Below are 115,343 nucleotides of genomic sequence, written 5' to 3' on the forward strand. Positions count from 1 at the left end.
CCCGACAGGGTGCCGTCCTTGCCGATGGTCACCGTGTCGGCCGGGCCGTTTCCGCCGCCGGGTACGGAGACCTCGAAGGTTCCCTTGCCCGTCGACTTCACGTCGAAGGCGCCGCCTCCGTGGACCGTGGAGCCGTCCTTGCCGCCGACGGGGATCTCCACGCTGGGCCCGGCGTCGTTCGCGCCGCCCACCGTGAAGGTCTCCGGCCCGGGGCGATCGGCCGGGGCGATCGGGTTGAGGGGGCCGTCGAGGACGCCGGACTTCTGGCCCGCGGTGCCCGCGTTCTCCTGGCCGCCCGGGGTCTTGGTGATGGTGACATTGCCGGTGTCCACGGTGGTCCTGCCGCCGAAGAAGCCCTCGTGGTGCAGGGTCGGGCCGTTGCCCGGGGTGGTCACGGTGATGCCGCTGTTCCCGTCGCCGGCGACCGTGCCGATCGGGGTCTGGCCCGGGCCGTCGCCGAGGGGACGGCCCGCGGTGTCGATGGGGGTGTTCGTGGCGTCCACATGGGTGTTCGAGGGACCGAGGTGGGTGACCCCGCCCGGGGCGAAGGTGCCCGAGGCCGGGCCGTAGGTGGTGGTGAACTCGCCCGCGTGTCCGTCGGTGACGTCGTGTGTGACCACGCTGCCGGGCTCGGCGACCGGGTCGGCCCCGTGGGTGGTGATGCTGGGTCCGTCCGGTCCGTTGGCCAGGGTGTTCTGACCGCCTGTCATGTCGGGTGAGCCGAAGAGTCCCCAGCCCTCCTGCTTCGGCGTGGTCACGGTGACGTCGGCGTGGGTGCCGGTGATGCCGGCGCCGCTCGGTGAGTCGGTGACGGTCGCCCGGCTGTTCGGGTCGATGCTGTGGCCGATGCCGGTCTTGTCGTGGACGGTGGTGGTCGTCGGGCCGTTCTGGCCGTCGGTGACGGTGGTGGTGAAGCCGTCCTTGGAGTGGGTGACCGTCGGGCCGTCGGAGCTGAGGACGGCTCCGTCCGGGCTGATCACCTTGGTGCCGGCCGTGCCGGTGGTGCCGTCGCCGCGTGGGGGGACGTTGACGAGCGAGCCGTCGGGCGCCTGGGTGGTGATCGTGCCGTCGGGTGCGGAGGTGGCGGTGGTGACCGGACCGCCATTGCCCGGCTGGTGGGTGAAGACCACGTCACCGGCCGGGGTCACCGTGGTGGTGATGCCCTGGGAGTCGATGCCGTGGGAGCCGAGCGTCGCGGTGCCGCCGCCGTTCCCGGTGATGGTGGCGACGGGGGTGTCGGTGCCGTCGGTGTGGGGCCGGACGGTGATCCCGTCGGCGTCGACGGTGCCGTTGTCGTGGACGCCGAAGGTGCCGCCCTGGTCCGTGGCCTCGGTGCCGTCCGGGCCGTGGGTGACCGTGGTCTGTGCTCCCGCCGGGGCCTGCGTGGTGACGGTGCCTCCGTCGACGGTGCCGCTCGCGACGTTCCGGCCGCCCACGTCGGTCCGGGCGCCGTCGGCCGTCAGGGTGGAGGTGCTGCCGTCGCCGGTGGTGACCTGGGTGGGGCCGCCCTGCTTCGGCGGTGTGACGCTGACCTCGGGCTGCTGTCCGGGGCCGTGGTTGCCGACGGTGGTCGGGGCGTGGGCGCCGGTGCTCACCGTGGTGCCGCCGTGGGTGACCTTGGTGATGCCGTCGGCGCCCTGGCCGACCTGGATGGGGTTCGGTCCCGTGGTGCCGGCGGTGATGCCGTTCGGGCCGTGGTTCACCTGGAAGGGGCCCGAGTTGAGGGTCGTGGTGCCGCCCGTCACCGTCACGGTGGTGCCGCCCGTGCCGGTGACGGTGACGGTGTGGTGGCCGGCGCCGTCCACGGAGACGGTGGTGTTGCCGAGGGTGACCGGGTTGCCCGGCGTCGGCTGAGGGGCTCCTTCGACGCCCGGATTCCCGCCGGCCGGGGTCACCGTGATCCCGCCGTCCGGGCCGATGTCGAACCTCTGACCGTCGTGCGTGACGGTCGCGGAGCCGTCCTTGGTCACCGTGGACGATCCGGCGGTGATCGTCCCGTCCGGGGTGTGGTGGATGCCTCCCACGTCGAACCGGCCGTCGGGGCTGACGCCGAACGACGATCCGTCGGACCCGTGGAAGGTGATGTCGACCGGTGAGAAGTTCACCGAGTTGGCTCCGTCGGTGACCGAACCCCCGCCGGTGTGGTCGGTCCTGATCCCGCCGACCGACACATCGCCGTTCGGGCTCACCGTGACCGGCGGGTGGCCGCCGGGCGGGGTGACAGCGAGCGTGGAGTCGCCGCCGTTGAACTGCACGGTGCTCGCGTTCGGTCCGCCGGTGTCCACGGTGAACCCCGTGTCGCCCAGGGTCGTGGTGGGTCCGCCCGGCGTGCTGACGGTCGCGCCGCCGCCGGGCTGGAGCGTGGTCGTGGTGGCCCCGTCGGTGACGGTGACCGGCCCGCCCGTGTGCGCGGGCGGCACCGTGACGCTCTGCCCGCCCCCGCCGTGGAAGACGTGGAGGGTGCCGGTGGTGTCGACCGCCGCCCCGGTTCCGCCCGGCAGGGTGACGACGTTGCCGGGGTTCCCCGTGTTCCCGGTGAGCGTGGTGCTGTCGCCCAGGTGGACGGCGAAGTCCCCGATGGCCGGGTTGTGGGTGACCACCGGCGGCGCGTTCTCCGCCGGGTTCGGGGTGTTGAACACCGAGGTGGTGCCGCCCGCGTTGTCGACGGACAGCCCGCCGCTCTTCACCGCGGTGAAGTCCGGGCCCTGGGTCACCGTGGTGCCGCCCGTGGAGATCTCGTTGCCGTTCACGGTGAACTGCGGGGCGGAGCCGTTGCCGTCGGGGGCCGGCGAGCTGATGGTGACGGCGCCGTCCGGGCCCTTGGTGACGTCACCGAACGTGCCCGAGGTCTTGAACCCGTCCGGAGTCAGCTCGGTGGTAAGCGTGGGCTTGTCCGGGCCGATCCCGCCCAGGGAGTCCTTGATGTCCGGCGCGAACTCGCCGCCGAACACGTCGACGGCCTTCTCCCCCGTCGACTTGCCGCCCAGCGGGGTCTCGATGGTGGTCGTGGTGCCGTTCGAGGTGATCGTGTCCCCGTCGGGGCTCTTGATCGTGTTGGTGCCGTCCTTGGTCTCCGAGGTGAAGCCGTCGGGGGTGGTGGTCTTCGCCGACGTGGACACCGCGTCCCCGGCGAAGGGCAGATCGGTGGCGATCGAGCCCGGCTTGGTCGCTCCGGGGTCGGTCTTCGCCTCGGTCTTCGTACCGTCCGGAGTGGTGACCTTCGTCTTGACGGCGCCGGTGGCCGGATCCGCGCTCGTCGAGCCGTTGATGCCGTGGAAGCCGGTCTTCTGCGGCAGCCCCTTGCCGTCGATGTGCAGGATGCCGCTCGGCTTGAACCTTCCGTCGACGACACCGAGGCTCGACGTCGAGAACGCCTTGTCGATGTTGCTCTTGAACTTGCCCTTGGTGGTGAAGGCGTCCTTGATGTTGTTGGCGAACTTCGTTCCGCCGAAGACCGAGAGCGCGCCGCCCGTCGCGGCGCCGATCAACGATCCGATGGCCGCGGGCCCCAGGTCGAACTTCTTTCCGTCGGCCGCCGCCGTGATGCCGGCCGCCGCGAGCCCCAGGCTGAACTCGGTGCCCACGTCGATCGCGACCTTGCCGCCGAGGGCCAGGAACGGATTGGCCTTGAGCCCGGCGAGGCCCTTGCCCAGCGGAGTGATGATCTTACGGCTGAGGGTCGAGCCCTTGATGATCGACGTGAGCGCCGCCGAGATCGTCCCGGCGCCCTTGCCGAGTTTCGCGAGGGCCGGTGCGAGCTTGGCCAGCTTGGCCACCGAGGCGCCCACCTTGCCCAGCCCACCGAGCAGCACCCCGCCGGGGACCAAGGTCAGGATCCCGATGACGAGATCACCGACGTCGATCTTCCCCTGGGACACCATCCGGATCACCGACAGGGCGAACAGGGCCGCGCCCAGCAGGACGCCCACGACCGGCAGGAAGACGGCGACGATGCCCACGATGATGCCGGCGATGATCTCGATGATCGGGTTGTCGGCGAGGAAGTCGCCGACCTTCTTGAAGAAGCCCCGCTCCGGAATGGCCTGCTCCGCCGCCTCGTCCAGGATGACCGAGGCCCGGCGCGAGCCGTCCTCCCGCAGCCGCTGGGCGTCGCGGCCCAGGGCCTCGGCGGCCGACAGCCGCTGCTTGGCCGCGTCGACCTCGCCCTGCCGGGTGGCGCGCGCGTCGGCCTGCTCGGGTGTGGCGTCCGGCGCCAGGGCCGGCACCTCGCTGTTCGCGGTCGAGGCCACCTCCTGCGCCTCGTCGATCGCCCGGTCCAGCATGTCCTGGGCGTCGGTCAGGGTGTCCGCGTAGGTGGTGTAGGCCTCGGCGGCGTGCCGGAAGGAGTCCCGGGTCTTCTCGAGCATCCCGGGCAGGTCGTTCTTGATCCGCTCCTTGAGGGCGTCCATCGCCTTGCCCTTGCCCTGGCGGATCGCCCCGTCGCCGCGCAGCAGGTCGACGGCCTCGCCCGCCCCGTCGCCGAGTTCCTGATAGGTCCTGGCCAGCGTCCTGATCGCCTCCGGATCACCGGGGGTGGGGTCGCTCGCGAACCCCAGGACCTCGAATCCCGTGGTGTGCCGCCGTGGTGCCATCTCGTGCGCCTCCCCGCTCGTCGTTCGCTCGGCGCCCTGTGCACGGCCGTCGCGACGGAACGGTTCAGCGCGTTGAACCGGTCCGCCGCCGGGGCCGTGTGACGGCAGACGCGCCCGCAAGCACGCGTCACCGGCCCTGTACGGAGGAGGACGAGGAAGATGCGAGACGCCCCCACGACGACCCTCGTGTGGCAGAAGGACCGGCGAACCGGAGCGCCACGCTGGACCGGAGCACCACGCAGGACCGGGACGGCACGGCGGACCGGGACGGCGCGGATGACGGCGGTCTGCGGGCTGATGCTGGTCACCTGGCTGACGCTGCCCGGGCCGGCGTACGCGCTCGGTACGGAGTCGGTCCCGCAGCGCACGGGCCAGGTGCTGCGCGCGGAGGAGCTGACGAAGTTCTACGTCGTGAAGACCCCGCAGGCCAACGGCGGCAAGCAGGAGACCCTGTTCGACATCGCGGCGCGCACCCTCGGCGACGGCAACCGGTTCGAGGAGATCCTCGTGCTCAACAGCGGGCGCCTGCTGCCGGACGGCTCGGTGTTCGTCAGCCCGGACCAGCTGGTGCCCGGCTTCGCACTGGCGCTTCCCGAGGACGCCGACGGCTCCGGAGTCCAGGTCGGCGTCCTGCCCCAGACGCAGGCCGCCGCGCCCCAGCAGTCCGCGCCGGGCACCGCACCGGCCGCCCCCACCCCGTCAGCGGCCGCCGGTCCGGCGTCCGGCCGCAACTCCGGTACGTTCGCCGCCCTCGGCGCCCGGGGCTCGCTCCCCACGCTGATCGGCGGCATCGCCGGGGTCACCGCGCTGACCGTGGTGATCGTCGCGCGCCGCCCGCTCGGCCGGGCCGCCCGCGTCACCGGAGCCGGGCTCGCCCGGGCCGGGCGTGCGCTGCGCCCGCGGCTGCCCCGTGGCCTGGCGCTCGCCCTGCGCCGCCGTCGCCGGGGCGCGCTGGCCCGGCGGCTGGCCGCCGACACCCGTACGCCGGTGCTGGTCCGGGAGGCGCTGCGCGAGCTCGTATCGGCGCAGGCCCCGGACACCGCCCATCGGGTGCGCGTCTACAGCGTGCTCGCCGAGCCCACCAAGCTGCTCGCCTCGGTCTCCGGGGCGAACGAGGCCCCCGCTCCGTGGACCGCCGTCGCGCCGACCCGGTGGGAGCGCGCGGGGCTGCCCTCGGTCGTCGAGGGCGACCCCTCGGCCGACGTGGGCCTGGCCCTGCCGCATCTCACCCGGGTCGGCGTCGGCGAGCGCGGGGCGCAGGTCATGGTCGACCTCGGGCACGTCAACGGCGCGCTGAGCGTCTGCGGCGACCTGGTCGTCGCCCAGGACACCGTGGCGGCGCTGGTGCGGGGGCTGCTGGAACTCCCCCGCCAGCGCACGGTGGTGGTCTCCGTGGACCCGAGCGCGAGCGCCCTGCCCGGCCTCAACGGTCTGGTGCGGGTCCGCTCGGTGACCGACGTGCGGGGCAAGGGTCCCGACGAGGTGCTGAACTCCGCCGAGGAACTGGGCGTGGGCCTGGTGCGCGGAGCGGCCCGGACGGGTGAGGTCACCGGGTTCGTCGTGCTCCTGGAGCCGCCGACCGCGGACGAGGCGCGGACCCTGGCGGACCTCGCCTCGTCCGAGGGCGGCGGCTGGACCGTCCTCGCCGTCGGTGACGTGCCCGGCGCGCACTGGCGGTGGTACGCGGAGTCCGACGGCGGTGTGGACCTCGGGGTGCTGGGCCTTCAGGTGGTCGTACCGACACGGACACTGGCAGGCGCCGGCACCGGCCGCGTCTGAACGCCGGGAAATTCGCGGGAAATTCCCGGCCCCCAAGGTGAACCGCCCCGCCGGTCGGGCCGTTTTCCCGGTGACCGGCCCCGGAGGAATCCGGGACCCGATCTCCGCCCCGGCATCCGGTCAACTCCTCCGCCGGCTGCCGGGGCGGACCTTTTGCCCGTGGAATTCGCGTGCATGCGGAGATCCGGGCACGGCGATCGATCAGGCACGCAAAAGCCGACACGAAATCCGGCAACCATCAACCACTCACCACGAACCATGAATTCGAAGAGAGGCACAGCCATGCGTAAATTCACCTGCGTCCCGCTCGCGTTGACGGTGTCGGCGGTCATGATGACGGCGGCGTGCGGGAGTTCGCAGAGCGGCGACGCGGCGCCGGCCGCGGCCGCGAGCCCGGTCACGACGACGGTGAACGGGACGCCCGCCGCCGACGGGGACGCCGGGGCACAGCCCTCGGAGGCCGGCCGGCTGAGCGTCTGGGAGAGCGCCGGGCTGGGGCCGGTCGTCACCGACGGCGCGGGCTTCACCCTCTACCGCTTCGACAAGGACACGGCGTCGCCTCCCGTCTCCAACTGCGCGGGCGACTGCGCCACCACCTGGCCGCCGGTCCCGGCGGACGGGGTGGCGGCGCCCCAGGGCATCGACGCCTCGCTCCTCGGCTCGGTGACCCGGGCCGACGGCGGCAGGCAACTGACCCTGGCCGGCTGGCCGCTGTACCGCTACGCACAGGACACCGGACCCCGTCAGACGAACGGCCAGGGTGTGGGCGGCACCTGGTTCGCGGCTGCCCCCGACGGCAAGAAGGCCGGCAAGTCGGCGACCGGGCGGACCCCCGAGGCGCAGGAGGAGCTGCCCGCGCTGTCCACGGTCGACGACCCGGCGCTCGGCGAGATCGTCCGGGACGGCAAGGGCCGGACGCTGTACCGCTTCACCAAGGACACCGCCTGGCCGATGAAGTCCAACTGCCTGGGCGACTGCCTCGGCACCTGGAAGCCCGCCAAGCCGGTGGACGTCACGAACGTCAAGGGCATCGATCCCGAGCTGCTCAGCACCTACACCCGTCCCGACGGCACGAAGCAGCTCGCGCTCGACTGCTGGCCGCTCTACTGGTTCACGGGCGACCAGAACCCCGGCGACACCAACGGCCAGGGCGTGGGCGGCACATGGTTCGCCGTACGCGCGGACGGCAAGCTGGTCAAGTGAGGTGTCCTGGGCGGGGGTGGGCGAGCCCCGAGGACGCGAGCTCGGCTCCGCGACCCGCACGCCCGGGACCGTCTCAGGGCTCCTCGGCGGCCGTACCGCCCGCGGGTCCGTCCGGGGCCTCCGGTCCGGCGCCGCGGCAGCGGCGGGGCGGCGCCGGGGAGGTGTGCCGCAGCCAGCGGGCGTCGATCTCGCGGCCGTCCCCCAGGGTGTGGCGGGGCGGCCCGTCGTCCGCGACGAATCCCGCACTCCTCAGGGCCCGCGCGCTCGCGGTGTTCGCCGGCTCGTGTCCCGCCCGGACCGACCGAAGCCCCAGGTGGTCATGGCCGAGGAGGACGGCGGCCCGGAACAGCTCCGCGCCGAGTCCACGGCCCCGCGCGTGCGGGGCCAGCCATCCGCCGATCTCCCCGGTGGCGGTGTTCAGCTCCGTCGCCCCGGCGTACCGGCCGTCGTCCAGGCGGACGCCGACCAGCATCTCCCCCTGGTCGGGCCGCGGTGGGAAGGGCTCGGCCAGCAGTTTCCCGGCGCCGGGGAACGGAGGCCGGGAGCCGGCGTCACCGGGACGCACCCGGAGCAGGGCGTCGCGGACCCGCGCGTCGGTCAGCAGGCCTTCGCCCCATCCGAGCCAGCGCTGGGCCTCGGCGTCGGAGGCGGCGGCCAGAACCGCCGCGAGGTCCAGCATGGTCTCCGGGGTGTAGAGCAGAAGACGCTCCGTGCGCAGGGTGTGCCGCCGCTGCCCGCACCCGCCGGGCAGCGGGAGCTTGGGCGTCGCCCGCCCGCGCCGCAGCCATGACCAGACCATGCGCTCCCCCGGAGAATCCCACGGCCCACCGGGCCGGGTTCGATCCCGACCGTGAGCCTAGGGCCAAGGGCCGGGCTGCGGTGAGTGCGGTGCCGGTCGACAATGGGGTGGCGGGGGCGCGTGTTCGGCCCGCAGCAGGACGGCTCGGGGGCGTCGGCCCGAGAGGAACGTGCTCATGCACCGCGCCATGCGTCGCGGAGGTCCGCCGTGAAGGGCGGGGCGGAGCGGGCCGGGATCCTGCGCCGGTCGGTGCGGGTGACCCTGGCGGCGTCCGCCGGCTTCTACGCCTTCCTGTACGGGCTCGACGAGCCGGTGCCGGCGCTGTACGGGCTGTTCGCGCCCATCTCCCTCGGGCTGCTGTCCGCCGTGCCGGGGTCCGGGCGGCAGCGGGCCGAGGTGATGCTGAAGGCGCTGCCGGTGGGCCTGGTGCTGGTGACCCTGGGGACCGTGCTGGCGGTGCGAACCTGGGCTGCGGTGCTGGGGATGCTGGTCGTCGGCTTCCTGCTGGCCTTCGCGGCCGTCGCGGGCCCCAGGCCGGCCGGGGCGGCGCCGGGACTCCAGCTCTTCTACATCCTGGCCTGTTTCCCGCCGTACGAGCCGCAGACCCTGGGGCTGCGGCTGGCCGGGCTCACGACGGGCGTGGTGCTGCTGGCGCTGTGCGAGGTGTTCGTCCTGCCGCAGGCCGCGGGTGAGACGTACCGGTCGAGCCTCGCGAAGGCCGTCGCGACCGCGGGCGACACCCTGGGCGGGCGTGCCGAGCTGCCGCCGGAGGTCCTGCGCGCCGAGGGCGCGCGGCTGCGGCTGTCGCGGATTGCGCCCGCGGAACGCCCGGCGGGGCCCGGCCGTGCGGCCCGCGGCCTGTCCCAGGCGGGTTCGGCGGCCCGCCGCCTGCTCGAACAGCTGGCACATCTGACCGAGACGGGACAACTGCGGGAGCTGCTCCGGGAGGGCGCGGCGGCCGGTGCACGGGGCGGTCTGCGGGGCCGAGGAAGATCCGGAAGCGTGCCGAGTGGCGGCCCTGCCGACGGGCCGTCCCGGTGGCTGTTGCCCCAGGTCGCGGCCCTCTGCGACGACAGTGCCGCGGCACTGCGGACGGGCCGGGCGCCCCCGGGTCCGCAGCGCTTGGACAAGGTGATCGGCGCCTTCCAGGAGATGCGCGTGGGTCAGGTGGCGGAGCGGGGCGCGGCGGAGCCGGAGCTGGTGCCGGTGCTGCGCCGGCAGGCCGCGCTGCTGGGCGTCGCCGAGTCGGCGCGGGCGCTGGAGATCTCCGTAAGGGTCGCCCTCGACGGGCGGCGCACTCCGTCGATCGAGCCACGGGAGCTGTTCTGGTACACGGAGGCGCCCACGTCCCGGCTGTGGCTGCGCCGGTTCCTCGGCAACATGACGCTCCGCTCGGTGCAGTTCCACAACGCGGTCCGGATCGCGCTGGCCCTCGGTGCGGCACGGCTGGTCGCCGGTTCGTTCGATCTGACCCACGGTTTCTGGGTGCTGCTGGCGGTGCTGACGCTGAGCAGGACCACCGCCGGGGAGACGTGGGCGGCCATCCGCCAGGCGGTGGCCGGCAATCTCGCGGGCGCAATCGCGGCGGGCGCCCTGCTCATCGGCGTCGGACAGCACACCGACGCCTACGCCGCGATCCTCGCGCCGGGCATGCTGCTCGCCTTCTCCCTGGGGCCCCTGCTCGGCATCGCCTGGGCGCAGGGTCTGTTCACGCTCGTGGTGGCCACCGCGTTCGCGCAGATCACCCCGGCCACCTGGCGGCTGGCCGAGGCGCGGATCGTGGACGTGGTGACCGGCAGCGCCATCGGTCTGCTGTGCGCGCTGCTCGCCTGGCCGGCCGGTGCCCGCCGGGAGGTGCGCAGGACCATGGCGGGGCTGCTGCGCGAGTGCGGGCCACTGATCAAGGGCACGGTCGGAGTGCTGACGACCGTGCCACCGGGCTCCGCCCCACCCCCGCCGACACTGGGCGTCCTGCACCGGATGCGCCTGGCCGAGTCCGCCTACGCCCAGTTCCGCAGTGAACCGGCCGCCCGGGCCTCCGCCGGCGCCGACTGGCACGGCGTACTGATCGCGGCCCACCAGGTCCTGCTCGGTGTCCACTGGCTGCCCCGCTTCGACCTGCCCGCGGGCGGCCTGCCTCCGGGCGCCACGGAACGGGCCCGGGCCGATGCGCGGGCGGCGGCCCGGACCACCGACCGGCTGGCCGCCCTGTGCGCCGGGGAACGGCCGCCGCCGGACGGATCGCGGCCGGAACCGGAGCCACCGCCCGCACCACCACCGCCGCTGCCGGCGCTGATCGACCTCGAGATGTGGCTGACCAGCCTGACCGCCCAGCTCTCCCACGTCGAAGCCGGCCTGCCCCGCGCCGGTGAGCACACGGACGACTCCGCCGGCCCCGCGACGGGCTCCCCCCGCCACTCGAACCACCCCCGCGAGCACGGAAGCCAGGGCGCCCGCCATGTCCCCCGAGAGCCTTGAGGCCGCACTGCGACCGCCGTCCCCGCGGCGGGGGGTGGGTGTGGTGGCTGCCGCTGATCGCGGTGACCTTCGACGTGCTCGTGGAGGTGATCGTCAGGGGCCGGGAACCGGTGAGTTTCATGCTCATCGCCGTGCCGCCGCTCGCGGCCGCGACGCGTGGCCCGCGGGGCACCGCGCTGTCGGCCGTGGTGTGTCTGGGCCTGCAGATGTGGATGGCGGCCCGTCGCCCCGGCCACTTCGACGAGCAGCACCATGTCGCGGTGTATGTCGGCACGTTCCTCATCGGGGTGGCCAGTGTCGCGCTGGCCCGGCAGCGGAAGCGGACCCGGCAGCATCTGATCCGGGCCAACTCGGTCGCGGAGGCCATGCAGCGGACCCTGCTGCGGCCCGTGCCGTGCCGGCTCGGCCCCGTCCGTGCGGCCGGCTTCTACGAGGCGGGGGAGGGCGGCACGCTCGTCGGCGGGGACCTGTACGACGTGTGCGAGACGCCGCCCTTCGGGGTCCGGGCGATCATCGGCGACGTCCGGGGCAAGGGGCTGGGCGCGGTGCAGACGGTCGCGGCGGTGCTGGGCAGCTTCCGGGTGTCGGCGCACGAGTGGCGGAGCCTGAGCCGTCTCGCGCAGCGGCTGGAGCTCAGCATCGCCCGCAACGGCCCGGCCGGTGAGGAGGGCGACCCCGAGCTCTTCGTGACCGCTCTGGTGCTGGAGTTCCCGCCGGGCGGCGGCGAGGTGCGGATCGTGGACCGTGGGCACCCCTCGCCGCTGGTGATCGGCCCGCGGGACGCCCGTCGGCTGGTCACGGCGCCCGGGCTGCCGCTGGGCCTGGGCGCCCTGGCGGCGGGCGGGGACGAGACGACGGTGCATCGGCTCGGGCCCGGCGAGGTGCTCGTCGCGCACACGGACGGGGTGAGCGAGGCACGCGACGCGGACGGTGTGTTCTATCCGGTCCTGCAGCGGCTCGGCGAACGGTTCCGCGGCGAGCGCGCCCCCGACCCGGAGGCGGTCGTGTCGTTCGTACGGACCGACTCCGAGCGCTGGTCGGCGAGTTCCGACAACGACGACCGGGCGGTCCTCGCGCTCCGGCTGGACGCTACTTGACCTGGGTCCTCACATCGGGCACGCGTCCCTCAGGCGCCGGCGGCCGCGCGCCGGATCGCGTCGAGGGCGCGGGTCACGTCGTCGTCGGTGGTCGACCAGTTGCTCACCGAGATCCGCATGACGCGCCGACCGCGCCACGTGGAACCGCTGATCCATGCCGTGCCGTCGTCGAGCAGACGGTCGAGCACCCGGTCCGTGCGGTCGTCGTCGCCGAACACGGCGCAGACCTGGGTGAAGACGACGTCGTTGAGGACACTCGCGCCGTCGATCCGGGCGATGCCGGTGGCGAACGAGGAGGCGTGCCGGCACAGCCGTTCGACGAGGTCGGTCACGCCCGCCCGGCCCAGGGACCGGAGCGCGGCCCACACGGTGAAGGCCCGGCCGCGCCGGGAGAGTTCGGGCACCTTGTCGACGGGGTCGCCGTGTTCGTGGTGGATGAGGTACTCGCCCTGCTGCGCCATCGCCGCCCGGAGCGCGTTCGGGTCGCGTACGACGGCGAGGCCGCAGTCGTAGGGGACGTTCAGGGTCTTGTGGGCGTCCGTCGCCCAGGAGTCGGCGTCGGCGCAGCCCGCCGTCAGGTGCGCGTACGCAGGGGAGGCGGCGGCCCAGAGCCCGAAGGCGCCGTCGATGTGCACCCAGGCGTCCGCCTCGCGGGCGGCGCGGATCGTCTCGGGGAAGGGGTCGAAGGCGCCGGAGTGGATGTCCCCGGCCTGGAGGATCACGATCGTGGGGCTCCGGCCGCCGGCCGCCAGGGCTCGCCGCAGGGCCTCGGGCCGGATGCGGCCCTGGTCGTCCGCGTCCACCAGGTCGGGCCTGCCGAGCCCCAGGTAGCGCAGTGACAGGTCGATGGCCATGTGCCGGTCCTGGCCCGCGAGGACGTGGACGGCCGGCCCACCCGCGAGTCCGTCGCGGGCGACGTCCCGGCCGTGGCGCCGCAGCACCGCGTCGCGTCCGGCGGCGAGGCAGGTGAAGTTCGCCATCGTGGCGCCCGTGGTGAAGCCGACGGCGCTGTCTCCCGGCAGGCCGAGCAGATCGAGCAGCCAGGCGCCGGCGATCTCCTCCGCCGCCGCGTAGGCGGGGGAGACGGCCCGCATCACGCAGTTCTGGTCCCAGGCGCTCACCAGCCAGTCCGTGGCCAGCGCGGCCGGTTCGGTGCCGCCGACGACGAACCCGTAGAAGCGGCCGCTGGGAAACGCGGTGAGCCCCGGCTCGCAGGCCGTGGCCAGCAGGTCGACGACGTCGGCGGGCGGGCTGGGACGCTCGGGCAGTTCGGTACCGAGCGCGCGCACGATCCCGTCGACCGAGGCGCGGGCGGGAACCGGGCGGTCGGCAAGGCTGGCCAGCCAGCGGACGGCGTGGTCGTATGCCTGCCGGAGCGCCGTCTCGCGCGCGTCCATACCTCGGACTATGGGACAGTCACCGGAGCCGTGCAAGCCCGCGGGCCGCGCGGCGGCTCCGGTGCCGCGTCGGTGCGTGCTCGCGTGCTCGCGTGCCCGTGGTGCGTGACCGCTTCACGCCCGCGTCGGGACCGGTCGCCGGAGCAGGTAGCCGACCGCGGTCGTCACCAGGACGGCCATGCACGCGATGAACACCAGTCCCGCGTCCTCCAGGCCGATCGAGACCGCCAGCACGCCCACGCCGATCACCGGCACCGAGATACCGGCGTACGCCACCACGAACAGGGTCGAGATGACCGCCGCGCGCCGGTCCGCGGGCGACGCCCCGGCCACCGCGGACAGCGCGCCGCGGAACGCCAGCCCCTGCCCGAACCCGCCGAAGACCGCGCTCAGCACGACCAGCGCCAGCAGGTCCCAGCGCAGCGCGCCCGCGAGCAGCGCCAGCCCGGCGAAGAGCCCCGTGCAGCCCAGCGGCAGCGACCGCCCCACCCCGACCCGGCCGACCGCCAGCTGCCCGGCGGTCGAGGCGAAGAAGGCCAGCGCGACGACCGCCCCGCTCACGGCGTGGTCGTCCACGTCCAGGGACTCCGCGAGGAACGCCGGGCTGACCGAGGTGAACACCCCGAACAGCGCGAACCCCACGAAGGAGGCGATCGCCGCGGGCACGAACACCGCCCGCACCTGCCGGGGCAGACCGGGCCGCTGCGGCCGTACGGTGCTCAGCGGCCGCGGATCCCGCACGGTCTCCGGAAGCCACAGCAGGGCGACGGCCGAGCCGGCCACCAAGGCGAGGTGCACGGCGAACGCCAGGTACAGCGGCCAGGCGGCGTACTGCGCGAGCAGTCCGGCGAGCAGGGGACCGCAGCCGAGGCCGCCCATGTTGGCGGCCGTCGCCACGAACGTGGCCCGGGAGGCGCCGCCGGGCGGTGCCAGGTCCATCACGTACGCCGTCGCGGCCCCGGTGAACAGCCCCGCGGACAGGCCCGACAGCAGCCGTCCCGCGTACAGGGCGCCCAGCCCGGCCGCCGACAGGAAGCAGACGGCGCTCGCCGCCGCGCACCCCAGGCCCGCGAACAGCACCGGACGCCTGCCCACGGTGTCCGAGGCGTTGCCCGCCAGCAGCAGCACGCCGATGACACCGAAGGCGTACACGGCGTAGACGACGGTGACCGTCAGCTCGGAGAATCCGAACTTCTCCTGGTAGAGGGGGTAGAGCGGGGTCGGCAGCGTGGTGCCGGCCATGCACACGGCGAACACCGCCCCGCTGAGCAGACACTGACCCCACCCTCGGCGATTACCGTCCACCCGCCGACGGTAACCCTGTGGACCGCCCCGGCCCGGCCCGACGTGCCGGACCACCACCTGACGGAGGGACCACCCCGGTCCGAGCCCGACCCTCTTGAATGCTTGATTCAACGACTCTAGCCTCATCCGGTGACTTCAATCACCCTTCCCCCACTCCGCCACAGATCCCGGCGTCTGCGCCGAGCCCTCCTCCTGACCCTGGCCCTGACCGTCCCCTCACTCCCGTCGGCCGCCGCCCCGGCTGTCGCGGCACCGGCCGTCACGGCGCCGCCCCAGGTGTGGCCGACGCCCCGGCACATCGAGGTGACGGGCCGTCACCTCACCGTCCCCGACCGCGTGGTCGAGGTCGTCGGCCCGCGCACCGACCCCTCGGCCCGCCGCGTCGTCGAGGCCGCGCTGCGCGCCGCCGGGGCCGACCGGATCGTCACCGTCACCTCGGGCGACCGTCCGCCGCCCGCCGCCGGCCTCACCGTCTACGTCGGCGGCCCCGGCGAGAACCCGGCCACCGGCGGGGCGTTGCAGCGCCTGGGCGCCAAGTCCCCGGCCGGACTGCCCGCGGAGGGATACGTCCTGGCCTCCGGCCGCCGCTCCGGCCGCGCCCTGCTCGCCCTGTCCGGCAAGGACACCACCGGCACCTTCTACGCGGCCCAGACACTCCGTCAGCTCCTCACCGGCCCGCGCCTGCCCGAAGTGACGGTCCGCGACTGGCCCACGGCCCGGCTGCGCGGGGTCGTCGAGGGCTTCTACGGCACCCCCTGGTCGCACGCCGAGCGGCTGAGCCAGCTCGACTTCTACGGCCGCACCAAGCAGAACGTGTACGTCTACTCCCCCAAGGACGACCCCTACCTGCGGGAGCGCTGGCGCGACGAGTACCCGGCCGCCGAGCTGGGGCGGTTGCGCGAACTCGTCGACCGCGCCGCGGCCGACCACGTCCGCTTCACCTACGCCCTCTCCCCCGGCCTGTCGGTCTGCTACTCCTCGGAGAGCGACATCGCCGCGCTGGTCCGCAAGTTCGCCTCGCTGTACGACATCGGCGTGCGGTCCTTCGCGATCCCGCTCGACGACATCAGCTACACGAAGTGGAACTGTCCGGCCGACGAGGAGAGGTTCGGCAGCGGCGGCGCGGCGGCCGGGGCCGCCCAGGCGCACCTGCTGAACAGGGTGTGGCAGGACTTCTCCGCCGGCCGCACCGGTCTCCAGCCGCTGGAGATGGTCCCCACGGAGTACTCCGACCTCGCCGACACCCCGTACAAGAAGGCGCTGCGCGAGCGGTTGGACGCGGACGTGGTCGTGGAGTGGACCGGCGTCGGCGTGATCGCGCCGACGGTCACCGCCGCGCAGGTGCGGCAGGCTCGCGAGGTCTACGGGCATCCGGTCCTGGTCTGGGACAACTACCCGGTCAACGACTACGTCACCAGCCGTCTGCTGCTTGGCCCCTACACCGGCAGGGAGGCGGACGTGGCGCGGGAGGCCGTCGGCGTCACCGCCAACCCGATGGTCCAGGGCGAGGCCAGCAGGCTCGCCCTGTTCACCTCGGCGGCCTATCTGTGGAACCCGGACGCCTACGACCCCCGGGCCGCGTTCCTCGCCTCCGTCCGCGACCTCGCGGGCGAGACACCGGCGGCCGGGAAATGGCTGCGGATCTTCGCCGAGAACAACTACTCCTCCCAGCTCGACACCACCGAGTCCCCCACGCTCACCGCGCTCATCGCCGACTTCCGCACGGCCTACGACCACGACAGCGGCCTCGACCGGGCCGCCGCCGCGCTGACGTCGTACTTCGACGACATGGCCGCCGCACCGGGCGAGTTGCGCGCCCGTCTGTCCAACGCCGGTTTCCTGGAGGAGACTTCGGCCTGGCTGGACAAGCTCGGCCGGTACGGCACCGCGGGCCGGACGGCCGTGGACCTGCTGCTGGCCGACAAGAAGGGCGACACCGACGCCGTGTCGACGTACTGGAACCGCCTCAAGACCGAGCGCAAGGAGCTCGACGCGATACCGCAGCAGGTCTCGCCCGGTGTGATGGACCAGTTCCTCTACAGGACGATGCTGGACTCCGCCCCCGACCCGGGTGTCGACGCCTCCTTCACCCCGGCCTCCCTCAGCCTCGAACCCGGCGCGACCGGCACCGTCACCCTCGACCTCTCCGACCGACGCTCCACCGCCGCCCGCACGGTGACCTGGAAGCTCGACGTGCCCGACGGCGTCACCGCGTCACCCACGGAGGGAAGCGTCACCGTCCCGGCCGGGGGCAGCGCCTCGGCGACGGTCACGATCGGCTCCGGTACGCCGGGGGTCCACTCGCTGGTGCTCTCCGGCTCAGGCGTCCTCACCCGGGCGATCCCGGTCAGGGTCACCGACGGCACGGGCACACCGAGGGCACTGACGGCAAACTTCAGTGGGGCATCGGTCAGTTCGATCGACCTGACCTCCGGAACGAGCACCGCCATCGCCGTCGGCGCCAACCCCGGCGAGGTGGTCGTGAGCGCCGACGGGCGCACGGCCTACGCCGCCAACCAGGGCTCGAACACGGTCAGCGTGATCGACGTGTCCGACGGCACGGTCACCGCCACGGTCCCCGTGGGCCGCGTCCCCGCCGGACTCGCCCTCACCCCGGACGGCCGCACCCTCTGGGTCGCCAACTACACGGACGGCACGGTCCAGCCGGTGGACACGGCCACCCTGACGGCGGGATCACCCGTGCCGGTCGGCTCCGGCCCGGAGAACATGGCGATCACACCGGACGGCCGGACGCTGTACGTGGCCAACATCCACGACAACACCGTCTCCCCCGTCGACCTCACCACCGCAAAGGCCGAACCCCCCGTCCCGGTCGGCCCGAGCCCCTTCAACGTGGTCGCCGCACCCGACGGGAGAACCGTGTACGTCTCCAACTCCGGCGGCTCGACGATCACCCCGATCGACACCGCGACGAACGACACCGAACCCACCCTCCTGGTCACCGGCCAGGCCTACGGCCTCGCCCTCTCCCCGGACGGCCGCACCCTGTGGGTCAGCGCCAGCACAGGAGACACCGTCACCCCGGTGGACACGGTGACCGGTGCGCCGGGAACACCGGTCAAGGTGGGGAAGTCAGCCTTCGATGTGGCACCGGACTGGAACGGCGCAACTGTGTACGTCACTACGGCCGACAGCAACACCTTGGTACCGGTCGATGTGGCCTCGGGGAAGACAGAGGCACCCCTCCCCACCGGCGCCTATCCACTGGCGGTCACCCTGACCCCCTAAGGGGCGCGGGGCTGTGTCGATATGCGGCTACCGCCGCGCGGGCGCGACAAGCCCCCACCGACCCGCAGACAAAAACGGCCCTCCCAGCGGAGCGCCTAGCTGGCGGTACGCCGGATCCGCCCGGCGTACCGCTTCTCCAGCTCCAGGTTCCCCTCGAACCCCCCCGGCACATTGGCGGAGACATAGACCGGCGGCCGATCGCCCGAGGCGAGAAGCCGCGCGGCCGTCTCGGCGACGGTCATCTGGACCAGCAGCACCCCGGTCAGCGTGGACAGCGCACAGACCGCGCCGCCACCGGGAAGCTCGAGCAGCGCGTCCCCGCTCGGGGCGGCGTTGTCGAGGACGACGTCGGCGAGGTCGGCGAGCTTCCTGCCGCTGGGGTGGGCGGCCGGTACGGACCGGGTGTGGCTGAGGGAGGTGACGGCCAGGAGGCGGTGGCCCCGCTCCTTGGCGTGCAGGGCCATCTCGACGACAACGTTGTTCACGCCGGAGTTGGAGATGACGACGAAGAGGTCCTGGGGGCGAGGGGCGGCGAGTTCGTACAGCCGGGCCGCGATGCCGGGCTTGCGTTCGAGCAGCGGGTCGTCGAGCACGCCGGGGTGGTCGCCGCCGTAGAGGACGAGGTCGGCCATGCTGAGGCGGTTGGTGGGCACGAGGCCGCCCGCGCGGCCGGCGAGTTCGAGGACGAGGGCCTGGGAGTGGCCGGTGCCGAAGGCGTGCACGACGCCGTCCTCGCGGACGCAGTCGGCGATCAGTGCGGCGGCGGCGCCCACGTCGGCGCGCGCGGACTCGGTGAGGCGGTTCAGGACGGCGAGGCTCTCGTGCGCGAAGCGGTCGGCGCTCACCGGTTCGGTCACGGACTCGTTGGCGGACTCGACGGACACCTGGTACTCCCCACTGATGGGCAACTGGTGGATTGAACCACCTCATACGTACATGCAGGTGAATCAATAAATCACAGGCTCGTGGCCACGGGCAATGAAGCAGCTCGTCCCGGGCGGCGGCGAGAGATCACCGGTCCTGGTATTCAGCCACTGTGTCAACGGGTGGCTGATACCTTCTCTGCATGCCCTCGACCGATGTCACCACCCTGATCCGCACCGAGCTGCCCCGGCTGGCCGGCTCCCTGCGGAAGGTCGGCGAGCTGATCCTGGAGGATCCCGCCGCCGTCACCCACTGCTCGGCCGCGGAGCTGGGCCGGCGCACCGGCACCTCCCAGGCCACCGTCACCCGGTTCTGCCGGGCCATCGGCCTCGACTCCTACCAGCACCTGCTGATCGAGCTGGCCCAGGAGCGCGGACGCGGCGAGTCCTCGGACTGGGGCAGCGCCGAGATCGGTCCGGACATCTCCCCCGACGACAGCCTGGAGCGGGTCGTGCAGGTCGTCGGCACCGCCGACCTGCGGGCGATCCAGCAGACCATCGACCGGATCGACCTGGACGCGATCGAGCGCGCCGCCCAGGCCGTGGCGCGCGCCCGGCGCATCGACGTCTACGGCGTCGGCGGCAGCGGCGCGGTCGCCCAGGAGACCGAGACCCGGCTGTTCCGGATCGGCTGCGCGGTGCGCGGCTGGACCGAGGTGCACGCGGCCACCACCTCGGCCGCCCTGCTCACCCCGGCGGACGTGGCGATCGGCATCTCCCACTCCGGCGCCACCCGGGAGACGATCGAACCGTTCGAGCTGGCCAAGGAGCGCGGCGCCACCACCGTCGCGGTCACCGCCGACCCGCGCTCGCCGCTGGCGCGCGCCGCCGACGTACGGCTGATCTCCTCCTCCTCGGAGACCAGCTTCCGCACCGGCAGCATCGGTGCCCGCCACTCGGTGCTGATGCTCATCGACTGCCTCTACGTCCGGGTCGGCCAGCTCTCCTACCAGCGCGCGAGCGCCTCCCTGGCGCTCACCGACCACATCGCCGGGGCGCACGCGGTGAAGTCCCGGCGGGCTCGCTGAGCCGACCGGGAATGCATGGATGAACCAACCAAGATGACAACAGATGGTTGATTGAACCACCCCTCGATGCCAGGATGGGGCTCCCCCGCGCACTCCTAGGAGCCTCATGCGTGTCATCTCCGTCGCGTCGACCGAGCTCTTCACCGGCACGGAGGACCGGCCGCACCAGGTGGTCGCCGTCGACGTCGAGCACGACCCGGGCCGACCGGTGCGGCTGAGCGTGGAAGGCCCGGGCGTCCGCGGCGTCGGGGAGACCGTCGTCACCGTCGGCGAGGACGGCACCGCACACGCCGAGATACCCGTGGCCACCGAGGGTCTCGTGCCCGGCGACCGCCGCGAGATCACCGTCACCGCCGCCGACGGAGACCGACGGGCCGAGCACACCGCCGAGTTCACGGCCGCCGAGCCCGGCTGGACCATGTTCATGGTCAGCCACTTCCACTACGACCCCGTCTGGTGGAACACCCAGGCCGCCTACACCGAGACCTGGGACGTCGCCGACGACCCCGCCGTCACCGGCCTGCCCGCACGGACCTTCGACTCGCGCGGCCAGTCCGGCATGAGCCTGGTCCGCGCCCACTGCGACCTGGCCCGGCGCGACCCCGCGTACACGTTCGTGCTCGCCGAGGTCGACTATCTCAAGCCCTACTGGGACGCCTTCCCCGAGGAACGGGCCTTTCTGCGCCAGCTGATCCGCACCGGCCGGGTCGAGATCATGGGCGGCACCTACAACGAGCCCAACACCAACCTCACCGGCGCCGAGGCCACCGTACGCAACGCGCTGTACGGCGACGGCTTCCAGCGCGGGATCATCGGGGCCTCCCCGCAGACCGCCTGGCAGCTGGACGCGTTCGGGCACGACCCGCAGTTCCCGGGCCTGATGGCCGACGCGGGGGTCACGTCCAGTTCGTGGGCGCGCGGCCCCTTCCATCAGTGGGGACCGACGCTGTCCGTCTTCGGCGAGGAGCCGCGCGATCCGCAACGGATGCAGTTCCCGGCCGAGTTCAGCTGGATCGCCCCCTCCGGACGCGGACTGCTCACCGCCTACATGGTCAACCACTACGGCGCCGGCTGGGCCATCGACAACGCGCCCACCCTGCCCGAGGCCGAGGCCGCCGCGCTCAAGCTGTTCCAGGGGCTGAAGAAGGTCGCGCTCACCCGCAACGTCCTGCTGCCCGTCGGCGGCGACTACGCACCGCCGTGCCGCTGGGTGATGGGCATCCACCGCGACTGGAACGCCCGGTACGTCTGGCCCCGGTTCGTCAGCGGCATCCCCCGAAACTTCTTCGCCGCGGTGCGCGCCGAGCTGGAGCGTGAGGGGCGCACGGCGTCCCCGCAGACCCGGGACATGAACCCGGTCTACACCGGCAAGGACGTCTCCTACATCGACACCAAGCAGGCCCAGCGGTACGGCGAGGCGCTGCTCGCCGACGCCGAGGCCTGGGCGACCCTCGCCTCCCTCGTCGCCGGGCACGCCTACCCGGACGCGGCCCTCGACAAGGCCTGGCGGCAGCTGATCTACGGCGCCCACCACGACGCCATCACCGGCTCCGAGTCGGACCAGGTCTACATCGACCTGCTGACCGGCTGGCGGGAGCTGTACGACCTGGCGGAGACCGTGCACGCCGACGCGACCGACGCGCTGGCCCGCCGGGTGGTGCCGCTGCCCGGCGGGGCGCCCGACCTGGTCGTCTTCAACTCCGCGACCTGGCAGCGCCGGGACGTGCTGACCGTGGCGGACCCGGGCCTCGTCCCCCTGGACGTCACCGGACTGCCGCTGCCCGCGGTGCGCGAGGACGGCGAACTGTGGGTCGTCGTACCGGACGTGCCCGGCATGGGCCTCAAGGCGCTCTCCCTCGCCGACGGCCGTGTGCCCGGCTGGACGGCGGGCGAGGGGACGACCGTCCGCAACGAGTTCTACGAGGTGACGGTCGACCCCGCCCGCGGCGGCGGCGTCAGCAGCCTGCGCGCGCTCGCCCAGGGCGGCCGCGAGCTGCTGCGCCCCGGGGACATCGGCAACGAACTGGTGGTGCAGGAGGAGTACCCGCGCCACCCCCGCTTCGGCGAGGGCCCCTGGCACCTCACGCCGACCGGGACCACCGCCGCGCGGAGCCGTGACGTGACGGCTGACATCGATGTCGAGCACTCCCCGGCAGGCTCCCGCATCACCGTCCGCGGCGACCTCGGCCTGTTCCGGTACACCCAGCGGCTCACGCTGTGGGCGGGCGTGGACCGGCTCGACGTGACGACGACCGTCGACGGCTACGACGGCGCCGACCGGCTGATCCGGGTGCGCTGGCCCTCCGACGTGCGGGGCGGGCTGCCGGTGCACGAGGTCGCGGACGCGGTGATCGGGCGCGGCTTCGGCTTCGTGGAGGTGGACAGCGAGCAGTTCCCGTGGACGCTGGACAACCCCGCCAACACCTGGTTCGGGCTCGGCTCCACGGCCCGGGTCGCCGTCCACGACGACACCGGTGCGCTGCTCGGGCACCGTTCGATCGGCGTCGCCGAGCTGGTGTTCGGCGACTGGTCCGCGGCCGGTGAGCTGGGCACTCCGCTGGCGGCCGCCCTGGTGCGCGCGGGTGTCACGGCCACCTCGACGATCGCGGGCGGCCCGCGCTACGGCGACCTGGAGGTCGACTCCAACCTGCCCGACATCCGGATCGCCGTCGGCGGCCCGCAGCGCAACCCCGTCGTCGCTGAGGCCCTCGGCTGGGACCCGGCGGCCGGCCGCGAACTGCGCCGTCGACTGGCCGAGAACGGGCTCGCCTCCGTGTGGGTGGCACCGCGCGCCTCGCTGCGCGAGGAGTGGGTACCGGGCGCCGATCTGCGCGACCTGGAACGGCTGCCGCTGCTCGTGGTGGCGGGCGCCCGCCCCGAGGACGACGCGAAGGCCGTCGACGCGCTGATCGCGGACCTGGACGACGCCACCGTACGGGCCACCGCGCCCGGCGCCGGGGAGGCACTGCCGCCGGGCGACGCCTGGGACGGCCGGGGCCTGGCGATCCTCAACCGGGGGACACCGGGCTGTGTGGTCACCTCCTCCGGCGACCTCTACATGTCGCTGATGCGCTCCTGCACCGGCTGGCCCTCCGGCATCTGGGTCGACCCACCCCGGCGCACGGCACCGGACGGCTCCGCCTTCCAGCTGCAGCGCTGGTCGCACACCTTCGCGTACGCGGTCGTCGCGGGCGAGGGCGACTGGCGCGACCTGGGCTGGCCGCGCGCCGGGCACGCCTTCAACCATCCGCTCACCGCACGGCTGCGGGAGCCGGCCGAGACACCGGCCGACCTGCCGAGGACCGCGGCCCTGCTGTCGCTTCAGCCCGAGGGCCGGGTGCTGCTGGACGCGCTCAAGCCGGCCGGTTCCCCGCTCGCCCGGGGCGGCGGCGTGCCCGTGGACCCCGCCCGCGGGGTCGTCGTACGGGCGCACGAGGTGGACGGACGTCCGGTGCGGGCCCGGCTGGCGGGTCCCTCGGGATGGGCGGAGGGCCGGCGGGCGGACGTACTGGAGCGACCCGGGGAGCCCGTGGCCCCCGGCGCGGACGGCGCGCTGGAGCTCGACCTGACGGGCTTCGAGGTGGCCACCGTCCTGGCCTCGCCGTCCGCCTCGGCCACCGCGACCGCGCCAACGCCCGGCCGACGGGACGAGAGCGCGGCTGCCACGGAAGCGGCCGACGCCGCCGCTGCCGCGGAAGCACCCGGCGGGCAGCCGGCCGGGAGGCCTGGGTGCGCCGAACTCCCCTGCGGGCGGCCGACGGGGATTCCCGGACCGGCCGAATCGGCCGGGAGCACCGCGGCCGCCGAACCGCCCTGCGGGCAGCCGACCGGGAGCCCCGGGGCCGCCGAACCACCCGGCGGGCAGCCGACCGGGAGCCCCCGGGCCGCCGAACCACCCCGCTTCCGGGCGGCCGGAAGGGCCGGGGTCGCCGCGTACGAGCCCGCGCAGCCCGTGCACACCCGCTACTGGCTGCACAACTCCGGCCCCGCTCCCCGCGGGAACCTGCCGGTGGCCGTGTATCTCTCCCCGGCCGCGCTCACGGCCGACGGCCCGGTCACGGCGACGGTCCGCGTCTCCTCCGAGCTCACCGACGCGCCCGTCTCGGGGACGGTGGCGCTGGAGGTCCCGGACGGCTGGAGCGCCGAGCCCGCCGAACTGCCGTACGCGCTCGGCCCGGGCGGCTTCACCCTCACCGAGGTCACCGTCACGCCCTCGCCGGACCCGGTGCCCGGCCGGTACCGGCTCGCCGCGCGACTGACGTACGGCGGGCAGACGTACGAGGACACAGTGGCCCTGGACGTGCCGGGCGAGGCCACGGAGGGCGGCCCCGACGGGCGGACCGGGCCGAGTCTGGTGCTGGAACTGGGCGTCGAGCGGATCGAGGTGCGCCGGGGCGAACGGGTGCGGCTGCCGGTGCGCGTGCGCAACACGACACGCGGCCCGGTGACCGGGACCCTGTGGGCGGTGTCGTCCTGGGGCACCTGGGCCGGCGTCGGACCGGGCTGCCAGGGGTTCAGCCTCGCCGCCGGGGAGAGCGGGGAGTGCGCGCTGGAGGTGGACGGCTCGGCGGTGCCGCCCGGGTCGTACTGGCTGATGACGAAGGCCGGCTGGCACGGCTGCGTGGCCTACACGGAGGCGGTCGTCCTGGAGGTGACGGAGTGAGCGGGCACGCGGCGGTGGTCGGCGGCGGGGCCGCGCCCGAAACCCACCCGCACGGCGGCGGCACCCACCCGGACGAACAACGGCAGGCGCACGGAGGCGATCGCGCCGCGAGCGGGTGCGCCGATGTGGTCGGCGGAGATGCGGTGTCGGTGGAGCGGGTGGACGCGTTGCTGGCGGCCGTCCCCGCGAGGGATCGGGAGGTGCGGCCGGAAGCCCTGGCACGGGCGGAGCGGCAGCGCAGACGGTGGGCCACGCAGGTCGTGGTCGTCGACGAACTCGCCCGCCGCGCCTGCGCCGAGCGGGGACTCGCGCCGCCGCCCGAGGTGTCCCCGGCGCGGGTGCTCGCGGTGTCCGGGACCGAGGTCGCCGACCTGGGCAGCATCGTGGCCGTGGCGCTCGCCCACTCCCCCGCCGTACGCGGCCTGCTGGCGGCCTTCGAGGCGGAGCAGCAGGTGCCCGAGCCGGCCGTACGGGACTACTACGACCGCAATCACGACCGGTTCCTCACCCCGGAGGCGCTACGGCTCGGGGTCGACCCCTTCGGCGCCGTACAGCCCTCCGATGTCCTGCCGTACGAGGAGGTCCGCGAGAGGGTGGCGCGGGAGCTGCGGAGGGCGTGGGCGCGGCAGGCGTTCCTCGACTGGCTCGACCGCGCCCGGGCCGGTGTGCGGTACGCGCCCGGCCATGAGCATCCGGGCGACCCTTCGCATCCGGACCACGAGCGCCGGCACTGAGCACCGCGGTCACGACACGGAACCGAAAAGCAACACGGCAGGGCATTGACCTCCGATGAATTCTGGTCCACCTTTTCATCAACCGAGGTCCAGGTTGGTGATTTGAACCAGCAACTCAGGGACCAGCAGCTCGCATCGGCGGCTGACGGATCGCAGGAGGCAACATGCGTGCGGGAAGACTGACCGGAACCGTGGCGGGCGTCATCGCCCTCGCCCTGACCGCCGCCGGCTGCGGCCTGTCGGGGGGCTCCGACAGCGGAGAGGCCACGGCCGGCGGCTGCAAGGTCGACAAGGCCAACGTCGGCACCGGGAAGCTCACCGGGGACGTCAAGGGCAAGATCACCTTCCAGACGACCAATCTGAAGAAAGACTTCGGGGATTTCTTCAACGGAGTGATCAAGGCGTTCGAGAAGGCCCACCCCGACACCTCGGTCAAGTGGATCGACGACCCGGGCGACAACACCTTCACCCAGCGCAACGTCGCCGACGCCCAGGCCTGTACGTTGCCCGACGTCATCAACCTCAACTCCGAGACGGCGACCGCCCTCACCAAGGCCGGGTACCTGCTGAACATCGGCGTCAAGGACCCGGACGCCGAGAAGCCGTTCGTGCCGGCGTTCTGGAACTCCAGCACCATGAAGGACTCCTCGGGCATGGCGCGGCACACCGTGCTGCCCTGGTACACCGGCGGCATCGTCCTCACGTACAACACGGACCTGCTGGAGAAGGCCGGGATCGACCCGGCGAAGCCGCCGACGACGATGTTCGGGCTGTTCGCCGACTACGAGAAGATCGCCAAGGCGGCCGACGGCAAGTTCTACGCGACGATGGCCAACCCGGTCTGGCGGATCCCGGCCGACTGGGACCAGATGGACATCAAGGTGCTGGCCGACAACGGCAAGTCCGCCGTCTTCGGCGACGACCCGAGGACCACCGAGTGGGTCGCCTGGATGGCGAAGCTGTACAAGGAGGGCGCGATGCCGAAGGACTCGCTGTCCTCCAGCAACGACCCCTCCACGCTGTACAGCCAGGGCAAGGTCGCCTACGGCTCGACGAACCCGAGCTTCGTCCGCTTCGTGAAGCAGAACAGCCCCTCGGTCTACGCCAAGACCGCCGTCGGCCAGCAGCCCTTCGACCAGCTCGGCCACACCACCGGTGCCCCGCAGTACATAGGGGTCGCCGCGACCAGCAAGCACGCGCCCGCGGCCCTCGCCTTCGCGGAGTTCCTCACCAACGCCGAGAACCAGACGGCCTGGTGCAAGGACCCGAACGTGGTGATCTTCCCGACGACGACGACCTCGCTGAACGACCCGTTCTTCCAGAAGGTCACCGGTGACGACCCGTTCGCCGAGGCCCGCAAGCTCGTCGCCGAGCAGCTGAAGACCGCCACCGCCTACCAGACGAACCTCTCGCCGGCGGCGCAGAACGCGATCGTCGCCCAGGTGCAGCTGGCCATGCAGGGCAAGAAGAGCCCCGCCCAGGCCGTGAAGGACGCCCAGGAGAAGGTCAATGAGCTGCTGAAGCAGGCGGGCTGATCGTGGCGACCCAGACCGTGAAGCCGGTGTCCGTGCCCGGTACGGAGCGCACAGCCTCCGTGCCGGGCCCGGCCCGCGCACGCCGGCTCGGCCGGGCGCTCCTGCCCGGCCGCACGCCCGGTGCCAACGGGGCGGCGATGTACCGCCGTTGGTGGCTGCCCTGGCTGTGGACCGCGCCCGCGATCGTCTGCGCGGTCGTGTTCGGCGTGTTCCCCTTCCTCAACACCGTCCTGCTGTCGTTCACCGACGCCAAGCCGCTCGGCGGCGCCGCGGGCTTCGTCGGGCTGGACAACTACACCCGGATGCTGGACGACTCCGACTTCTGGCTGGCGACCCGCAACAGCCTGCTGTACGCGCTGATCGTCGTCCCGCTGATGGTGCTGCTGCCGCTGCTGCTGGCCGTGCTGGTGGAGAAGAACCTGCCCGGCATCGGCTTCTTCCGCTCGGCCTTCTACACGCCCGTCCTCGCCTCCAGCGTGGTCGTGGGTCTGAGCTGGCAGTGGCTGCTGGCCGACGACGGGCTGGTCAACACCTGGCTGGAGAAGGCCCATCTGATCAGGAGCGCCATCCCGTTCCTGTCCGACTCGTGGCTGATCCTGCTGTCCGCGATGGGCCTGACGCTCTGGAAGGGCCTCGGCTGGTACATGGTGTTCTACCTGGCGGCCCTCGGGAACGTGCCCAGGGAACTGCACGAGGCGGCGTCCATGGACGGCGCGGGTGCCGTGCGCCGCTTCTGGCACATCACCGTACCCGGCGTGCGCCAGGCCATGATGCTGGTCGGCACGCTCACCGGCATCGGCTCGCTGCGGGTGTTCACCGAGATCTACATGCTCGGCAGTTCCACCGGCGGCCCCGGCGGCGCCGACCGCACCCTGCCGTTCTACATCAAGGACGTGGGCCTCGACCCGATCACCGGCAACGCCGGCTACGGCTCGGCGGTCAGTGTGGCGCTGTTCCTGCTGACGCTGGGGCTGACCCTGCTGGCGCAGCGGCTGACGAAGGAGGACGAGTCATGACGACCGCGCTGGAGAAGCCCCGGCGCCTGCTGCCGCGCTGGCGGGACTACGGCCGTCCCCGTGAGCTGGTCGTCCGCTACCTGCTGCTGTTCCTGGTGCTCGGCATCACCGTCGGACCGCTGGTCTGGCAGTTCCTGGCCTCGCTGAAGAGCACGAGCGAGGACGTCTTCGGCGCGGACGCCACCCTGCTGCCGCGCGACCCGACCCTGCGGGCCTACCGCGAGGTCTTCAGCCAGGTGCCGGTCGCCACGTACATCAGGAACAGCATGATCGTGGTGATCCTGTCGATCACCAGCCAGTTGCTGTTCTCCACCACGGCCGGCTACATGCTCTCCAAGCCGGGCTGGAAGGGCCGCAAGGCGGTCTGGGTCGTGCTGGTCGCCTCCATGATGTTCCCCTTCGAGTCGATCATGGTGTCCCTGTTCCTCAGCATCCGGGACCTGGGCCTGGTGGACAGTGTGGTGGGCGTGTGGCTGCCCGGGTTCGTCGGCGCCATCAACGTCCTGCTGATGCGCGGCGCGTTCCTCGCGGTGCCGCGCGAGATCGAGGACTCGGGCATGCTCGACGGCGCGAACGAGTGGCAGCGCTTCCGGTACCTGTATCTGCCGTCCGCGTGGGGCGCGATCATGGTGGTCGTCGTCAACACCTTCATCAGCGCCTGGGACGACTTCCTCTGGCCGCTGATCGTGCTGCGCTCCGAGGACCACATGACGCTGACGCTGGGTCTGTCCCGGCTGCAGAGCTCGTCGTTCGGCTACGACACACGGGTGGTGATGGCCGGTTCGGTGATCTCCGTGGTCCCGGTCCTCGTGCTGTTCGTGATCACCCAGCGGTGGTTCTACCGGGGCGTCTCGGCCGGGGCGGTCAAGCTCTGACCGACCACGAGCGGTACAGCGGTGAGGGCCTCCCGCGCGGACGCCGCGACCCTGATCTCCACCGCCTGTGACGGTACGACCGTCTCCAGGTCGGCGCCGACCAGCTCGAGTTGGTCGGCGCCGAGGTGTATCGCGACCGTGCGGCACTCCCCCGGCACGAGGTCCACGGCGTCGAACGCGCGCAGTTCGAGCGTGCGCGGCCAGACGGGCGTGCGCCGCCGGCGGACGTAGAGCTGCACCACGCCGCGGCCGGGCCGGGTGCCCGTGTTGGTGACGTCCACCTCGACCGTGTGCCCGGTCAGCCGGGGCGGGCCGTGGTGGAAGGTCGTGTACGACAGCCCGTGCCCGAAGGAGTACAGGGGCCCCGCGTCACCGTCGGCGTAGGAGCCGTACTCGGTGTCCTTGTGGTTGTAGTAGACGGGGAGTTGGGCGGCGGAGCGCGGCACGGAGACCGGCAGCCGGCCGGCCGGCTCGGTCAGCCCGAGGAGCACCTCGGCGATCGCCGTGCCGCCCCACGGGCCGGGGTACCAGGCGGTGAGCAGGGCGGCGGCCCGGTCCGCGGCCTCCGGGACGGCGTGCGGGCGGCCCTGGACCAGGACGACGACGGTGGGGGTGCCGGTGGCCGTCACCGCGTCCAGGAGGGCGCGCTGGGCGGCGCCGAGCCGCAGGCCCGCGAGGTCGACGCCCTCGCCGCAGGTCATCTCGGACACGACGGTGCGCGCGGCCCCGTTGGCGTCGAACTCCGTGTCGGGGGTGCGGGCGCTGCTGCCGCCCAGTACCAGCACGGCGAGGTCGGAGGCGGCTGCCGTCGCGACCGCCTCGGGGACGGAGGTGCGGTCGTCCCCGGTGAGGGCCGCGCCGCGGGCGTGGCGGACGTCCGTGCCGAGCGGGGCGAGGCGGCGCAGGGCGTCCAGGACGCTCACCCCGGTGCCGGGGCGCTGGGGGGCGGTGTAGTCGCCGAGTTGGTGGGCGGTGGTGGCGGCGTGCGGGCCGAGGACCGCGATACGGCGTACGGACGGCTGGACCGGGAGGACCCCGGCGTCGTTGTGCAGGAGGGTGACGCAGGCGCGGGCCAGCGCGGTGCTCAGCTCGCGTCCGCCCTCGAGCACCGGCGCGCGCCGGGTGTACGGGTGCTCGAAGAGGCCGAGACGGAACTTCAGCCGCAGGACGCGGGCGACGGCGGCGTCCACCGCGGCCTCGCTCACCAGTCCCCGCTCGACGGCCTCCTCCAGATGGGTGAAGCCCTCGTCCCAGAGGCTGAGGTCGACACCCGCGTCGAGGGCGAGAGCGCCGGCGGAGACCTTGTCGCCGGTGATGCGGGCCAGCCGGTCCACGGCCAGGCCGTCGGCCATGACCAGGCCCTCGAAGCCCCAGCGTTCCCTCAGGAGGCCGGTGAGCAGGGCACGGTTGCCGGAGCAGGGCAGTCCGTCGACCTCGTTGTAGGCCGCCATGACGGCGGCGGCCCCGGCGCGCACGCCGGCCCGGGCGGCCGGGAGGTGGATCTCGTGCAGTTCGCGCGGGCCGAGCTCGGACTCGGCGGAGTTGCGTCCGCCGACCGTGGCGCCCTGGCCGGCGAAGTGCTTGAGGACGACCGGGGCCTTGTCGGGGGCGAAGAACTCCCCTGCGCCTGTGCTCCCACCCGGAGCCGTGCCCGGACCCGTGTCCGTGTCCGTACCCGCACCCGTGCCCTGCATTCCGTGGACGAGGGCCTCCGTCAGCCGGGCCGCGAGGTACGGGTCCTCGCCGAAGCACTCCTCGGTACGTCCCCAGCGCGGGTCGCGGGCGATGTCCAGCGCGGAGACGAGCGCCACATGGCCGCCCCGGGCGCGCAGTTCGGCGGCGGCGTGCGCGGCGGCCCGCTCGTACAGGGCCGGGTCCCAGGTGGCGCCGACGGCCAGGTTGACGGGCAGGACCGTGCCGTCGAGGGCCATGTGGCCGTGCGGCACCTCCTCGACGAACAGGGCGGGGACACGGAGGCGGCTGTGCTCCAGGACGTGCCGCTGGACCAGGTCGGCGAGGTCGGCGCTGTCCTCGACGCCCGGCCCGTCGCCGTGGTCGACGCCGGACCAGGCGTCGGCGCGCATCAGTCCGTAGAGGGCGCCGAGCCCCTCGAAGCGTTCGGTCTCGGCACGCAGGGCCTCGGTGATCCGGAAGTCACCGTCCGGGGTGCGCCGGTAGGCGTGCCAGCCGTACATCCGCTGGTTGAGCTGGCCGACCTTCTCGCGCAGGGTCATCCGGGAGAGGAGGTCCGCGACGCGGGTGGCGAGGGGGGCGGCCGGGTCGAGGTACGGATGCGGGGCGAGGGCGGGGTCGTGCGGCGGCATGGGGACGTCCTTGGGGGCGTGCGTCAGCGTCTGGTGCGGTGGGCGAGGCGGGCCAGGGCCACGGCGCCCGGGGAACCGTCCGACACCGGGGTGATCGTGAGCGCGAGATGCGCCAGGCCTTCGGTGAGGGGGGTCAGGAGGGGGCCGTGCGGGGCGAGCAGGCCGCCGGTGACGACCAGGGGTTCGCCCGGGCGCGGTTCGAGCGCCGACACGGTCCGGGCCAGCCGGCGGGCTGCCTCCCGGAGGATCCCGGCGGCGACGGTGTCCTTCTCCTCGGCGGCCCCGACGACCAGCGGCGCGTGGTCGGCGAGCCGGACCGGCGGCCGGTCCATGACGGCGGGCAGCAGGTGGGCGCGGTAGGCGGTGCGCAGGGCGGCGCTCCAGTGGACGGTGTCCGTGACGCCGTAGTCCTCCGGGGGCAGGACGCTCGGCGGCAGCCCGAGTTCCCGGCCGACCGCGCGCACGAGCGCGGTGGGCGCGCCCCGGCCGTCGGCCGCTCGCAGGGCCGCGCGGACGGCCGCGCGGCCGATCCAGAAGCCGCTGCCGTCGTCGCCGAGGAGCCAGCCGTCGCCGCCGGAGGTCGCGGCCGGCACCCGTGCGGTGATCCGGGCCGCGACGGCGCCGGTGCCGGCCACCAGGACCAGTCCGTCGGCGGGGTGGCCTGGGGCGGCGGCGAACGTGGTCTCGATGTCGCTGTGGACGCCGACCGCGGCGGCGTCGATGCCCAGCCGGGCGAGCGCCGCGGCCAGGGCCGTACGGGCCCGCACCCGGCCGGGCTCGTCGGCGCCCTGGCCCTGGTGGCCGGCGCCGGCGAAACCGCCCGCCACCGCGGCCACCCGTCCGCGCAGCGGTTCGGGGACGGCCTGGGCGAGCGCCTCGGCGAGGTGGTCGGCGAGGTCCGGCCCGGCCACCGTGAGCGCGTTGCCCGGGCCGGAGGCCCCCTCGCCCCGGGGGCGGCCGTCGCCCAGGTCCGCCAGGACGGCACGGGTGCGGGTGCCGCCGGCGTCGAGACCGACCACGAGGTCCCGAGCGCCTTGGTTCAAATCACTATTCATTGCTCCCCATGGTGGTTGATACATTCGCCGCAGGCAAGGTCCGCAGACGAGGTCCACAGAAGGTCCGCCGTCGGAAGTCCGTCGCTCGAGGAGGACGCCATCGACACGCCCGCACTCCGCTTCGGGGTCAACTACACCCCACGTCGGGGCTGGTTCCACGCCTGGCACGACTTCGATCCCGGGCTCGCGCGGGAGGACCTGGCGCAGATCGCCGCGCTGGGCCTGGACCACGTCCGCGTGTTCCACCTGTGGCCCCTGCTCCAGCCCAACCGCACCCTGGTCCGTACGTCGGCCGTGGACCAGCTCGTCCGTCTGGTGGACCTGGCGGCCGAGTGCGGTCTGGACGTCCTCGTGGACGGCGTCCAGGGCCATCTGTCGAGCTTCGACTTCTACCCGGAGTGGACCCGCGGCTGGCACCACCGCAACGTGTTCACCGACCCCGAGGCGATCGAGGCCCAGGCGACGCTGCTGCGCACGCTGGGCCACGCCCTCTCCGGCCACCCCCGTCTCCTCGGCCTCCAGCTCGGCAACGAGCTCAACAACCTGGTCGAGCACAACCCGGTGACGCCGGCCGAGGTGGACCACTACCTGGACACGCTGCTGGCCGCCGCGCGGGAGGGACTGGGCGAGGGCGGCGGTCTGGTCACGCACTCGGCGTACGACGCCGCTTGGTACGGCGACGACCACCCCTTCACCCCGGAGGCCTCCGCCCGCAAGGGGGACCTGACCACCGTCCATCCCTGGGTGTTCTCCGCCGACTGCGCCCGCCGCTACGGCCCGCGCTCACCGCAGGTGCACCATCTCGCGGAGTACGGCACGGAGCTGGCGGCGGCCTACGCCACCGACCCGGGCCGCCCGGTCTGGGTCCAGGAGACCGGGGCTCCCGAGCCTCATGTCCCGGCCGCCGACGCCCCCGACTTCGCCCGCGCGACCCTGCGCAACGCGGCCGGCTGCGCACGGCTGTGGGGCGTCACCTGGTGGTGCTCGCACGACGTCGACCGATCCCTGGCCGACTTCCCCGAACTGGAGTACACGCTCGGCCTGTTCGACTCGGCCGGCCGCCCCAAGCCGATCGCCGGCGCCCTGTCCGCCACGGTGTCCGAACTCCGCGCCGCCCCGGCCACGCCGACGCCCCGCACCGCGGCCCTGGTCCTGGACTGCACGCCGTCCACACGGTCCGTCTCCGGTCCGGGCGGCGCCTTCTTCGAAGCGTGGATGCGGCTGCGTCAGGAGGGCACCCGCCCGGCGGTGGTCCTGGCGGACCGCGCGGAGGACTCCGCGTACCTCGCGGCGAGGGGGATCACGGAGCTGATCGACGCGAAGTGAGGGGAGCGGGGCGGCGGGATCCGGGGCCGGCCGGGACTCCGGCCCCGGATCCCTCCCCGCCCCCGGTCAGGACATCCGTCCCGTCAGGACCTCGGCCGTCGCGCGCAGATTGACGCGCCCCCTGCCGTACGCGCACACCGCGCTGCCCGGCTCCGGCAACCCGGTGGAGACCAGCACCGCGTCCGGCCGCGCGGCCACGAGTGCGTCGCGCAGCCGCGCCTGCCACGGATACAGCTCGGCATCGCACACGGCGACGACCAGCGGCCGCCCCTCCGCGGCCCGGAGCGCAGCTGTGATGAGGGCCCCGAAGGCCCCGGCGTCCCCCGGCTCCCCGGCGACCGCCGTCCCCGTGGCCGTCGGGTCGAGGGCGGTCAGCTCGGTCAGGAGGTCCTCGCCGCCCCAGTTGAGCGCGGGGTGCGGGGGCGGGAAGCAGTCGACGAGATGGGCGCCCGGCACGGGTTCCGGCAGAAACCCACCCCTCCGCACGGCCCGCCGCGCCGCGGCCGGCCCGGCCCCGGTGTCCCAGGCTGCCAGGTCGTCCGGCCGGTACGGCAGCACCGCGTACCGCAGCGCGAGCCGCCGTACCCGCTCCGCCGCCTCGGCCACCCGCTCCTCGGCCAGCTCGCCCGACCCCAGGGCGCCGAGCACGGCGTCCCGGCAGGCCAGGGTCACCTCCAGGTCCGGTACGGCGACGATGACCTGGTCCGCTCCGGCGGCGAGCGCGAGACGCGCGCCGGCCGCCTCGCCGTAGCGGTCGGCGATGGCCTTCATCTCCAGCGCGTCGCTGACCAGGACGCCGTCGAAGCCGAGTTCGCCGCGCAGCAGCTCGGAGAGGATGCGCGGGCTGAGGGTGGCGGGCCGGTCCGGGTCGAGGGCCGGGAAGACGACATGGGCGCTCATCAGCATGGGCACGCCCGCGTCCACGGCCGCCCGGAAGGGCGCGAGGTCGAGCCGGTCGTACGGCCGCGGGTCGACCGCCAGTTCGTGGTGGCTGTCGGTGACGGTCCCGCCGTGACCGGGGAAGTGCTTGGCGCAGGAGGCCACCCCCCGCGCCTCGGTGGCCTCGATCCAGGCCCGCAGGTGCCGGGAGACCAGCTCCGGGTCGGCGCCGAAGGAGCGGGTGCGCACGATCGGGTTCTCGGGCCGGCTCTGGACGTCGGCGACGGGGGCGTAGGAGGCGGTGATGCCGAGCGAGAGCAGATGTCCCGCCAGGGCGTCGGCACAGGCGGCGGTCAGCGCCGGGTCGTCGGCGACGCCGAGTGCCCAGGAGCCGGGCACCTCGGGCGCGTCCGCGGCCACCAGATGACCGATGCCGCCGCCCTCGTTGTCGATGGCGACCAGCAGGTCCGGGCGCAACGCCCGCAGCGTGCCGGTGAGCTGCCTGACCTGGTCGGCGTCGCGGACGTTGCGGGTGAAGAGGATGACCCCGCCCAGTCCACGGTCGATGAGCCGTTTCAGGGTGTCGGGGACGGTCGTCGTGCCGTCGAATCCGGCGACGAGGCAGCGGTGGGCCGCCTCGTCGAGGACGGCGGGGAGAACCGGGCCGACGGACCCGGGGGCGGAGTGCGTCACCCCCGGATCCTCTGGCTCACCGAGCCGAAAGTCAACCTCTCAATGGCTCAGTGATTCACTCCTTGGAGGGGTTCAGCTCACGACCTTCAGCGTCTTCGGCCAGCCGACCTGGTCGAGCACCCCGAACAGGGCCTTGATGTCGGCGGGCCGCAGCTTGATGCAGCCGTTGGAGTAGAAGTCGACCGGGTTGCGGTCGGTCCACCGCTCGCGCTCGATGCTGCCCTGGCCTCCGTTGCGGGTCATCTCGCTGTGGATGAACAGCTCGGTGCGCGAGGTGCCGTTGGAGCACTTCTTGTCGGCCAGCCGGATCACATAGCCCTTGATCAGGCTGCCGTTGTAGGTCCGGGAGTGCATGCCGATGGTGTAGGAGCCGTTGGGCAGCCAGCCCTTGTTCCTCGTGCACTCGTTCTTGGTGGTGCCGGAGCCGGCGCGGTAGCTTGCGACGACCGTGCTGCCGCGGAGCACATAGAGCTTCGACGACGTCTGGTCCGCGGGGTTCTTGTCGAACTTCAGCGTGACGGTACCGCTGGTGCTGCCGCCGCCGCTCACCAGCTTCGCCCAGGTGTTGGAACCGACGATGCCGTCCACGGTGAGCCCCTTGGCCCGCTGGAACGCCTTGACCTTGGCGGTCGTCCCCGAGCCGAAGACGCCGTCGGCGGTCAGGGCGTAGCCGTTGTCGGTGAGCTGGCGCTGTGCGGCCTTGACGGCGTTGCCTCTGGATCCCGACCTGACCGTGACGACCAGCTTGGCCCAGGTCTTGGGACCGACGATGCCGTCCGCGGTCAGGCCCTTGGCCCGCTGGAACGCCTTGACCTTGGAGACCGTGCCCGAGCCGAAGACACCGTCGGCCGTGGTGGCGTAGCCCCGCGCGGTCAGCAGGAGCTGGACCGTGACGACGTCCGCCCCGCGCTGACCGGACTTCACGGTCGGCCAGGAGGTGGCCTGGGCGGCGACGGCGGCCTCGCCCGACCGGGCCGTTGCCGCGTCGGCCGGGGCGGCCGCCAGGGCGCCACCGACGAGGGCGGCGGTGAGGAGGGCGGCGGAGGCGAGGTGACGCCGGTGCTGCCGCTTCGTCCCGTTGTCCATGGTGTTGTTCCCTTCCTTGATGGAATCGCGTCCTTGGCTCTGTTGAGGGGAGACCCGGGGCCGTCGGTCACGAGACGGTGCGTGCGTGGGCACAGTCGGGTCTCCGTCGGAACATGGAGGGGGCGTGCGGCGGGAGGAGGCCGCATCATCAGGTGGGGGTGACACCACCGTGCCCGTCTGTCTCCGGCGGACTCAACTCTCCCGCCGGATCAGCTGATTCATGCACACACGACGCTCTATGCACGCCGCCCAGGTGCGGTGATGCACGGGGTTCCAAGGGGGATGCATCAATGGGCGCTCTGCGCGACGAGTGTGAGAACAGACCGAGACGCGAACTCGCGCAGTTACTGCGCGGCTGGTGGAAGGAAGCGCCGGGGCGGATGACCCAGGAGGCGCTGGCCCGGCGGATCACCGAACGGGGGGTGAGGATCAGTCAGGAGATGCTCTCCCGCTATCTGCACCGGGTCCGGCCGACGGTCGCCCGGCCCGATGTGATCCGGGCGATGCACGAGGTGCTGGGGCGCTCACCGGAGGAGCTGACCCTCGCGCTGGGTCTGCACGGGGAGGCCGGTGACCGCCGTGGGGTGGGGCCGAAGACCGTTTCGGAGACGGTCCCGGAAGCTGCCGCGGGGGCCGCTTCCGGGACCGCCTCCGGGTCGGGCACGGTTGCGGCCGTCCCGGGCTCCGTGCGCGCGAGGTGGCAGTGGATCGTGATCGCGGTGCTCGCCGCCGTCCTGGGCTCCGTGCTCACCGCCGCGTTGACCCGGGGGGAGGGTTACAGCTCCGCCCGGGACCGACAACTCTCCCCCGCGGCCGCGTCGTCCCCTTCGCCCTTGCCCTCGTCTGCGCCCTCACCTTCCCCGTCGCCCTCCCCTTCCCACTCCACGACGGAGTGCCGGGGTGACCACGAGGACGGCACCCGGCCGCAACTGCACCTCGACCCCTTGCCCGGTCTGCTGTCCGGGCAAGGGTGAGGGGTCTCGTCCGCGAAACGCCCGAATGCGGGCGACACGCTCTTTAGGGATCCCGCCTCCGGGTGGGTCAGGCCATGGTCGATGATGGGCGGGTCATGACCGAGTTCCGAACGACGACGCACCACGCGCCCCTGCCCGCACTTCGGGCCGGTGTGTTCGCGACCGTCGGGACGGTGCTGGGGGTCAGCGCCCACCATCTGGTCGCGGGCGGACCGGCACCCTGGTGGCAGGGCGCAGTGGCGACGGCGCTGCTCTTCGGGGTCGGTCTCGTCGGTACCCGTCGGCCCCGCTCCCTGGCCACGGTCGTGGCGACCTGCGGTGCCGCTCAGGCAGGGTTGCACGTCTGGCTCATGGCGGGACACCGTGACGATCCGTCGGGCGGTGCCATGACGATGGCTCCGGCGCACCCGGGTCACGGGGCGGTCGTCCATGAAGCCTGGCACGGGCGGACGTACGCCTCCACGGCGATGACGGTGGCCCACGCGGTCGTGGCCGTGCTGGTCGCCCTGCTGCTGCATCGCGCCGACGCGGTGTGCTGGTCGCTGGCGCGCGGACTGACCGCCGCGGTGGACGCCGTACAGACGCGGATCGCCCTGGCGCGCGTGCTGTGGGAGGACCGGCCGGCGCCGGCCGGTCCTCGCCTCGGCGGGCCGGCCCTCGTGTGGCGGGAACGGAAGCCGCCCCAGGCGGCGGTGCTCACGGACGTGGTGGTACGGAGGGGTCCTCCCCGGGCGGGGTTCGCTCTCGCCAACTGACCCCGACCGGCGCGGCCTTCGCGAAGGAGTCGCCGCGCGGTCCCCCCTGCCTGGAGACACCCAACACCATGAACAAGCACAGCGCTGCCCGCCGTCTGACCCTGGCGACCGCCGTCGCCGCCACCGCCGTCCTGCTGACCGCAGGGCCGGCCGCCGCGCACGTGGAGATCGAGTCCGACAACGCGCAGGCCCTCGCCCAGAACGTCGAGATCGAGTTCGACGCGGAGTCGGAGTCGGCCACCGCCGGCGTCACCGAGATCCGGGTCGTCCTGCCCGAGGGCATCGCGCCGGCCGACGTGACGTACGGGGAAGGCCCCAAGGGCTGGGAGCTCACCGCGAGCGACGACGGCTACACCGTCAAGGGCCCGGCGCTGAAGGCCGGTGTCAACGCCGAGTACTCCATCGTCGTCAAGCAGCTTCCCGACGCGAAGGAGCTCGCGTTCAAGACGGTCCAGAGCTACAGCGACGGACAGACCGATCGCTGGATCGAGTTGGACGAGAACGGGGAGAACCCGGCCCCGGTCCTGAAGCTGAAGGCCGCCGCGGCGGGCGCGACGCCGATCGGGTCCCCCTCGCCCAGCGCGTCCGAGTCCGCGTCGCCGGCCCCGAGCGCCGAGGAGACGACGGCCTCCGCGTCCCCGCAGTCCGACGCCGCCGAGGAGAAGGAGGACGACGGCGGTCTGTCGGGCGGCGCCTGGGCCGGCATCGTCGCGGGCGTCCTCGTCGTCGCCGCGGCCGTGGTGTTCCTCGTACGGCGCAAGGGCGGCACCGCCGCGGAGTGACGTGCCGTGCCGAGGGCCCTCGCACGCCGGTCGCCCCGGGGTGCGGGGGCCCTCGCACGCGGCCGTGGATCAGTCGTGTGGGGCCTGCCCGCTCACCCGGTGGTCGGCGTGGCTGAGCGCCTCGAGGACCAGGCGTCGCAGATGTCCGTCGCTGAGGCGGTAGTAGATGTGCCGGCCCTCGCGACGCGTGTCGACGAGTCCGGCGAGGCGCAGCTTGCCGAGGTGCTGGCTGACCGCCGTGCGGGACGCCTCGCAGCGGTCGGTGAGCGAGCCGACGTCGGACTCGCCCTGGGCGAGCAGCCACAGCAGATGCAGCCGGGTGGCGTCCGACAGCATCGCGAAGACCCCGGTCGCCTCCGCGAGCCGTGCACTGTCCGGGGCGTGCAGATGCGCATCGGCCGCAGGTGAGACGAGGTGGCTTTCGGGCATGAGGCAAGCCTAGAGCCACGGGGACGGGCGGACGGACGCGTCCGGGAACGCGTACGGCCACGCCTGATCGCGGCCGGCGTGGGCGCGCTGCCGGGGCGTCAGTCGATGGTGACGGTCTTCGTACTGGTGGACTGGTCGACGTCCGAGACCCGCACGGTCACCGCCATCTTCCACTCACCGGCCGTGGGCAGCTGGAGGTTGCCGGTCTGCCAGTAGCCGCCCCGGTTCTCCAGGCCGGCGTCGAGCGGGCCCACGGCGCCGTCGGCGCTGGTGAAGGTGATGCGGAGTTCCGGGATGGAGACATAGCCGCCGTCGACGCCGTAGACGAGAGCTTGGACCTCGTTGCGGCCGACACTTCCGGGGCTGAGCGTGACGGTGACCTTGCCGCTGCCGTTCTCGGCGCCGGTGTCGAAGGGGACGGTGTGGCTGACGGTGTTCGGCTGGGCCCCGACGGTCACCGTCGAGGCCGTGGAGGCGTTGGCCTCGGTGCGGGCGGGGGTGGTCTCGGTCAGGACGGTGGTGATGCCGAGGACGACGAGGGCGAGGGCGGCCTCGACGGCGACGGAGCGGCGCAGCCCGCGCCTCGCCTCGGGGGTCCGCGGAGGAAGGTCCCGGGGAACGTCCTCGACGGGAAGGCGCTCGGCGTCCGCGTCGGAGCGCCCGGCGTCCGCCGTCGTCCCCGGTGAGGCGACCGTGGTGACGAGGGCGGGTTCCCTGACCTCCGGCGCCTGGGCGGGCTTTGCGGGCTCGCGCAGGCGGGCCGTCCAGCGCCGGGAGAACCACGCCACCGCCAGCACGAGCGCCACGGCCGCCGACTTCAGCAGCAGGAGTGTGCCGAAGCGGCTGGAGAGCAGGGCGTCCCAGGAGCCGACCAGCCGCCACGACTGGTACAGGCCGGTGCCGGCGAGGAGGGCCACCGAGACGAACGCGAGGCGGGAGAAGCGGACGACGGCCTCGGCGGGTACCTCACTGCCTTCGCGCGCGCGGAAGAGCACGGTGATCAGCGCGGCCAGTCCGCCCAGCCACAGGGCCACGGCCACCAGGTGCAGGGCGTCCACGGTGACGGCGAGTGCCGTGCGCGGTCCGGCGGCGGCGTGCCCGGTGATGGCCCAGGTGTAGGCGAGCGCCGCCGCGATGAGGCCACCGGCCACGATCACTGCGGGGGTGCGCTGTCCGGGCGACGGGCGGGTGCCCCTCGGCTCGCCGTCCGCCGTGTCCGCCGGACGGCCCTCGGAGCCCGCGACCACGACCAGGAACATCCCGGCTCCCGCCAGCAGCAGGAGCCGCACCATGAACGCGGAGCCGGCCTCGGTGTCGAGGGTGGCGCGCAGCGCGTCGAAGGCGACCGCGCGGCCGAGGCCCTCACCCGTGGTGTACGGCGCGCGCAGCGCCAGCAGGCCGAGGCCGGACAGGAGCAGGGTCGTCCAGCCGGCGAGGAGCAGCCGTCGCGTCCGGCGCAGCCGTGCGCCGGCCGGCCAGCACACGAGCAGGAAGGCCGCGGTGCCCACCATGAGGACGTAACCCAGGTACGCGACGAAGCGGGCCGCGGAGTAGAGGGTGCCGGCCAGGCCCCCGCCGGGTGTGGTGTCGGGGACGACGGCCTTCGTCGGGGACGGCTTGCCGATGGAGAACACGAAGGCCTCGCCGATGGGATGGCTGTCGGCCGACACCGCCTTCCACGACACGGTGTACGTGCCGTCGCCCAGGTCGCTCTGCAGGGCGACGCGGGCGGTGGCGCGGTCGGAGCCGACGTGCTCGGTGGTGCCCACGTCCACCCGCCTGCCGTCGGGGTCCAGGACCTTGATCGAGTCGTCGAGGAGGGTCATGTCCTCGGTGAAGGTCATGGTGACCTCGCTGGGGGCGGTCTTCACGACGCCGCCTTCGGCCGGGTCGGTGCCGCGCACCTTCGCGTGGGCGGCGGCGGGTCCGGCGCCCGCGAGGAGCAGTCCGAGGACCGCTCCCAGCAGCAGGACCAGGGCCCCCGCCCGGCGGCCCGGGCGGAAGACGGCGAAGGTACTCATGAACCGGACTCCAGGAGGTGGGGGTCACACTGTGCTCCACCTGTGACCTACGGCTGTCCCCGCGCGCGTGTTCAGTCCACGGCGGCCGCCGACGGGAGCCGACCGAGCCGCTGGTGAGCAACTCCCGGCAACCGGACCGCAGTTGACGGACAGCCAAGCCTCCGGGAGTCGGGCCGAATGCGAACCGGCGCGAGATTATTTAGGTTAGGCTAAGCTAAGAAATCTCGGCGATCCGGCGATGCCTCATCCGGGGAGGGAGATCACCCATGGGCTTGCCCGCCATCGATCCGTACCCCATGCCGGACCGCTCCTCCCTCCCCCGGTCGCGCGTCTCCTGGAGGATCGATCCGGACCGCGCCGCGCTGCTGGTCCACGACATGCAGAACCACTTCGTCGGAGCGTTCCCCGCGGGGCGTTCCCCCGTGGTGGAACTCGTCGACAACATCGCGGCGCTCAGGGAATTCGCGGGGACGCTGCACATGCCGGTCGTCTTCAGTGCCGAGCCGGCCGGACAGCCGCCGGACCGGCGCGGGCTCGTCGCCGACATGTGGGGTCCGGGCATCGGCGAGGAGCGGGAAGCCGCCGCGATCGTCGCCCCCCTCACCCCTCGCCCCGGCGAGCATCTGCTGGCGAACGTGCGCCACAACGCGTTCCTGCGCAGCCATCTGGGCAGGCTGCTGCGATCGAAGGGCCGCGACCAGCTGATCGTCTGCGGGGTGTACGCACACCTCGGCGTCCTGCTCACGGCGGCGGACGCCTTCATGAACGACATCCAGCCGTTCGTCGTCGCCGACGCGGTGGCCGATTTCTCCACCGAGGACCACGCCCTGGCGCTTCGGTGGGCCGCGCGCAGCGGTGTGGTCTGCATGACGGACGGTCTGCTGCGTGCCCTGCTCCTGCGCAGAGAACCGAAGAACGCGTGAGCCACAGTGAACGGGGTGGGACAGACATGACAGCGGTCGGTACGGAGCACACGGACGCGGACCCGTCCCTTCGGCCACTTCCCTGGCCGGAGCACCTGCGAGGCAGCGCGGTCGTCGTCAAGTTCGGCGGCAACGCCATGGTGGACACGCACCTCCAACGGACGTTCGCCCAGGACGTCGTGGAGCTGTGGCAGGCGGGCCTGCGCCCGGTCGTCGTACACGGCGGCGGGCCGCAGATCAGCGCGATGCTCGACCGTCTCGGCCTGGAGAGCCGCTTCGAGGCGGGCCTGCGGGTGACGACGCGGGAGACCATGGAGGTCGTGCGCATGGTGCTGACCGGCCGGGTCCAGCGGGAACTGGTCGGCCACATCAACAGCCACGGGCCGTTCGCCGTCGGCATGACGGGCGAGGACGCCCACACCATGACCGCCGTACGACGGTCGGCCTGGGTGGACGGCCGGCCGGTGGACATCGGCCTCGTCGGCGACATCGTGGACGTGAACCCGGACATGGTGCGCGCGCTCCTGGAGCAGGGTCACATCCCGGTGGTCTCCCCCGTGGCACGCGGCGAGGACGGGGAGGTCTACAACGTCAACGCCGATCTCGCGGCGTCGGCGCTGGCCGTGGCCCTGGACGCCGAGCGGCTGGTGATGCTGACGGACGTGGAGGGGCTGTACGCCGACTGGCCGCACAGCACCGAGGTGATCGAGCGCCTGACGGCCGATGCGCTGAGCGGGCTGTTGCCGGGGCTGGCGAGCGGGATGCTGCCGAAGATGGAGGGCTGTCTGCGGGCCGTGCGCGGCGGTGTCCGCAAGGCACACGTGCTCGACGGCCGGGTGCCGCACGCGGTGCTGCGCGGCGTCCTCGGCGAGACCAGCCCCGGCACCACCGTGGTTCCCGACAGCGTCTGACAGGCCGGTCTCTCGCGTCAGGGACGCCGGCTGTCACCGGCGTCCGCACGCGAGCCCGGAGTCACAGGATCCTCGCGAGGATCCGCGCGTCGCGCCGGGGATCCAGGGAGTCCGCCCAGGACGGAGGCGCCAGGCGGGCGGCGGACGGCGCGAACCCGTGCCGGAGGAACAGGTCGCCCCCGCCGGTCGTCGCCGTGAACAGGGAACCGAGCGACCGGGCGCGCGCCCTGGCCACCGCCGCCCGCAGGAGCCCGGCCCCCACTCCGCCTCCCTGCCGGTGCCCGGCCACGCAGAAGTTGTACAGAACGCCCGCGGGTCCGCGCCCCTCCTCCGAACCGGCCGGGTACTCGCGCAGGCCCACGCAGCCCTCGAGAGTGCCGTCGGGCGCCTCCGTCACGAGGAAGTCGGCCGCGTGGACGGCGAACAGGGCGAGGGGCCGCTCCCGCAGCGCCCCCGAGCGCACGAACGGCAGGGACAGGTCGGCGAGTGCGACGGCGTCCCTCCGACGTCCGGTCCGCACGGAGGGCGTCGGTACGGGAGCGGTGGGGCGCGGCGGAGCAGGGCGCGGCGTAGCCGTGATCAAGGGTGTCCTTCCTCAGCCGTCCGTCGCGGCCGAGAGGGATCGGGGGCGCAGATCGGTCCAGTGGGTCTCGATGAACTCCAGGCACGCGTCCCGGGTGTTCTCACCGAAGACGGTCCTCCACCCCCCGGGCACTTCGGCGAAGGACGGCCAGAGCGAGTGCTGCCCCTCGCCGTTCACAAGGACGAGGAAACGGCCGTCGGCGTCGTCGAAGGGGTTCGTGCTCATGCGCGGTGCCTCCTGGAAAAATTAGGTTAGGCTCGCCTAATAAAAGGCGAGCTTAGCCTTCTCGCATTCCGCTCCACAAGGAGACGTTCATGGGGTTGGCGGGGGAAGACACCTTCGTCGCGTTCGGACTGCCCGGCACACCCGGCACCGACGCGTTCTGGGCGGCCGCGAGGACACCGGTGTCGATACCGGACGGCGACGGTTGGGTGACCCTGTTCCTGCGGCGCGGGTCCGAAGCGGCGAGCGTCGGCTTCGAGAGCTGGTCGGAGCCGGTGCCCCTGCGCCGGTGGGCCGCCACGGACTGCTGGTACGCCGAGGTGCGCATGCCCGCGCGGCTGCGGGTGACCTATCAGTTCCTCGTGGGCGACGCGGCGTACGCCGATCCGTACAACCCGGTCGGTGCGGGCGGTGACCGGTCCATCGCCGCGACCCCGGACGCGCCCGCCCAGCCGCACTGGCCCCTCATCGGCTCCGGCACCGACGTCGTACTGCCCCTCCCGCGCACCCGGCTCCGCTGGGCCAGCGAACGGCTCGGCGGGCGGCGCACCGTACGCGTCCACCCGGCGGGCGGTGGTGGACCGGTGGTCCTGCTGCTCGACGGGGACGACTGGCTGTATCTGCACCCGGCCATGACCGCGTTCGACTCGGCCGTCGCCCGTGGCGAGATGCCACCGGTCACGCTCGTCTTCCTGCCGGCCAAGGACAGGGCGGGCGAGTTCACGTGCCGGCCCGAGCTGTGGCAGGCGGTCCGGGACGAACTGCTGCCGCTGGTGGCGGAGACCGGCGTACCCGCCGAGCGGGACCGGCTGGTGGTCGCGGGACAGAGCCTCGGCGGGCTGAGCGCCCTGTACGCGGCCTTGGAACTCCCGGACCTGGTGTCCCGCGTCGCCTGCCAGTCGGGGTCGTTCTGGTGGACGCCCGACGCCATGGACCTGCCGGACCCGCTGGGCGGACCGGTCGGCGGCGCCGTCGCCGCGCGCCTGCGGGAGCGGCCCGATCTGTCCGGTCTGCGGGTCGCGTTCGACGTGGGGGAACACGAGACGGAGATGCTCCCCCACTGCGGCCTGGTGGAGACCCTGGCCGAACAGGCCGGTGCGACCGTACGGGTGTCGCGGTCGGCGTCGGGCCACGACCGGGCGGGCTGGCGGCACGCCCTGCTCAGGGATGTCGCCTGGGCCCTGGCCTGAGGCCCGGACCCGGGCCGGACCGGAGGGCGGCCTCGGGGAGCCCGAGTCCGCTCAGCGGGTCACCTGGCCACCGCCAGGCAGTAGTCCTCGTCGGTGGCGAGGAGGTTGCGATGGGTGTCCTCGGCCGTGATGACTCCGTCGTCCAGGACGAGGACCCGGTCGGCGGCGTCCAGCAGGGCCGGACTGCTGGTGATGACGAGGGTGGTGCGGCCCCGGCGCAGCTTCGCCACGTTGCGCGCGATGAGCTGTTCGGTGACCGCGTCGACGGCCGTCGTCGGATCGTGCAGCACGAGGATGTCGGCGTCGGCCGCCAACGCCCGGGCCAGGGACAGCCGTTGGCGCTGCCCCCCGGAGAGGTTCGCGCCGCGGTCGCGCACGCCGTAGTCGAGTCCCTCGCGGTGCAGGGCGACGACGTCGGTCAGCATGGACGCCTCGACGGCCTCCGGGACCATCCGGCTGGTGCCCGAGGGGTCGATGTTCGTGCGGAGGGTGCCGGCGAAGATCTCGCCGTCGTACGGGTTCACCAGCAGGTGCTCCCGGACCGCCTCGATCGACAGGTCCGCGAGTTCCTGTCCGCCGACCCGCACCACCCCCTCGTACGCGTCGGGCGGGACGTTCGCCGCCAGGACCGCCGCGAGGTCGGCGGCCGCGCGCGGCTGGTAGGCGGCGATCGCCACGAACTCACCGGCGGACACCCGGAACCTCAGCTTGCGCAGCAGCCCGTGGCGCACGCAGTCGATCTCCAGGTCGCCGCCCGCGGCCGGCCGCTCGGACCCCGGGGTCGTCACCGGCGGCGCGGACAGCACCAGCGCCATCCGCTCGGCCGACGCGCGCGCGATCATCACGTACTTGGGCATCTCCGAGAACAGTCTGAGCGGTTCCATGATGAACTGCGCCAGCCCGACGGCCATGACGAGTTCCCCGATGGTGATGCGGTCGTCGAAGGCCAGCCAGCCCGCCGTCAGCGTCACCGCGCCGGCGAGGACCGCGTTGAGGGCCAGCGCGGTTCCCGCGTACGCCCCGTTCACCCTGGCTACGGTGATCGCCTGGACCTTCGCCTCCGTGCTGACCCTCCGATAGGACCGGAACGCCGCGTGGTTGCCGCCGAACCCGTGCAGCGGGCGCAGGCCGGTGATCAGGTCGGCGACCTTCGCGCCCGCCCGTGCCACCCGGGCCTGCTGTTCCTGGGTACTGGAACCGATCCGCTTGGACAGCACGCTCAGGATCGACATGATCGCGACGGTTCCCACGATCACCAGCAGGCCGAGCCGGATGTCGGCCAGGCCCAGCGCGACCGCCGCGACCACCACCGCGACCAGTGAACTGATCAGCAGCGGCACCACCTCGATGATGTCAGCGGTCTGGTCCGCGTCCTCGGTGGCGATGGTCAGCACCTCGCCGGACTTCAGGTCGACGTCCCGGGCCACCGGCTGCAGTCCGCAGGCCGCGACCCTCACCCGCCAGCGGTGCGCCTCGGTCGTGTTGGCCTTCTGCAGGACGCGCATCCCGAACCGCCACGACAGCGACACGGTCGTGATGATCACCGCCAGCGCGGCGATCGACAGGCCGAGCGAGCCGAGGCTGCGACTGCGCATCGTGTGTTCGACGATCAGGCCGAGGGCGATGGGGAAGGCGGTCTCGCCCGCCTGGTACAGACCCATGAGGACGGTGCCCGAGACCATGGCGCCGACATTGCGGCGCAGCGCGGTCCTCAGGATGTCGGACCCCGGGCGGGGCCGCTTCGTGTCAGGAGTGGTCATCGATGTGGCGGGCCATCGCTTCCGGGGTTCGCAGGGTGAACAGGTCACGGATCGTGATCACGGGGCCGAACTCCCGGCGGAGCAGCCCGATCAGACGTACCGCCAGCATGGAGTGTCCTCCCAGGGACACGAAGTCGCTCACCGCGCTCACCTCGTCGTCGTCCAGGTCCAGTGCCTCGGCGAAGAACTCGCACACCACGGTCTCGGTCCCGGTCTCCGGCCCGCGCTCCCCCGCCGTGGTCAGCGCGCCCAGCGGCTTGGCCTCAGGCAGCGCCTTGGTGTCAGCCTTCCCGTTCACCGTCAGCGGGATGCTGTCGACCTGGGCGTAGTGCGTCGGACGCAGGAAGTCCGGCAGCCCGGCGCCCACTTCGGCCGTCACGGACACCAACTCCGCCCCGTCCAGCACCAGATAGGCGGCCAACCGGTACGCGCCGTCGACCTGCGGGTCGGGCTGGGCGACCGCGGCGACGAACCGCACCGCCGGGTGCGCCGCGAACACGGCCTCGACCTCGCCCAGTTCGACCCGGTGACCCCGGATCTTGACCTGCTGGTCGGTGCGGCCGAGATACGTCAGGTTCCCGTCGGGCCGCCGGACCACCAGGTCCCCGGTGCGGTACATACGCTCGCCGGGCTCACCGAACGGACACGCGACGAAGCGGTGCGCGGTCTGACCGGGCTGCCCGAGATAACCGCGCGCGATGCCGATGCCCGACACGTACAGCTCACCGGGAATCCCGTCCGGCAGGGGCCGCAGCCACGGGTCCAGCACATAGACGTCGGTGTTGTCGATCGCCACACCGACCACCGGGTCCTCGCACGCGAACGTGCCGACGCCGAGGGTGTTGATGGTGTACTCGGTGGGTCCGTACAGGTTGTAGCCGACCGTCCCCTCGGTCTCGGCGAGCCGCTGCCACAACGTCGGGGTGACGGCCTCACCGCCCAGCAGCACCAGCGCCGGTCGCCGCGCCGGGTTGCCGAGCAGCCCCTCGGCCACCAGCTGCTGCGCGTACGTCGGGGTCACGTTGATGACGTCGATGCCGTGCTCGAGGCAGTACTCGACCAGCCGGGGCGCGTCGCGGCGCAGTTCCTCGTCGCAGATGTGCACCTCGTGGCCGTCGGCGAGCCACAGCAGCTCCTCCCACGACATGTCGAACGCGAACGACACGGTGTGCGCGATCCGGAAGACCCGGTGGCCGTGCTCCGCCAGCACCGGCTCGAAGATCCGGCGCTGATGGTTGATCAGCATGTTGGTGAGGCCCGCGTACTCGGTCACCACGCCCTTCGGCTTCCCGGTCGATCCGGAGGTGTAGATCGTGTACGCGGGATGGCGCAGACGGTGCGGGTCGTCCGGCGCGAACGTCACGAACGGCTCGGCCTCGGGCAGCGGGCGGTCCAGTTCGATGAGGTCGCCGGTCGGGCCGGGCAGCCGGGGCGACACGGAGCTCACGGTGAGGACCACGTCCGGGCGGGCGTCGGCGACGATCGCGGCGATCCGCTCGTCCGGGTGGTCCAGCTCCAGCGGCACATACGCGGCGCCCGCCCGCAGCACGGCGAACAGCGCCACGATCGAGTCGAGGGAGCGCGGGATCGCGAGCCCCACGGTCGTCTCGGGCCCGATGCCGCGCGCGGCGAGCACACCGGCCACCGCGCGGCTGCGGTCCCGGAGCCCCGCGAAGGTCAGGGTCGCGCCGTCGGCGACGAGTGCCACCCTTTCCGGATCGCGGTCCGCCGCCCGGTCGAACCGGTCGACGACGGTGTCCGTGCCGATGTCCGTGCGCTCGCCGCGCGAGGGCTCCGGCCCCAGCCCCCGCAACGCGCCGAGCGGTCCGGTCGAGCGGGCCAGGTCCTCGAGCACGTGGAGGTAGTCGTCGAGGAGACGCCGGGCGTTGTCGGCGTCGTCGTCGCGGTACTCCAGCTTGACGGTGAGGCGGTCGCCGGGCGTGACGACCCAGGTGAACGGGTAGTGGGTGGAGTCGTCCGCCTTCACCGAGGTGATGCCGTGCCGGGCGTTCATCTCGGCGAACGCGTCCAGGTCCAGGAAGTTCTGGAGCACGAACAGGTTGTCGAACAGGGTGTCGTGCCCGCTGGCCCGCTGGATCTCGCCGAGTCCGAGGTGCTCGTGCTCCATCGCCTCGACCCTGGCCGCCTGTACGGCCGACAGGTACTCCCGGACCGTGTCGTCGGGCCGGGCCCGCGTCCACATCGGCACGGTGTTGAGCAGCACGCCGACGATGCCGTCCAGGCCTTCGCCGTCCCGGCCGGAGACGGTGACGCCGAACACGGCGTCGCCGCGCCCCGTGTGTGCGCCCAGCAGGAGGCCGAAGGCCGCGGTCAGCACCGAGTTCAGGGTGACGCCGTGCACCCGGGCCGCTTCCCGCAGCAGGTCGGACTGTTCGGCGGAGAGCGTGTGCACCAGTGCGCGCGGCAGTTCGTCCGACAGGACCGGCGCCGGTCCGGCGAGCAGGGTCGGGCCCGTGAGGCCGGCCAGGTGATCCGCCCAGAAGCGTTCCGACACGGCGGGGTCCCTGGCGTCGAGCGCCCGGGCGTGGTCCTCGAAGCCCGGCGTGGCCGGGGACGGGTCGAGCGGCTCGCCCGCGACGACGGCCCGGTAGGCCTCGAACAGGTCCCGCAGCACGATCTCGCGGGACCAGCCGTCCCACAGCAGCAGGTGGTAGCTGAGCAGCAGGCCGTCGCGGTCGTCGGGCAGACGCACCACGGTCAGCCGGATCAGCGGCGGCTCACCCGGGTCGAAGCCGGTGTCGCGGTCCCGGGCGCGCAACGCGTCGACCTCGGCATCCGTCGACAGCTCGACCGTACGCACGTCGACCCGCCGGCCCGCCCTGAGGACCTGCACCGGGTTTCCGTCGTCGTCGGTGGTGAAGCCGGCCCCCACCACCGGGTGCCGTGCGATCACGTGCGCCATCGCCTCGGCGAGCGCGTCGGTGTCCAGGCGCCGGTCGAAGGTGAACCAGCTCTGCGCGACGTAGTGTCCGGCCGAGCCCGCCAGCTGGGCCTGGAAGAACAGGCCTCGCTGGAGCGGGGTGACCGGTGCCGTGCGCTCGGCCGACGCGGAGGCGTCCGCGACGCGTCCCAGGGCGGTGAGCCAGTGGTCGGTGACCTCGTCGGGGATGCCCTCGGCGAGGGTGAAGGCCGCGTGCAGGCTCCCGGTGGTGTCGTCGAGCCAGGCGTTGACCTCGACGGCGTACTGGCTGCCCTGGTCGCCGCCGGTGAGGTGCAGCGCCTGGGACTCGCTGCCCCGGCCGAGGTAGTTGAACAGCACCTGCGGGCGGGCGGTCAGGAGCGGTGCCGTCTGCGGGTCGAGGTACCTGAGCCGGCCGTAGCCGACGTGCGCGCGCTCGTCCGGCTGGCGTGCGGCGATCTCTCGTGCCGCCGCGACGGGGTCGGTGTGCGCCGTGAGCCGCACGGGTGCGATCGACGTGAACCAGCCGACCGTGCGGGTGTAGTCGTGGTGTCCGAGGACCGGGACCCGGCCGTGCCGCTCCAGGTCGACCACGAGGTCGGTGGGTGAGGGCTGGACATGGGTCAGCGCGGTGCGCAGCGCGCCGCACAGCAGCTCGGTGAGGCCGACGCCGAGCGCGGCGGGCGCGGTCCGGGTGACGCGGTCGCTCACGTCGGCGGGCAGGACGACCGTGGTCTCCCGCAGCCCGGCGACCGTGGGCAGCAGCGGGGGCGCCTGGAGGGTGGTGATCCAGTGTCCGAGGTCGTCGAGGGAGTGGGCGGAGGGGAGGGTCAGTGCCTCGGCGTACTCGGCGTACGACGTGGTGGCGGGCGCCAGTGCCTCCCCGCGCAGCGCGGCCGCCAGGTCGTCCAGCAGGACCAGCCAGGACACCGAGTCGACGGCGAGGTGGTGCACGGTGACCACCAGGGTGCGGGTCGGTTCCAGCCACGAGAACGCGACGACGTCCCCGGCTTCGGGATCGAGCCGCGCGGCGGCCTCGTTCGCCGCCGTCGTCGCATCGGTCGTGCCGGGCCGTACGACGGTGACCTCGCGGTCGGGTTCGGTGCGCAGCGCCCATACGCCGTGCTCGACGCGCAGCCGCAGCCGCAGCAGCGGATGCGTGGCGACGACGGCGTGCGCGGCGCGCTCGATGTCGGCGAACCCGGTGCCCTCGGGGACGGTCATCATCCTGGCCTGGGCGAACCGGGCGAGCGAGCCGCCCAGTTCCCGCTGACGCAGGATGATCGGCGTCGGGGCGAGCGGGCCGTCCTCGTGGCGGGCCGGGGCGTACGTGGTGGCCTGCGGTGCGCGGGTCGCCAGGTGTGCGGCGAGCGCGCGCGGGGTCCGCAGCAGGAAGACGTCCCGGGGCGCGATCGGCAGGCCGAGGGCCCGGGCCCGGTTGATCACGGTGATGGCGACGATGCTGTCGCCCCCGGCCCGGAAGAAGTCGGTGTCCGCGTCCACGGCGGCACCGGGCAGCGTCTCGGCGAAGACGCCGACCAGCGCGGCGAGCGCGGTATCGCCCGCGGCCACCGGGGTGTCGCCGGATGGATCGACGGCCGCCGGGGTGTCGTCCTGGGCCTGCGCGGCCCGTGCGGCCAGGGCCTTGCGGTCGAGTTTGCCGTTGACCGTCAGCGGCAGCGCGTCGACCGGCAGCACGCGGCTCGGCACCATGTGCGCGGGCAGCTTCGCGGACAGCAGAGCGGTGAGGTCGCCGGGCACCCGGCCGACGACGTGCGCGACGAGATGGTCCCCGCCGTCCGCCACGGTGACGGCCACGTCGACCACGCCGTCGAGTTCCCTGATCGCGCTCTCCACCTCGGCGGGCTCGATCCGGAAACCCTTGAGCTGGACCTGGTCGTCGGCGCGGCCGAGGAACTCCAGTTCGCCGTCGAGTGTGCGGCGGGCGAGGTCGCCCGTGTGGTACATGCGGGAGCCGTCGCCCGCGAACGGGTTCGCCACGAAGCGGCCCGCGGTCAGGGCCGGCCTGCCGAGGTAGCCGAGCGACACCTGGTCGCCCGCGACGTAGATGGCGCCCGCCCGCCCCGGCGGCACGGGCCGGAGCCGGTCGTCGAGCAGGTGGGTGACCAGGCCGGGGATCGGGCCGCCGATGGGGCTGACGTCGTCGCCGGGGCCGAAGTCCTCGTCGGTCAGCACCCGGTGGGTGACGTGGACGGTGGTCTCGGTGATGCCGTACATGTTGACCAGTTCGGGCGAGGCGGTGCCGTGCCGTTCGACCCAGCCGCGCAGCCGTCCGAGATCCAGCGCCTCGCCTCCGAAGACGACCCGGCGCAGTGCGGTGAGCGGCTCGCCGGCCTGCCGGTCGGCCTCGATGAACTGGTAGAACGCGGAGGGGGTCTGGTTGAGCACGGTCACTCCGCGCTCGCGGACCAGCCGGTGGAAGTCGACCGGGGAGCGGGTGAGCCCGTACTCCGGCACGAGCAGTTCACCGCCGTGCGCCAGCGCGCCCCACAGCTCCCAGACCGCGAAGTCGAAGGAGAAGGAGTGGAACTGGACCCACACGTCGTGCGGGCCGAAGTCCATGGCGGGCCGGGTGCGGGAGAGCAGTGTCACCACGCTGGAGTGCGGGACGACGACGCCCTTGGGCCGGCCGGTCGATCCGGAGGTGTAGATCACGTAGGCGGGGTCGTGCCACCTCACCTCGGGCCGAGTGGTGTCCCCGACCGGCGGTTCGTCTCCCTGCACGAGGACCCGGGCCGGCACACCCGTCCGGGCCAAAAGCTCCGTGAAACGGTCCCGCTGCTCGCGGTCCACGAGGACGACCTGGGGAGCGGCGTCGGTGAGGATGTACTCCAGGCGTTCGTCCGGGTACGCCAGGTCCAGCGGCACGTACGCGCCGCCCGCGCTGACGATCGCGACCAGGGCGACGACCTGCTCGACGGAGCGCGGGAGGGCGACGGCGACCCGTCGGCCCGGTCCGACCCCGGCCACGCGCAGGGCCGAGGCCAACTCGTCCTTCGCGGCGGCCAGTTCGCCGTACGTCAGTGAGTGCGTGGCGCCGTCGAGACCGCACTGGGTGACGGCGGTGGCGGCCGGGTCGCGGTGCGCGGCGGCGTCGAACAGTGCGCCCAGGGTCGTCGGGGTGACGGGGGCGAGCCGGTCGCTCTCGGCTGTCAGGTCGTCGACCAGGGCGTCCGGCCGGCCGAGCAGGGCGGTGAGGGTCCGGGTGAACGTGCGCAGGATCTCCCGGGCGCTCGTCTCCCCCAGCAGGACGCCGTCGTAGATCAGGTTGAAGCGCGGACGGCCGTCGAGCGCGCGTTCCACCACCAGCGTCAGCGGGTAGTGCGGGGCGCCCTCGTTCACGAGGTCGGTGATGACGAGCGTGTCGTCGGGCCGCCGGAGGGCGTCGACGTCGGTCGCCACGTCGAAGACCACGAGCGTGTCGAACAGGGAGCCGGCACCGGCCTGGCGGCCGATCCGCGCGAGCGAGACGTGCTGGTGCGGCAGCACCGCGCTCTGGTGCTCGCGTACCGAGGCGAGCAGGTCGTGCGCCGTGGTGGCGGCGGTCCACCGGGCGCGCACGGGGATCGTGTTGATGAACAGACCCACCATGTCCTCGATGCCGGGCACCTCGGCGTCGCGCCCGGACACCGTGGAACCGAACAGCACGTCCCTGCCCCGCAGGAGGGAGCCCAGCGTCACGGCCCAGGCGCTGTGCACGGCGACGCTCAGCGGTACGCCGGCCGACCGGGCGGCCGCGTCGATGTCGTTCTCCGGCTCCAGGGCGGTGTCGGCGAACCGGTCGGACGGGGTGTGTCCCTCGGCGACCAGCGAGGGGCCGGGCAGTTCGGCGAGCTGTTCGCGCCACACCCGGTCGCTCTCGTCGTCGTCGCGTCCGGCGAGCCAGTGCACGTAGTCGGGGAAGCCGCCGACCGGGTACACGGTGCCCGGTGCGTGGTACTCGGCCAGCAGCGCGCGCAGCATCGGCGGCACCGACCAGCCGTCGGCGACGATGTGGTGGACGGTCTGCACCAGCACGGTCCGTCCGGAGCCCGCGCGGATCAGCGTGTACCGCATCAGCGGGCCGGTGGCGAGGTCGAACCCGGCGCGGCGGTCCCGTTCGGCGAGCGCGCGTATCTCGTCGTCGGTGATACCGGGGCGGTCCAGTGTGGTGAAGGGCGCCAGCACCCCGTTCTCCAGCACGGAGACCACCCGGCCGTCGGCGAGGGCCGTGAACCGCGCGGCCAGGTTCGGGTACAGCGTGAGCAGCCGGGTGGCCGCCGCGGCCAGCCGGTCGGCGTCCACCTCGCCGTCGAGCGTGAGCAGTTGCTGCTCGACGTAGGCGCCCGCCGAGTCGTCGTCGAAGACCGAGTGGAAGTAGAGGCCCTCCTGCAGCGGGGTCAGCGGCAGGATGTCCCTGAGGGCCGGGCCGTCCAGTGCGTCGACGTCGGCCTGGGTGAGCGGCACGAGGCGGAAGTCGCTGGGCGAGTGGCCGCCCTGGCCGAGCGCGGCCAGCCCGGTCAGGGCGTCCTGGAAGTACGCGGCGAGCGTCGCGATGTCGTCGTCGCCGAACATCCCGTCGGGCCAGGAGATGGTGGTGACCAGTTCGTACGCGCCGGTGGCGGCGGGTTCGGCGATGGCGTTGAACTCGAGGGGGCGCGGCAGACGCATCCTCGGGTCCCGCTTCTCGCCCAACTGGCCTGTGGTGCAGGCGAGTTCCCAGTCCCCCGAGGCGCCCGCGTCGAAGCGGCCCAGGTAGTTGAACAGCACCTGCGGGGCGGGCGCGTCGAACTCGGTGCCGGTCAGGTACCGCAGGGCGCCGTAGGAGACGCCGTTGTCCGGTACCCGGGTGAGGTCGTCCTTGACGGCCTTGAGCGCGGCGGCCAGGTACGCGGGCGCCGTGAGGTCGGCCGCCGCGCCGGGGTCCACGACCACGGGGAACAGGGTGGTGAACCAGCCCACGGTCCGCGACAGTTCCGGCTCGAAGCCGGCGGAGTCCGCCACGAACCCGCCCTCGCGGCCGTGGCCCTCGAGTTCGATGTAGGCGAACGTCTGGTCCTGCCCGAGGTCGCGGCGCCGGCGGGCGAGGGCGACGGCGAGGGCGGTGAGCAGGACGTCGTTGACACCCGCGTGGAACTTCGCGGGGATCTCGCCCAGCAGTGCGGCCGTGGTCTCTGGGCCGACCGTGACGGTCCGCAGTCGCTCGTGGGCGACGGTGTCGGCGGCGGACAGCGCGCGCCGGCCCACGGGTCGGTCGTCCGCCGGCAGGGGACGCCAGTAGTAGGAGCTGTCCGCGTCGAACGCCGCACGCTCCAGCAGCTGCGTCCAGCGCCGGAACGACGTGCCCACCGCGGGCAGTTCGATCGGTGTGCCCGAGGTGAACCGCCGCCAAGCCGTGGCCAGGTCGTCCATCAGGACCCGCCAGGACACGCCGTCGATCACCACATGGTGGGCGACCAGGACCAGTTGCCGTGCCGCGCGGCGCCACACGGCGCGCAGCATCACGCCGTCCGCCGGGTCCAGGCCGTCGGTGGCGAGGGCGACGCACGCGTCGAGCGGCCGGTCGCTCTCCTGCCACGCCGCGGTGGCCCGGTCCGCCTCCGGGATGTCGAAGCTCCAGCGGTCGCCGCGCACCAGTCTGGCGCGCAGCATGTCGTGCCGCCGGACCAGGGCGGTGAGGATCTCGTCGAGGGTGTCGGCGGTCAGGTCCGCCGGGGTGTTGAGCACCACCGACTGCACGAACCCGTCGATCGCGTCCGTGGTCTCGCCGAGCCACTGCACGATCGGCGATCCCACGACGGAACCGGTCGCGACGTCCCGGTGGTCCACGATGGCGACGTCCTCATGGCCGGCCACCGCCGCGAGCGCCCCGACGGTGGTGCTGGTGAAGATCTGCCGTGCCGTGACGTAGAGGCCCGCCTCGCGCAGTGCGCTCAGCAGCGAGATCGCCAGGATGCTGTCTCCGCCGAGCCGGAAGAAGTCCTGGTCGACACCGACCTCGTCCAGCCGCAGGACGGCCGCGACCGCCGCGCACACCGCGCGCTCGGTGTCGGTGGTGGGCCGGACGAGCGTGCCCGTGGTGACCGTGGGCTCCGGGAGCGCGTTGCGGTCGAGCTTGCCGTTCGCGGTGAGCGGGAACCGAGTCATCACGACGATGTGGGTGGGCACCATGTACTCCACCATGTGGTCGACGGCCCACGCCCTGACCTCGTCCGGCCGCAGGTCCTCGTGCCCGGCGGACGGGATCACGTACCCGACCAGGTAGGTGCCGCCTACGGCGTTCTTCTTCGCGACGACACAGGTGTGCCGTACGCCGGGGTGTTCCGCGAGGCCCACCTCGACGTCCTCGATCTCCAGCCGCATACCGCGGATCTTGATCTGGTTGTCGGCCCGGCCGAGGAAGTCCAGCGATCCGTCCGGGGCGAACCGGGCGAGGTCGCCGGTCCGGTACAGCCGGGAGCCGTCCGCGGCGAAGGGGTTCGCGACGAAACGGGACGCCGTCAGGCCGGGGGCGTTGACGTAGCCGCGCCCGAGGAGGAATCCGCCCACGTACAGTTCGCCGCCGACGCCGACCGGGACGGGGCGCAGTTCGTCGTCCAGGACGTACAGCTGGGTGTTGGGGTTGGCCTTGCCGATCGAGGTCGACAGGCGCTCCGCCGCGCCCCGGTAGATGACGTGCGAGACGCCGATCGTCGTCTCGGCGGGGCCGTAGCCGTGGTACAGGGGGATGTCGAGCTGGGTGCGGAACCGTTCGTACAGCTCCGGGGTGAGCACCTCGCCGCCGCACCACACGTGCCGCAGGCTGTCCAGGCGGCCGGAGTCGCCCGCCATCTCCAGCAGGACGTCCAGCATGGACGACACCAGGTAGGTGAAGGTGACGCGCTGCTCGGCGATCACGCCGAGGAGATGGTGCGGGTCGCGTTCGCCGCCGGGGCGCAGCACCACCAGTCGGGCGCCGCTCACCAGGGGCAGGAAGATCTCGTTGATGGAGATGTCGAACGACAACGGCGCCTTGAACAGGGACGCGTCGTCGTAGCCGAAGCCCAGGATCTCGTGGACCTGCCACAGCAGGCGCTCGCTGATCGCCTCGTGACGGATCATCGCGCCCTTGGGGCGCCCGGTCGAACCGGAGGTGAAGATCACGTACGCCAGGGCGTCGCCGAGGACGGTGACGTCGGTCCCTTCGGCGGGGTAGGAGCCGAACCGCCAGTCGCCGAGGTCGACGGCCACGGCTGCCGGTTCCTCGGGGTCGTGCTCGCCCGAGTCGTTGAGCTGGAGCACGACCCGGGCGTCCTGGATGACGACGGCCCGGCGCGCGGCGGGCCACTGCGGATCGAGCGGTACGAACGCGCAGCCCGCCTGGAGGACGGCGAGCAGCCCGATCACCATGTCGGCGGAGCGGGCCAGGGAGATGCCGACGACCTGTTCGGCGGTGAGCCCGCGCTCGATCAAGTGGTGGGCCAACTGGCTGGACAGCGCGGCTGTCTGACGATAGGTCAGCGACCGGTGCTCGTCGACGACGGCGATGGCGTCCGGCCTGGTCCGCGCCTGCTCGCGGAACATCTCCACGATGGTCGGGCGGACCCGGTCGGCCCGGGTGTCGTTCCACTCGGCCAGGGCCTCGAGCCTCGCCGCCACGCCGGACGGGCCGACGGTGCCGAGGGGCCGGTCCGGGAAGTCGGCCAGGTCGTCCAGTGCGAGCTGCGCGTCGGCCTGCTCGACGCCGTCCGGGACGCGGACGCCGCGGTCGTCGGCTCCGACCTCCCAACCGCCGGGCGCGGTACCGCCGTTGTCGACCCAACCGAGGACATCGGCGAAGTGCGTGCCCGGGGTGAGGTCGATGCCCTCGGGGCTGCGGCCCGTCGCCCAGTACGACAGGGCGATGGCACACGCTTCGGTGAGGATCCGGTCGGAGAAGTCCCCGGTGCGCCGGCGCAGATCGGCCAGCCGGGTGGGAGAAAGCAGTACGAGACGAGCGCGCGGTTCGATCATCGAAGACTCAGCGTCCCTTCCACGGTATGAAAGTTAGCCTAACCTAAGTAAGGATCACCTAACCAGGGTTGCCTAACTGCCCTCTCGCCAGGCCCGCCACAGTCGTGCGTACCGGCCGCCCAGGGCCACCAACTCCTCGTGCGTTCCCTGCTCCACCACGCGCCCCGCGTCCAGCACGGCGATGCGGTCCGCCGCCATCGCCTGCGTCAGCCGGTGCGCCACGAACAGCGTGGTCCGGCCCGCGCAGGCGGCCAGCACGGCCCGCTCCAGCTCGGCGGCGCCCTCGCTCCCCGCCTCGGCGGTCGACTCGTCGAGCACCACCACCGGCGCCCGGCCCAACACCAGCCGGGCCAGGGCGATCTGGGCGACCTTGGTGACGTCCAGGCGCTCACCGCCCTCACCGACAGGGGTGTCGAGCCCCTCGGGCAGCGCGTCGACCCAGTCGCCGGCACCCACCGTGCGCAACGCGTCCCCCAGCTCGGCGTCCGTCGCCTCCGGCGCGGCCAGCCGCAGGTCGTCGGCGAGCGGACCGGAGAACACATGGGTCTCCTGCGTCAGGATGCTCACCAGGGCCCGCGCCCCCGCCTCGTCCAGACCGGCGAGGTCGGTCGACCCGACGCGCACCGACCCCGCCTGCGGGGTCCCGATGCCCGCGATCAGCGCGGCCAGGGTCGTCTTGCCCGCGCCCGTCGCCCCCACCAGCGCGAGCGAACCGCCCGCCGGGATCGTCAGGCTGACATCTCTCAACACCGGTTCCTCGGCGCCGGGGTAACGGAACGTCAGCCCCTCCACCGTCACCGCGTACGGTCCGGCGTCCGGCGACTCGACGGCCGTGTCACCCACCAGCCGGTCCTGCGCGGACTCCCCCAGCACCCCGACCAGCCGGGTCAGGCTCGCCCCCGACTTCTGCGCCTCGTCGAAGGTGAACATGATGGCGCCCAGCGGGGTGAACAGCCGGTGGAACAGCAGCGGGGCCGCCGCCACCTCGCCCAGGCTGGCGGCATCGGCCTCCAGCAGGGCGTATCCCACCCCGAGGATCAGGACCAGCCCGATGAACTCGGCGCGGTTCTCCCTGCCGACGAACCGGCCGAAGAACCGGAAGACCTCGATGCCGAGGTCGCGCACCCGCCACGACTCCTGGGTGACCTTCTCGCGGAAGGCGCCCTCGAGGCGGTACGCCCGGACCGTGTCGATGCCGTTCAGACCGCTGATCAACGCCTGTGCGCGATCGGCCTGGGCCACCCGCTGCTGCTGGTAGAGCGGGGCGGACCTGGGCAGGTACCAGCGCAGGGCCAGCCCGTACGCGGGCAGCGCGCCGGCGCCCGCCAGGCCGAGCCGCCAGTCGAGGCCGAACATGCCGGCCGTGGCGATGACGACCAGCACGCCCGCCGAGAACACCGTGGGGATCGCCGTACGGATGCCCTTGGAGATGACGGCCACGTCGTCGCCGACCCGGGACAGGACGTCTCCCCGGCCGACCTGCTCGATCCGTGCGCTCGGCATCCCGAGGACCGCCCGGACGGCGCCTTCGCGCAGCCGCGCGAGCAGATCCGCGCCCAGCCGCCCGATCAGATAGGTCGACACCGCGGTGGCCGCCGCGCCGAGAAGCGCGGCGGCCGCCATCAGGGCCCCGATCGTGACCAGGACCGACTGCGATTCGCCTCCGGCCACCGCGTCGACCACCCGGCCGAGCAGGAGCACCGGGAGCACCTGGAGCGCCGCCCCGGCCACCGTGGTGAGCGCGGTGGCGGCCGTCAGCCAGGGCACCTCGCGGCAGTGCTCCGCGACCCATCGGGCGGCCTCGCGTCCGGTGGCCGTGCGCAGGGTGGACGGGGCGACGCTCGTGTCGGTGGTGCTCACTCCCTACTCGACCGACTTGACGAGCTCGTCGATCGCGTACGGCATGGACAGCAGCGTGCCCTGGGAGATGGCCGCGCCGACCGCCGGGCCCTCACTGTCGAGCAGGTACGACACGTTGCCCTTCTTCACGGCGTCCAGGTTGGCGAAGAGCTTGAACTTCTTCAGCGCTTCGGTGTCCGCCTTGTCGTTGATGACGAAGATGTGGTCGACGTCGACCAGGTCGACGCGCTCGGGCGAGAGCTTGGTGTAGAAGCTGCCGTCCGCGATCTTGTCGATCTCGGTCTGGTACTGGTAGCCGATGCCCGTCACCAGCCGTCCGCGCACGTCGGTGGAGGTGAACGGGGCCACCGAGTTCTCGTACCAGGACAGTGCGACGGCCTTCTGGTCCGCGAGTTCGGGGTGCGCCTTCTTGGCGGCGTCGAGCTGGCCCTGGATGTCCGTCACCATCTTCTCGCCCTCCTCGGCCTTGCCGAGGGCCTTGGCGATGTGCAGCGCGTTGTCCTGCCAGGGCGCGCTGAACGGCTCCTTCTCGGCCTTGGTGCGGCCCACCGTCGGAGCGATCTTGGAGAGCTTGTCGTAGGCGGCCTGGTCGATCTCGGAGTAGACCGCGATGATCAGGTCCGGCCGCAGGGCGGCGATCTTCTCGTAGTTGGGCCCGGAGTCACCGTTCTTCATGATGACCTCGGGCTTGGTGTCGCCCCACTTGTCCTTCACCCAGGGCCACTGGGTGTTGATGTCGGGGCTCTGGCCGGCCGGGTTCGGGTACTGGTCGACCATGCCGACCGGCTTGATGCCGAAGGCCAGGATGGTCTGGTCGTCCGTGTAGCCGACGGAGACGACCCGCTGGGGAGCCTTCTTGATCGTCGTGGATCCGAACGCGTGCTCCACGGTGACCGGGAACGCGCCGGCGTCGGCGGTCGCGGTGGAGTCGCTCGCCTTGTCCGCCGCGTCGGACGAGTCGGAACCGCATCCCGCGAGAAGACCGACGCCGAGGGCCGCGGCGGACAGTACCGCCGCGAACCGACGCCAGGACTTCCTACGCGTCGCTCTGTGGATGAGCATCCGGAATCCCCTTGCTTTCGTGCTGTCCAGTGCACCCCCGTCTAAGGGCAGGCAAACCTTATCCCGTGGAGGTGAGGTTAGCCTACCCTTACTTGCATAACTTTATTGCTGTCTAGTCGAGTTGGACGTGCGCACGGCCGATCGGCACGATGAGCGGGCGGTCGCCCACCGGGTCGTCGATCACCTTGGCCCGCAGTCCGAACGCCTCGTGCAGCAGCTCGGCGGTGAGGACGTCACGCGGGTGCCCCTGCGCGAGGATCGACCCCGCCTTCATCACGACGAGGTTGTCGCTGTAGCGCGCGGCCAGATTGAGGTCGTGCAGCACCATGACCACGGTGCATCCCGACTCGTGCAGATCGTCCACGAGGTCGAGCACGTCGATCGCGTGCGCCAGGTCCAGATAGGTGGTCGGCTCGTCGAGGAGCAGCAGGTCGGTGCCCTGAGCCAGTGTCATCGAGATCCACACGCGCTGGCGTTGCCCTCCGGACAGCGAGTCCACCGGCCGGTCGGCCAGGTCGGACACCCCGGTCATGGCCAGCGCGCGCTCCACCACGGAGGCGTCGTCGGACGACCACTGCCGCAGCCAGCTCTGGTGCGGATGGCGGCCCCTGGCGACCAGGTCGGACACCGTCAGCCCCTCCGGTGCGACCGGGGACTGCGGCAGCAGACCGAGCTTCTTCGCCACGTCCCTGGTCCGGAGCCTGCCGATGTCGTCGCCGTCCAGCACGACCGTCCCCCGGGTCGGCCTGAGCAGCCGGGACAGCGTGCGCAACAGGGTCGACTTCCCACAGCCGTTGGGGCCGATGATCGTGGTGACCACCCCGGGCGGGATCGCCACGTCGAGATCGTCGATGACGGTCCGGGCCCCGTACCCGACCGTGACGCCCCGGGCCGCCAGCCGTGAGGTGTCCTCGACCTCCGACTCGATCCCGGTGATGGACTGAGCGACCACAAGGCCCCCCTCATTCAGGCTTACCCAACTTCATACCAACTGTCTGCGGTTCGCCCGCACGAGCAGATACACGAGGAAGGGGCCGCCGATCGCGGCGGTGACCACGCCGACCGGCAGACCGACCGGCAGCGCCGTACGGGCGACCAGGTCGGCGCCGATCAGCAGCAGCGCTCCCGCCAGGCCGGAGGCCACCATCGGCGGCGTCGGGTACCTGGTCAGACGCATCGCCACCTGCGGCGCCACCAGGGCGACGAACGGGACCGGGCCCGACGCGCTCACCGCCACGCCGGCCAGCAGCACCGCGCACAGCAGCAGGACCGCCCGCACCGTCGAGTACCGGACGCCCAGGCCCGCGGCGATCTCGTCGCCGAAGTGCAGCGGCTTGAACTGGAAGGCGACACCCGCCACGACGACCAGGAGGGCGAGCGTGCACCACAGCGCCACCCACACCTCGCCCCAGGACCGGTTGTCGAGCGAGCCGACCAGCCAGGCCTGGGCCCGGGCCACGTCCCTGATGTCGGCCGTGGCCAGCAGCCAGGTCGTGATCGCCTCCATCACGGCGCTCACCGAGATGCCGATGAGGATGAGCCGGAAGCCGTCGATGCCGCGCCGCCAGGCCAGGAAGTACACCAGCAGACCCGTGCCGAGACCGCCCGCGAGCGCCGCCGCGGACAGGCCCACGGAGTCGACGACCGCGGTCGCGGTCCCGCCCGACACCGTCACCAGGAACACCGCGACCGCGCTGGCGCCCCCGGTGATCCCCAGGACGTCCGGGCTGGCCAGCGGATTGCGCGCGATGGACTGCGTGATCGCCCCGGACACCCCCAGCGCGATCCCCACGACGAGCCCGGCCAGGGCACGCGGCATCCGCAGGTCCATGATGACGAACTCGTCGATCTGCTCGCCCCGGCCGAGGATCGTGGAGATCACCTGGGGCAGGGCGATGGGGAAGTCGCCGACACCGATGGACAGACAGAACAGCAGAAAGGTCGCCGTGGCCAGCAGCAGCGTGACGCACAGGATCCAGGGCCGCCACACGAACGACACGAGGCCGAGCCGTACGCCCGGCGCCACCGAGGGCTTCACATCCGTCCCGTTCATGCGTTCTTGAACTTTCCGAGCCAGACCAGGGCCGCGAAGAACGGGGCACCGAGGAGAGCGACGACGACACCGGCGTCCAGCTCGCCCGGCCGCACCACCAGGCGGCCCACGATGTCGCAGACCAGCAGGACGACGGCGCCGAGCAGACCCGCGTACGGCACCAGCCAGCGGTAGTCCGGTCCGGTCAGATAGCGGGCGACGTGGGCGACCATGAGCCCGAGGAACGCGATGGGGCCGCAGGCGGCCGTCGCCGCGCCCGCCATCAGGGTGATGGCGACGATGCCGACGGTCCGGCTCCGCGCGATGTTCACACCCAGTCCCCGTGCCACGTCGTCGCCCAGGTTGAGCAGGTTGACGGCCGGCAGCGTGGTCAGCGCCAGCAACAGGCCGAGCGCGATGAACGCGGTCACCGGCCAGATGACGTCGAAGCCGACTCCGGCCACGGAGCCCGCGTTCCAGAACCGCAGCGCGTTCAGCGCCGCCTTCTCCGACAGCGAGACCGCCGTGGTCATCGCCGCGAGGAACACCGTGACCCCCTGACCGGCCAGGGCGAGCGTCAACGGGTTGCCGGCGCCCCGGCCGATGCTGGACAGCCCGAACACCACGACACCGGCGACCGCCGCGCCCAGGAAGGCGAACCAGACGTACTGGAACGGGTTGGAGAACCCGAACACGGCGATCGCCGTCACCACCGCGAACGAGGCGCCGGAGTTCACCCCCAGCAGGCCCGTGTCGGCGATCGGGTTGCGGGTGTACCCCTGGATCAGCGCCCCGCCGACCCCCAGGGCGATGCCCGCCACGATCGCGAGCACCGTCCTGGGCACCCGCACGGTCTGCACGATGAGCCTGATCTCGGTGAGCCGTTGGTCGGACTCCGGCGCCGCGAACAGTCCGTGCCACACCTCGGCGGGACTCAACGCGCGCGCACCGACGGCCAACGACACCGCTCCCGCGATCACGAGGATCACCACGAGCGTCATCAGACCCACAACACGCCGCCGACGGGCCTCTGTTGGGCCTCTGGACGTGGGGCGCTCCACTGCAGTCGTGACCATGTCGACGTACGTTATCCGGTGGGCGCGCTAGCGGGCGGTGCTGCCGGTACCGTCGGTGACGGTCCGGACCTCGTCGGAGGCGGACTTGAGGCCCCGGTCGAGCAGCGAGTCCAGGATCTCGCCGACCCTGATGGCGGTGTTGGACAGCAGGGACGACGTGATGCCGTGGGTGTGTTCCGTGCCGCCCTGCAGATAGATGCCGCAGCGCAGGTCGGAGTCCGTCGCGATGCGGTAGTCGCGCTCGACGCGGACGCGGCCCTCGGCGTCGCGCAGGCAGCGGTCCGCGACCTCGCCGAGGAGGCCGAGGGGGTCGGCGGGGCTGTAGCCGGTGGCGAAGACCACGACGTCCGCGTCGAGGGGCGTCTCCTCACCGGTGACGAGGGACGTCACGGTGGCACGGACGCCGGCCGGCGTCTCCTGGACGCCGGTGAGCCGGGACACGTTGAGGAAGCGGAGCCGCTCGGTGCCGAGGACCTTCTCCTGGTACATCTGCCGGTACAGGTCGTCGATCAGGTCGATGTCCACCACGGAGTAGTTGGTGTTGCCGTGGTAGTCCATCAGCCGGCGTTTGACGTTCTCGGGCGCTTCGAAGTACTCGTCGACCGCCCCGGGGTCGAAGATCCGGTTGGCGAAGCCGCTGTCGTCGGCGGGGCTGTAGCCGTAGCGGGAGAACACCGCGCAGATCTCGGCCTCCGGGAAGCGGCGGTGCAGGTAGGCGACGTTCTCGGCGGCGCTCTGCCCGGCGCCCACGACGACGAACCGGGAGGGCGCGGTGCCCGCCAACTCGTCGACTTTCGCAAGCAGTTCGGAGTTGTGCCAGATGCGGTCGCTGCGCTCCACACCCTCCGGCATGAGGGGGCGCAGACCGGTGCCGATGACGAGGTTGCGGGCCCGGTGCACCACCAGCCCCTCCCCCGAACGGACCGTCACTTCCAGGTACTCCACGGCTCCGTCCCGCATGACGGGCGCCACGCCGACGACCTCGTGGCCGTAGGAGACCATGTCCTCGACCTTGGCGGCGGCCCACTCGAAGTAGTCGTGGAACTCCACCCGCAGCGGGAAGAGGCTCTTGTGGTTGATGAAGTCGATCAGCCGTCCCCTGCTCTGGAGGTAGCAGAGGAAGCTGAACTCGCTGGTGGGGTTGCGGAGCGTCACCAGGTCCTTGAGGAAGGACACTTGCATCGTCGCGTCGTCGATGAGCATGCCACGGTGCCAGCCGAAGCACGGCTGCTGTTCGAAGAAGTGAGCGGTGATCGCCTCCTGCCTGCCGGCGCGTGCGTTGTGCTCGCTGAGTGCGATCGCCATGGCCACATTGGACGGTCCGAAGCCGATGCCCATGAGGTCGTGGACCGGTGTCGCGTCACCAGGAAGAACCTGTGACATGTCTCTCCCATCGTGCGGGGCCGTCGCCTGTCAGGCGTGAAGGTGTGCGAAAAAGGGCACGCTGACGGAGCGGCAAACCGGGAACTTAGGTGAGCCTAAGCTAATCCTGTGGAGCTGTCGATAGGGTCGCGCTGCACAACAGGGCGCCGACGCCCACTCAACTGCCAGTCCAGATATGCCCGTTGCCAACTAAGGTAAGCCTTGCTTTACTTTTCCCGGTCCATCCCTGCTTCGAGGAGGAACTCCATGCGGGTCGTCATGTTCGGTTACCAGACCTGGGGCCATCGCACCCTGCAAGCCCTGCTGGACTCCGAACACGACGTGGTCCTGGTCGTCACGCACCCCAAGAGCGAGCACGCGTACGAGAAGATCTGGAGCGACTCCGTCGCCGACCTCGCCGAGGAGCACGGCGTCCCGGTGCTGATCCGCAACCGCCCCGACGACGACGAGCTGTTCGACCGCCTCAAGGAGGCGGATCCGGACATCATCGTGGCCAACAACTGGCGGACGTGGATCCCCCCGCGCATCTTCGGCCTGCCGCGCCGCGGCACCCTGAACGTGCACGACTCGCTGCTGCCGAAGTACGCGGGCTTCTCCCCGCTGATCTGGGCGCTGATCAACGGCGAGTCCGAAGTGGGCGTCACCGCGCACATGATGAACGACGAGCTCGACGCCGGCGACATCGTCCGGCAGGAGGCGGTGCCGGTCGGGCCGACGGACACCGCCACCGACCTCTTCCACAAGACCGTCGATCTCATCGCCCCGGTCACCATCGGCGCGCTCGACCTCATCGCCTCCGGGCAGACGGAGTTCACCCGGCAGGACCGGTCGCAGGCGAGTTTCTTCCACAAGCGGTCCCTCGAGGACATCCGCATCGACTGGAACTGGCCGGCGGAGGACCTCCAGCGCCTGATCCGCGCCCAGTCCGAGCCGTACCCCAGCGCCTTCACCTTCCACAAGGGCAAGCGACTCGAGGTCCTCGCCGCCGTGGTCTCCGAGGGCCGCTACGGCGGTACGCCCGGCCGCGTCTTCTACCGCGAGGGCGACGGCGTGGTGATCGTCGCCGGAGCCGACGCCCGCACCGGCCGCAACCAGGGCCTGGCCATCACGCGCGTACGGACGGAGGACGGCCGTGAGCTGGCCGCGACCGAGTACTTCACCGCCATGGGCGGCTATCTCACCGGCCACCCCTGAGCCGCCTCACCTCCGTCGGAGGTTCTAGGCTGCCCCGAACTCATCCGCAGGGTGGGCGTTCGAGGGCGGGGGAACGGGATGTCCGAGTCGGTCGTGGTGTCGGCGTCGATCACCATCGCGCGTCCCCGCCTGCGGGCCTTCCTCGCGGCGCCGGTCACTCCGTCGGCCGCGTGGGCCGAGCAGGAGTGGGCGGGGATCTGTGATCCGTGGAGTGACGGCGGGGAGCGGCATCGGTACCGCGCCGAACTCCCCGCCGCGATCGCGGAGTGCGACAGCTGGATCGACGGCGACTACGCGAGCCTGCTCTGCGAACTCGCCGACGGCGAGGGCGGCTTGACGTTCTGCTTCGACGACGCCACCGGCTCGCTCGCGGTCAACTTCTCGTCCAGGGTGGACTTTCGCCTGCCCACGCTGGTCTGGGCGTTCACGGTCCTGCGCGGTGTCACCGCCTTCATGGCCGACGACGACAGCGGCCTCGTGAGCGTCGACGTCGACTGGAACGGCGACACGGCGCTGATGCGCCTCGGGCCGGACCGGTCGTCGTTCATCGACTCACGGCGGGAACCCGAGGCAGGCGCCGAAGCCAGGAGCCGGGCGCTCGACGTGCGGTGGGCGGCCTCGGACGCCGATGAGGGCGAGCCCGCCACGGAGATCGTCGCGCGCCTGCTGGGGCGGTGACGTCACCCTACGACTGGTCGTACGGCTTCGACTTCGAGGCCAACGACTGCCAGATCCTGGACTCCGACTACGAGACCGTACGCAAGGGCACCCTCGCCCTGGCAACGGTCGAGCCCGACTTCCACGCCCTCGGCCAGCCCGGAGCCCTGGCACCGAAGCTGGGCCTTCTCGCCCAGCTGTCCCGATACCGGGCGCAGACCGGTTGCCGCACACCGGCCCCACGACGCCATCTTGAAAGTGAATTCACTTCATATAGCGCCTCAAGGGTAGTGCTCCCCCCTACGGTCGTGCACCCTGGTACCGCCACTTCAGGTGTGCGACGTCGGGACACGGACACGATGTGAAGTCACCTCAGGTGAGGAGAAGGGACTGAGCGCGGATGTCGGATCAACAGATGGTCGACCTGCTCGTCATCGGGGCCGGGATGGCCGGGCTGACCGCGGGCGCGAGAGCCGTACGCGACGGGCTGTCCGTCGTCGTCACCGAGATCGGCGACGAGGTCGGAGGATCCGCGCGCTACGCCGGTTACGCCTGGACCGCCCCGAGCCACGAGGTCATGGAGCGGCACAACCCCCGCGGCGAGACCTCGCTCAAGAACGCCCTCGTGGACCGCTTCGCGGACGGCATCACATGGATCAGGGACACGGGGGTCGACGTCAAGGGCGCTCAGCCCATCCTGGGTTTCGGTCAGGGCCACCAGTTCGACACGAACCACTACCTCGACACCTGCCGTCGTCTCGTCACCGCGTCGGGAGGCGAGGTGCTGACGGCCACCGACACCGAGCGGCTCCTGCTGGAGGACGGGGCCGTGACCGGAGCGGAGCTCGTCACGGGCGACGGCACCCGACGCGTCGTGCGTGCCGCTTCGACGCTTCTGGCCACAGGGGGTTTCCAGGGGGACACGGAACTCCGCAACAAGTTCGTCCATCCCCACGCCGACCGCATGGAACTTCGCTCCAACCCCCACAGCCGCGGCGCCGGATACCGCCTGGCGGCGTCCGCCGGCGCGTCGACCGGGTCCAACGGAGCCGGCTTCTACGGGCATCTCATCCCGAGCGGCATCCCGTTCGCGGACCCGTCGGACTTCGTCGCCCTGTCGCTGTACTACAGCGAGCACGCGCTGCTGCTCAACCTGCACAGCAGGCGATTCACCGACGAGACGCTGGGCGATCACCTCACGACCATGGCACTGCTGGAGCAGCCCGAGAGCCGAGGGCTTCTCATCGCCGACTCCCGGGTCTTCCGCGACTGGGTGGTGGGGTCGTACGTGCAGGGGGCGGTCGCCGTCGACAAGTTCGCGCTGGCCGCCGGACGGGGCGGGCTGGTCGGCTTCGCCGAGAGCCTCGACGAACTCGACTGCCTTCCCGAGGAGTGGGGTTACGACGGGCCGGCCGTCCGCGCGGCGGTGGAGGAGTTCAACGCCCTGACGGTGGCGGGCGAGGAGCCGACGCCGGGCCGACGGCTGGACCGGACGCCGCTCGACCGGCCTCCCTATTACGTGGTCGAGGCGGTGCCGGCCATCACCTTCCCGTTCCACGGGGTCCGCATCGACGACCGGGCCCGCGTCCTGGGCGAGGACGGACGCCCCGTGGCAGGGCTCCTCGCGGCCGGCTCGGACACCGGCGGCCTGTGGCACCGGGCCTACGCCGGCGGCATCGCGTCGGCCCTCGTGTTCGGACTCGTCGCGGCCGAGACGGCGGCGCGCGCCGCGTCCCACGGGCGGGGGTGAGGCGCGTGGCGAGGCTCGGCCGTGAGGTCCGGCCCGTCTCCTATCCCCGCGGCGAGATCCGGGCGTCGGACTTCCGGGTCGTCGAAGTCGAGGTCCGGCCACTACGGCGCGGCGAGGTGCTGGTCCGCAACACCTGGACCTCCGTCGACGCCGCTCTCCGGTTGCGGCTCCGGGAGCGGGCGCCGGCGGGATACTTCCCGGCCTTCCCCCTCGACGAGCCGATGGACGGCATCATGACCGTCGGGGAGGTCGTCGAGTCCCGCGCCGACGGATTCACCTCCGGCGACACGGTGTGGCACGCCTCCGGCTGGCGTGACTACGCGGTCGTCGAGGCGGAGAGGCCGGCGCTCGGCGGTGTCGGCACGCTCACCAAGCTCGACGTGCGCAGTGCGCCGCCCCAGGCCCACCTCGGTCCGCTCGGGGCCAGCGGGCTCACCGCCTACGCAGGTCTCTTCCATGTCGCGGGCCTGCGCGAGGGGGACGTGGTCTGGGTCTCCGCCGCGGCCGGCGCCGTCGGCAGCCTCGTCGTACAGCTGGCGAAGCTCGGCGGGCACCGGGTCATCGGCAGCGCGGGCTCCGACGACAAGGTGCGCCATCTCGTGGCGGACCTGGGCGTGGACGCCGCGTTCAACCACCACGACGGCCCCCTCCCCGACCTCCTGCGCGAGGCCGCCCCCGACGGCATCGACGTGTACTTCGACAATGTCGGCGGCGATCATCTCGAGGCCGCTCTCGGGGCGTTGCGCAGGGCGGGCCGTGTCGTGATCTGTGGGATGGTCTCGGAGTACGGCGCGCAGACGCCGCCGCCCGGCCCCGGAAACCTCATGCTGGCGGTGACGAAGGGCCTGACGATCCGTGGCTTCCGCGGCAGCGACCACACGTTCCTGCTGCCCGAGATGAGGCGGCGGATGGGCTCCTGGCTGCGCGAGGGCCGTCTCCGCCACCGGGAAACCGTCGTCGAGGGGCTGGCGCAGGCGCCGGCGGCGTTGGCGGCGCTCCTCAGGGGCGACAACACCGGCAAGACGCTTGTGCGGATCGAGGACGTCCCGCATCGTGGGAACGCCGACCACTGATCCGGCCCCCCAGCAGCAATCTTGAACTGAAATGAGTTCAAGATGACGTTCTCGCCTCGACCATACAGTCCGCATCCCCTGCCGCGCTCGGTCTCCACCCTTGCAGCAGTGGGCCGAAGCGGACACAGCCGCCCCCGAACGAACCCCCCGCACGAGTGCGCACTCTATTGCCTAACCTAGTTCAGTTTGGTAATTTCCCTGAAATCTTGGCCGTGCGGTTTCAGGCAAGGGAGCCGTGAATGAGATCCGATCCGCGACGGCGCGGGACTTTGCTCATCCTGCTGTCGATCACCACACTGCTGGCCGCCGGATGCGGCGGCGGCACAGACACCAACGCCCAGCCCAAGGTCGTACCCGCGTCGGCGAGCACGAGCGAACTGGTCGCCGCAGCGAAGAAGGAAGGACAGGTCACCGTCTACTCGGCACAGGACCTGACCTCCCTCAACAACCTCGCGAAGGCCTTCGAGGCCAAGTACCCGGGGATCGACGTCAAGACCGTCCGGGGCGTCGACGGCGACCTCGGGGTGAAGGTCGAGACGGAGTTCAACACCGGCAAGGGCATCGCCGACATGTATGTCAGCGCGAGCCTGTCCTGGGTGGAGCCGCAGGCCGAGGCGGGACGGTTCCTCGAGCCGGTCGGTCCCGAACTGACCGGCAAGGGCGCCTACGACGCCAAGAAGTACGTCCACAAGGGCAACTACTTCGAGACCAACGCCGCGGTGCTGACGTTCGGTTGGAACACCAAGCTCTATCCCAAGGGTCTGACCGACTACACGGGGCTGCTGGACCCGGCACTCGCCGGCGGGAAGATCGGCGTCATCGAGCCGACGGCGCCCTCGATCGTGGACTTCTACCTGTGGCTGGAGGAGACGTACGGGGCCGACTTCGTGAAGAAGCTGGCCGCCCAGAAGCCGCGCATCTACCCCAGCTCGCTTCCGATGGGCGAGGCGCTCCAGTCCGGTGAGATCGCCGCCGGCAGTTTCGTGGCGCCGATCGCGCTCGACCCCGCCAAGAAGAAGGGCGCTCCGGTCGACTACCGCATGCCGCCGGACGGCGCGTGGGGCGCCCGGTACTACGGCATGATCCTGCAGACCGCCCCGCATCCCAACGCCGGCCAGCTCTTCGCCAACTTCATGGTGACCGCACAGGGGCAGAAGCTGATCACGCCGTCGGCCGGCTCGGTGCTGCCGAACGTCCCCGGCACCGTGATCACCAACGACAAGGTGCGGATCCAGGACCCGGCGAAGCTCACCCCGGACGCCGTGGCCGCGTACCAGAAGAAGTGGAAGTCCCTCTTCCAGTAGAAGTCCCTCCGCCCGGTGCGGGCTGATCTTCGGATGTAAGGAGTCCTCCGTGTCCCACGTGCGCATCGAGGGTCTGACGAAAAGGTTCGCCGGCAAACCGCCCGCGGTCGCCGTGGACGACCTGTCACTGGAGATCGAGCCGGGCGAGTTCATCGTGCTGCTCGGCCCGAGCGGCTGTGGGAAGACCACGACCCTGCGCTGTCTGGCCGGTCTGGAGACGCCCGACGAGGGACGGATCTCGCTGGGCGACCGGACCGTGCTGGACCTGCGCGAAAAGGTCGACCTTCCGCCGAACAAGCGGAACATCGGGATGGTGTTCCAGTCGTACGCGCTGTGGCCGCACATGACCGTGCGCCGCAACATCGGCTATCCGCTGCGAACCCGGCGGGTGGCCCGGGAGGAGGCGCGCGGGCGGATCGAGGAGGCGGCCCGGCTCGTCGACTGCGCCGCCCTCCTCGACCGCTATCCGGCACAGCTCAGCGGCGGTCAGCAGCAGCGGGTCGCCCTGGCCCGGGGCATCGCCGCCCGGCCCGACCTGGTGCTCTTCGACGAGCCGCTGAGCAACCTGGACGCCCGACTGCGCGACCAGGTCCGCGCCCAACTGCACGAACTTCACGCGCGGTTGGGCTTCACCGCCGTGTTCGTCACCCACGACCAGAGCGAGGCGCTGGCACTCGGCGACCGCCTGGCGATCATGACGGCGGGACGGATCGAGCAACTCGACACACCGGAACGTGTCTTCGAGCAGCCGGCCACCGAGTACGTCGCCGGCTTCATCGGCATGTCGAACCGCCTCGCTCTGCGCCGCGCGGGCGACGGGTGGACGGTCGCCGAGGGACCTGCCGCGGCGGGCGAGGCCGTCGTGGGCGAACTCCCGGTGCCCCGTGCGCATGCGGAGGTCACCGTCCGGCTGCGCCCCGACGACCTCCAGCTCTGTCCGGCCGAGGAGAACCCGCCGGCCCATGGCGTGGGCCTCGCGGCGGAGGTCGTGGACGCTCAGTTCGGCGGGCGTCACATGGACGTGGTCGTCACGATCGCGGACAGCCGACTGCACGCCCGGGCGCCCCTCAACGGCACGCCCTGGGCCCGGAGTCTGGCGCGCGGACAGCGGGTGACCGCCTGGTTCGCCAGGGACGCGGCCCTCTACTACGACGCCGACGGGGTACGGACAGCCGCGCACACCCCCGCCGCGGTGAGGGCGTGACACCGTGACCGCACCCGCCCCGCCCGCTCCCTCCCCCACGACGACCCCGCCGCGGCCGAACCCACCGCGCCCCGGCGCGCTGACACAGCTGCGACGCCATCTCCCCCGGCTCGGCGCGCTCGTCTTCCTCGCCGCGATCGGCTATCTGGTGATCGCGCCGCTCGTGGGACTGCAACGGCTGGCCTTCGAGAACGACGCCCGAGGCTACAGCGCCGCCTTCGACGACCCGGACATGGCGAAGACGCTGTGGACGACGGCCGGTCTCGCGCTGGGCTCGCTGGCCATCGCACTCGTCCTCGGCACGTTCCTGGCCTGGGCCGCGACCCGGCTGCCCCGCCGGCTGCGGCTGCTGCGCGTCCTGCCCATCCTGCCCATCGTGGTCCCGGCCGTGGCCTCGGTGACGGGCTGGGCCTTCCTGTTCTCGCCCCGTCCCGGCTACCTCAACGCGGCACTGCGCCGGCTGCCCTGGTGGAACCACCTCCAGGAAGGCCCGGTCGACATCTACACGCTGCCGTGGATCGTGCTCATCACCGGCTTCGGACTGACCGCCTTCGTCTATCTGTTCGTCAGCGCCGGCTTCGGCAACATCAACGCGGAGCTGATCGAGGCGGCGCAGGTCAACGGCTCCTCGCCCGCGGGGGTGTTCTTCCGGGTGACGCTGCCGCTGCTGCGCCCCACCCTGGTGTACGGCGGGTTCGTCGCCCTGCTGCTGGGGCTCGGCCAGTTCACGGGACCTCTGCTGCTCGGCAGGAACAACGGCATCGACGTCCTCACCACCGACATGTACGTCGCCGTGTCGCAGAGCCCCGTCGACTACGGCCGGGCCGCGGCCATCGGTTCACCGCTGCTGCTCTTCGGCATCGCCGTCGTCCTCTTCCAGAAGGTGATCCTCGGCGACCACAGCCGTTTCGTCACGCACGGCGGCAAGGCGTTCCGGTCCGGCGGGCGGCCCTCATGGGTGGCGGTCACCGGCATCGTCCTGTACGCCCTGGTGGCGCTCGCCCTGCCGCTGGCCGCGCTCACGGTGGTGTCGCTGTCCGCCTACTGGAGCGGGAAGATCGATCCGAGCGGATTCACCCTGGGCAACTTCCGGCAGGTGTTCCAGGAGTCGGGGATCACCGACGCGATCGTCAACAGCCTGATCACATCGGTCATCTCCGTAGCGATCGCGCTGCCGCTCGGCTTCGTCGCCGCCTCGCTGCTGCTCAAGGGGCGCCGCTTCCGGATCATCCGGGCGGCGGTCGACTTCATCGTCGCGATGCCACTCGGGATCCCGGCGGTCGTCTTCGGCGCGGGCTTCCTGCTGACGTACAGCCGCGAGCCGTTCATCCTGTACGGCACCCGCACGGTGATCGTCCTCGTCTATGTGACGCTGATGCTGCCCTTCGCCACCCGTATGCAGTTGTCCGGGATGGTGTCGCTCGGCGACACGTATCTGGAGGCGTCCCGGACCAGCGGGGCCGGCGCGCTGCGGACCAACACCGCGATCGTGCTGCCGCTGCTGCGACCCACCCTAGCGGGCGCCGCCGCGCTGATGTTCGTCCTGCTCACCCACGAGTTCACCGCCTCGCTGCTGGTGCGGGCGCCCACGACACAGGTGATGGGCACGATCCTGTTCGACTACTGGTCCAACGGCTCCTATCCCCTGGTGGCTGCCATCGCGCTGGTCATGACGCTGGTGACGTCGGCGGGCGTCTTCGTGGCCATGTCGGTCGCGGGCTCCGACATCTTCGAGAAGCTCTGAGCGGGGAGGGACATGAGCACGGGCATGGGCTCACTCGACGGCAGGACGTGTCTGGTGACGGGCGCGGGACAGGGCATCGGACGGGCCATCGCCGTGGAGATGGCGCGGCGGGGAGCGGCGGCGGTCGCGGTCGCCGACCTCGACGGGACGACCGCGGCCGAGACCGCCGGCCTGGTGCGCGCCGCCGGCGCCGAGGCGGAGGCGATCGTGTGCGACCTGCGGGACCGCGACCGGATCGAGGCCATGGTGGCGCGCACGGTGGAACGGTTCGGCGGGCTGGACGTCCTCGTGAACAACGCCGGGGTGATCGAGTCGGCGTTCGTGGACCGGCCCGAGGACCGCGCGGTGGACACCCTCCCCGAGGAGGTGTGGGACGCGGTCTACGAGGTCAATCTCAAGGCCGTCTGGCTCACCACGAAGTTCGCCGCGCCCCATCTGCGGCGCTCCACGCGCGGCCCGTCGATCGTCAACACGGCGTCGGTGTCCGGGCTCACGGGCTTCGCCCGGGCCCCGGTCTACGGCACCACCAAGGCGGGCGTCATCCATCTCACCAAGGTCACCGCCGTCGATCTGGCGCCGGTGCGCTGCAACTGCCTCTGCCCCGGTGTCATCGAGACGCCCCTGGCGCGGGACTTCTTCGCGGCCGCCGACGACCGCGAGGCCATGGAACGGGAGCTGACCGCACCGCAGTTGGTGCGGCGGCTCGGCCGGCCGGAGGAGGTGGCGCGGCTCGCCTGTTTCCTGGCCTCCGACGACGCGGCGTTCAGCACCGGGGCGTCGTACGTCGTCGACGGGGGCGCGCTCGCGTGGCGCGGGGTCAAGGACTGAACCGGAGAGGGGCCGTATGGCCATCGAGTTCGAGATCGACCAGGAGGTCGCCGACATCGCGCGGCGGACCGCCGTGTTCGTCCGGGACACCGTGCTGCCCGCGGAGGAGGAGTGCCACGGTGATGTGCACGCGGGTCCGGAGCCGCTGCGGCGCGGGCTCCAGGAGGCGGCCCGTGCCGCAGGGTTGTTCGCACCCCATGTGGCTCCCCGGTGGGGCGGGCTCGGTCTGGATCTGCGCGGCCAGGCGGTCGTCTTCGAGGCCGCCGGGTACGCGCTGCTGGGCCCGCTGGCGCTGAACTGCGCCGCGCCCGACGAGGGCAACATGCATCTGCTCGAAGCCGTCGCCACCGAGGAGCAGAAGGCCCGGTTCCTCGCTCCTCTCGCGGCCGGGGAGACCCGGTCGTGCTTCGCGATGACCGAGCCCGTTCCCGGCGCGGGCTCCGACCCGAGGGCGCTGGCCACGACGGCGGTCCGGGTGCCGGGCGGCTGGCTCGTCAACGGCCGCAAGTGGTTCATCAGCGGGGCGGACGGCGCCGCGTTCACGATCTGCATGGCGCGCACCGGCGGCGAGCCCGGCGACCCGGGCGGAGCGACCATGTTCCTGATCGACTCGGGCAATCCGGGGATGAAGGTGGTCCGCGCCATCGGCACCCTCGACCGGGCCCTGTTCGCCGGTCACAGCGAACTCCTCTTCGAGGACTGCGAGGTGACCGACGACGCGGTGCTCGGCGAGGTCGACCAGGGCTTCGACTACGCGCAGGTGCGCCTCGGGCCCGCCCGGCTGACTCACTGCATGCGGTGGCTCGGGGTGGCCCGCCGGGCGCAGGACATCGCTCTCGACCGGGCCGCCCGACGCCGGGCCTTCGGCGGGCCGCTGGCCGAACTCGGCATGGTGCAACAGCAGCTGGCCGACTCGGAGATCGACATCGAGACCGGCCGGGCCCTGTTGTGGCGGGCCTGCTGGGAACTCGACCGGGGTATGCCGGGCGGCCGGCTCACCTCCATCGCGAAGACCTTCGTGTCGGAGGCCGTGGGCCGGGTCGTGGACCGGTCGGTCCAGATCTGCGGAGCGCTCGGTATCTCGGAGGACGCGCCCCTGGCCGCTCTCTACCGCGAGGTCCGGCCGTTCCGCGTCTACGACGGGCCGTCGGAGACCCATCGGTGGGCCATCGCCAGGCGTGCGGTCCGTGCCGCGCGGGAGCGAGGGGGCGTGGCGTGACGGCCACCGCGGCCGGGGTCGACCTCCCCGCGCTCCGGCGCTTCTTCGAGCGCGAGGTCCCGGGGTACGCCGGCCCCCTGGACGTCCGTCCACTGTTCGGCGGACGATCGAATCTCACATACCGGGTGACGGACGGGACCCACGCGTGGGTGCTGCGCAGGCCGCCGCTGGGCACGCTCACCCCGACCGCGCACGACATGGACCGTGAGTACCGCGTCATGGCCGCGCTCGCCGCCACCGGGGTGCCGGTGCCGCGGACCGTGGTGTCGTGCGCCGACACGTCCGTGATCGGGGCGCCGTTCACCGTCGTCTCCTTCGTCGAGGGCGTCGTGCTGCGGGACAGCGGACAGGCGGCCGGGCTGTCGACGGCGGACGCGCGGCGGTGCTCCGAGGCCCTGGTCGACCAGCTGGTCGCGCTGCACGCGCTCGATCCGCGGGAGGTCGGGCTCGGCTCGTTCGGCCGCCCGGCCGGATACCTGGAACGGCAGGTGCGGCGGTGGCGCGGCCAGTGGGACCGGGTCGCCACCCGTGAGCTTCCCGAACTGGACGCGCTGCACAGGAAGTTGGAGGCCGCGCTGCCCGGCGTGCGGGACGACGGCGCCGCACCGGCGGTGCTGCACGGGGACTACCGGCTCGACAACGTCATCCTGAGCGCCGGAGATCCCGGGCGGATCGCCGCGATCGTCGACTGGGAGATGGCCGCCCTGGGCGATCCGCTCGCGGACCTCGGTCTGCTCCTCGTCTACTGGGACCCGGCGAGCGAGCCGGTCCTCGGCGGGGGACACGTCCCGGCCGCGGGCCCGGGCTTCCTCTCCGCGCGGGAGCTGACGCTGCGCTACGCGGACCGGTCCGGCCGCGACGTCTCCGTGCTCCCCTTCCACCTGGCCCTCGGCTATTTCAAGCTGGCGGTCGTCGCGGAGGGCGTGCACGCCCGCCATCTCGCCGGGAGCACCGTCGGCCCCGGCTTCGAGCGGGTCGGCTCGGCCGTGCCCGCGCTGTTGCGCACCGGTCTGTCGGTCGACGTCCGGGCCCACTCGTGAAGGGATGTGAGCAGTGGTCACGCAGGACAGGCTCGCGGAGAGGGTGGCGCTGGTGACGGGTGCCACGGGAGGCATAGGCGAGGCGATCGTGCGGCGGCTTGCCGCAGAGGGCGCGACGGTCGTCGTGACCGACCTGGACGCCGAGCGGTGCGAGAAGCTCGCCGGGGAGCTGCCCGGCGGCGCGCTGGGGCGGCGCCTGGACGTCACCGACGAGACCGCCTGGGAGACGCTGGTCGCCGAGGTGACCGATCGGCTGGGCGGCCTGTCGGTGCTGGTCAACAATGCGGGGATCGCCACGATGAACACCGTGGAGACCGAGACCCGGGAGACCTGGGACCGGGTCATCGGGGTGACGCAGACCGGGGTGTGGCTCGGGATGAAGCACGGCGGTCCGGCCATCGAGCGCTCCGGCGGCGGCTCGATCGTCAACGTCGCCTCGATCTTCGGCACGGTCGGCGGCTTCGGCGCGCAGTTCTCCTACCACGCGGCCAAGGGCGCCGTACGGCTGATGACCAAGAACGCGGCGCTGCACTGGGCGAAGCGAGGTGTGCGCGTCAACTCGCTGCATCCCGGTTTCATCGAGACGCCCCTGTCGCGGGAGCTGTGGCGGGGCACGCCGCGGCTGACCGCGATGATCGAGGGCACCCCGCTCGGCCGGCTGGGCACGACCGAGGAGGTGGCGGCGGCCGTGGCGTTCCTCGCCTCGGACGACGCGGGCTTCATGACCGGCTCGGAGCTGTACGTCGACGGAGGCTGGACGGCGCGCTGAGGCGGCTGCCCACTATGCCGACGCCGGGAGCGAGTCCTGGTCACCGGTGCGGCGCGTGTACCGGTGCGTGCCGTCCACCGAGGCCCGGCCTGCCCGCCCTCGGGCCACCAGGACGTCCAGGTGGGCCGCGGTCTCGTTGACGGCCAGCATCCGGTTGAAGGGGTCAAGGTCCTCGAAGGGCACCTTGCGCCTGGTCCAGCCGAGTTCCCGGGCCACGGCGTGGGCGTCGAGGGTGCGCCCGCCGAGCACGGCGAGCGTCTCGTCGAGCCGGTCGTCGTGGTGGGCGAGCAGCTCCTCGACCCTGGTGTGGACGCTGTCGCCGACGGGTCCGTGGGCGGGCAGCAGCGCCGCGTCGGCCAGTGTGGTCATCAGGCGCAGCGAGGCCAGGTAGTCGCCCAGCGGCAGTCCGGGACCGTCGCCCAGCTCGAAGCCGATGGACGGGGTGATGTGCGGCAGCACGTGGTCCCCGGAGAACAGCAGCCCACGAGCCTCGTCGAGGTAGACGACATGGCCCCGGGTGTGGCCGGGGGTCGGGACGACGCGCAGCGTGCGGTCCCCGAAGCGCAGTTCCTCCGCCTCCAGCCAGCGGTCGGGCGCCTCCCACACGGACGGGTCGAAGCCTCCGTGGTCCATCGCCTCGATACGGTCGGCCAGTTCGTGGGCGCCGGCCAGGCGCAGCGTCCGCAGCGATCCGACGGGCTGGTCGGTGCGCAGTTCGTCGAGCAGCTCCAGGCCGCGCCGCTCGCCGGCGCCGAGGTAGACGCGGGAGCCGAGCAGCCGGCGCAGTTCCACGGCCTGGGTGTAGTGGTCGCGGTGGATGTGGGTGACCAGGACGTGGGTGATCTCGGCGAGGTCGTGGCCGAGGCCCGCGAGGGCGTCCTCGAGCGCCTTGCGGGACTCGGGGATCGACCATCCGCCGTCGATCAGGACCAGGCCGTCCTTCTCCTGAAGCACGTACACGTTCACGGCCCGCAGCCCGTCCTCCGGCAGCGGGAGCGGTACGCGGTGCACCCCGGGCCGTACGGTCTGGGCTCCGTCCTGCGCCCACTGTCCTCGGTCGAAACGGGTCGTCATACGTCTCCCAGTCGATGGTGTGCGGGGTGCGCCTCGGAGAGCCGCTCGTACAGGTCGCGTACGAGGTCCCTGGCGCCCCCTCGGTCGAGCTTGCCGACCCTGGTCTGCGGCAGCTCGGTCACGGTGAAGGCGAACTCGGGCCACTTCGCCTTGGACAGGCCGGTGCGTTCCAGGTGGGCGGTGATCTCGTCGAGACGGAGGTCGCCGCCGTCGGCCTCGGGGACGACGAGCACGGCCGGTCGTTCCCCGAGAAGGGGGTCCGGGACCGGGGCGACGCAGACCCGGGCCACCTTCGGGTGGCTGGCGACGGCGCGTTCGATCTCGGTGATGTCGAGGTTGCGGCCGCCCCGGATGATGACGTCCTTCTCCCGGCCCATGACGGTGACGGTGCCGTCGGGGGCGGTCATGAGCAGGTCTCCGGTGGGCAGGAAACCGTCGGAGGTGAGGGCGGGCGGCTCCACCGCGCCGTCGCGGGCGTAGCCGAGGAAGAGGGAGGGGCCGCGCACCTGCGCACGTCCCGTCTCGCCCGGCCCGAGGACGGTTCCGTCGACACCGACGGCTCTCAGCTCGGTACCGGGGAAGGGGCGGCCGTCCCTGCCGAGTCTGATCTCCTCGGGGTCGTCGGGGCGCGGCGAGGTGTGGCCGAGGCATTCGGACATGCCGAAGACGCGCAGGATGCGCGTACCGAGCGAGCGCTCGGCGCGGGCGAGTGCGCCCCGGTCCATGGGGCCGCCGCCGACCGTGATCGAGCGGACTCCTTCGAGCGCCCGCGAGCCGGAGGCCGCCGAGCCCATCTGCAGGGCCATCGTCGGGACGCACATGGTCCACCGGGCGCGGTGCTCGGTCATCCGCTCGACCGCGACGCCGGGATCCCACCGGCCCGTCAGCACCAGCGGACCGGCGAGCATGAGGGACATGCAGACCCCGAAGCAGTACGCGGCGGTGGAGGAGAGCGGGACGACGGCGGCCACCGCGTCGCCCGGGCGCAGACCGTTGATCTCCCGCGTGCGGGCGCAGGCGTAGCGCAGGGCCGCCTCCGACTGGACGACGCCCTTGGGGCGCCCCGTGGAGCCGGAGGTGAAGCCGATGACGGCACCTCCGTTCCAGCGAGTGACGTCTCTCGGCCCCCGGTTGGACAGCACGGTCCAGCCGTCGAGCGCCTCCGCCTTCCCGCCCGTCGGCATGCCCGGCCCGTGCCACTCCCACAGCGCGGACGGCTCGGCGACGACGACGTCCGGCCGGATGTCGTCCAGGGCCGCCTCGAACTCGGCCGCCGTGGTGTGCCGGTTGACCACGGCGAGCACGCCGCCGGTCATCCCCACGGCCAGGGCGGCCACGACGGTACGCCAGGAGTTGTCGGCCTGGACGAGCACCGTGCCGCCGGGCGTCCCGTCCGGGGTCATCGCCTCCGCCAGGGTCACGGCGGCGTCGAGGAGGTCCCGCGCGGCATGGCTGCCGCGGTCGTCGATGACGGCGGTGAAGTCGCCCTCTTCCGCGAGCTGTTGGAACTCCCGCACTGTCTGTCGCATCCGGTTCCCGCCTTCTCGCTCGTCGTGCGTGTCAGCCCGGGTACATCTCCCGCTCGCCGCCCATGACGGCGATCCGGCGGCCCTTCATGTCGCCGACCTGGGCGACGGCCGCCGCCCACTCCGGGCTGTCGAGGGCCTTGCGCAGATCCTCGGCGGTGTCGAAGCCCAGGACCGAGACCCCGTCCCAGCCTTCGGAGCGTGGCTCCAGGGCCGCGTCCAGGTCGGTGTGCCGCCAGGACCGCAACCCCGGGAGCCGGCACGTCAGTTCGGCGTGTTCGCCCCGCCACCAGTCGATGAAGCGCTCATGGGTCCAGTCGGGCGGGCGCGCGGCCAGCAGAACGAGGTTGTACATCGCACCTCCCGGTGAGAGCGGGTGAGTCAGGCGAAGAGCACGGCCGGCGAGCGGCCGATGAGCAGCCGGCGGACCTTGCCCGACTCGTCCAGCCGCGCCGAGGCCACGAACGTCGCCTCGGGGACGCCGGACCGGCGGACCTCGCCGAGGAACAGTTCGTCGCGGCCGTCGGCACTGGCGGCCAGCAGGTGATGGGTCCGGGTGCCCTGCTCGCGCTGCGCGAGGTAGCCCTCCATCGCGGCGCGCCCGCCGTGGAAGTCGGTGGCGCCGTCGCCGCCGGTGGAGAAGAGGATGGAGAACGAGAAGTCGTCGCTGATCAGATCGAGGATCCGGGACGCGTCCGCGCTGTCGAGGAGCGCGAACCACGCGCTCAGGAACGGTGCGGGCGTCGACGGTTGCGTCTGTGTCGCGGGCATCTGCGGTGCGCCTCCTGCTCAGGGCCGGTCGACCAGGTGGAAGACAGGGGTGAAGAAGGACTGATAACGGGCCATCAGCCCGGACGGCGAGACGACGGCGGCCGACAGGAACGCGCCGGTCGTCGTGCCCCCCTCCACCACGAAGCCGTAGACGGTCTCGAGGTCCCGGTCCACGGAGGACCGCACGATCTCGTGCACCCGGCCCACGGCGTTCCGGCCGGCGATGTACGCGGCGAAGTCGGCCTTCGAGTCCCCGGTCCGCTCGCCGCCGGGAAGGGCGATGAGGAAGCGGAAACCGGGCTCCAGGAGCTCCAGGGCCTTCTCCGGGTCCTGACCGTCCATTCGGGCCATGTACTCGCGAAGCACCACGGTCCTCGCCCCTTCCCCGCCGGAGACTTCAACCTGAGTTCAGTTCAGTTTGAGGATAATGTGGGTGCCCCGCCCCCACAAGAGGCGGGGCACACCCGTCCCGGCGCTACTCCTCCCCGACCATGCGCACCACGCATCCCTCGATCAGCTCGCTGATCTCCGGCAGCGGGATCGCCCCGGTCGGGCGGTACCAGCGCCACACACTCACGATCATCCCGAGCACGGCCAGGCCGAGCATATGGGCGTCCCGCACCGGGAACGCGCCCTTCGCCATGCCGCGCACCAGCAGGTTCGTCCAGTCCCGCTCGACCATCTGCACCAGCTGCCGGGCGGCGATCCGCTCGGTCTCCTCGCGCTTGGACTTCCGCGGCGTGGCGAGCAGCGACATGTTGGCCTGGAGGACGCGCATCTGCCGGATCTCGTGCTCGGACACCGCGAAGGCCGCGCGGACACCGGCCCTGAGCGCCTCGACGGGATCCTCCTCGCCGGCCGTCGCCTCGGTGAACATGTCGTGGGAACGCTGGAGTTCCAGGCGCATGATGGTGAGCAGGCAGTGGGCCTTGGACTCGAAGTAGTGGTAGAGCGCGGTCTGCCCGATACCGACCCGGTCCGCGACGTCCGACCATTTCGTGGTCTCGTAGCCGGTCTCGCCGAAGTACTCGACCGCGGCCTCCAGAATGGCCGCACGCTTGGACCTGGGCCCCTGGTCCGGATCCACGATCCGCGCCCTCGCCATCGGCTCTCCCTGCACTCCAGGACCGGCGCCGGTCGCCGATCGGATGTCTGAGGGTAGACCTACTTGAACTCGGTTACGAAGTCAGGTGGCCCGGGAAACCCCGGGGTCCGGCCCGCGCCGGGCCAGGAAGGCCGCCACACCCTCGCGGCCCTCGTCCGACACCGCGGCGTCGGCGAGGCGGCGGGCCTCCGCGTCGAGGTGGGCGTCGAGGCCCGTCGACAGTCCCGCCGCGACGAGTCTGCGGGTGGCGCCGAACGCCCCGGTGGCTCCACGGGCGAGCAGCTCGGCGGTCTTCCCGGCCTCCTCGGTCAGCCGGCCGGCGTCGACGACCCTGCTGACCAGGCCCAGCTCCGCCGCCTCGGACGCCGTGACCCTCCGATTGGTCAGCAGCAGGTCCAGCGCCCGCTTGGGACCGACGAGCCGTGGCAGCGACCAGCTGACCCCGGCGTCCGGGGAGTACCCGATGCCGGTGTAGGCGGCGACGAAGACGGCGTCGGACGCGGCGAGGGTCAGATCGGACGCCGCCGCGAGTCCGAGTCCGGCGCCCGCGGCGGCCCCCTGTACGGCCGCCACCAGCGGCGCGTCCAGTCCGGCGAACACCCGCAGCGCGCCGTGCAGGGCGTCGGTGACCCGGCCGAGGTGCGCGGCCAGCCGGTCGCCGGGCAGCTCGGCGAACTCCCGCAGGTCGCCGCCGACGCAGAAGGACCGTCCCCGTCCGGTGAGCAGCACCGCCCGTACCCCGTCGGCCTGCGCACAGGTCCTGGCGGCGTCGAGGAGGCCCGTCGCCATGGCGAGCCCGATGGCGTTGCCCGCCTCCGCGCGGCACATCTCGACATGCGCCACGCCCTTGTCGTCGATGCGGACCGTGACGCCGCTCATCGTGCCGTCCATCCGCCGTCGACGGTGAGCACCTGGCCGGTGCAGTAGGAGGAGGCGTCCGAGGCGAGGAAGAGCAGCGCCCCGTCCAGTTCGCCCGGCCGGCCGCCCCGGCCCAGCATGGTTCCCCGTTCGACCCAGCGGCGGGAGCGGTCGTCCGCGAAGAGGTCCTCGGTCATCTCCGAGTGGAACCAGCCGGGGGCGAGCGCGTTGACCCGGATCCCCGCCGGGCCCCACTGGCCGGCGAGTTCACGGGTGAGCCCGATCAGGCCCGCCTTGGACGCGGCGTAGGACGCGCCGCCCAGCGGGGCCCCGGCGACCAGGCCCAGGACGGACGAGACGTTCACGACCGACCGGCCCTCGGCGTCCGAGGACTCGGCCATCAGCCGCGCCAGGTGGAAGGGCGCGACGAGGTTGACCGCGAGGACCGCCGCGAAGTCGTCGGCGCTCTCCTCCTCGGCCCGTACCGCGCCGGGCGCGCCCGCGTTGTTGACCAGCACGTCGAACCCTCCGGTCGCCGCGAGCGCGGTCTCGGCCAGCCGCACCCGGTCCTCGTCGCGCGCGACGTCGCAGCACACCGGGTGGATACGGGGATCGTCGTCCGCCAGCTCCTTCAGCCGGTCCAGCCGCCGGGCCGCGGCGAACACGGTCGCGCCGGCCCCGGCGAGTACGGCGGCGAACCGCGCGCCGAGCCCCGAGGACGCGCCCGTGACCACCGCCGTACGGCCTTCCAGGGACAGGAGTCCGGCCGCCGCCGTCATTCCTCCACCCCGATCGGCAGTACCGTGGCGCCGCCGTCCAGGACCAGGGTCTGCCCGGTCATCCAGGACGACGCGTCGGACGCCAGGAACAGCGCCGCGTTCGCCACGTCCTCGACCGTGCCCAGCCTGCGCAGCGGCAGCCGCGCGGTGAGGATCGGCTCCCTGGGCTCCCACACGGCCCTGGCGAGCTCGGTCTTGATCAGGCCGGGCGCGATGGCGTTCACCCGTGCCCTCGGGCCGAGTTCGTAGGCGAGCTGCCGGGTCAGGTGCAGCATCGCCGCCTTGGTGGCGTTGTACCAGCCGATGTGGGGGTCGACGATCAGGCCGCCGACGGAGGCGATGTTGACCACCGCTCCCCCGTGCTCGGCCATCCACGCCCGCCAGGCGTACCGCGTCCAGGCGATCATCCCGTACTGGTTGACGCGTACCGTCTTCTCCGCGCGCGGCGGATCGAGGCCGAGCAGGTCGCCCATGTAGGGGTTGGTGGCCGCGTTGTTGACCAGGACGTCGAGCCGGCCGAACCGGACCATGGTCTCCTCGACGCACCGCTCGGCCTGTTCCGGCTCCCCGGCGTTGGCGACGACCTCGTGGACGTCACCGTCGCCCTTGACGCGCAGCAGCTCCGCCCGCGCCTCGGCGAGTCCGTCCGGTTTGCGGGCGGCGATCACGACATGGGCGCCCGCCTCGCGGTAGGCCCTGGCGATGCCCAGGCCGATCCCGCGCGAGCCGCCGGTGATCACGGCGACCCGGCCGGGCAAACTCTGTCCGTTCACGCCTTCTCCTTCGGGTACTTGGCCAGCTCCCGCCGGGCCACCGTGCGCAGATGGACCTCGTCCGGTCCGTCCGCGATGCGCAGTGCCCGGGTGATGGCGTACAGGCGGGCCAGTACGGTGTCGTCGCTGACACCGGCCGCGCCGTGGGCCTGCACCGCCCGGTCCACGACCCGGTGGGCGACCTCCAGCGCGGCCACCTTGATCGCGGCGACCTCGGTACGGGCCGCCGCGTTGCCCCGGGTGTCCATCAGCCAGGCCGACTTGAGGACCAGCAGCCGGAGCTGCTCGATCTCGATGCGGCTGCGGGCGATCCACTCGCGTACGACGCCCTGCTCGGCGAGCGGTCCGCCGAAGGCGGTCCGGCTCAGGGTGCGGCGGCACATCAGGTCGAGGGCCCGCTCGGCGAAGCCGACGGCGCGCATCGCGTAGTGCATCCTTCCGGGTCCGAGCCGCCCCTGGGCGAGCGCGAAGCCCTCCCCCTCGTCGCCGAGGAGGTTGCCGACCGGTACGCGTACGTCCTCGAACAGCACGTCCCCGTGGCCGCAGCGGTCGGTGTAGCCGAACATCGGCAGATCGCGCAGGACGGTGATTCCGGGGGTGTCTCGCGGGATCAGCAGCATGCTCTGCTGCCGGTAGGTCTCCGCCCGCGGGTCGGTCACGCCCATGAGGACGATCAGCGCGCAGTCGGGGTCGAGGATCCCGGAGGTGTACCACTTGTGGCCGTTGACCACGTAGGAGTCGCCGTCGCGGGTGATCCGGGTGCGGATGTTGCGGGCGTCGGAGCTGGCGACCTCGGGCTCGGTCATGGCGAAGCAGGACCGGATGCCGGCCGCGAGGAGGGGCCGCAGCCAGCGGTCCTGCTGCTCGGGCGTGCCGTAGAGGGCGAGCAGTTCCATGTTGCCGGTGTCGGGCGCGGAGCAGTTGAACACCTCGGGGCCCATGACGGACCGCCCGGCCAGCTCGGCGAGCGGGGCGTATTCGAGATTGGTCAGGCCGGCGCCCAGGTCGCCGTGCGCCAGGAACAGGTTCCACAGTCCTTCGGCACGCGCCTTTTCCTGCAACTCACGCATGACGGGGGGCTGTTGATGAGGATGGTCACCCTGGGCGAGCTGCCGGTCGTAGACGGCCTCGGCGGGCAGGACGTACTCGTCCATGAACGCGCTCATCCGGGTGTGCAGTTCCCGTGTCCTCGGGGAGAACGCGAAGTCCATGTGTGTGCTCCTTCAGCCGAGGATGTCCCGTGCGGTGCGGATCATCGCCGCGATGGTCGGCGGCAGCCGTTCCTGGTCGGGGTCGTGGCGCCGGCCCTCGCGGTGGCGGCGCAGGTTGTGGCCCATGATCGCGGCCATCTTGGTGCGGGCCAGGGCGCGGAACCAGTCGAGGTCGGGCGGGGCCGGGCGGCCGTCGAGGTAGGCGGTGAGCAGTGCGTCCTCCGTGGGCAGGCCGGGGATCTCGCGGCCGAGGCGGGGGAAGTTGCGGTGGTCGGCGAAGAGAAGGAACCAGGCGAGGTCGATGCGCGGATCGCCGTAGCCCCAGATCTCCCAGTCGACGACGGCCGCGGGCCGTTCGCCCGCGCACAGGACGTTGCCCAGCCGGAAGTCCCCGTGGGTCAGGACCGGCGGCAGGCCCGTGGGCACGCTCGCGGCGAGCGATCGCATCAAGTCCTCGGCGCCTTCCCGGAGTTCGGGCGGTACGGCGCTCATCGTGCGGCTCCACCGGTCGAGTTCGGCGGCCGGGTCGAAGGGGGCCGCCGCCTCCAGGGCGGGCGGACCCGACCGGTGCAGCTCGCGCAGGACGGCCGGGAGCGCCAGCATCCTGGCGCGGCACAGGTCCGCGTCGAGCCGGTGGTCGTCGAGGACGGGCTCGATCGCCTCGCCCGTGACGAACTCCATGGCGAACCAAGCCGGTTGGCGCCGGTCGACGGCGACGACCCCGGGCACGGGCACCGAGCCGGCTTCGGCGAGCGCGCGCAGGACGCGGGCCTGACGCAGGACGTCGTTGCGGCCGCCCGGCCGCCGGCCGGGCGGAACGGCCTTGACCACGTACGACGCCGGACCCGCGGTGATGGAGAAGGTGAGGCCCGAGTGGCCGCCGGGCAGCGTCTCCAACTCCCCCAGCGGTGCGCCGAGATGGAGCACGGACAGACGTTCGCGTACCCGCGCGGCCAGTTCGTTCAGCTCGGTGAGAGTGCTCAACGCGCCGCCTTCTCCCCGTACTTGGGTTCCCTGGGCAGGCCCAGCACGCGCTCGGCGAGGATGTTGCGCTGGATCTCGTCGCTGCCGCCCGCGATGCTGTAGCCGGGCGCGCCGAGCAGATGTTCGGTCCACGCGAAGGTGCCCCACTCCCCCGTGTCGGCGGCGAGACGCGGTCCGAGCAGCTGTTGCACGAGGTCGGTGGTGGCCCGCATGGTCGCGGTGGCGTAAAGCTTGCCGACGGACGCCTCGGCGCCGGGCTCCCGGCCGGCGACCAGGGCCGCGGTGACCCGCAGGCCGATGAGCCGCTGGACGAGGGTACGGACGAACAGGTCGCCCGCCTGCTGCTGTTCGCCGCCGGTGAGCGGCCGGCCCAGGTTGCGGGCGAGGTCCAGGGCACGGTCGGCGTTGTCCAGGCCGAGGGTGCCGGAGTCCAGCCGCTCGGCGGCGAGGACGGTGAGCGTCACCCGCCAGCCCTGGCCGACCGGACCGAGCCGGTCGGCGTCGGGGACCCGGACGTCGTCCAGGTACACCTCGTTGAAGCTGGACCCTCCGGTCATCTGACGGATCGGCCGGATCGTGACGCCGGGGGCGTCCATCCGGACCAGGAAGACCGTGATGCCGGCGTGTTTGGGCACGTCCGGGTCGGTGCGGCACACGGCGACGCCCCAGGTCGCGACGCGGGCGCCGGACGTCCAGATCTTGTGGCCGCGCAGCACCCAGCCGTCGCCGTCCTTGTCACGGACCGCTCGGGTGCGGACGGCGGCGAGGTCGGAGCCGGCCTCGGTCTCGGAGAAGAGCTGGCAGGCGAGTTCGTCGGTGCGCAGCATGGGGCGCAGCCGGCGCCGCCGCTGCTCCTCGGTGCCCCAGATGCGGATCGCGGGGGCGACGAGCTGCTGGGTGACGGGGAAGACCTCGGTGCGGCGGGGCACGTCGAAGGCGGCCTCCTCGGCGCGGTACAGCTGCTCGTAGGAGGCGGGCAGCTCGCGTCCGCCGTGCTCCTCGGGCCAGCCTAGGGCGCCCCAGCCCTGGTCGTAGCGGGTGCGCTCCCAGGCGCGGATGCGCTCGGTGTGGGCGCGTTCCTCGTCCTCGGTCCAGTTCTCGAACACGGCCACGGAGTCGTCGCCGCTGCCCCACCGCCGCCCCTCGCGCCGCTCCGCCACGCCGGACAGCCAGCGGCGGGCCGCGGTGCGGAACTCCTCGGGCGTCGGCACCGGATGCGCGCTGTTCACCGCGCCCCTCCCTTCAACGAGTCGATTCAGCGAGTCGAATTCAGCGGGTCAGTACGGTGCAGGCGCTGACGCCCGGTGCTCCGTAGACGTGGGTGAAGCCGGTGCGGGGCTCGCCCGGCACCTGGTGTTCGCCGGCCCGGCCGCGCAGTTGCTGGACGATCTCGTGCACCTGGCGCAGTCCGGAGGCGCCGATGGGCTCGCCGTTGGCGATGCAGCCGCCGTCCGTGTTGACCGGCAGCGCCCCGCCGATCGCGGTCGCGCCCGACGCGACGAGCCGTTCCTGTTCGCCGTGCTCGCAGAATCCGCACTCGGCCATGTGCATCACCTCGGCGCCGCTCTCGGTGTCCTGGAGCTGGCACACGTCGATGTCGTCCGGACCGATCCCGGCCTCCTCGAAGGCGGCCGCCGCGGCGTCCGCGCTGACACTGGTCGGGGTGCCGCCGGGCGCCCAGGGGCTGAACACCTCGAAGGAGCCGAAGCGCCGGGTGCGGACGACCGCGGCGCGCAGCGCGACCGGGTCGGCGGCGCGCAGTTCGCGGGCGGCCGTGCGGTCGCACAGCACGAGGGCGACCGCGCCCTGCCCCGGCGAGCAGAACATGTAGCGGGTCAGGGGGTCGTTGACCATGCCCGAGGCCAGGATCGTGTCCGCGTCCAGCGGCTCGCGTCGCCAGGCGTGGGGGTTGCGGACGCCGTTGGCGTACGCCTTCTCGGCGACCAGGGCGAGGGTGCGCGCGGTGATGCCGTGGTCGTGCATGTACCGCTGGATCTTCATGGCGAAGAACTGGGTGGTCACCATCAGGCCCTCGCTGCCGTACGCCTCGTCCAGTCCCCAGTCGGCGGGTCGTGGGTCGAAGGCTCCGCGCGGGTGCTTGTCGAAGCCGACGGCGAGGGCGACGTCCGCCGCGCCCGAGCGGATCGCGTGGACGGCGGACACCAGGGCGCTGCCGCCCGTGGCGCAGCCGTTGCGGACGTTCGTGAACGGCACTCCGGTCAGGCCGAGCCGGGTGACGAGGGTGTCGGCGTTGCCGGCGGCGTCGCTGCCGCCGAACGCCGACCGTACCCGGGTCCAGGGCAGCCCGGCGTCGGCCAGCGCCGCGTTCACGGCGTCCGTCGCGAGCTGCAGCCCCGTGGCCTGCGAGCGGCCGAAGGGGGTGATGCCGACGCCGCAGACCAGGACGTCTGTGGTGCTTCCCGGGGCCGTCGCGCTCATGCCGCCGCTCCCGCCGGGCGAGCGTGCGGCACCGGCCCGTCGCCCGCCGTGACGGTGACCGGCATGCCGATCCTCACGTCCTCGGGGCGTGCGCCGTCCAGGACCGCCAGGACCCGTACGCCTTCGGGCAGTTCGACGTAGCCGACCACGAAGGGCCGGAACCCCTCCTCGGGCGCCGCGTACGGCGGCGACTTGGGCGCGTAGCGCTGGACGGTCCAGGTCCACAGCGTGCCCGTGGCGGACAGGACCACCGGCGCGGCCGGCCCTCCGCAGTTCGGGCACGCGGTGTCCGACGGGTAGACGGCGACCTCGCATCGCGAGCAGCGGGATCCGCGCAACGCGTGGGCGGGCACGGCCGTCAGCGCCCCTTCCACTGCGGTTCGCGCTTCTCGAGGAACGCGGAGACTCCTTCCGCCGCGTCCTCGGAGTTGAGCATCACGCCGACGGCGAGGTGCTCCATGACCATCAGGGACTGGATGTCGGCGTCCAGGCTCCGGTCGATGGTCATCTTGGTGATCCACATGGTGAACGGGCTCTTGTCCGTGAGCTGATCCGCGAACTCCTCGACCGTCGCGTCCAGCTTGTCGGCGGGCGCCGAGGCGTTGATGAGACCGAAGTCGGCGGCCTCGACGCCGGTCAGGAGCTTGCCCGTGAGCATGAGCTCCTTGGTCTTGCGGACGCCGATCATGCGGGGCACCCGGTAGATCGGGCCCGCGCCGCCGAACAGCGCCCGGCGGATGTGGAAGTCGCCGATGAGGGCGTCGTCCGCGGCGATCGCGAAGTCGCAGGAGATCATCAGCTCGAACCCGCCTGCCGTCACATGCCCTTCGAGCACCGCGATCGACGGGGTCTTCATCGAGTACAGCCGGTCGCACACCTTCGCCGACAGCACGGCGACGTCGATGGCGGTGGAGCTGCCGATGAAGTCGGCCTTGAGGCTGTCCAGGTCGAACCCGGAGCAGAAGGTGTTGCCCCGGCCGCGCAGCACCAGCACGCGCAGTTCGGGATCGGCGTCGACCTCGGTGATGATCTCGTCCAGCCGGTTCAGGATCGGCACGGTCACGCAGTTCTTCTTGTGCGGCCGGTTGAGCCAGACACGGGCCACGTGGCCGTCCCGCTCGAACTGGATCTCGTCCTCGACAGCCATCCAGCGCCTCCCTCGGATCGAACTATGAACTGAACTGAATTCACTTAATCTTCGGGGCGGGTCGCCGCCCTGTCAACCGTCCGGTCCCGACGCCCGGTGAGACCGAGGATTCCGGCCAGTCGGAGCCGGTGGTCGTCCGCCGTGCCGAAGAGCGCGTCGTCGGCCCGCGCCCTGCGCACATAGAGGTGGGCCGGGTGCTCCCAGGTGAAGCCGATGCCACCGTGGAGCTGCACATATTCGGCCACTGCCCGCCGGTAGGCGGCCGAGCACGCCACCGCTGCGGCGCTCGCCGCCACGCGCGGTTCACCTGCGCCCGGGTCCGCGAGACAGGCGCCGGCGTACCCGGACGCGGACCTGGCCGCCTCGACCTCGACCAGCAGATCGGCCAGCCGGTGCCTGACGGCCTGGAACGATCCGATCGGACGCCCGAACTGAGTTCGGTGGGACACGAAATCCAGGACCGCCTCCAGCGCGTGCGCACTGCCACCGAGCTGCTCGGCGGCCAGTGCCGTCCGGCCGGCGTCCAGCACGGTGTCGACGACACGGGGGGCCTCGCCCGCGTCGCCGACCGGTTCGGCGGGCGTCCCGCGGAAGCGGAGCAGCGCCTGGCGGCGCGTGGGATCCAGCACCCGGCGCGGCGTACGGTCGAGGTCACCGGCGCCCGGTCCACAGGCGAAGAGCCGTGGGCCGTCCGGCGCCCGGGCCGCCACCAGGAGCAGGTCCGCGCCCTCGCCGTCCGGCACGAAGTCCGTCTCGCCGCGCAGCAGCCAGCCGCCCGGCCCGTGCTCGGCGGCGACCGTCCCGGGGTGCAGGAACCCGGCGACGGTCGCGGTGAGGGCGCCGCCGGCGATGCCCGGCAGCCAGCGCTCGCAGGCCCGGCGGTCGCGGGAGGCCAGCAGGGTGTGCGCGGCGAGGACGACGGTCGAGAGCAGCGGTGCGGGACACAGGACGCGCCCGGTCTCCTCCAGGGCCACGGCGAGTTCGCGGAAGGAGCCGCCGGCGCCCCCGTACTCCTCCGGGAGCGCGAGTCCGTGCACGCCGATCTCCCCGGCCAGCCGGCCCCACAGCACCTGGTCGAAGCCGCGCGGACCGGCCGCCTGCTCACGCACCTCCTCGGGCCCACAGGCCGCCGCCAGGAACTCCCGCAGCACGTCCCGCAACTGCCGTTGTTCGTCCGTCTCCCTCAGCAGCTCGGGGTCGACATCGAGCCGGAACATCAGGGCCTCCCGCATCGCAGTCATCTGTGGCCTCCGGGGCCGATCTGTGGTCTCGGGGGCCGATCCGTGGTCCCCGGGGCCGCTCCATGGCTCCGGTCGCCGCGGCGCAGCCGCTCGCTACGCCGTGAAACGCCCGCCGTTGGCGAGCAGCACCGCGCCGACAAGGTTGGCGGCCGCGTCGCTCGCCAGGAACAGCGCGACGTCGGCGATCTCCTCAGGGGTGGCGTACGGGCGCACGCGGGGGTCGGCGAAGCCCTCGCGCAGCACTGCCGGGGTGTGGGCGGCCATGCCGGTCTCGGTCGGACCGGGGGCCACGGTGTTGACGCGCACGCCGAACGCGATGGCCTCCTTGGCGACGGACTGGCTCAGTGCGTGCACCCCGGCCTTGGAGGCCGCGTAGTGCGGATATCCGGTGAGCGCGTCGAAGGCCGCGGAGGAGCCGAAGGTGACGACGGCTCCCGCCCGGTTCGGCCGCATCGCGCGCAGGGCGGCGCGCAGGACGTGGAAGGTGCCGTCCAGGTTGACCCGCAGGACCCGTCGCCAGGCCTCGTCGTCGAGGCGCGGGGTCACTTCGGGCGGCCGGCCGGCGAGGACCGCGTCGGCCAGCCACTGCTTCACGGTGGGGTCGTCGACCCCCGCGGCGTGCACCACGACGTCCAGCCGGCCGTGCGTGCGCACGACCTCCTCGACGGCCCGGTCGACCTGCCCGGCGTCCGTCACGTCCAGCGTCACCGCACGCCCCGCCGCCATCCCCTTCGCCACCGATCCGGCCGCCGGACCGTCGATGTCCGCGAGGACGACGGCCTCGGCGCCCCGCGCGGCCAGTCCGCGCGCCACCGCCGCGCCGATGCCGGAGCCCGCTCCGGTGACGAACGCGACCCGTCCGGTGAAACCGCCGCACTCCGCGCCCTCGTCGCCCATCCGAGTCACCCGCCCCTTCGGCACCACGCGAGCCTTATTGAACTGACTTCATTTTTGCTACCGTGAGTGGGCCGCTGTCAACAGGCGGCTTCGGGAGGATGCGATGCGAGCGGTCCGGTTGACGCACTGGGGCGGCCCCCCGGTGGTGACGGAAGCGGAACGGCCCTCGCCCCGGGGCGAGGCGGTTCTCGTACGGGTCGAGGCAGCCGGACTGTGCGGCTCCGACCTGCACATCATGGACGCGGCACCCGACGCCCTGCCCTACCGGACGCCCTTCACCCTCGGTCACGAGGTCGCCGGCCGGGTGGCCGAGCGCGGCCCGGACGCCACCGGACCGGAAGTCGGGGAACGCGTGGTGGTCTACGGCCCGTGGGGCTGCGGACGTTGCGGCCACTGCGTGGCAGGGGCGGACAACTACTGCGACCGGCGCTCCGCACTGGACACCGCCCGCACCGGGACCGGGGCGGGACTCGGGCGCGACGGCGGCCTGGCCGACTTTCTCCTCGTACCCTCCGGACGCCTCCTCCTGCCGGTGGGCGCTCTGGCCCCCGCGCAGGCGGCGCCGTTGTCCGACGCGGGGCTCACGTCCTACCACGCGATCGCCGGCATCCGACCGGCACTCGGTGACCCCGAAACGGGCACCGCGAGTGTGGCCGTCATCGGCGTCGGCGGCCTCGGGCACCTCGCGGTCCAGATCCTGCGCGCGACCACCTCCGCCCAGGTGCTCGCGGTGGACGTACGGGAGGAGGCGCTCGCCCTCGCCGCCGACTGCGGCGCGCACTTCGGCACCCTCGTACGGCCGGACACGGCCGAGGCGCTGCGGAGACGGACCGGCGGAACGGGGGCGGACGCCGTACTCGACTTCGTCGGCACGTCCGCCACGCTCCGGTTGGGCGTGAGTGCCGTACGCCCGGGTGGAGCGCTCGCCGTGGTCGGCAGTGGCGGCGGCGAACTACTGGTCCGCAAACCGGGCGCGCTGCCGCCGGGCCTGCGGATCTCCCTGCCCTTCTGGGGCACCCGCACCGACCTGGAGCAGGTCATGGCCCTCGCCCGGGCAGGCGCCGTCAAGGTCGCGACCGAGCGGTTCCCACTGTCCCGCGCCCTCGACGCGATCGACGCCCTCCGCTCCGGCAGGGTGCGCGGGCGGGCCGTACTGGTCCCCGACGAAGAGCTACTCCGGGCATGAACTGAACTCAGAAAGGGTGCCCGGCGGGCGATGCAGGCAGGTATGCACCCGATGAGGCTCCTGTAGAGGGTCCGACGGCACCGTCATGGTGGCCACGCGCACTTCCACGGGCAGAGCTGTGGCGTCCCACCACATGTGCCGCCGCCCTGCGGATTCCTACGGTGTGACGACACGAAACGTCCCCGCCAACCGCTTGGAAGTGGTGCCGATGTCCTCCCCCGCGACCGCTCCCCCACCCCCCGCCGACCTCAAGCGCATCGTCGCCGCCAGTCTCATCGGCACCACCATCGAGTGGTACGACAACTCACTCGATCGGGGCTAGAGCCTGCGGGTTTGGCTGATCTCTGGCGTTCGAGTCAGCACCGAACCAGCACCGGGATCTTGCCGTGCCAGTAGCGACCCGCTCGACGTTCCAGGACGCGTCTTGTGGCGCTCCCACCAGCTCAGCCAGCGGTTACAGAGTGTATTCACATCACCGAAGTCGCCGATGCACCCAGCTTCCCCCTTGGGCATGTCCAACGCGCCGCCGTTCTACCTTTCCGGAGAAGCCCGTCCGCGACGCTCGCGCCCAGGCGGCCCGACGGCTCGACTCGGGCGGCGCCCTCGGCCTGGAGGCGCGACCCCGACGACCCTATAATTGAAGAGTTCTTCAATTGGCTAGTTGCGGTGATCGATAGGTGATCGATGATTCAGGCTACGGAGGTCGGGGTGGGCGCAGTCGTCGAGGCGCTGATGGCACGGGTGCGGGCGGCTCGGGCCGGGCTGGCGGCCGCGGTGGCGGCGGAGGACCCGTACGCCGTGGCGGTGGCACAGGACGAACTGGACGACGCGCTGCGGGTGGCCCGCAGGCACGGGCTCGATGTCGGGGTCGAGCGCGCGGACGAGGAGTGATCGGGATGCCGGTTCCGCTGTACGAGGCGAAGGCGGAGTTCTTCCGGATGCTCGGGCATCCTGTGCGGATAAGGGTGCTGGAGCTCCTCCAGGACGGGCCGCAGCCGGTGCGCGACCTGTTGGCCGCGATCGAGGTCGAGCCGTCGAACCTGTCCCAGCAGCTCGCCGTGCTGCGCCGCTCGGGCATTGTGACCGCCACGCGCACCGGCTCCACGGTGGTGTACGAGCTGGCCGGCGGTGATGTGGCGGAGCTGCTCGCCGCCGCGCGGCGGATCCTGACGGTCCTGTGGTCCGGTCAGCGGGATCTGCTGAAAGAGTTGCAGGCCGCGGAGCCCTCACGGTGACGAGCGGGGGAGGGTTTCGGCTGCCGTGGCGGCGGGGTCGGTCGGTAGCCGCGGTCGAGCATGTGCTCCCGGCGGTACAGCGGCACATCGTCTCGCTGAAGCTGGGGCCGGACATGGTCGGGCGGACTCGCGAGGCGGTGGCCCGGCATCTGCCGGACGTGGGCGTCGCCCTGGACTCGGCGTTCGCGGACGCCGTACTGCTGGTGACCAGTGAGCTGGTCACCAATGTGCTGCGGCATGCCGCCCGCTCGCCGGTGATCGACGTCGGCCTGACGAGCGGGGCCGGACAGCTCGTCATCAGCGTCGCGGACGCCGAACCCCGCCTGCCCGACTTCACCGACGGCGGGATGGGGGCAGGACTGCGGATGGTCACTGAGATCGCCGCCGACTACGACGGTGGCCTCGGTGCCGAACCAGCCGTCGACCACGACGGCAAGGTCGTCCTCGTACGGCTCCGGATGCCTTCTTAAAGCACCGGACCGATCAAGAAGGGAGGCACTCAAGTGGCCAAAGAAAAGAAGAAGCCGCTGGATCGCGAGAGCCGGGAGGAACGCGGTATGTGGCTGCGCGCCTTCTATTACATCTTCGGCACCCACATCATCGCGGGCTGGGTGATGCTGCTGTTCTACCTGGCGGAACACTCCGGCAAGTGACCCCCTCCGGTGCGGGATGGACGGGGGCTCCCGGTGGTCTTCGGCCGGGTCGCTCAAGCGGCGGAACCTGCGGATGGCGATGTTGCGCCCGCTGAGCTGCTCCACCCCTCTCTGACTCGCGCTTTCGCCAAAGGCGATGTGTACCCCTCGTCCAAGACGGTGCTGTCAGCTTTACCACGCGACCGGATGATGCCAAGGAGCCTGCGCGCAGGGCATCTGCCGGACACACCGGCGAGCGTGGGAACAGCACTGTAGAGCGCAGGCGCCTGTAGATCTTTCCGGCGTAGGAAGGTCGAAGCTTTCGTGGTCAGGGGGAAGTCCGGAACGATCATGTCCGCGAGGGCGACCGGCAGGGCGGGCCAGTTGAAGAAGAACGGGTCGCCGGGCTTGATCCGGGCCAGGGTATCCACACACTCACATACGCCCTCACATACGCCCCGACGTCGGCGCTCAACCCACGACACCAACCAGACGCCACAACACCACGAACCACCACGGTTCCCTAAGGAAACACGTAAGCCTACGAAGGGGCCCACGAGGCGCTGCAGGCCGACAAATCCCGGGGCGCCGCCTCCGAAATGCACGTCGGGCGATGGCTCGTCCTGGGACCTGCTGGGGCGGTTGCTCGACCACCCGGACCAGGGCCACCAAGGACCTCTGCACCTGGGCACGCGACAACCGTTTCGAAAAGAACGGGAGCGTCGTGCGCCCCTTGCACAAAGCGCCCTTGTTCCGGAGGAGTTGAGGGGGCCGCGCACCCGGGTGATCGCCCCTCAGAGGTCGTTGCCCGCGTAGGAGAGGTTGAAGCTCTTGTTGGTCAGGGGGAAGTCCGGGACGATCGTGTCCCTCAACGCCACCGGAAGCGCTGGCCAGTTGAAGAATGAGGGGTCGACCGGCTTGACGCGCGTCAGGGTGCCGTCGGGTGCCAGTTCGACGCGGGTGGCGATGGTGCCGCGCCAGCCCTCGACCAGACCCACTCCGCTGTGTGGGCCCGCGCCGGGCGGCTGAGGTGCCAGTACCGCCCCGGGGGCTTCCAGCCCTTCGCCGAACCGTAGGATCAGGGCGAGGGAGATCTCGATCTCCTGGACGCGGACCAGGAAGCGGGCCAGGACGTCGCCACTGTCGTGGACGGGCACGGTGAGCCTGGTGTCGTCGTACGGCGTGAAGGGGTGAGTGATGCGGGCGTCGTCGCCGATGCCGCTGGCGCGGGCGACGTAGCCGAGGCAGCCGATCTCCCGGGCGTCCGCGGTGTGCAGGATCGCGGTGCCGGTGAAGCGGTCACGGACCGTGGAGTGGCCGAGGGCGAGGTCGGCGATCTCGCGGATGTCCGCGCCGATCGCCGTCAGCCGGGCCGGGTCGGGCAGGGCGCGCAGGGCCGCACCGCCGGGGACGATGCCGCCGCGCAGCAGCCGATGCCCGGTGATCTCCTCGTTGAGGCGCAGGAGTTGCTCGCGCACTCGCTGGGCGTGGGCGTTGAGGATGCCGTGGCCGACGTCGTTGCAGAGCATGCCGAGGTCGGCGACGTGGTTGTGGACGCGTTCCAGTTCCAGGAGCATCGCCCGGGCGCGTTGGGCCTGCTCGGGGACCTCGGTGCCGGTGGCCTCCTCGACGGCCAGACAGTACGCGAGGGCGTGGCCGACGGCCGTGTCGCCGCTGATGCGTTCCGCGAGGGGCAGGCCGGCGGCGATGGAACGGCCCTCGAAGAGCTTCTCGATGCCCTTGTGGACGAACCAGAGGCGGGCCTTGAGCTTGAGGATGGTCTCGCCGACGACGGAGAAGCGGAAGTGGCCGGGTTCGATCAGTCCGGCGTGTACCGGGCCGACCGGGATCTCGTAGACACCGTCCCCCTCCACCTCCAGGAACGGGTAGGGGCCTTCCTGTTCGCCGAAGGCCGGTGGCGGTCCGGCGTCGGGGCGCATCGGGTACCAGCCGCGCGGCCAGTGGAAGTGGCGCACGAGGCGGCGCGGGAGGGGGTGGTCGAGGGGGACGATGCCGAAGAGGTCGCGCATCTCCCGCTCGAACCGGCCTGCCGCGAAGGAGAGATGGGCCAGCGACGGGACTTCCGGGTGGTCGGGGTCGAGGCGGATGTGAAGCTCCAGCCGGGTGTCGGGAGGGCCCGAGGTGAACAGGTACACCACGCGTGGCCCGGCCTCGTCGAAGTGGGCGGCGACCAGGGCGAGCCGGTGGCCCTGGGCGAGCAGCTGCTCGGCGTGCTGGGGCAGGGTGACGGCACTGCTCTGGTACGTCCTGCGCATCGCTCAGCCTCCGATCGCCTGGGCGGCCGCGTGCAACAGGCCGGTGAGGGGGCCAGTGGAGACACCGAGGGCGGCACAGGCGGCCAGGCCCAGGCCGAGGGGCCACACGGCCGTTGGGCGTTCCTCGGCCGGTGATCCGCTTCCCGGTCCGAGCAGCATCCGGGCGGTACGGGCGGCCAGCGCCGCGAAGGCCACCAGAACGAGCAGCAGGGCTGCCGCGGTGATGCAGGCAAGGGCGGTACCGGCGGCGAACCCGGCGCGGGCGATGCCCAGTTCGGAGGCGAACAGGCTGAAGGGCGGAAACGCCATCAGCGCCACCACCGCGAGCCCGAACAGCCCGGCCGTCGCGGGCGCTCGGGCGAGCAGCCCGCGTACTCGGCCGATCTTCGCGGTGCCGGTGAGGTGGAGGATGCGGCCGGAGGCGCAGAACGCGACCGACTTGGCGAGTCCGTGGCCGGCGATGTGGAGCAGTGCGGCGGACAGGGCGAGCGTGCTGCCGATCGCCGTGGCGAGGGCGATCAGGCTCATGTGTTCCATGCTGGAGTAGGCGAGCATCCGCTTGTAGTCGCGCTGGGCCAGCAGCAGTCCGGCCGCCAGGGCAAGGGTGAGCAGGGCGATCCCGGCCAGCAGGACGCGGGTGAAGTCGGGGCCGAGGGCGGCGTCGGCGATGACCCGGTAGCGCAGGATCGCGGTGAAGGCGACGGACAGCAGCACGCCGGACATGAGGGCGGAGACGGGTGCGGGGGCCTGGCTGTGGGCGTCGGGCAGCCAGGCGTGCAGCGGGATCAGGCCCGCCTTGGCGCCGAAGCCGAGCACGATCAGGGTGATGCCGAGCCGGGTGACCGCCGGGTCGAGACGGTCGGCGTGGGCGACGAGCGTGGGCCAGTCCAGCGCCCACGCCTCGGTGATGCCGGCCTGCCGGGCGGCGTAGTAGATCAGGACCGTGCCGAGGAAGGCGAGCGCGATGCCCGCCGAGCAGATGACGACGTACTTCCAGGCTGCCTCCACCGAGGTGCGGGTGTGGCGGTGGCCGACGAGGAACGCGGTGACGATGGTGGTGGCCTCGACGGCGATCCACAGCACGCCGAGGTTCGCCGTCACCACGGCCAGGCACATGGCTCCCAGGAACGCCTGGACCAGGACGTGGTAGCTCCCCCGCTCCCGGCTTCGCTCGAGCGGGGAGACCCCCGTCACGGTCCGCTCGTCGTCCCGCCCGGAGTCCCGTTCGCCGCGCAAATACACGGGGGCGAAGCCGCAGGCGATGAGGGCGACCGCGCCGACGACCAGCAGCATCCAGGCGGTCAGCGCGTCCGCGCGCAGCAACCCGGAGTACGCGGTACGCGGGCCGTCGTCGACGACATCCGCCGCGAGCAGGCTTCCGCAGGTGAGGATCACGGCGGGTGAGACGAGACCGGCCCAGTCCATCGGATACCGCTGGGGCGCCTTGCCCGGCTCGGGTGCCTCCGCCACCAGGACGGAGCCCTGGGCGGCCGCCTGCCGCCGGGGGGCGGTGAGTGCCGCAGCGGGCGAGCGGGAGCGCAGTGCGGTCAGCGCGTACACCCCGGCGACCAGCAGCGGCACGGCGGCGGGTGCGGTGAGCAGCAACGCGGTCTCGACAGGGCTCATCAGTCGTGCAACTCCCGCAGGTCGTCGATGTCGGTGGTGCCGAACGCCGCCCGCATCCGGGTGGTGAGGATCTGCAGCACCAGCACCGCCAGCAGTACGTCGAAGGAGACGCCGAGTTCGACGATGAGCGGCACTCCGGAGGTGGCCAGGAACGCGGTGGCGGTGATGCCGTTGTCCAGCAGCAGGAAGCCCACCACCTGGGCGAGCGCCCGGCGCCGGGTGACCAGGACGAAGAAGCCGATCAGGACGACGGCGAGGCCGACGGGCAGGGCCCGGGTGGCGGGCGTCGGGTTCAGCGCGGTCAGCGGCCGCGCGACGGCGTAGGCCAGCAGGGTCAGCAGGGCGGCGGTCAGCAGTGAGGCGGCGACGTTGACCAGCGGCTGGGTCTCCCGTACCTCCTCGCTGTACGCGTGCCCGGCGCCGGGCCCTGCCAGGGTGCGACGCATCAGGTACGGCAGGACACCCGCCCGCAGCACCCCGATGCCGGCGCCGACGGCGATCAGGTCCCCGCGCCCCTCGTGTACGCCGAGCACGACCGCGATGACGGCCAGAGCGACGCCCTGCACCGCGAAGACGCGGACGATCGCGGCGAGTTCGCGTCGCCACAGGACGATCACCGCCGCGAGCAGGAAGGCTCCGCAGGCCAGGTCGAGGAGCTGGGTGTACAGGCCGCCGCTCATGAGGCTCCGGTCAGGAAGTAGGAGGCGGCCACCGCGAGCAGCGCCAGCAGGAAGGACCCGGCGAGCAGTTCCGGTACCCGGAACAGGCGCACCTTGGCCCAGAAGACCTCGGCCGCCGCCAACACCGCGCCCAGGGCGGCGGCCTTCACCACGAACAGCACCAGGGCGATCGCCAGGGCGGCCCAAGAAGCGCTGGTGGCGATGCCCCAGGGCATGAACAGCGAGGCCAGCAAACCCAGGAGCAGGGTGAGGCGCATCTGGGCGCCGAGTTCGACCAGCGCCAGGTCGGGGCCGGCGTACTCCAGGACCATCGCCTCGTGGATCATCGTCAGTTCGAGGTGGGTGGAGGGGTTGTCCACGGGGATCCGCCCGGTCTCCGCGAGTACGGCGACGGCGAGCGCGGCCGTGGCGAGCAGTCCGGCCGGGGAGGCGAGGCGGGCCGGTTCGTCGACGGCGCCGGTGACGATGGCCGGGATGTTGGTCGTGCCGGCCGGTATCGACAGGGCGAACACCGACAGCAGGATGGTGGGTTCGACGAGCGCGGCCACGGTCATCTCCCGGGAGGCGCCCATCCCGCCGAACGCGGTACCGGTGTCCAGACCGGCCAGGGCGAGAGCCAGGGTGCCGAGCGCGATCAGGGCGACGACCAGGATCAGATCGGCATGGCCGCTGACGGGGGTGTCGGTGGACAGCAGCGGCACGAGTGCGGCGGCAACCAGGGTGGTGGCGACCAGCAAGGCGGGCGCGGCACGGAAGGCGGGCCCGGTGCCCACGGGGATGATCGCCTCCTTGCGCAGCAGTTTGCGGGCGTCGCGCCAGGGCTGGAGCACCCCGGCCCCGGCCCTCCCCTCCAGCCGGGCCCGCACCTGCCGCATCCACCCGGTCAGCAGCGGCGCCCCCGCGCCCACCACGACGACCTGGCCGACCACGGCCGCGTATCCGATCCCGTTGTTCATCACCAGCCCACCGCCAGTACCACCAGCAGGACGACCAGCCCCGCGAAGCCGTAGCCGAGATACAGGTGCACGCTGCCGCCCGCCAGCCGCCGGGCCGCCTGCCCGGTGCCGGCCAGGGCCCGCAGCACCGGCTCGTACAGCCGGTGTTCGATCCGGTCGGGCACCCGGTGCTGGAAGCGCACCCTTTCCACCAGGTACGCGGACTCGCGCACCGGTGTGACGTCCACGTCCTGCTCGGGCGCGAGGACGTCGTCGAAGACCCGCTGCAGCGGTTCGGCGAACGAGGTCGCCGTGTAGGCCATGCGCGGGCTCGGCGCCCCGCCGCCGCAGTCCCACAGCCGGGTGTTCACCCGGCGCCGCCGCCGCTGGTACAGCCGGGGCAGCCCCACGGCCAGCAGGAGCGCACCGGCCAGGGCGGCCACCACCCACAGCGGTGACAGCGTCGCGGAGACCTCGGCCAGCCTGACCCGCAGGCCGCCGCCCGACACCGCCCTGCTGCCGGGCAGCCCCGTCGCGGCCACGGCACGGTCCAGTCCGTCGCCCAGCAGCCCGGGCATCAGCGCCAGTGCCCCGCACGCGGCCGCGAGCAGCCCCATTCCGGCCAGCATCAGGGGCGGTGCCTCCTTCGCTCCGGCGGCCGGTTCGCTGCGCGGCCGGGCGAAGAAGCCCACGCCGAGTGCCTTGACGAACACCGCCGCCGCGATTCCGGCGGACAGCGCGACCAGCGCCACCGACAGCGGCAGGACGACGGCCACGGCGACGCCCGGCACGTCCAGGCCGTGGATCAGGGACTGCAGCAGCAGCCACTCGCTGATGAACCCGTTGCCGGGCGGCAGGGCCACGGCACCCAACGCGGCCAGCGCGAACAGCCCGGCCGTGGCCGGCATCCGGGCCCGCAGCCCGCCCAGCCGGTCGAGGTCACGGACCCCGGTCGCCCGCAGCACCGACCCGGCAGCGCAGAACAACAGCGCCTTGAAGGCGGCGTGGTTGACGACGTGGAGCAGGGCCGCCGCCAACGCCAGTGCCGCGAGCGGCTCGTCGCCGTAGGCGGCGAACAGCCCGGACGCCCCCACGCCGATCAGGACGAGCCCCATGTTCTCCGAGGTCGAGTACGCGAGCAGCCGCTTCAGGTCGGAGGCCATCGCCGCCTGCAGGATCCCGTACACCGCGCTCGCGCCGCCCACCGCCATCAGCCCCAGCCACCACCACGCCGGTCCACCGCCGAGCAGGTCCAGACCGGTGCGGACGAGGCCGTAGATCCCGAGGTTGACCATCGCGGCACTCATCAGCGCCGAGACGGGGCTCGGCGCCTCCGGATGGGCGCGCGGCAGCCAGGCGTGCAGCGGCACCGCGCCCGCCTTCGACGCGAACGCCGCCGCGACCAGCACGAACACCAGCCCGCGAACCGTCGGCGACAGCGACGGGGCGCCCTCCCGCAGCGCGGTGAACGTCTCCCCGCCGGCCTGCGCGGCGAACAGGGCGAACCCCGCGAGGAGCAGCACCAGTCCGAGGTGGGTCATCACCGCGTACCAGACCCCGGCCTGCCGCACCGAGGCCCGCTCACGATGCTCGGCCAGGACCAGCAGCAGGGAGGCGAGCGCCATCAGTTCCCACAGCAGCAGGAACGTCGACACCGACGCCGCCACGGGCACCAGGACCAGCGTCAGCGCGAACAGCGGCAGCACCGCCTGCGCCGTACGGGAGGCGAGCGCGTACGGCCCGTGCCCGGCCGCGTAGCCGATCCCGTACACCGCGACCGCCGCTACGACCGCCCCCGCGACCGCCATGAACAGGCCCGCGAGCGCGTCCACCGTCAGATACGTCCCCGCCAGCGGCAGCACCCCGGGGAGCGTGGCCGCCCACCGGCTTCCGCCCAGTGCGGCCACACCGGCCGCGCCACCGCTCACCCCCACACCCGCCGTCAGAACCCCCACCACCGCGCCGCGCATCCGGTACGGCAGCACGCTCCCGGCCAGCGCCCCCGCGCCGCCCAGCGAAGTGGCCGTCGCCAGGGCGGCCGGGATCACGCTCACCGGCCGGTCACCCTCCTCAGGGCCGCCACGATCTCCGCCGGCTGCGGCGGGCACCCGGGCACCGCCAGATCGACCGGTACGACGTCGGCAACCGCGCCCTCGACGCCGTAGCCGCCGGCGAACTCCCCGCAGTCGATCGCGCAGTCCCCCACCGCGACCACCAGCCGCGGCTCCCCCATCGCGGCGACCGTCCGGCGCAGCGGCTCCGCCATGTTCCGTGTCACCGGCCCGGTGACCAGGGCCACGTCCGCGTGCCGGGGTGAGGCCACCAGCCGGGCGCCGTAGCGTTCGGCGTCATGCACCGGGTTGAAGGCCGCCGCGATCTCGATCTCGCAGCCGTTGCAGGAACCCGCGTCCACGCACCGCACCTGCGCCGAACCGCCCAGCTCCCGTGCCTTGGCCGGCACGTCGCCCGCCGGGCGCGGCGGAGCGGGCTCGGCCACCCGCCCCGTGTCACGGATCTTGCGCAACAGGCCCATGAACCTCTCCTCGTTACGGTGAGGACTTTCCCGCAGGCGCCTAACGAGGCGTCCCACGGCCGGAGTTACGGCACTTTCCGGCGCTTTTACCTGGAGGGAGAAGGCGGCCGCCTCCCTGACCCTTGAGCGCTGTCCAACTCACGGGAGACGGCCGCCGTATATGGGCCGTCGTCTACGACGGCGGTTCGGCCTGGGTCCGGGCGGCCTGGAGGTCGGCGAGCAGCTCGGCCTGGCCGGTCAGCACACCGGACAGGATGGTGCGGGCCACCCGCAGGAGCTCCGCGACATGCGGGCTGGTCAGCGAGTAGTACACCGTGGAGCCTTCCCTGCGCGTCACGACCAGGTTGGCCCGCCGCAGCACCGCCAGCTGCTGGGAGAGGTGCGCGGGCTCGATGCCCACCTCCGGCAGCATTTCCGCGACCGCGTGCTCGCGCTCGCTCAGCAGCTCCAGGACCCGGATGCGTGCCGGATGCCCGAGCGTCTTGAAGAACTCGGCCTTCAGTTGGTACAGCGGTGTACTCACCGGGCCCTCCCTCCCCCGCAACAGCACGGCACCGCTGGCCGGACCTCGGCGCATCGCATCCACCCACTTGTCATACACATGCGGCCCATCCTCACCCGCGGAGCCGGCCACACCGAATCCGCGCCGAGACACCGGGCCACCGATTCCAGCAGTGATGAACTCAGGAATTGCTAACATTAGCAATTACCTAGGTTACGTGAGGGAGGTTTGCATGAGGATCACTCCGCTCCGCGGTATCGGCGTCACGTGGTACAAGTGCCCCGCCTGCCGCCTGAAGTGCCGCCCGGCCGCCGTCGGCCCGGATGGCAACTGCCCGGGCTGCGGCCACGCCCGCATGCTGAAGCTCTCCTTCGGCGGCGGCGCCACGCGACAGCCCGCGCAGAACGACCGCGACTGATCCACGCACGGCAGGGCGACGGGGAGGGGTGCGATGAGCGGCTGGGAGTCCCAGTCCGGCAGCGGGATCCGTTTCGAGTGGGGCCCCTCGGGTGCGGCCCGCCTCGCCGGTCAGGCCGCGTGCCTGGCCGTCGTCGACGTGCTGTCCTTCACCACGGCGGTGAGCGTCGCCACCGAGAAGGGCATCCGTGTCCTTCCCTTCTGGTGGCCGCCCTCGGGCGCTGGTGACACCGAACACGCCGGCGCGGCCATGGCCGCCGAGGCGTACGCCCGCCAGTCGGGCGCCCGTCTGGCCGCCGGACGCCATGCCGTCACGCCCGACACCCCGTGGTCGCTCTCGCCCGCGCACCTGCGCACCGCTCCGTTCGTGGCCCGTCTGGTGCTGCCCTCCCCCAACGGCGCGTCCATCGCGGCCACCACCCCGCGCAGGGTGCCGCTGGTCGCCGCGTGCCTGCGCAACATCACCGCCGTCGGCAGCTGGCTCACCGAGCGCGGCTACGGCTCCCCCAACCACCCGGTCGCCGTCATCGCCGCCGGAGAGCAGTGGCCCGACGGCCGGCTGCGCCCCGCCGTCGAGGACCTCCTCGGCGCCGGAGCCCTCATCAGCGACCTGCACGCGCAGGGCGCGGGCCCGCTCTCCGTCGAGGCCGCCGCCGCGAAGGCAGCCTACGACGGCACGGCCGACCTCGCCCACGCGGTCGCCGCCGGCGCCTCGGGCCGCGAGCTGACAGAGCTGGGCTTCGCCGAGGACATCGCCATCGCGACGCAGGAGGACGCCTGCGCACTCGTACCCGTACGGGACCGCGACGGCGCCTTCGCCCGCGGATGACCCGGCAACGTCAGCGGTCGACATCTTGCGTCGGCCGGCCCGTCGTACGCTCCAGAAACTCCACCGACCGGTCGGGAAACACGCACTGATGCGGGCGGGCCTGCTTGGCCACCGTCCGCAGCGGCAGGCTGCCGGCCAGCCCGATGATCACGGCGTGGACGAAATCCAGGGCGAGGGTGGCGACCGCGGTGAGGACGAGGATCAGCAGGTCGGAGCGGGCGGCCCGGGCCATGGCCCGCAGGGAGCCGACCTCGACCATGCGGATCGCGGTTACCGGCAGCACACCCGTCGGCGCGGCCGGCGGAATTCTCGCCTTGACACAGTCCGCCGTCCGCGCCGCGGCGTCCTCACCGCCACGCGGCCTGTCAGAACCCGATGGCCTCACGCAGCAGCAGAACAGTGCTGCGCCCGGGCTGTGGCTCGGCGTTGAGGACGAGCAGACGGTTGACCGCGCTCGGCTGCCCGTAGACCGCCTGAGCCCTGGCGTTTTCCAGCGGGAGAGCGTGCTCCTCGACCCGGCGCAGCGCGGTGCTCAGGTCGGGCACCACCTTCTGCGCCCCCACGATCCAGATCACCTGTGCGGCGCCTCCCGCGGCGGCGGGCAGCTGGCTGCCGCTGCCCGAGGCGATGACGAGCGAGCCGGTCTCGGTCACGGCCGCGACGCTGGCGACGAAGACGTCCGGAGCGGCCGCCAGTCGGCGGATCCGGTCGGACTCGATGGCGCGGTCCATCTTCAACAGGCGTGGCCGGATGGCCTGGTAGCGGTCGCTCTCCTCGATGTCCTGCGCGACGCCGGAGAGCCGAAGCGTCTCGCTGGCCCCGGTGAACACGCCCGCGCCCTGCGGTATCAGTTCCTCGATGCGGGCGCGAGCCGCCGAGGCGTCGTCGAGCAGTTCGGCGGTGAAGCCGTTCGCTCGCAGCGCCGCGACCGCCCGGTCCAGCCGCTCGGCGGACCTCGGTGCGCCGAAGTCGTCGGCCGCACCCGCAGCCGACGCGTCCGCCTCACCGGCCTCCGAGGCCAGAGCGGCGTCCCCTGCCTCACTGGGCGCGTGATCCTGAACGTCGGGGCCGGGCGAAGAACCCCGCAGCGGGGTCGTGTCGATGTACCTGACCTCATAGACGCGCTCGGCGAACTTCCACCCCTCCGGCGTCCGCTGGTAGCTGTCGTGGTATACGGCGAAGTTCAGGCCTGAGCGGCCGTCGAGCACCCGTGCGATCTCGTGCATGTAGGTGCGGCCCGTGGCCGTGTCGCCGTCGAGACGGATCGTGCCCGGGTGGCTGTTCTGCACGAAGAAGTCCCACTGGGCTTGCAGACGTTCGCCTTCGGTCCGGATCTCCTCGCGCCCGACGAGCTCGACCGGGATGTTGGGCATGCGCAGCACGCCGTCGGGGGTGAACAGTGCGGCGAGGCGGGCGCGGTCGCGCATCATCGCCGCGTCGGTGAACTCGCCGCGCAACGCCTCGATCTCAACGCGGTCGACTGTCTCCTGGAAGTCGTTCATGTCCGGCGGTCCTGTTCTGTTGCTGGTGTGTTCCTCTTCACCAGTCCGACAACGCAGCCCCGCCGAATGTGAGGCGCGCCGCCGACCTCACACTCCGCCGCTCTGATCTGTCGTAATGGAGAGGTACCTAGGACGAGGGAGCCGGAGAGCGTATGACCACCCCTGGGGAACAGGCACAGCGGCAGGCGGACGAGCAACACGACCCGGGCCTGAGTGCGATCATGAGCGAGCGTCGGCATCTGCTCAATCTCGCCTATCGGCTGCTCGGGTCCCTGGCCGACGCGGAGGACGTCGTCCAGGAGACCTACACCCGTTGGTACGTGATGTCCCAGGCGCAGCGGGCGGCCGTCGAGTCCCCGGGCGCCTGGCTGACGACGGTTGCCAGCCGTATCTGTCTGAACCTGCTCGGCTCGGCACGCAGCCGAAGGGAGACGTACGTCGGGGAATGGGTCCCGGAGCCGCTGCCCGACCCGGCCGAGTGGATCGCCGGGGCGGCGGGCGGTGCCGGCGGGGATCCGGCCGACCGGATCACGCTCGACGAGTCGGTGACCATGGCCTTCCTGGTCGTGTTCGAGTCGATGACCCCGGCTCAGCGCGTCGCGTTCGTGCTGCACGACATCTTCCGCTACCCGTTCGCCGAGGTGGCCGAGATCATCGGCCGCAGGCCGGCGGCGTGCCGTCAGCTGGCGTCATCGGCCCGCCGTCGTATCGCCGCGCGGGCGCAGGCGAGCCCGGACGCGGCCCGGCAGGCGAGCGTCGTCCGGCGATTCAGGGCGGCCTGGGAGGCCCAGGACATCGAGGCCCTGCTCGGACTGCTCGACCCGGGCGCCACCGCGATTTCCGACGGTGGTGGCCGCGCCATCGCCCACCTGCTGCCGATCGAGGGCGCGGAGCAGATCGCCCACCTCTATCTCACGATCGCCCGACTCGCGCCGCGCCGGACGATCCTCGAACGCACCGTCAACGGGCTGCCGGGCCTGGTGATCGAGTCGGGAGGTCGGATCGAGACGGTGTTCGCGTTCGAGGTTGCCGAGGACGACCGGATCACGCGCATCTGGGCGGTGCGCAACCCGGACAAACTCCAGCCGTGGCGACTGTCCTGAGCGTCCCGCGCCGCGTGTGCCGCTCCGGGGCCTCAGCGATCCCCTGCCTTCGCCGAAGGGCGAGGTGCCAAGGTTGTCCACATGCTCCGCCGGAGTCATGCGGGGATGAAGTCCGGCCACCAGGGTGGAACGTGTCCTGCGATGACGTTTCCCGAGGGTGCGGTGTAGGAGCACCTGCGGAACCGCAGCGGCGACCCATATAAAGGGCGCAAGAAACACCAGCCCCAAGCTGTTGGCTGCTGCGTTGATGCCGGTGTCACAAGCAGCCCATGCTTTTCCGATGACAGCAACGGTTCCCACCGCGGTCAGCCCGCCGAAGAGAACCCCGAAGCCAACTCCGCTGAACCAGCGGGTCTCAGGACTCGACGACTCTGCTCCCACGATCTTCGATCAGCGGGCGATTTCACGGTTCGTCAGGACCAGCAGGGCCCTGACCAGAGTGGTCGTCAAGGTCGGGTCGGTGCGGACCTTGCCCAGGACCCTCCAGTTCTTCGGGTGGGCGAAGGTGCTCGACCGGGGTGCGGACCGCGGCCAGCGCTTTGTCGGACAGCTTCTGACCGCGAGTCAGGGGTGAGATGGTCTGCTTGGACACACCTGGGCCATGGACCTCGGCCAAGCTGGGCGGGGATGTCACCGTGTGTCAGCCCCCGCGCGGACAGCGGCAGGACCATCTCGTCGACGCCGGTCGGCCGCCGCCACCTCTCCTTGACGATCTACGGCTCGCAACTGCCGTCGCGGTCACGCAGCACCGTGCACTCCACCAAGCGGGCGCAGCCAAGGCCACGGCCAACCTCGCTGCCGAGGCAGAGATGCGCGACGACATGGTCGAGGCCGAGAAGTGGTGGCGCAAGGCGGCCGAACAGGGCGAGCCGGAGGGCATGCGAGGGGTGGGCGTCCGCGCCTATCACCGCGGCGACCTGGCCGAGGCCGAGAAGTGGCTGACCCGTGCGGCAGACATGGGCGACAGGGAGGCCACCCGCTACCTTGCCGTCGTACGCAGCAAGCGGAGAGCCGGGGAAGCCAGGCAGGAGCCGGAGGAAGAGACGCTGACAAAAGAAGCAATCCTCGCCCGGCTGATGGAGGGCGATACGGACCTCGCCGAGAGGCTCTTCCGTCGGCCTGCGATGGAAGGCAACGCCGAAGCCGCCTACAACCTCGGGGCGTTCTACCAGCAGGCGGGGAATCTGGAGCGGGCCCACCCCCTGTGGCTGCTCGCGGCCGAGCTCGGCCAGTCAGTGCCGTCCGGCCGCCATCGGCGAGGACGGCGACTGCCCGGGCTGCGGTCACGGGTCAGCGGCCGGTTGCGGGCGGCCTTGTAGCCGGTGATCACAGCCGGGTCGGCGTCCGGACCGGCATCGTCGAGTCCACGAACCCCAGGTCGGCGATCGCGCCGAGACCGGCCGCCCGCAAGTGAGCGGTGAGTTTGTCGTGCCGGCAGGCGGTGATGCTCTCCGAGTAGGCCCGCGTCCGCAGCGCGGGTCGGGAAGCCACGCCTGTGCTCAGCGTAGTCACCGACGATGGCTCTACCCGGTCCGGCTGCCTGACCGACGAGATCGTCCGCGAAGGCGGGCACCAAGGAGCTGATCGCGCTCGCCGAGGGCCTGCGGGAGTCCACCGAGTCGTGGGCCGACCTACGGCGCGCCTGCCGCCGACGCGGCATGCTACCAAAGTCGGCGCAGCCAGGCGCGACGAAGGCGATGCAGGAGACCTACGCAGAAGACCGCGCCCCAGAAGGCGATCGACGCGTTCGCGAGGACCCAGTTTTAGAGGCAGGAGTTGCCAGGTTATGTCGTTGCAGGGGACGAACAAGATGCCCTGTAGGCAGGGCCGGTCCGACAACTGACTGCGGCCACAGCGGCAGTAACGGCTCGGTCAACGCGCACAACTCATCGTCACGATCCACGGTCGACTACCCACGCCGGCCGAACCGCCGAACCGTCACAACGGTCACGCCCGACCAGGGCATCTCAACCGATCGTGTGACGTGCCCCTGGCAAGTCCGTCCCTGCCGTCTGAAGTGCCGTCCGGCCGCCATCGGCGAGGACGGCGACTGCCCGGGCTGCGGTCATGACCGCACGCTGAGGCTCTCCTTCGGCCTCCGTTCCATCCAACGGCCGGCTCAGAAGGCGCGCGGCTGATCCGTGCACGGCAGCCCGGTGGGGAGAGCGCGATGAACGGCTTGGATCCCCTGTCCAGCAGTCGATGTGCTTCGTTCACCACAGTGGTGTGCCTCGCCGCGGAGAGGGGTGTCCGTGTTGGGGCCTCACCGAGGACAACGCGATCGCCACGCAGGAGGCGGCCTGCCCGCTTGTACCGGTACGGGACGGCGACCGGGCCTTTGCCTGCGGATGACGTGGCCGCGGTCAGTGGCCGGCGTTCTGTGCGGGCCAGCCCGTGGTACGCCACTCCTGGATCTCCTCGCCCTGACCGGTCTTCCGCGCACTGCCGTGTGCGGCAAGCGCGGATGCCAGGTCCGCGTGAACCGGGATGGGCGGGCAGTCGCCGGCCGGGACGAGTGAGCCGTCGGCGGGGATCGCGGCCAGCTGCAGGCTGCGGCCCGCCCCGGCGAGGCGGTGGGCGGCGTCGGTGATGGCCAGCTGCCCCTCGGCCGACCAGCCGCGCAGCCCGGTGAGGTCGACGACGACCGGGCCGGTACCGCGGGCCAGGACCCAGCCGATGGCTCCACTGAAGCGGTGTACGGCATCGGGGCCGAGGTGTCCGGCGACCGAGAGGACGCAGAGACGGTCCTGAACGGTGTAGCGCCAGTCGATGGTCATGGGCGATGCACTTCCTTGCGCGAGTCGGGTGGCGGGTGGCGGGGGCGCCGCGGTCAGAGGGGAAGGGTGATCCAGATGCTCTTGCCCCGGCCGTCGGCGTCACCGCGGACGACGGCGGTGCCACCGAGGCCCATGACGATTTCCATGACGGTGCCCAGGCCGCCTCCCGCTGCATCGGTGACCGCCCCGTACAGCGCCGGCTGGTAGGGGTGGCGGTCGTGCACGGCGAAGGCCAGGCAGCCCGGGCCCGCCGCGAAGACCACGGTGAGCTGCGGAGAGAGCATGGCGGCGTGCCGGACGCCATTGGTCACCAGCTCGCTCAGGACCAGCAGCGCCGGATCCACCGAGGGGTGGCGCAGGCCGATGCCCCACTCGACCAGCACCTGTTCCGCGGTCTCTCGCGCGAGGCGGACAGCGGGCGGCTCGCAGGGCACAGTGAGCACATGCCGACGGGGCAGCGCTTCGAGGCCGGCGGACATCAGCTCTCCGCCCGGGCGAGGCGGAAGCCGGTCACCGTGTAGGGGTGGATGCGCAGCACGGTGTCGTGCGGGCCGTGGCTCCAGCCGGCCAGGGTGCGCCGGTAGTGGGCGGCTTCGTTCGGGTCGCTGATCACTTCGGCGGGGCCGGACAGGGTCACCGTCCAGCCGGTGCCGGTCACGACGCGGATCTCGTCCACCTGATACGTCACCGCCTCGGGTACAACGGCCACTTGGACGGGGGCCCGGACGATCAGACGCCCGTACTCCCACACATGCCGGGCGGGCCGTACGACGGTCTGCTCCCGCTGCGTGTACACCAGCCGTCCCAGGCTGCTGCCCTCCACCAGCCACAGCGCCTCCGCGCCGGAGACCTCGCCCATGCGCAGGGCCGCAGGGGGAAGCGTCATCGGGCCGGCTCCTCACGGGATTCGGGGGACGTCTTGGCTTTCGGGATCATCGTCCGCGGGGTGACACCGGCCGGCATGACTCCGGCCAGCTCCAGGTGATCGCGGGCACCCCGGATCGCCTCCGGGGTGGTGGCGTACTCCCGGCCCTCATGCAGCAGGAGGTCCAACGCGCCCACGGAGTCCAGAACCTGCCGCTGGCCGGGCCGTATCCCGGAGGCGAGGACGAGGATGCCGCGCCGGGTCAGCTTCTCCACCGCGTCCTTCAGGACAAGGGCGCCGGTGGCGTCCATCGTCGACACGCGCGACATGCGCAGGATCACCACCCGGACGTCCGCGACCTCGGTCAGTTCCAGCAGGAAGCGGTGCGCGGCGGCGAAGAACAGCGGCCCGTCGATACGGTACGCCACGATGTGCTCGGCGAGCAGGGCATGCTCCTCGGCGCTGTGGTCGCCGGGGTCGAGCGGCACCCGGTCGAAGCGGGCCTGTTTGGCGACGGCACGCAGGGCCAGGGCGCCGGCCACGGCCAGGCCGATGATCACGGCGTACACGAGGTCGAGGACGAGCGTCGCGACCGCGGTGAGCACGAGGATCAGCGCGTCGGATCGGGTGGCCTTGGCCATCGCCCTCAGCGAGCCCACCTCGACCATGCGGATCGCGGTGGCCAGCAGCACACCCGCCAGCGCGGCCAGCGGAATTCTGGAGACGAGGGGTGCCGCGGCGAAGACGATCACCGCGAGGACCGCGGCGTGGGTCAGGGAGGCGAGCCGTGAGCTCGCGCCGGTGCGGACGTTGACCGCGGTGCGGGCGATCGCTCCGGTGGCCGGGACACCGCCGAACAGCGGGGCGGCGATGTTGGCCAGGCCCTGCCCGAAGAGCTCACGGTCGGGGTCGTGCTTCTGGCCGACCGTCATGCCGTCGGCGACCGAGGCCGACAACAGGGACTCCAGGGCCGCCAGCGCCGCCACGGCGAGCGCCGGGGCGAGCAGGGAGCCGAGCGCGCCCGGGTCGAGGAAGGCGAGCGAGGGGGCCGGCAGGCCGGACGGCAGGTCACCGATCGGCTTCGCCGCGTCCAGGTCGGCCGCCCGGGCCACGACGGTCGCCGCGATCACCGCGAGGATGGAGAAGGGGACGGTCGGCCGCCAGCGGGCGCCGGCCAGCATCACCGCGGCCACTGCCAGGGCGAAGGCGACGGCGGTCCAGTTCGGGCGCTGCGCGAACTCCTCCAGCGCGCGCCACGTCACCACGAGAACGCGGTCGCCCTCGGGCTTGGACACGCCCAGGGCGTTCGGGATCTGCTGCAGGCCGATGACGCAGGCGATGCCGAGCGTGAAGCCCTCGACGACGGGCGCGGGCACGTACTGCATGTACCTGCCGGCCCGCAGCAGCGCCAGCACGACGAGCATCACGCCCGCCATCAGCCCGACGGTCAGCACCCCGCCCGGGCCGTGCTCGGCGACGATCGGCATCAGCACCACCGTCATCGCCCCGGTCGGCCCGGACACCTGCAGATTCGAACCGCCGAACACCGCCGCGAGCGCGCCGGCGACCACCGCGGTCGCCAGCCCCGCCTCGGCGCCGAGCCCGGAGGAGACGCCGAAACCGAGGGCGAGCGGCAGCGCGACGATCGCGACCGTCAGGCCGGCCAGCAGGTCCCGGCGCGGATCCCGGCGTATCTCCGTCAGATCGTTGCGGCCGGGCAGCAGCACGGTGAGCCGGACCCCGGCCCGGCCCAGGCCGAAGGACGTCCTCATGACGCGGCGACCTCGGTTTCCCGCAGCTCGGCCAGCAGCTCGTTCTGCCAGGTGAGCATCTCGGTCAGGATCCGGCGAGCGGCCTGCATCAGGTCGGCGACGTCTTTGCTCGCGAGGGCATAGACCACGCTCGAGCCCTCCCGCCGGGACGTGACGATGCCAGAGCGGCGCAGGAGCGCCAGCTGCTGCGACAGGCTGGGGGGCTCGACCTCGATCGCCGCGAGCAGGTCACGTACCGGCATCGGGCCGTCCCTCAACAGCTCCAGCACCCGTATCCGTACCGGGTGCCCCAGCATGCGGAAGAACTCGGCCTTGGCCTGGTACAGCGGAACGGACACGGCCCCTCGTCTTCCCCGGCGACACCCCTCACTGGGGGCAGGAACGGAAGGCTGCGCCTGCGGCAGCCTGCGGATACATCCAACACAGCATCTAACGAATTGCAAAACTTTGCAATTCAGCAGCCGACTGCACCCCGGAGTGATGACTTCCGGCAAGGGGCGGCGAGCCGGACGACGGGGAACGGACGCGGGCCAGGTGAGGGATTTAGCCACCCGTCACCGGGTGGACTCAGGCCTTCCTGACCACGCTGGACTTGAGCTGCATCGCTCCGAAGCCGTCGATCCTGCAGTCGATGTCGTGGCCGTCGACGCCGTCGACCAGTCTGATGCCGCGCACCTTGGTGCCGGCCTTGATGCCCGATGGGCTGCCCTTGACCTTGAGGGCCTTGACGACGACCACACTGTCGCCGTCCTGCAGCACATTGCCCACGGAGTCCTTGACGACCCGCTCGGCGCCGGCGTCCCCGGCCGTGGCCCCGTTCTCGGCCGGAACCCATTCGTGGCCGCACTGCGGGCACACCACCAGGGCGTTCATCTCGTAGGTGTACTCGCACGAGCACTTCGGACAGGGAGGAAGATTCTCAAGCATCCCGTCAGCGTATCCAGCCAGGCGGACCGGGCCGCGACCTGGTCCGGGAGAACAGGATCTTGTTGACGGGGCAGTCCCGGTCGCCGAAGGTTTCGACGGCCTCCCTTTCGACGGCCTCTATGGAATGCCGCCTTTGACGATGAGGTCGGCCAGCTTGTGCTGGCTGAGATAGTGGCCGGCCGCATGAGGCTCCGCGCGCCCGTTGTAGACCGGTTCGTCGCGGACGGCGGGGGCGATGCCGGCAAGGCCGGTGACGGCCACGATGTCGCCCGCGGCGTGGAGGTTGACCCAGTCGACGCCGCCCGGCAGGTCCAGGACATCGCGGCCGAGGGAACGGCGGACGGTGGGCCAGGCGAGCGGGGACCCGCAGGTGACCAGCGTGGTCAGGCCGTCCGGGCCCGGTCCGATGTCGGGGCGGGTGAGCATGTCGAAGGCGATGACGCTGCCCAGCGAGTGGGCGATGACCAGGCGCGGTCCGGGGCGGTGGAGGACAGCACGGACCTCGGTACGGATGCGGTCGCCGATGTCGTGGTGCAGGTAGCGGTAGACCTGACGGATCAGACGCAGCAGCAGGCGGCCCATGGCCGGTGCATCGTGCGGTCGAGGGCGGCGAGCCGCCGGGCGATCGGCTGCGGGGTGTAGGGAAGGCCCGGGCCGAGGGTTTCGCGCGGGAACCGGTCGTCGTCGGTGCCGGGCGGCGCGTAGAAGGAGAGGGTGTCCACGACGAAGGCTTGCTCGTCGGTGGTGTAGGGGTCGGTGTCCTTGACGAGGACGGCGTCGTCGTCGGCGCCGAGATGCCGACTCGGGGAGCGAAACAGGTCGCCGTAGTAGGCGACATCGAGGGGCGGGACGGGGCAGTCCGAGCCGTGATGGGTGCGCAGCCCCTTGGTCAGCGCCGCGGACCAGTCGGCCGAGAGTTCGACCTTGTTGGTGTTGCCCTGCCAGATTCCGTGGATGCCGACGATGTGGACGCTCACGGTGCGCTCCCCCTGATGCTGTCTCCCGGCCGGTGCGGGCCGACGCCGCCTGCCCGGATCCTATCGGCGAG

Annotated in this window: 97 protein-coding genes and 2 pseudogenes (1 of these 99 only partly in view); 42 read left to right on the forward strand and 57 right to left on the reverse strand. The window is 72.3% G+C overall.

Annotated elements, in window-relative coordinates:
• Positions 1-4,592, reverse strand: partial view of a hypothetical protein gene (locus ACIRF9_RS36810; protein WP_403831417.1) — the 5' portion only. It extends 796 nt beyond the left edge of the window; 4,592 of the gene's 5,388 nt are visible here — the first part of the coding sequence; the start codon lies at positions 4,590-4,592; its stop codon lies beyond the left edge, outside the window.
• 159 nt (positions 4,593-4,751) lie between these two features.
• Here ACIRF9_RS36810 and ACIRF9_RS36815 point away from each other — a divergent pair, with 159 nt between their 5' ends.
• Positions 4,752-6,371, forward strand: a complete 1,620-nt coding sequence (locus tag ACIRF9_RS36815; protein WP_403831420.1) for a hypothetical protein — start codon at positions 4,752-4,754, stop codon at positions 6,369-6,371.
• Positions 6,372-6,653: 282 nt separating this feature from the next.
• Positions 6,654-7,574 (forward strand): SCO0930 family lipoprotein, encoded by a 921-nt coding sequence (locus ACIRF9_RS36820; protein ID WP_403831422.1) that lies wholly within the window; start codon positions 6,654-6,656, stop codon positions 7,572-7,574.
• Between the two features lie 73 nt (positions 7,575-7,647).
• Here ACIRF9_RS36820 and ACIRF9_RS36825 read toward each other — a convergent pair whose 3' ends face one another.
• Positions 7,648-8,373 (reverse strand): GNAT family N-acetyltransferase, encoded by a 726-nt coding sequence (locus ACIRF9_RS36825; RefSeq protein ID WP_403831424.1) that lies wholly within the window; start codon positions 8,371-8,373, stop codon positions 7,648-7,650.
• A 207-nt stretch (positions 8,374-8,580) separates the two neighbouring features.
• On the opposite strand from ACIRF9_RS36825, the gene ACIRF9_RS36830 reads away from it, so the two are divergent.
• Together ACIRF9_RS36830 and ACIRF9_RS36835 are read left to right on the forward strand one after the other, a co-directional pair.
• Entirely contained in the window at positions 8,581-10,851 is a 2,271-nt protein-coding gene (locus ACIRF9_RS36830) for an FUSC family protein (RefSeq protein ID WP_403831427.1), read from the forward strand.
• A gap of 38 nt (positions 10,852-10,889) precedes the next feature.
• Positions 10,890-11,948 carry a PP2C family protein-serine/threonine phosphatase gene (locus ACIRF9_RS36835; RefSeq protein WP_403831429.1) on the forward strand — a complete coding sequence of 353 codons (1,059 nt, stop codon included), beginning with the start codon at positions 10,890-10,892 and terminating at the stop codon, positions 11,946-11,948.
• A 29-nt stretch (positions 11,949-11,977) separates the two neighbouring features.
• On the opposite strand, the gene ACIRF9_RS36840 is transcribed toward ACIRF9_RS36835, so the two are convergent.
• Entirely contained in the window at positions 11,978-13,345 is a 1,368-nt protein-coding gene (locus ACIRF9_RS36840) for a pyridoxal phosphate-dependent decarboxylase family protein (protein ID WP_403831431.1), read from the reverse strand.
• Positions 13,346-13,459: 114 nt separating this feature from the next.
• Complete coding sequence (locus tag ACIRF9_RS36845; protein WP_403831434.1) at positions 13,460-14,650, reverse strand: MFS transporter; 1,191 nt, start codon at positions 14,648-14,650, stop codon at positions 13,460-13,462.
• A gap of 129 nt (positions 14,651-14,779) precedes the next feature.
• On the opposite strand from ACIRF9_RS36845, the gene ACIRF9_RS36850 reads away from it, so the two are divergent.
• On the forward strand, positions 14,780-17,899 hold the full coding sequence (locus ACIRF9_RS36850; RefSeq protein WP_403831436.1) for a beta-N-acetylglucosaminidase domain-containing protein: 3,120 nt from the start codon (positions 14,780-14,782) through the stop codon (positions 17,897-17,899).
• Between the two features lie 95 nt (positions 17,900-17,994).
• On the opposite strand, the gene ACIRF9_RS36855 is transcribed toward ACIRF9_RS36850, so the two are convergent.
• Positions 17,995-18,783 (reverse strand): sugar isomerase domain-containing protein, encoded by a 789-nt coding sequence (locus tag ACIRF9_RS36855; protein WP_403831654.1) that lies wholly within the window; start codon positions 18,781-18,783, stop codon positions 17,995-17,997.
• A 182-nt stretch (positions 18,784-18,965) separates the two neighbouring features.
• Here ACIRF9_RS36855 and ACIRF9_RS36860 point away from each other — a divergent pair, with 182 nt between their 5' ends.
• From ACIRF9_RS36860 to ACIRF9_RS36885, 6 genes are all read left to right on the forward strand, one after another.
• Positions 18,966-19,850 carry a MurR/RpiR family transcriptional regulator gene (locus ACIRF9_RS36860; protein WP_403831438.1) on the forward strand — a complete coding sequence of 295 codons (885 nt, stop codon included), beginning with the start codon at positions 18,966-18,968 and terminating at the stop codon, positions 19,848-19,850.
• A gap of 106 nt (positions 19,851-19,956) precedes the next feature.
• A complete protein-coding gene (locus ACIRF9_RS36865) occupies positions 19,957-24,513 on the forward strand; it encodes an NEW3 domain-containing protein (protein ID WP_403831440.1) in 4,557 nt (1,518 codons plus the stop codon).
• A gap of 125 nt (positions 24,514-24,638) precedes the next feature.
• Positions 24,639-25,247, forward strand: a complete 609-nt coding sequence (locus ACIRF9_RS36870; RefSeq protein WP_403831657.1) for a peptidyl-prolyl cis-trans isomerase — start codon at positions 24,639-24,641, stop codon at positions 25,245-25,247.
• Positions 25,248-25,411: 164 nt separating this feature from the next.
• On the forward strand, positions 25,412-26,782 hold the full coding sequence (locus ACIRF9_RS36875; RefSeq protein ID WP_403831442.1) for an extracellular solute-binding protein: 1,371 nt from the start codon (positions 25,412-25,414) through the stop codon (positions 26,780-26,782).
• On the forward strand, positions 26,782-27,798 hold the full coding sequence (locus ACIRF9_RS36880) for a carbohydrate ABC transporter permease (protein WP_403831660.1): 1,017 nt from the start codon (positions 26,782-26,784) through the stop codon (positions 27,796-27,798). The genes ACIRF9_RS36875 and ACIRF9_RS36880 overlap by 1 nt, the downstream gene beginning before the upstream one ends.
• Positions 27,795-28,673 carry a carbohydrate ABC transporter permease gene (locus tag ACIRF9_RS36885; protein ID WP_403831444.1) on the forward strand — a complete coding sequence of 293 codons (879 nt, stop codon included), beginning with the start codon at positions 27,795-27,797 and terminating at the stop codon, positions 28,671-28,673. The genes ACIRF9_RS36880 and ACIRF9_RS36885 overlap by 4 nt, the downstream gene beginning before the upstream one ends.
• Here the strand turns inward: ACIRF9_RS36885 and ACIRF9_RS36890 are convergent.
• The gene (locus ACIRF9_RS36890) at positions 28,637-30,997 is read right to left on the reverse strand and encodes a glycoside hydrolase family 3 N-terminal domain-containing protein (protein ID WP_403831446.1); all 2,361 of its coding nucleotides are present in this window, start codon (positions 30,995-30,997) and stop codon (positions 28,637-28,639) included. The genes ACIRF9_RS36885 and ACIRF9_RS36890 overlap by 37 nt on opposite strands.
• Before the next feature lie 23 nt (positions 30,998-31,020).
• A complete protein-coding gene (locus ACIRF9_RS36895; protein ID WP_403831449.1) occupies positions 31,021-32,040 on the reverse strand; it encodes an N-acetylglucosamine kinase in 1,020 nt (339 codons plus the stop codon).
• Positions 32,041-32,151: 111 nt separating this feature from the next.
• Between ACIRF9_RS36895 and ACIRF9_RS36900 the strand changes: the two genes are divergently transcribed.
• A complete protein-coding gene (locus tag ACIRF9_RS36900) occupies positions 32,152-33,378 on the forward strand; it encodes a glycosyl hydrolase (protein WP_403831662.1) in 1,227 nt (408 codons plus the stop codon).
• Positions 33,379-33,444: 66 nt separating this feature from the next.
• On the opposite strand, the gene ACIRF9_RS36905 is transcribed toward ACIRF9_RS36900, so the two are convergent.
• Both ACIRF9_RS36905 and ACIRF9_RS36910 read right to left on the reverse strand, forming a co-directional pair.
• Positions 33,445-34,950 carry a glycoside hydrolase family 3 N-terminal domain-containing protein gene (locus ACIRF9_RS36905; RefSeq protein WP_403831451.1) on the reverse strand — a complete coding sequence of 502 codons (1,506 nt, stop codon included), beginning with the start codon at positions 34,948-34,950 and terminating at the stop codon, positions 33,445-33,447.
• Between the two features lie 72 nt (positions 34,951-35,022).
• Complete coding sequence (locus ACIRF9_RS36910) at positions 35,023-36,036, reverse strand: peptidoglycan-binding protein (protein WP_403831454.1); 1,014 nt, start codon at positions 36,034-36,036, stop codon at positions 35,023-35,025.
• Positions 36,037-36,416: 380 nt separating this feature from the next.
• On the opposite strand from ACIRF9_RS36910, the gene ACIRF9_RS36915 reads away from it, so the two are divergent.
• From ACIRF9_RS36915 to ACIRF9_RS36925, 3 genes are all read left to right on the forward strand, one after another.
• Positions 36,417-37,010, forward strand: coding sequence for a helix-turn-helix domain-containing protein (locus ACIRF9_RS36915; protein WP_403831456.1), 594 nt, complete (start codon positions 36,417-36,419; stop codon positions 37,008-37,010).
• A gap of 95 nt (positions 37,011-37,105) precedes the next feature.
• On the forward strand, positions 37,106-37,765 hold the full coding sequence (locus tag ACIRF9_RS36920) for a hypothetical protein (protein ID WP_403831459.1): 660 nt from the start codon (positions 37,106-37,108) through the stop codon (positions 37,763-37,765).
• A gap of 68 nt (positions 37,766-37,833) precedes the next feature.
• Positions 37,834-38,547, forward strand: a complete 714-nt coding sequence (locus ACIRF9_RS36925) for a DUF1775 domain-containing protein (RefSeq protein ID WP_403831461.1) — start codon at positions 37,834-37,836, stop codon at positions 38,545-38,547.
• A gap of 69 nt (positions 38,548-38,616) precedes the next feature.
• On the opposite strand, the gene ACIRF9_RS36930 is transcribed toward ACIRF9_RS36925, so the two are convergent.
• Positions 38,617-38,976 carry an ArsR/SmtB family transcription factor gene (locus ACIRF9_RS36930; protein ID WP_403831464.1) on the reverse strand — a complete coding sequence of 120 codons (360 nt, stop codon included), beginning with the start codon at positions 38,974-38,976 and terminating at the stop codon, positions 38,617-38,619.
• Positions 38,977-39,074: 98 nt separating this feature from the next.
• Complete coding sequence (locus ACIRF9_RS36935) at positions 39,075-40,997, reverse strand: copper resistance CopC/CopD family protein (protein ID WP_403831466.1); 1,923 nt, start codon at positions 40,995-40,997, stop codon at positions 39,075-39,077.
• Positions 40,998-41,263: 266 nt separating this feature from the next.
• Here ACIRF9_RS36935 and ACIRF9_RS36940 point away from each other — a divergent pair, with 266 nt between their 5' ends.
• The gene (locus ACIRF9_RS36940; RefSeq protein ID WP_403831468.1) at positions 41,264-41,920 is read left to right on the forward strand and encodes an isochorismatase family protein; all 657 of its coding nucleotides are present in this window, start codon (positions 41,264-41,266) and stop codon (positions 41,918-41,920) included.
• A 26-nt stretch (positions 41,921-41,946) separates the two neighbouring features.
• Entirely contained in the window at positions 41,947-42,831 is an 885-nt protein-coding gene (gene argB, locus ACIRF9_RS36945) for an acetylglutamate kinase (RefSeq protein WP_403831471.1), read from the forward strand.
• Positions 42,832-42,892: 61 nt separating this feature from the next.
• Here the strand turns inward: argB and ACIRF9_RS36950 are convergent, their stop codons facing one another.
• Positions 42,893-43,414: a GNAT family N-acetyltransferase gene (locus tag ACIRF9_RS36950; RefSeq protein ID WP_403831473.1), complete on the reverse strand. Its 522-nt coding sequence runs from the start codon at positions 43,412-43,414 to the stop codon at positions 42,893-42,895.
• Between the two features lie 12 nt (positions 43,415-43,426).
• Positions 43,427-43,639: an MbtH family protein gene (locus ACIRF9_RS36955; protein WP_403831476.1), complete on the reverse strand. Its 213-nt coding sequence runs from the start codon at positions 43,637-43,639 to the stop codon at positions 43,427-43,429.
• A gap of 89 nt (positions 43,640-43,728) precedes the next feature.
• On the opposite strand from ACIRF9_RS36955, the gene ACIRF9_RS36960 reads away from it, so the two are divergent.
• On the forward strand, positions 43,729-44,826 hold the full coding sequence (locus tag ACIRF9_RS36960; protein ID WP_403831478.1) for an alpha/beta hydrolase-fold protein: 1,098 nt from the start codon (positions 43,729-43,731) through the stop codon (positions 44,824-44,826).
• A 59-nt stretch (positions 44,827-44,885) separates the two neighbouring features.
• Here the strand turns inward: ACIRF9_RS36960 and ACIRF9_RS36965 are convergent, their stop codons facing one another.
• The 8 genes from ACIRF9_RS36965 to ACIRF9_RS37000 form a co-directional block, all read right to left on the reverse strand.
• The gene (locus tag ACIRF9_RS36965; protein ID WP_403831481.1) at positions 44,886-46,586 is read right to left on the reverse strand and encodes an ABC transporter transmembrane domain-containing protein; all 1,701 of its coding nucleotides are present in this window, start codon (positions 46,584-46,586) and stop codon (positions 44,886-44,888) included.
• Positions 46,573-57,498, reverse strand: a complete 10,926-nt coding sequence (locus ACIRF9_RS36970; RefSeq protein WP_403831484.1) for an amino acid adenylation domain-containing protein — start codon at positions 57,496-57,498, stop codon at positions 46,573-46,575. The genes ACIRF9_RS36965 and ACIRF9_RS36970 overlap by 14 nt, the downstream gene beginning before the upstream one ends.
• A gap of 72 nt (positions 57,499-57,570) precedes the next feature.
• Positions 57,571-59,358, reverse strand: a complete 1,788-nt coding sequence (locus tag ACIRF9_RS36975; RefSeq protein ID WP_403831487.1) for an ABC transporter ATP-binding protein — start codon at positions 59,356-59,358, stop codon at positions 57,571-57,573.
• A gap of 3 nt (positions 59,359-59,361) precedes the next feature.
• Positions 59,362-60,420 (reverse strand): iron-siderophore ABC transporter substrate-binding protein, encoded by a 1,059-nt coding sequence (locus tag ACIRF9_RS36980; protein ID WP_403831489.1) that lies wholly within the window; start codon positions 60,418-60,420, stop codon positions 59,362-59,364.
• Between the two features lie 112 nt (positions 60,421-60,532).
• A complete protein-coding gene (locus tag ACIRF9_RS36985; protein ID WP_403831491.1) occupies positions 60,533-61,372 on the reverse strand; it encodes an ABC transporter ATP-binding protein in 840 nt (279 codons plus the stop codon).
• 30 nt (positions 61,373-61,402) lie between these two features.
• The gene (locus tag ACIRF9_RS36990) at positions 61,403-62,473 is read right to left on the reverse strand and encodes a FecCD family ABC transporter permease (RefSeq protein WP_403831493.1); all 1,071 of its coding nucleotides are present in this window, start codon (positions 62,471-62,473) and stop codon (positions 61,403-61,405) included.
• Entirely contained in the window at positions 62,470-63,528 is a 1,059-nt protein-coding gene (locus tag ACIRF9_RS36995) for a FecCD family ABC transporter permease (protein ID WP_403831495.1), read from the reverse strand. Before ACIRF9_RS36995 ends, ACIRF9_RS36990 begins: the two co-directional genes overlap by 4 nt.
• Positions 63,529-63,555: 27 nt before the next feature.
• A complete protein-coding gene (locus tag ACIRF9_RS37000) occupies positions 63,556-64,911 on the reverse strand; it encodes a lysine N(6)-hydroxylase/L-ornithine N(5)-oxygenase family protein (protein WP_403831497.1) in 1,356 nt (451 codons plus the stop codon).
• Between the two features lie 246 nt (positions 64,912-65,157).
• Between ACIRF9_RS37000 and ACIRF9_RS37005 the strand changes: the two genes are divergently transcribed.
• From ACIRF9_RS37005 to ACIRF9_RS37060, 12 genes are all read left to right on the forward strand, one after another.
• A complete protein-coding gene (locus tag ACIRF9_RS37005; RefSeq protein WP_403831500.1) occupies positions 65,158-66,105 on the forward strand; it encodes a methionyl-tRNA formyltransferase in 948 nt (315 codons plus the stop codon).
• Positions 66,106-66,183: 78 nt separating this feature from the next.
• Positions 66,184-66,783, forward strand: a complete 600-nt coding sequence (locus ACIRF9_RS37010) for a hypothetical protein (protein ID WP_403831502.1) — start codon at positions 66,184-66,186, stop codon at positions 66,781-66,783.
• Entirely contained in the window at positions 66,780-67,127 is a 348-nt protein-coding gene (locus ACIRF9_RS37015) for a hypothetical protein (RefSeq protein WP_403831504.1), read from the forward strand. Before ACIRF9_RS37010 ends, ACIRF9_RS37015 begins: the two co-directional genes overlap by 4 nt.
• A 35-nt stretch (positions 67,128-67,162) precedes the next feature.
• Complete coding sequence (locus ACIRF9_RS37020; RefSeq protein WP_403831506.1) at positions 67,163-68,512, forward strand: FAD-binding protein; 1,350 nt, start codon at positions 67,163-67,165, stop codon at positions 68,510-68,512.
• Positions 68,513-68,517: 5 nt separating this feature from the next.
• Positions 68,518-69,585 (forward strand): NADP-dependent oxidoreductase, encoded by a 1,068-nt coding sequence (locus ACIRF9_RS37025; protein ID WP_403831508.1) that lies wholly within the window; start codon positions 68,518-68,520, stop codon positions 69,583-69,585.
• Between the two features lie 239 nt (positions 69,586-69,824).
• Positions 69,825-70,889 carry an ABC transporter substrate-binding protein gene (locus ACIRF9_RS37030; protein WP_403831510.1) on the forward strand — a complete coding sequence of 355 codons (1,065 nt, stop codon included), beginning with the start codon at positions 69,825-69,827 and terminating at the stop codon, positions 70,887-70,889.
• 49 nt (positions 70,890-70,938) lie between these two features.
• On the forward strand, positions 70,939-72,093 hold the full coding sequence (locus ACIRF9_RS37035; RefSeq protein WP_403831512.1) for an ABC transporter ATP-binding protein: 1,155 nt from the start codon (positions 70,939-70,941) through the stop codon (positions 72,091-72,093).
• 4 nt (positions 72,094-72,097) lie between these two features.
• Positions 72,098-73,837 carry an ABC transporter permease gene (locus tag ACIRF9_RS37040; RefSeq protein ID WP_403831515.1) on the forward strand — a complete coding sequence of 580 codons (1,740 nt, stop codon included), beginning with the start codon at positions 72,098-72,100 and terminating at the stop codon, positions 73,835-73,837.
• A gap of 12 nt (positions 73,838-73,849) precedes the next feature.
• Positions 73,850-74,665, forward strand: a complete 816-nt coding sequence (locus ACIRF9_RS37045; protein WP_403831517.1) for an SDR family NAD(P)-dependent oxidoreductase — start codon at positions 73,850-73,852, stop codon at positions 74,663-74,665.
• Between the two features lie 16 nt (positions 74,666-74,681).
• Positions 74,682-75,884, forward strand: a complete 1,203-nt coding sequence (locus ACIRF9_RS37050) for an acyl-CoA dehydrogenase family protein (RefSeq protein ID WP_403831519.1) — start codon at positions 74,682-74,684, stop codon at positions 75,882-75,884.
• Entirely contained in the window at positions 75,881-76,924 is a 1,044-nt protein-coding gene (locus tag ACIRF9_RS37055) for a phosphotransferase family protein (RefSeq protein WP_403831521.1), read from the forward strand. The genes ACIRF9_RS37050 and ACIRF9_RS37055 overlap by 4 nt, the downstream gene beginning before the upstream one ends.
• A 13-nt stretch (positions 76,925-76,937) precedes the next feature.
• Entirely contained in the window at positions 76,938-77,693 is a 756-nt protein-coding gene (locus ACIRF9_RS37060; RefSeq protein ID WP_403831523.1) for an SDR family NAD(P)-dependent oxidoreductase, read from the forward strand.
• A gap of 12 nt (positions 77,694-77,705) precedes the next feature.
• Here the strand turns inward: ACIRF9_RS37060 and ACIRF9_RS37065 are convergent, their stop codons facing one another.
• The 17 genes from ACIRF9_RS37065 to ACIRF9_RS37145 all read right to left on the reverse strand — a co-directional run bounded on the left by ACIRF9_RS37065 (position 77,706) and on the right by ACIRF9_RS37145 (position 92,498).
• Entirely contained in the window at positions 77,706-78,767 is a 1,062-nt protein-coding gene (locus ACIRF9_RS37065) for an MBL fold metallo-hydrolase (RefSeq protein WP_403831526.1), read from the reverse strand.
• The gene (locus ACIRF9_RS37070) at positions 78,764-80,296 is read right to left on the reverse strand and encodes a class I adenylate-forming enzyme family protein (protein WP_403831528.1); all 1,533 of its coding nucleotides are present in this window, start codon (positions 80,294-80,296) and stop codon (positions 78,764-78,766) included. Before ACIRF9_RS37070 ends, ACIRF9_RS37065 begins: the two co-directional genes overlap by 4 nt.
• A gap of 31 nt (positions 80,297-80,327) precedes the next feature.
• Positions 80,328-80,648 (reverse strand): EthD family reductase, encoded by a 321-nt coding sequence (locus ACIRF9_RS37075; protein WP_403831530.1) that lies wholly within the window; start codon positions 80,646-80,648, stop codon positions 80,328-80,330.
• 26 nt (positions 80,649-80,674) lie between these two features.
• Complete coding sequence (locus tag ACIRF9_RS37080; RefSeq protein WP_403831532.1) at positions 80,675-81,064, reverse strand: nuclear transport factor 2 family protein; 390 nt, start codon at positions 81,062-81,064, stop codon at positions 80,675-80,677.
• Positions 81,065-81,082: 18 nt separating this feature from the next.
• Positions 81,083-81,433, reverse strand: coding sequence for a nuclear transport factor 2 family protein (locus ACIRF9_RS37085; RefSeq protein ID WP_403831535.1), 351 nt, complete (start codon positions 81,431-81,433; stop codon positions 81,083-81,085).
• 106 nt (positions 81,434-81,539) lie between these two features.
• Positions 81,540-82,169, reverse strand: a complete 630-nt coding sequence (locus tag ACIRF9_RS37090) for a TetR/AcrR family transcriptional regulator (protein ID WP_403831538.1) — start codon at positions 82,167-82,169, stop codon at positions 81,540-81,542.
• A gap of 81 nt (positions 82,170-82,250) precedes the next feature.
• Positions 82,251-83,048, reverse strand: a complete 798-nt coding sequence (locus tag ACIRF9_RS37095; RefSeq protein ID WP_403831540.1) for an enoyl-CoA hydratase/isomerase family protein — start codon at positions 83,046-83,048, stop codon at positions 82,251-82,253.
• The gene (locus tag ACIRF9_RS37100) at positions 83,045-83,806 is read right to left on the reverse strand and encodes an SDR family NAD(P)-dependent oxidoreductase (protein ID WP_403831543.1); all 762 of its coding nucleotides are present in this window, start codon (positions 83,804-83,806) and stop codon (positions 83,045-83,047) included. Before ACIRF9_RS37100 ends, ACIRF9_RS37095 begins: the two co-directional genes overlap by 4 nt.
• Positions 83,803-84,579, reverse strand: a complete 777-nt coding sequence (locus ACIRF9_RS37105) for an SDR family oxidoreductase (RefSeq protein ID WP_403831545.1) — start codon at positions 84,577-84,579, stop codon at positions 83,803-83,805. Before ACIRF9_RS37105 ends, ACIRF9_RS37100 begins: the two co-directional genes overlap by 4 nt.
• The gene (locus tag ACIRF9_RS37110; protein ID WP_403831548.1) at positions 84,576-85,790 is read right to left on the reverse strand and encodes an acyl-CoA dehydrogenase family protein; all 1,215 of its coding nucleotides are present in this window, start codon (positions 85,788-85,790) and stop codon (positions 84,576-84,578) included. The genes ACIRF9_RS37105 and ACIRF9_RS37110 overlap by 4 nt, the downstream gene beginning before the upstream one ends.
• A gap of 12 nt (positions 85,791-85,802) precedes the next feature.
• The gene (locus ACIRF9_RS37115) at positions 85,803-86,774 is read right to left on the reverse strand and encodes a phosphotransferase family protein (RefSeq protein ID WP_403831551.1); all 972 of its coding nucleotides are present in this window, start codon (positions 86,772-86,774) and stop codon (positions 85,803-85,805) included.
• On the reverse strand, positions 86,771-88,003 hold the full coding sequence (locus tag ACIRF9_RS37120; RefSeq protein WP_403831553.1) for an acyl-CoA dehydrogenase family protein: 1,233 nt from the start codon (positions 88,001-88,003) through the stop codon (positions 86,771-86,773). The genes ACIRF9_RS37115 and ACIRF9_RS37120 overlap by 4 nt, the downstream gene beginning before the upstream one ends.
• 40 nt (positions 88,004-88,043) lie before the next feature.
• Positions 88,044-89,213 carry a thiolase family protein gene (locus ACIRF9_RS37125; protein ID WP_403831555.1) on the reverse strand — a complete coding sequence of 390 codons (1,170 nt, stop codon included), beginning with the start codon at positions 89,211-89,213 and terminating at the stop codon, positions 88,044-88,046.
• Positions 89,210-89,566, reverse strand: a complete 357-nt coding sequence (locus ACIRF9_RS37130) for a Zn-ribbon domain-containing OB-fold protein (RefSeq protein ID WP_403831558.1) — start codon at positions 89,564-89,566, stop codon at positions 89,210-89,212. Before ACIRF9_RS37130 ends, ACIRF9_RS37125 begins: the two co-directional genes overlap by 4 nt.
• 5 nt (positions 89,567-89,571) lie before the next feature.
• Positions 89,572-90,360, reverse strand: coding sequence for an enoyl-CoA hydratase/isomerase family protein (locus ACIRF9_RS37135; RefSeq protein ID WP_403831560.1), 789 nt, complete (start codon positions 90,358-90,360; stop codon positions 89,572-89,574).
• Positions 90,361-90,404: 44 nt separating this feature from the next.
• Positions 90,405-91,601, reverse strand: coding sequence for an acyl-CoA dehydrogenase family protein (locus tag ACIRF9_RS37140; RefSeq protein ID WP_403831563.1), 1,197 nt, complete (start codon positions 91,599-91,601; stop codon positions 90,405-90,407).
• 93 nt (positions 91,602-91,694) lie between these two features.
• The gene (locus tag ACIRF9_RS37145) at positions 91,695-92,498 is read right to left on the reverse strand and encodes an SDR family NAD(P)-dependent oxidoreductase (protein ID WP_403831566.1); all 804 of its coding nucleotides are present in this window, start codon (positions 92,496-92,498) and stop codon (positions 91,695-91,697) included.
• Positions 92,499-92,601: 103 nt separating this feature from the next.
• On the opposite strand from ACIRF9_RS37145, the gene ACIRF9_RS37150 reads away from it, so the two are divergent.
• The 6 genes from ACIRF9_RS37150 to ACIRF9_RS37175 all read left to right on the forward strand — a co-directional run bounded on the left by ACIRF9_RS37150 (position 92,602) and on the right by ACIRF9_RS37175 (position 95,572).
• Positions 92,602-93,684, forward strand: coding sequence for an NAD(P)-dependent alcohol dehydrogenase (locus ACIRF9_RS37150; RefSeq protein ID WP_403831568.1), 1,083 nt, complete (start codon positions 92,602-92,604; stop codon positions 93,682-93,684).
• Between the two features lie 163 nt (positions 93,685-93,847).
• Positions 93,848-94,006 (forward strand): hypothetical protein, encoded by a 159-nt coding sequence (locus ACIRF9_RS37155; protein ID WP_403831665.1) that lies wholly within the window; start codon positions 93,848-93,850, stop codon positions 94,004-94,006.
• Between the two features lie 386 nt (positions 94,007-94,392).
• Positions 94,393-94,575, forward strand: a complete 183-nt coding sequence (locus tag ACIRF9_RS37160) for a hypothetical protein (RefSeq protein ID WP_403831571.1) — start codon at positions 94,393-94,395, stop codon at positions 94,573-94,575.
• Positions 94,576-94,580: 5 nt separating this feature from the next.
• Entirely contained in the window at positions 94,581-94,919 is a 339-nt protein-coding gene (locus tag ACIRF9_RS37165; RefSeq protein ID WP_403831574.1) for an ArsR/SmtB family transcription factor, read from the forward strand.
• Between the two features lie 62 nt (positions 94,920-94,981).
• On the forward strand, positions 94,982-95,389 hold the full coding sequence (locus ACIRF9_RS37170; protein ID WP_403831577.1) for an ATP-binding protein: 408 nt from the start codon (positions 94,982-94,984) through the stop codon (positions 95,387-95,389).
• 33 nt (positions 95,390-95,422) lie between these two features.
• Positions 95,423-95,572 (forward strand): DUF6126 family protein, encoded by a 150-nt coding sequence (locus ACIRF9_RS37175; protein ID WP_403831579.1) that lies wholly within the window; start codon positions 95,423-95,425, stop codon positions 95,570-95,572.
• Between the two features lie 773 nt (positions 95,573-96,345).
• Here ACIRF9_RS37175 and ACIRF9_RS37180 read toward each other — a convergent pair.
• The 7 genes from ACIRF9_RS37180 to ACIRF9_RS37210 form a co-directional block, all read right to left on the reverse strand.
• Positions 96,346-97,827 carry an NADH-quinone oxidoreductase subunit C gene (locus tag ACIRF9_RS37180; RefSeq protein WP_403831581.1) on the reverse strand — a complete coding sequence of 494 codons (1,482 nt, stop codon included), beginning with the start codon at positions 97,825-97,827 and terminating at the stop codon, positions 96,346-96,348.
• 3 nt (positions 97,828-97,830) lie between these two features.
• Complete coding sequence (locus ACIRF9_RS37185) at positions 97,831-99,453, reverse strand: proton-conducting transporter membrane subunit (protein WP_403831583.1); 1,623 nt, start codon at positions 99,451-99,453, stop codon at positions 97,831-97,833.
• Complete coding sequence (locus ACIRF9_RS37190; protein WP_403831585.1) at positions 99,453-100,133, reverse strand: hypothetical protein; 681 nt, start codon at positions 100,131-100,133, stop codon at positions 99,453-99,455. Before ACIRF9_RS37190 ends, ACIRF9_RS37185 begins: the two co-directional genes overlap by 1 nt.
• Entirely contained in the window at positions 100,130-101,089 is a 960-nt protein-coding gene (locus ACIRF9_RS37195; RefSeq protein ID WP_403831587.1) for a respiratory chain complex I subunit 1 family protein, read from the reverse strand. The genes ACIRF9_RS37190 and ACIRF9_RS37195 overlap by 4 nt, the downstream gene beginning before the upstream one ends.
• Entirely contained in the window at positions 101,089-103,122 is a 2,034-nt protein-coding gene (locus ACIRF9_RS37200; protein WP_403831589.1) for a proton-conducting transporter membrane subunit, read from the reverse strand. Before ACIRF9_RS37200 ends, ACIRF9_RS37195 begins: the two co-directional genes overlap by 1 nt.
• Positions 103,119-103,601 carry an NADH-quinone oxidoreductase subunit B family protein gene (locus ACIRF9_RS37205; protein ID WP_403831591.1) on the reverse strand — a complete coding sequence of 161 codons (483 nt, stop codon included), beginning with the start codon at positions 103,599-103,601 and terminating at the stop codon, positions 103,119-103,121. The genes ACIRF9_RS37200 and ACIRF9_RS37205 overlap by 4 nt, the downstream gene beginning before the upstream one ends.
• A gap of 172 nt (positions 103,602-103,773) precedes the next feature.
• Positions 103,774-104,124 (reverse strand): ArsR/SmtB family transcription factor, encoded by a 351-nt coding sequence (locus ACIRF9_RS37210; RefSeq protein ID WP_403818449.1) that lies wholly within the window; start codon positions 104,122-104,124, stop codon positions 103,774-103,776.
• Positions 104,125-104,335: 211 nt separating this feature from the next.
• Between ACIRF9_RS37210 and ACIRF9_RS37215 the strand changes: the two genes are divergently transcribed.
• Both ACIRF9_RS37215 and ACIRF9_RS37220 read left to right on the forward strand, forming a co-directional pair.
• The gene (locus ACIRF9_RS37215; RefSeq protein WP_403831594.1) at positions 104,336-104,521 is read left to right on the forward strand and encodes a hypothetical protein; all 186 of its coding nucleotides are present in this window, start codon (positions 104,336-104,338) and stop codon (positions 104,519-104,521) included.
• Between the two features lie 33 nt (positions 104,522-104,554).
• A complete protein-coding gene (locus ACIRF9_RS37220; RefSeq protein ID WP_403831596.1) occupies positions 104,555-105,349 on the forward strand; it encodes a 2-phosphosulfolactate phosphatase in 795 nt (264 codons plus the stop codon).
• Between the two features lie 10 nt (positions 105,350-105,359).
• Here the strand turns inward: ACIRF9_RS37220 and ACIRF9_RS37225 are convergent, their stop codons facing one another.
• Entirely contained in the window at positions 105,360-105,632 is a 273-nt protein-coding gene (locus ACIRF9_RS37225; RefSeq protein ID WP_403831598.1) for a hypothetical protein, read from the reverse strand.
• Positions 105,633-105,714: 82 nt separating this feature from the next.
• Complete coding sequence (locus ACIRF9_RS37230) at positions 105,715-106,851, reverse strand: LUD domain-containing protein (RefSeq protein WP_403831601.1); 1,137 nt, start codon at positions 106,849-106,851, stop codon at positions 105,715-105,717.
• Positions 106,852-107,003: 152 nt separating this feature from the next.
• On the opposite strand from ACIRF9_RS37230, the gene sigJ reads away from it, so the two are divergent.
• Together sigJ and ACIRF9_RS37240 are read left to right on the forward strand one after the other, a co-directional pair.
• Entirely contained in the window at positions 107,004-107,954 is a 951-nt protein-coding gene (gene sigJ, locus ACIRF9_RS37235; protein ID WP_403831603.1) for an RNA polymerase sigma factor SigJ, read from the forward strand.
• 280 nt (positions 107,955-108,234) lie between these two features.
• The gene (locus tag ACIRF9_RS37240; RefSeq protein ID WP_403831668.1) at positions 108,235-108,528 is read left to right on the forward strand and encodes a hypothetical protein; all 294 of its coding nucleotides are present in this window, start codon (positions 108,235-108,237) and stop codon (positions 108,526-108,528) included.
• Here the strand turns inward: ACIRF9_RS37240 and ACIRF9_RS37245 are convergent.
• Positions 108,517-108,715 (reverse strand): annotated as a pseudogene (locus ACIRF9_RS37245) (transposase); the annotation flags it as partial. The gene ACIRF9_RS37240 and the pseudogene ACIRF9_RS37245 sit on opposite strands and share 12 nt — an antisense overlap.
• Before the next feature lie 48 nt (positions 108,716-108,763).
• On the opposite strand from ACIRF9_RS37245, the gene ACIRF9_RS37250 reads away from it, so the two are divergent.
• Positions 108,764-109,273, forward strand: coding sequence for a tetratricopeptide repeat protein (locus ACIRF9_RS37250; protein WP_403831606.1), 510 nt, complete (start codon positions 108,764-108,766; stop codon positions 109,271-109,273).
• A gap of 7 nt (positions 109,274-109,280) precedes the next feature.
• Here ACIRF9_RS37250 and ACIRF9_RS37255 read toward each other — a convergent pair whose 3' ends face one another.
• Entirely contained in the window at positions 109,281-109,445 is a 165-nt protein-coding gene (locus ACIRF9_RS37255) for a hypothetical protein (protein ID WP_403831608.1), read from the reverse strand.
• A 77-nt stretch (positions 109,446-109,522) separates the two neighbouring features.
• Here ACIRF9_RS37255 and ACIRF9_RS37260 point away from each other — a divergent pair.
• Positions 109,523-109,675 (forward strand): annotated as a pseudogene (locus ACIRF9_RS37260) (IS256 family transposase); the annotation flags it as partial.
• A gap of 642 nt (positions 109,676-110,317) precedes the next feature.
• On the opposite strand, the gene ACIRF9_RS37265 reads toward ACIRF9_RS37260, so the two are convergent.
• The 8 genes from ACIRF9_RS37265 to ACIRF9_RS37300 all read right to left on the reverse strand — a co-directional run bounded on the left by ACIRF9_RS37265 (position 110,318) and on the right by ACIRF9_RS37300 (position 115,272).
• Positions 110,318-110,731, reverse strand: a complete 414-nt coding sequence (locus tag ACIRF9_RS37265; protein ID WP_403831610.1) for an anti-sigma factor antagonist — start codon at positions 110,729-110,731, stop codon at positions 110,318-110,320.
• A 53-nt stretch (positions 110,732-110,784) separates the two neighbouring features.
• The gene (locus ACIRF9_RS37270) at positions 110,785-111,210 is read right to left on the reverse strand and encodes an ATP-binding protein (protein ID WP_403831613.1); all 426 of its coding nucleotides are present in this window, start codon (positions 111,208-111,210) and stop codon (positions 110,785-110,787) included.
• Entirely contained in the window at positions 111,210-111,617 is a 408-nt protein-coding gene (locus ACIRF9_RS37275) for a pyridoxamine 5'-phosphate oxidase family protein (RefSeq protein ID WP_403831615.1), read from the reverse strand. The genes ACIRF9_RS37270 and ACIRF9_RS37275 overlap by 1 nt, the downstream gene beginning before the upstream one ends.
• Entirely contained in the window at positions 111,614-113,368 is a 1,755-nt protein-coding gene (locus tag ACIRF9_RS37280) for a SulP family inorganic anion transporter (RefSeq protein WP_403831618.1), read from the reverse strand. The genes ACIRF9_RS37275 and ACIRF9_RS37280 overlap by 4 nt, the downstream gene beginning before the upstream one ends.
• A complete protein-coding gene (locus ACIRF9_RS37285) occupies positions 113,365-113,706 on the reverse strand; it encodes an ArsR/SmtB family transcription factor (protein ID WP_403831621.1) in 342 nt (113 codons plus the stop codon). The genes ACIRF9_RS37280 and ACIRF9_RS37285 overlap by 4 nt, the downstream gene beginning before the upstream one ends.
• A gap of 229 nt (positions 113,707-113,935) precedes the next feature.
• Positions 113,936-114,295: a zinc ribbon domain-containing protein YjdM gene (locus tag ACIRF9_RS37290; RefSeq protein WP_403831625.1), complete on the reverse strand. Its 360-nt coding sequence runs from the start codon at positions 114,293-114,295 to the stop codon at positions 113,936-113,938.
• Between the two features lie 117 nt (positions 114,296-114,412).
• A complete protein-coding gene (locus tag ACIRF9_RS37295) occupies positions 114,413-114,877 on the reverse strand; it encodes a hypothetical protein (RefSeq protein WP_403831629.1) in 465 nt (154 codons plus the stop codon).
• The gene (locus tag ACIRF9_RS37300; RefSeq protein ID WP_403831632.1) at positions 114,853-115,272 is read right to left on the reverse strand and encodes a hypothetical protein; all 420 of its coding nucleotides are present in this window, start codon (positions 115,270-115,272) and stop codon (positions 114,853-114,855) included. Before ACIRF9_RS37300 ends, ACIRF9_RS37295 begins: the two co-directional genes overlap by 25 nt.
• Positions 115,273-115,343: the final 71 nt, after the last annotated feature.

Origin of the sequence: Streptomyces sp. NPDC096132, from assembly GCF_044763345.1 — a bacterium.
GTDB lineage: Bacteria > Actinomycetota > Actinomycetes > Streptomycetales > Streptomycetaceae > Streptomyces.

Coding starts and splice junctions, on each gene's coding strand:
- ACIRF9_RS37230 (WP_403831601.1), bottom strand. CDS start 106,851: ATGAACGACTTCCAGGAGACAGTCGACCGCGTTGAGATCGAGGCGTTG.
- ACIRF9_RS36890 (WP_403831446.1), bottom strand. CDS start 30,997: ATGCCGCCGCACGACCCCGCCCTCGCCCCGCATCCGTACCTCGACCCG.
- ACIRF9_RS37010 (WP_403831502.1), top strand. CDS start 66,184: ATGTCCGAGTCGGTCGTGGTGTCGGCGTCGATCACCATCGCGCGTCCC.
- ACIRF9_RS36980 (WP_403831489.1), bottom strand. CDS start 60,420: ATGCTCATCCACAGAGCGACGCGTAGGAAGTCCTGGCGTCGGTTCGCG.
- ACIRF9_RS37020 (WP_403831506.1), top strand. CDS start 67,163: ATGTCGGATCAACAGATGGTCGACCTGCTCGTCATCGGGGCCGGGATG.
- ACIRF9_RS36860 (WP_403831438.1), top strand. CDS start 18,966: ATGCCCTCGACCGATGTCACCACCCTGATCCGCACCGAGCTGCCCCGG.
- ACIRF9_RS36965 (WP_403831481.1), bottom strand. CDS start 46,586: ATGACCACTCCTGACACGAAGCGGCCCCGCCCGGGGTCCGACATCCTG.
- ACIRF9_RS37265 (WP_403831610.1), bottom strand. CDS start 110,731: ATGACCATCGACTGGCGCTACACCGTTCAGGACCGTCTCTGCGTCCTC.
- ACIRF9_RS37140 (WP_403831563.1), bottom strand. CDS start 91,601: ATGACTGCGATGCGGGAGGCCCTGATGTTCCGGCTCGATGTCGACCCC.
- ACIRF9_RS36940 (WP_403831468.1), top strand. CDS start 41,264: ATGGGCTTGCCCGCCATCGATCCGTACCCCATGCCGGACCGCTCCTCC.
- ACIRF9_RS37100 (WP_403831543.1), bottom strand. CDS start 83,806: ATGACGGCGGCGGCCGGACTCCTGTCCCTGGAAGGCCGTACGGCGGTG.
- ACIRF9_RS36865 (WP_403831440.1), top strand. CDS start 19,957: ATGCGTGTCATCTCCGTCGCGTCGACCGAGCTCTTCACCGGCACGGAG.
- ACIRF9_RS36840 (WP_403831431.1), bottom strand. CDS start 13,345: ATGGACGCGCGCGAGACGGCGCTCCGGCAGGCATACGACCACGCCGTC.
- ACIRF9_RS37270 (WP_403831613.1), bottom strand. CDS start 111,210: ATGTCCGCCGGCCTCGAAGCGCTGCCCCGTCGGCATGTGCTCACTGTG.
- ACIRF9_RS37180 (WP_403831581.1), bottom strand. CDS start 97,827: ATGCGCAGGACGTACCAGAGCAGTGCCGTCACCCTGCCCCAGCACGCC.
- ACIRF9_RS37090 (WP_403831538.1), bottom strand. CDS start 82,169: ATGGCGAGGGCGCGGATCGTGGATCCGGACCAGGGGCCCAGGTCCAAG.
- ACIRF9_RS37075 (WP_403831530.1), bottom strand. CDS start 80,648: ATGTACAACCTCGTTCTGCTGGCCGCGCGCCCGCCCGACTGGACCCAT.
- ACIRF9_RS37150 (WP_403831568.1), top strand. CDS start 92,602: ATGCGAGCGGTCCGGTTGACGCACTGGGGCGGCCCCCCGGTGGTGACG.
- ACIRF9_RS37215 (WP_403831594.1), top strand. CDS start 104,336: ATGAGGATCACTCCGCTCCGCGGTATCGGCGTCACGTGGTACAAGTGC.
- ACIRF9_RS37240 (WP_403831668.1), top strand. CDS start 108,235: ATGACAGCAACGGTTCCCACCGCGGTCAGCCCGCCGAAGAGAACCCCG.
- ACIRF9_RS37110 (WP_403831548.1), bottom strand. CDS start 85,790: ATGGACTTCGCGTTCTCCCCGAGGACACGGGAACTGCACACCCGGATG.
- ACIRF9_RS36920 (WP_403831459.1), top strand. CDS start 37,106: ATGACCGAGTTCCGAACGACGACGCACCACGCGCCCCTGCCCGCACTT.
- ACIRF9_RS37095 (WP_403831540.1), bottom strand. CDS start 83,048: ATGAGCGGCGTCACGGTCCGCATCGACGACAAGGGCGTGGCGCATGTC.
- ACIRF9_RS37050 (WP_403831519.1), top strand. CDS start 74,682: ATGGCCATCGAGTTCGAGATCGACCAGGAGGTCGCCGACATCGCGCGG.
- ACIRF9_RS37250 (WP_403831606.1), top strand. CDS start 108,764: ATGCGCGACGACATGGTCGAGGCCGAGAAGTGGTGGCGCAAGGCGGCC.
- ACIRF9_RS36915 (WP_403831456.1), top strand. CDS start 36,417: ATGACCCAGGAGGCGCTGGCCCGGCGGATCACCGAACGGGGGGTGAGG.
- ACIRF9_RS36935 (WP_403831466.1), bottom strand. CDS start 40,997: ATGAGTACCTTCGCCGTCTTCCGCCCGGGCCGCCGGGCGGGGGCCCTG.
- ACIRF9_RS37165 (WP_403831574.1), top strand. CDS start 94,581: ATGCCGGTTCCGCTGTACGAGGCGAAGGCGGAGTTCTTCCGGATGCTC.
- ACIRF9_RS36970 (WP_403831484.1), bottom strand. CDS start 57,498: ATGATCGAACCGCGCGCTCGTCTCGTACTGCTTTCTCCCACCCGGCTG.
- ACIRF9_RS37000 (WP_403831497.1), bottom strand. CDS start 64,911: ATGTCACAGGTTCTTCCTGGTGACGCGACACCGGTCCACGACCTCATG.
- ACIRF9_RS37005 (WP_403831500.1), top strand. CDS start 65,158: ATGCGGGTCGTCATGTTCGGTTACCAGACCTGGGGCCATCGCACCCTG.
- ACIRF9_RS37280 (WP_403831618.1), bottom strand. CDS start 113,368: ATGAGGACGTCCTTCGGCCTGGGCCGGGCCGGGGTCCGGCTCACCGTG.
- ACIRF9_RS36910 (WP_403831454.1), bottom strand. CDS start 36,036: ATGGACAACGGGACGAAGCGGCAGCACCGGCGTCACCTCGCCTCCGCC.
- ACIRF9_RS37290 (WP_403831625.1), bottom strand. CDS start 114,295: ATGCTTGAGAATCTTCCTCCCTGTCCGAAGTGCTCGTGCGAGTACACC.
- argB (WP_403831471.1), top strand. CDS start 41,947: ATGACAGCGGTCGGTACGGAGCACACGGACGCGGACCCGTCCCTTCGG.
- ACIRF9_RS37145 (WP_403831566.1), bottom strand. CDS start 92,498: ATGGGCGACGAGGGCGCGGAGTGCGGCGGTTTCACCGGACGGGTCGCG.
- ACIRF9_RS36815 (WP_403831420.1), top strand. CDS start 4,752: ATGCGAGACGCCCCCACGACGACCCTCGTGTGGCAGAAGGACCGGCGA.
- ACIRF9_RS37080 (WP_403831532.1), bottom strand. CDS start 81,064: ATGCCCGCGACACAGACGCAACCGTCGACGCCCGCACCGTTCCTGAGC.
- ACIRF9_RS36955 (WP_403831476.1), bottom strand. CDS start 43,639: ATGAGCACGAACCCCTTCGACGACGCCGACGGCCGTTTCCTCGTCCTT.
- sigJ (WP_403831603.1), top strand. CDS start 107,004: ATGACCACCCCTGGGGAACAGGCACAGCGGCAGGCGGACGAGCAACAC.
- ACIRF9_RS36960 (WP_403831478.1), top strand. CDS start 43,729: ATGGGGTTGGCGGGGGAAGACACCTTCGTCGCGTTCGGACTGCCCGGC.
- ACIRF9_RS37205 (WP_403831591.1), bottom strand. CDS start 103,601: ATGGGCCTGTTGCGCAAGATCCGTGACACGGGGCGGGTGGCCGAGCCC.
- ACIRF9_RS36930 (WP_403831464.1), bottom strand. CDS start 38,976: ATGCCCGAAAGCCACCTCGTCTCACCTGCGGCCGATGCGCATCTGCAC.
- ACIRF9_RS37125 (WP_403831555.1), bottom strand. CDS start 89,213: ATGAGCGCGACGGCCCCGGGAAGCACCACAGACGTCCTGGTCTGCGGC.
- ACIRF9_RS36925 (WP_403831461.1), top strand. CDS start 37,834: ATGAACAAGCACAGCGCTGCCCGCCGTCTGACCCTGGCGACCGCCGTC.
- ACIRF9_RS37030 (WP_403831510.1), top strand. CDS start 69,825: ATGAGATCCGATCCGCGACGGCGCGGGACTTTGCTCATCCTGCTGTCG.
- ACIRF9_RS37135 (WP_403831560.1), bottom strand. CDS start 90,360: ATGGCTGTCGAGGACGAGATCCAGTTCGAGCGGGACGGCCACGTGGCC.
- ACIRF9_RS37190 (WP_403831585.1), bottom strand. CDS start 100,133: ATGAGCGGCGGCCTGTACACCCAGCTCCTCGACCTGGCCTGCGGAGCC.
- ACIRF9_RS37220 (WP_403831596.1), top strand. CDS start 104,555: ATGAGCGGCTGGGAGTCCCAGTCCGGCAGCGGGATCCGTTTCGAGTGG.
- ACIRF9_RS37295 (WP_403831629.1), bottom strand. CDS start 114,877: ATGGGCCGCCTGCTGCTGCGTCTGATCCGTCAGGTCTACCGCTACCTG.
- ACIRF9_RS37195 (WP_403831587.1), bottom strand. CDS start 101,089: ATGAACAACGGGATCGGATACGCGGCCGTGGTCGGCCAGGTCGTCGTG.
- ACIRF9_RS37275 (WP_403831615.1), bottom strand. CDS start 111,617: ATGACGCTTCCCCCTGCGGCCCTGCGCATGGGCGAGGTCTCCGGCGCG.
- ACIRF9_RS36875 (WP_403831442.1), top strand. CDS start 25,412: ATGCGTGCGGGAAGACTGACCGGAACCGTGGCGGGCGTCATCGCCCTC.
- ACIRF9_RS37185 (WP_403831583.1), bottom strand. CDS start 99,453: ATGAGCCCTGTCGAGACCGCGTTGCTGCTCACCGCACCCGCCGCCGTG.
- ACIRF9_RS36820 (WP_403831422.1), top strand. CDS start 6,654: ATGCGTAAATTCACCTGCGTCCCGCTCGCGTTGACGGTGTCGGCGGTC.
- ACIRF9_RS37045 (WP_403831517.1), top strand. CDS start 73,850: ATGAGCACGGGCATGGGCTCACTCGACGGCAGGACGTGTCTGGTGACG.
- ACIRF9_RS36885 (WP_403831444.1), top strand. CDS start 27,795: ATGACGACCGCGCTGGAGAAGCCCCGGCGCCTGCTGCCGCGCTGGCGG.
- ACIRF9_RS37070 (WP_403831528.1), bottom strand. CDS start 80,296: ATGCGACAGACAGTGCGGGAGTTCCAACAGCTCGCGGAAGAGGGCGAC.
- ACIRF9_RS37065 (WP_403831526.1), bottom strand. CDS start 78,767: ATGACGACCCGTTTCGACCGAGGACAGTGGGCGCAGGACGGAGCCCAG.
- ACIRF9_RS36995 (WP_403831495.1), bottom strand. CDS start 63,528: ATGGTCACGACTGCAGTGGAGCGCCCCACGTCCAGAGGCCCAACAGAG.
- ACIRF9_RS36825 (WP_403831424.1), bottom strand. CDS start 8,373: ATGGTCTGGTCATGGCTGCGGCGCGGGCGGGCGACGCCCAAGCTCCCG.
- ACIRF9_RS36990 (WP_403831493.1), bottom strand. CDS start 62,473: ATGAACGGGACGGATGTGAAGCCCTCGGTGGCGCCGGGCGTACGGCTC.